Source organism: Micromonospora sp. L32 (assembly GCF_052068055.1).
Taxonomy (GTDB): Bacteria; Actinomycetota; Actinomycetes; order Mycobacteriales; family Micromonosporaceae; genus Micromonospora; species Micromonospora purpureochromogenes.
This window is the reverse complement of sequence record NZ_JBQHDD010000001.1, coordinates 784,041-896,147: the sequence shown is the minus strand read 5'-3', so window position 1 is coordinate 896,147 and position 112,107 is coordinate 784,041. Positions and strand designations below refer to the sequence as shown.

Here is a 112,107-nt window from a genome sequence, read left to right as displayed (position 1 = left end):
GATCGACCTGTCCGAGCTGCGCAAGGCCGGCGGCGGACCGAAGTGCTGCACGTTGCGACTCCGTCAGGGAAAGGCGACCAAGTGATCGAGGACATGCTGCGGACTCCGGCTGCGGTACGGGACGCGGAGAAGCACACCGCGCACAACTACCACCCGCTGCCGGTGGTGATCTCCTCCGCCGAGGGCGCCTGGCTCACCGACGTGGACGGCCGTCGCTACCTGGACTGCCTCGCCGGCTACTCGGCGCTGAACTTCGGCCACCGGCACCCGACGCTGATCCGCGCCGCCCACGAGCAGCTCGACAAGCTGACGCTCACCAGCCGCGCGTTCATCCACGACCAGTTCGCCGACTTCTGCAGGGAGCTGGCCGAGCTGTGCGGCAAGGACCTGGTCCTGCCGATGAACACCGGCGCCGAGGCGGTCGAGACCGGCGTCAAGGTCGCCCGCAAGTGGGGCTACCAGGTCAAGGGCGTCACCCCCGGCCAGGCCAACATCGTCGTCGCCGAGGGCAACTTCCACGGCCGGACGACCACCATCGTCAGCTTCTCCACCGACGAGGACGCCCGCGCCGACTTCGGGCCGTACACCCCGGGCTTCACGGTCGTCCCCTACGGCGACCTGGACGCGCTGGCCGCCGCGATCGACGAGAACACCGTCGCCGTGCTGCTCGAGCCGATCCAGGGCGAGCAGGGCGTGGTGGTGCCGCCGGAGGGCTACCTGCCGGGTGTCCGCCGGGTCTGCACCGAGCGCAACGTGCTCTTCATCGCCGACGAGATCCAGTCCGGCCTCGGCCGGACCGGGCACACCTTCGCCTGCGACCACGAGGGCGTCGTGCCGGACATGTACCTGCTGGGCAAGGCGCTCGGCGGCGGCATCGTGCCGGTCTCCGCGGTCGCCGCGAACGCCGACGTGCTGGGGGTGCTGAAGCCGGGCCAGCACGGTTCGACCTTCGGCGGCAACCCGCTGGCCTGCGCGGTCGCCACCGAGGTGGTCCGGCTGCTGGCCACCGGCGAGTTCCAGCGCCGCTCCGCCGAGCTGGGCACGCGGCTGCGCGCCGGCCTGGAGGGGCTGCTCGGCAAGGGTCTGGTTGCCGTCCGGGTCCGGGGCCTCTGGGCCGGGGTGGACATCGACCCGGCGCTGATGAGCGGCCGCCAGGCATGCGAGCGGCTGATGGAGCGCGGCGTCCTGGCCAAGGACACCCACGGCTCCACCATCCGGCTGGCCCCGCCGCTGGTGATCACCGAGGAGGAGATCGACCACGCGGTGGCCCAGCTCGCCGCCGTGCTGGCCGGCTGACCTCGTACGCGCGAAGCGGGCGTCGGGACCACGGTCCCGACGCCCGCTCGTCGTTCGTCGGTCAGTTGCGGGGCAGGCGCATGGCCATGGTGGGCGCCTCGGCCATCACCGAGGTGGGGGTGAACGGGGCGCCGGTGGGCAGCTCGCCGGCGCGGCCGACCTGGACGCCCGGGTAGAGCTCGACCATGTCGGCGCCGCCGAGCACCCGGGACTGGTTCGGCGCGAGCGGGATCCGTTCCGCCTCGGTCATCGACCCGTGCGGGCGGATGCCGGAGCCGTTGGTGCTCACGTCGGTCACGATCACCTCGCCGACCCGCAGCTCCAGCTTCAGGTGGCTGCGGCTGATCCAGCGCCGGGCCTCGTCGTTGAGCCACTGGCCGAGCACGATCCCGCCGCTGGCCTCGGGCGCCCGCCCGACGAAGACCGGCTGCTCCTCGGTGAGCACGAACCGCCGCCGGACCAGGCCACCGATCCGGACCGCCAGCACCTCGGTGCGGGGCCGCGGCCCGGCGTCACCGAGCCGGGCGCCGTGCCGGGGGCAGGTCGGCACCCCGTTGCGCAGCGCGGGTGGCGGCTGGCCGGCCGGCGCGCGCTCGACCCGGGCCAGGTCGGCGAAGGCGCCACCGCCCCCGCCGCCGCCGAAGAGGGCGCAGCCCGGCTCCGGGCAGCGCCACTGCCGGGCCAGCAGCTTCGCCCCGACCGGCGAGCGGTCCCCCTCGACCGGGGTCGAGCCGCCGCCGACGTGCGCGACGAAGACCGGGCCGCCGGCGCCGGGCACCGGCGCGAGCACCCGGCCCGGCTGCTCCACCAGCCACGGGAACCGACCGCGCAGGCTGTCGAACCGGACCCGGGTGAGCACCGGCAGGCCGAGCAGATCGGCCACCTCCAGCATCCGGTCGCCCGGGTTGTCCAGCACCTCGACGAGGCCGTCGTCGGCCCAGCGCCGGACCACCATCCGCTCGTTCGAGGTGAGGTCGGCGTCGGAGAGCAACGCCCGGTGCACCACGGCGTAGACCGGGACGCTGTCCTCCTCCAGCTCGCGGGAGAGGGCGTCGATCACCATGCCGAGCCGCAACAGGCTGGCCGGCCGGCCACCGTCGAGGTCCTGGTAGCGGATCACCTCGGCCAGGTCGAGGACGGCCCGGGCCAGGGACGGGTCGGTGCAGACGCGCCCCTCGATGGCGTCCAGCACCTTGCTGATCTCGAATCTCATCGGACGCTCCGGACGATGTCGTCGATCTGGCGCGCCAGCTCCACGTCCCGGTGGGTGACCCCACCGGCGGAGTGGGTGACGCAGCGGAAGGTCACGGTCCGCCACCGGATGTCGATGTCGGGGTGGTGGTCGAGTCGCTCGGCCACCTCCGCCACCCGGTCGACCACGGCGATGGCGGCCGGGAAGCTGCCCAGCTCGACGGTGCGGCTGATCTGAGTCGGGTCGCCCGACCAGTCCGCCAGCCCGCCCAGCTTCTCTCGCACCGCCTCGGCGGTGAGCAGGTCTGTCATGGCCCGACCCTACCGGCACTGGCCTGGGCAAGTCGGACGCGCCGGAGGTGGGTCGACGCCCATTGACCGGGTGTGCCGGGTCGAGCACCGACGGCTACGAGGGACGGACATCGACACCCGACTGTCGCTTTCGCCCGCTACGCTGACCGACGGCCCGGCCGGTGGCGGGCAGCACACGCCGCACCGGCCCACCCTTCACGAGGAGTAATCCACAATGAACACTCGACGGCTGGCGACCACGGGGGTCGCGCTCGTCGCCGCGCTGGGTCTGCTGACCGGCTGTGGCAACCAGGACGGAGCGGACGCTCCAGCCGCCGGCGGAAGCGCCGCGAGCGTCGCCCCGAGCAGCAGCGCGTCGGTCGCTCCGCTCGACGAGCTGACCGCCGCCGCGCTCAAGCTCAGCGAGGACAGCGTCCGGGTCACCATCACCTCGTCGGTGGTCAACGGCGGTGGCCTGCTGGACCCGCGGACCAAGGCGATCGACATGACCCTCGACATGGGCAGCCAGGGCAAGGTCCGGATGATCACCCTCGGCGACGACGCCTGGATGAAGATCAGCGGCATGGCCGGCGCCCCGAAGAAGTGGCTGCACATGGACGCCACCAGGCTCGGCGCCAGCGGCCAGATGAACCTGATGCCGGACGGCGACCCGGGCGGCGCCAAGCAGATGATCAAGGGGGTCACCGAGGTCGAGAAGACCGGTGAGCACGCCTTCGCCGGCACCCTCGACTACACGAAGGCCAAGCCGGACGACAAGGGCATCAAGGCGCTCGGCGCCAAGGCCAAGGCGGTGCCCTTCACCGCGAAGACCGACGACCAGGGCCGACTGATCGAGCTGGTCGTCGACACCACCGTGCTGTCCCCGGCAGCCGGCAAGCTCAAGACCACCTACACCGACTTCGGCGCGGCCGTCGCCCCGCAGAAGCCGCCGGCCAGCCAGACCCAGGAGGCTCCGGAAGAGCTGATCAAGGCGTTCGGCGGCTGACCGCCCCGCACCCCGACGCGACGGGGCGGCACCGTGACCGGTGCCGCCCCGTCGTGCGTACGAGGGTCAGCCGCGCAGCGGCCGGCCCACCTCGTGCAGGTGCGCCAGCGCCTGCCGGTACGACTCGACCAGCCCGGTCTCGACGTACGGCACCTCGCGCTCGGCGCAGTACGCCTGCACGATCGGCTGCGCCCGGCGCAGGTTGCCCCGCGGCATGTTCGGGAACAGGTGGTGCTCGATCTGGTAGTTGAGCCCGCCCAGTGCGACGTCGACGAACCGGCCGCCCCGCACGTTGCGCGAGGTGAGCACCTGCTTGCGCAGGTAGTCCAGGTTGTCTTCCTCCGTCGGCATCGGCATGCCCTTGTGGTTCGGGGCGAACGCGCAGCCCATGTAGAGGCCCCAGAGCCCCTGGTGGATGGCGATGAAGGCGAGCGCCTTCGCCGGCGACATCACGGCGAAGATGAGCCCCAGGTAGCCGACGGTGTGCGCGACGAGCAGCAGCCCCTCCACGCCCCGGTGCCGCATCGGCGTGGACCAGCCGCCGTCCGACCGACCGACCAGCGCCTTGATGCTGGCCACGTGCAGGTGGAAGCCCTCCAGCAGCAGCATCGGGAAGAACAGCCAGGCCTGCCGCCGCGCCAGCCAGCGCAGGTAGGGCGGCGTCGCCGCCGCCTGCTCGTACGTCCAGACCAGCGCGCCGCCGCCGACGTCCGGATCCTCGTCGGTGTGGTTCGGGTTGGCGTGGTGCCGGTTGTGCTTGTCGACCCACCAGCCGTAGCTGAGCCCGACCGCCAGGTTGCCGGCGAGCAGACCGGCCAGCTCGCTCGGGCCCCGGCGGCGGAACATCTGCCGGTGCCCGGCGTCGTGGCCGAGGAAGGCGACCTGGGTGGTGGCCACCGCCATGCCCACCGCCATCAGCAGCTGCGCCCACGAGTCGCCGACCGCCACCACCGCGGCCCAGCCCGCCAGGAAGAAGGTCGCCGCCAGCGCGATGCGCACCGCGTACCGGCCGGGGCGGCGCTCGAGCAGGCCCGCCTCGCTGATCCGTCGGGACAACACGGCATAGTCACTGCCGCGTCGTACCGGTTGGTCCGCCACCGCTGAACGCGCCATCTCCGCTCCCTGTCCTCGATCGGGGCCGCACCCGTTGGCGGGCCCACCCTTGATTCTCGCGGCGACGGTTGCGCCTGGTAATCATGGCAACACCCCGATTCGTGGTGGTGTTGCCCCTACCTCAGCCCATTCGGCCGACGGCCGCGCGCAGCCGGGTCAGGTCACGGCGCCGCCGCTCGTAGGTGGCGGCGAGGGCGATCAACGCGAGCCCGCCGACGGCCAGGAAGATCCACCGGGGCAGCAGGTCCCAGCCGCGGACCAGCTCGTGCAGGGCCAGCAGGGTCAGCGTGGTCCCCCCGAGCACCACCGGCGCCTGCCAGCGCCGGGTGGCCCCGGCGAGCACCACGGCCAGCGCGGCGACCCCGAGCAGCAGCCGTCGCCAGGGTTGGGGCTCGGGGGCGACCAGCACCGACACCAGGCCGGGCAGCAGCCCGGCGGCCAGCCCGGGACCGAGCGCCAGCCAGCTGGTCAACCCCGGCCGGGTACGCAGCGCGACCACCCCGGCGACCAGCGCCAGCCCCGCCGCCGGCAGGGTGTACGCCTCCAGCAGCACCACCCCGCCGGCGGCGAGCAGCAGCCAGGCGCCGAGCAGTTCGCTGCCGCCGGCGATGCCCGCGAAGGCCCACCGCCGGTCGGCGGACTCGCCGCGACGCAGCACCCGCGGCGCCACCGCCGCGCCCCAGAGCACACAGACCGCCGCCGCGTGGCGCGGGGCGGACGCGGTGAGCAGGAGCGCCACCAGCGCCACGGCCTGGGCCGCGCCCTCGGACGCCCGTCCGGTCACCGGCGTGCGCCGGGCCAGCGGCGGCGCGGCGTACAGCACCGCCACCGCCACCGCGAGCACCGCGAAGCCGGCGGCCCGCAGCGGCAGCCCCGCGGCCAGCGAGGCAGTCACCGCGAAGCCGGTGGCCGCGGCGACCGCCACCAGGAAGCCGAGCAGCCGCACCTCGGCCCGCCGCCCGGCGACGCCGGCCACCGCCGCCGCCACGACCAGCAGCGCCAGGCCGGCGAGGGTGCCGGCCCGGGTGGCGAGCAGCCCGGTCAGCCCGGCCACGGTCCAGAGCGCCCCCACCGGCACCGCGACCGCGCCCAGCAGGGGGCCCGGGCGCCGCAGCGCGGCGGCCAGCAGGGCGGCCAGCCCGGTGAGCAGCGCCACCGCCGGCACCACCGGCCAGGGCACGCCGGCCGCCGCCAGCAGCACCGGCAGCGCGGCGGCGGCGAAGGGCAGTGCCAGCAGGGCCGGGACGGCCGCGCCGCCCCCGGTCCGCCGGCCGACCAGCGCGGCGGCGACCGCCAGCACCAGCAGGGCCGCGCCACCGGCCCACCCGCCGGGCAGCGGCCCGGTCGCGGGTACGCCCGACCAGGGCTCGACCGGCCCGTCGTACGGGGACAGCAACGCCGTCACGGCCACCGGGGCGGCGGCGAGCGCCGCGACCACGGCCAGCGCGGCGGCCACCACCCGACCGACGGCCGACGCCGGGGTGGCCCGGTCGACGACCACCAGCAGCAGCGCGGCGAGCGCGGCGTAGAGCGGGACCGGTTCGGCGGCCGGTACGACCACCGGCGCCAGCCCGAGCACGCCGAGCGCCACGGCGGCGGCGGTCGAGGCGTACCCGTCGAGGTCGGGCCAGTGGCGGCGGACCGCGCCGAGGGCGAGCAGCGGGACCACGGCGGCGGCGAAGCCGGCCCGCAGCTGCCACCAGGGGGCCGAGCCGGCGGCGAGGAGCGCGACGACCGTCCCCGCCGGCACGGCGAGCAGCGCCACGGCCAGCCCGCCTCCGGCGACGGCGCGCTGCGCCGGGGTCCCCCGGCGGGCGAGGGCCGCCACCGCCAGCCCGGCGGGCAGCAGCACCCCGAGCGTCACCAGCATGCCGCCCGGCGCGGCCAGGGCCACCAGCAGACCGTGCCCGAGCAGCGCCGCGCCGGCCAGCGACCCGACCACCACGGTCGGGGTGCGGCGAGCCGGCCGGACGACGGCCAGCAGGAGTGCCACCCCGACGACGAGATCGACGGCGAGCGCCGCCGGCCACGGCGTGGCGGCCACCGCCGGCAGGGCGGACGCGGTCAGCGCGACACCGACCAGCCCGGTCACCGGGCGGGCGCCCCGGGGCAGCAGCAGGCCGATCGCGGCGGCCGTCAGCGCGACGGCGACCGGAAGCTGCCAGCCCCAGCCGACCGCCGGGCCGGCCGCCGCGCCCCGCCACCCGGGCAGCGACCGGGCCACCGCGCCACCGGCGACCAGCAGGGTGGCCAGGACACCCACCTGGGCCAGCGCGCCGGCGACGAGCAGGGCGCCGACCCGGGGGCCGGAGCGCAGCCGCGCCGGGGCCACCCGGGCCGCCCCGGCCAGGGCGGCGGTCACCAGGGCGGCCGCCACCAGCAGCACCCCGGGGCGCAGCTCGGCCACCGGGCGGAGCAGCGCGGCGGCCAGCAGCGGCACCAGCAGCGCCGCCGCGACCTGACGGAACAACCGGCCGCCGGCGGTCCACGCCGCGCCGAGCAGGACCAGCCCCACCAGCAGCAGCGGCGCCCCGGCCAGCAGCGGCCGGCCGGCGGCCCGGCCCCAGGCCAGCGGCACCAGCGCGCAGCCGGCGGCGAGCGCCGTCGCGCCACCGAAGCCGAGCCAGGCGAGCACCTGTCCGGCCCGCACGACGGCCGGGACGCGCGGCCCGGCGACCGGTCCCCCACCGGCCGCCGGCCCCCCGATCCGCGCCCCCGGCCCAGCGGCCGGCGTCCCCCCGCCGACCACCGCCGGCCCCCCACCGGCCCCCGCCGACGCCGGCTGGCCGGTGGCCGTGTCCTGGTCCGCCCCACCAGCGGTGGCCGCACCGGGCGGAACCGGAGCGGCGGCCGGGGACGGCACCGGACCGGGCTCGGAACGCCCGGCCGGCGCCGCGGAGCGGCGACGCAGCGCGACCACCACCACGAGGTCGAGCAACGCCACCCCGAGCAGGACCAGGGCCCACCCGGCGGCATCGGGGCGGGCCGCCACCGCCGCCAGCGGCAGCACCGGCTGCGCGACGAGGAGCGCCGCGAACCAGGGCACGGTCAACCGGCTGAGCCGGGCGTACCCGGCGGCGATGGCCGCGCCGGCCCCCCCGACCAGCGCGGCGTACCGGGTGCCCGGCCAGTCGGCCACGCCGAACAGGTCCACCGCCCAGGCGGCGTACCCGTCGAGGACCACCAGCAGCAGCCCCACCGCGGCGAAGGTCTCCGCGGTGCCCCGCAGCCCGCGCCGCGCCGCGACCAGCGGCGCGGCCAGAGCCAGCACGGTGAACGCGGCCAGGATCGCGGCCCGCCCGGCGACCCCGACGGCGGCCCAGGCCACGGCGGTGAAGACCACCGCCGCGGTGCCGAGCAGCAGCCCGCCGAGGACGAACAGCAGCCCCTGCACCGTCCGGGTGGAGGTCTCCGGCCGTCCCGGCGGCGGCGGGACCGGGGCGGGTCGGACCCGGACCGGCGGTACCGGGGGCAACGGACCGGCCGGCACCGGCCGGGCGACCTCCGCGCGGACCCGGGCCGCCAGCTCCGCCCGCCGGCGCTGCGCCGCGAGCAGCCGACCGGCGAGCCCCTGGTACGCCTCGCGGGCCCGCTCCACCTCCTGACCGAGCGCCCGGATCTCCGCGTCCAGCCGGATCACCTCGGCGGCGGGCGGGTACGGCGGGCGGCCGCAGCCGGAGCAGCCGCGGACGAGATCGGCGGGCGCGCCGCAGCCGGGGCAGGGGTAGCCGGTGTTCTCCACCCGGCCATCCTCGCGGCCGGGCGGGGGCGCGCCCAGAGTGCGCGTACCTAGGTGTACCGGTGCGGTTTCCCTGCGACGGTCAGCCGAGCCAGCGGCCGTCGCGCATGAGGACCCGTCCCCGCATCTCGTTCACCTCGCGCCAGGCCTGGATGCGTCGCGGCCGGATCCGGAAGTACTGGTAGGGCTCGTCGAGTTCGCGCGGGTCGAAACCGGTCCTGGCCGCGAACGCGTCGCCCGCCTGCTGGCCGAGGTCGGCGATGGCCACCGGCTCGGCGGTGCCGTCGACGATCACGACGTCGCGCGTCGGCCCGAGGCTGAGCCGCACCCGGCCGTCCGCCAGCAGGTTGCGGCCGGTGACCGAGGCGCGCGACGTCGAGATGACGAACGCGGTCCCGTCCCAGAGGTACGAGAGCGGAATGAGGTGGACGCCGCCCGGGGAGCCCGACGTCGCGACCCAGAGATCGACCTCGCTATCCAGTTTCGCGCGGGTGTCCCGCAGCCTCTCCTCAAGCCCACGCGGCGGCGCGCCCGTCATGCTTCCCCCAGTCACTTCGTGGCGAGCCCTTCCTTCAGGGAATGGGCTCCGGCGGTCATCGGTCGGTTCACCCGGCGGCCGTCTCGTGATCGGCCGCCGGACAGGGCACGCAGCCGTCAGGGCGTGGGTGCCAGCGAGACGGCCTCCCAGGCGAACCCGTCCGGGTCGGTGAACGGCCCGGCAGGGCCGCCGATCATGAGCCGGTGCGATCCGGTGCCGTCGGGAGCGACGCCGACGTCCTTGGCAAGGGCACGGCGCCGGTACAGCGCCAGCTTGACGGGACTCGACCCGGCAGCGAACTCGACGTACATGCGGCTGAAGCTCTTCGCCACGGCAAGGCCGCGCTCGACGTAGAACCGCTTGCTCGCGGCCACGTCCGCGACCCCCAGCAGGAGCACGATCTCGTCGATCTGCCGGGTCGCCGGGCCGGTGTCCTTCTTCGCCGAGGTCGCGACCTTCCAGATCGTCCCGTCCGGGGCCTGTACGACACCGCCGTAGCCCCAGAGCGACTTCGCGGCCGGCTTCAGCGACGTGGCGCCGGCGTCCAGGGCAGCGCCGATGAAGCCGTCGACGGTGGCCCGCTGGGACACCGTGAGGGCCAGCATGAACCCACGGAAGCCGGTCGTCGGTGCCGCCGAGGCCCGCAGGCGGATCTGCGTGTCCAACCCGAAGGCGGCGGTGTAGAAGCGCTGGGCGGCCGTGGGGTCGGCCACTTCGAGGGTGACGGATTCGATGTTTGCCATGGTCGTCACGCTAGGTGCGGCTCGGCGACCGGCGCTTCTCGATTCCTGACCGGTCTGGTCAAGTGTTTCGCCACACACGGCGGCATCCCCGCCGCAGCGCCCGTCGCACGACGCCGGTAGGCGCTGGGCGGCATGCCGACCAGCTCGGTGAAGCGGGTGCTGAAGGTGCCCAGCGACGAGCAGCCGACCGCGAAGCAGACCTCGGTGACGCTCAGGTCGCCACGGCGCAGCAGCGCCATGGCGCGCTCGATGCGCCGCGTCATCAGATAGGAGTACGGCGACTCGCCGTAGGCCTGCCGGAACTGGCGGCTGAGGTGACCGGCCGACATGTTCGCGCCGCGGGCGAGCGCCTCGACGTCCAGCGGCCGCGCGTACTCCCGGTCGATCCGGTCGCGGACCCGGCGCAGCCGCGCGAGGTCATTCAGGCGCTGCGCCTCCGCGAGTGCGCGCCCCCATGAGGGGTGGCACATGGGAGTACTCCTTTCATCGATGCCCGCGAGCACCCCGGGTCGCCTGCCGAGCAGGCGGCCGGGTGCTCGACGACCGGAGGGCTCAGCGAAGCTCCTGGATGCGAACCAGGTTGCCCGCGGGATCGCGGAAGGCGCAGTCGCGGATGCCGTACGGCTGCTCGATCGGCTCCTGGACGACCTCGGCGTCGCCGGCCTGCAGCTTCTCGAACGTGCCGTCGAGGTCGTGGGTGGCCAGCAGGATCCAGCCGTAGGTGCCTTTGGCCATCATCTCGGCGATGGTGCGGCGCTCGTCCTCGGTGACCCCGGGGTCGGCGGCCGGCGGCGCCAGGAGGATGGACGTGTCGGGCTGGCCGACGGGGCCGACGGTGATCCACCGCATCTTGCCCTGTCCGACGTCGTTGCGGACCTCGAAGCCGAGGACGTCGCGGTAGAAGGCCAGGGAGGCGTCCGGGTCGACGTGCGGCAGGAAGCTGGTGTGAATGGTGATGTCCATGACGATCACGTTAGGCGCGGCACCAGGACCACACTTCTCGATTCCTGATCGATCCGGCCATTTGCTCGGCCAGGTACACCTAGGTACGCGTGTTCTCCTGCACCCAGGCGGCGTACGCCGGCTCCCCGCACTCCACCCGGGACACCAGGATCTCCGGCACCTCGTACGGGTGGGCGGCGCGGATCCGGTCGACCAGCGCGACCACCCGGTCGGGGGCGGTCTTGAACTGCACCGACCACTCGGTGCCGGTCTCGACGGCGGACCGCCACCAGTACGTGCTGTCGACCTGGCCGCCCACCTGCGCGCAGGCCGCCAGCCGCCCGGCGACCGCCTCGGCCGCGAGCGCGTCCGCGACCGGGCGCGCGTCCACCACCGTCGTGACCACGCAGATCTGTTCCATCAGCGCACCCTACGCGGCGTCGCCACAGGCGGCCCCGACCCGCGCGGTCAGCCGGTGGACACGCCGTCGCGGTTGGCGGCGATCCAGGTGTCGATCCGGGCCCACCAGTCGAAGAGCCAGTCGATGCGCTCCTGCCGGTCGGTCGGCACCTCCTCCGGCGGCACCGACCAGAAGCGCATCACGATCCGCTTGTCCATCGGCAGCTCCCGCCAGACGTCGGCCACGGTGAGCATCCGGTCCAGCCCGGTGTGCGCCACGAAGATCACCCCGGCGTCCGGGGCGGCGTCCAGCGCGGCGAGCAGTCCGCCGGGCTGAGGTGCCAGCACGTGCCGCATCCGCTCGGCGCGCGACGCCATCCGCTCCAGCCCGAGCGCGCGAAGCCGGGCGATGGCCCGCAGCCGGCGGCCGGGCGTGAAGTTGCCGCCCTCCGGAAAGATCACGAACGCGTCGTCGTCGTCGAGGTCGGTGGCGAGCTGGCCGATCTGCCGGACCGCCGAGTCACGGCCGTCCGGACCGGGCGCGATGAACCGGTTGGGCAGCCGGTTGAGCAGCACGTCGATCGCCGGGTCCCACTGGAGGCTCTCCTTGAGCACGATCCGCGGCTCGCGGTGGAACCAGTTGACCAGCGCGTGGATCAGGATGAACGAGTCGCCCGGTCCGGCGTGCCGGCAGAGCACCAGCTCCGGGCGGCCGGGCAGGGCCGTGTCCGGGTCGGTGCCGACCACGTCGATACTCAACCGCAGCGTCCAGCGGGCCTGCCAGAAGAGCACCCGCAGGAAGCGGCCGGCGAGCGCGTAGTGCGCGCGCTGGAAGGCCGGCGAACGCTTGCGCAGCCCGAACCCGGACGCCAGCCACAGCAGGAAGAGCGCGGCCAGCGCCGCCGCGTCCCAGACCAGGTAGACGGAGCCGATCCAGAGCAGGCGCAGCGGCCGCAGCCGGCCGGGCACGAAGGGCGACAGCGCCAGGCCGAGCAGCGCCCAGACCGGCACCGTGGTGACCACCGCCAGCGCGAGCAGCACCACGCCGGGGGCCAGCAGCATCCGGCGTACCCACCGGGGTGGCAGCGGCATCAGCGGTCCAGTTGGGTGGCCAGGTAGTGCCGGGAGGCGGTGTAGGCCCGGCTGATCCGCCGCCCCACCGCCGCCATGTCCCGGTAGGCCCACGGGCTGTCGTCCCGGGGATTCAGCCCACCGGTGGGCAGCACGTGCACCTCCACCCCGTCGGGCAGCGCCGCCATCTCCCGGGCGAACCGGTGCCGCCGGGCGATCTCGAACGCGACCTGGGCGATCTCCCAGGGCCGCCGGGGCGGCGTCAGCTCCCGTTCGATCCGACCCACCTGGAGTACGAAGATCTGCCGCGCGCCCAGCGCGACCGCCTCGCCGATCGGGATGGAGTTGACGATCCCCCCGTCGACGTAGTGCTGGTCGTCGATCCGGGCCGGTGGCAGCAGCCCCGGCACGGAGGCCGAGGCGAGCACGGCCGGCACCAGCGGACCGCTGTCGAACCAGTGCTCGGCGGCCCGCTCGATGTTCGCCGCGCAGCAGCGGAACGGCACCTTCAGGTCGGCGAAGGTGGTCTCGGCGCCCAGTTCGGACTCCAGCAGCTTGCGCAGCGGCCGGGGCGAGTGCAGGTGGGTACGCGCGGCGAACCGGCGCAGCTGGCGGGCGACCGAGTCGCCGTACACCTCGCTCGCCTCCGGCGAGGCCCAGAGCCGGACCAGCCGGTCGGTGACCGCCTCGGACGGGTCGGCGGCGACCAGCGCGCCGTTGACCGCCCCGATGGAGGTGCCGAGCACCACGTCCGGGCGGATCCGGGCGCGGAACAACGCGCGCAGCATGCCCACCTCGACCGCGCCGAGCACTCCCCCGCCGCCGAGCACGAACGCCACCGGACCCCCAGCCATGTCGTTCATCCTGGCACGTGCCCGCCGCCCGACCGGGTCCAGCCGCTGGTCACCCGGGTGCGGCCGGGCCCAGGTGGCGGCGTGCGAGCCGTCCACGACGGAGGGTGACCGCCAATCCGGACGACCGTTGACACGGCGGACACATTCCCGCAACCTGATACCGCCCCCACCCCCAGGCAGGTGCGATCACTGATGGCAGCGCTGCACGCCGGCAGGTTGCTGGCCCGCCGGTACCGGCTCGTCGACCAGATCGGGGCCGGTGGCATGTCGGTGATCTGGCGGGCCCGCGACGAGGTGCTCGACCGGATCGTCGCGGTCAAGGTGCTCGCCCCCTCCCTGGCCACGGACGCCCGCTTCCGGGACATGGTCCGCGAGGAGGCCCGCTCCGCCGCCCAGCTGGTCCACCCGCACGTGACCTCGGTGCACGACTACGGCGAGACGCTCGCCCCGGACGGCTCGATCACCTCGTTCGTGGTGATGGAACTGCTCACCGGGGAGGAGCTGGAGCACCGGCTCACCGAGGGGCCGCTGCCCTGGGCCGAGGCGGTCGAGGTGGGTGCCCAGGTCGCCGAGGCCCTCGCGGCCGCGCACCGGCTCGGCATCGTGCACCGGGACATCACCCCGTCCAACGTGATGATGACCCGGGTCGGCGCGAAGGTGCTGGACTTCGGCATCGCCACCCACGTCGGCGCCCCGGACGAGGACGAGGACGGCGGCACCTTCGGCACCCCCGCGTACGTCGCGCCGGAGCGGCTGGACGGAGCGCCGGCCCAGCCGGCCACCGACGTCTACTCCCTCGGCGTGCTGCTCTACGAGACGCTGACCGGCCAGGTGCCGTACCCGGCGGACACCTGGGAGCAGCTCGGCGAGGCGCTGGCCGCCGACGAACCGCCCACCCTGGACGGTGTGCCGGGGCTGCCGCCGGCGGTCGCCCGTACCTGTCTGCGCTGCCTGGCCCGCGACCCGCGCGACCGGCCCACCGCGCACCAGGTGGCCGCGGCGCTGCGCGACCAGCTGCTGCCCGGCGACCCGCAGGCGGCCACGATGCTCGCGCCGACCGTGACCCTGCCCGCGCTGCCCGGCCAGGCAACCGGGCAGGCAGCCGGGCAGGCGGAACCGGCCGGGCGATCCGCGCAGGCCGGAGGGCCGCTGCGGCGACGGCGGCCGCTGCTGGTGGTGGCCGCGCTGGTGGTGGTGACCACGGCCGCCGCGCTGCTCGCCCCGACCCTGGTGCCGGAGTCGACGCCGCCGCCGGACGCCCGGCGGACCGGCGCCCCGGCGGTGCAGCCGACGATCCCGCCCGCCGAACCGTCCACATTCCCACCCGAGTCGACCGCGGCGGCGACCAGCGCGCCGCCGTCCCGACCGCGACCCGCCCCGGACGGCGGGCAGGGCGCCGGTGGGCTCACCGAGGCCGCCGAGCGGCTGCGCCGACTCATCGACGACGGGGTGCGCAGCGGCGACGTCCGCGCCGACGTCGGCACCGACCTGCGCAACGTGCTGGCCAACCTGACCCGGTCGGCCGCCGACGGGCGGTCCGACCTGGCCGAGCCGGTGGCGCTGCTGCGCGAGAAGGTCACCCACCGCGTCGACGAGGGCGGCATCACCCCGGCGTACGCGCGCCGCCTCGACGCGGCCATCGTGGACCTCGGCACCAGCCGGGTCTGACCTCCGGTCGGGGCTGCGCCGGTCCCGCTGCCCGTGGTCAGCGGGTGGCGACCGGCGTCGGCTCCCGGGCCGGCGCGGCGGCGCCGAAGGCGAGCCGCCGGTACACCGCCTCGTAGCCCTCCGCCATCCCGTCGGTGGAGAAGCTCCGGGCCACGTGCGCGACGGAGGCCTGCGGGTCCAGCCGGTCCGCCGCGCGCAGCGCCGCCGGCAGCTCCTCGGCGTGGTCCCGGATCAGCCCGGTGACCCCGTCCACCACCAGCTCCGGTACGGCGCCGCGCCGCAGCGCCACGACCGGCGTACCGGTCGCCATCGCCTCCACCATCACGATGCCGAACGGCTCGTCCCACTGGATCGGCATGATCAGGCAGCGCGCGTCCACCATCAGCCGCATGGTCGCCTCCCGGTCGGCGTTGAACACCACGGTGACGTCCTCGTCCAGCAGCGGCTCGACGACCTCGGCGAAGTAGCGCCGCTCGGCGGGCTCGTTGCACTTGCCGGCCAGGGTCAGCGGCAGGCCGGCCGCCCGGCAGGCGCGGATCGCGAGGTCCGGGCCCTTGTCCGGACTGAACCGGGCCAGCCAGAGCACCGGGCCCCGGCCGGGGCCCTGCTTGTGCGGGAACTCCCGCACGTCCATCGCGTTGTGCACGGTCCCCACCCAGGGCAGGCCCGGGTTCAGCCGGCGCTGCGCGTGCGAGATGGCGACCAGCCCCACGTCCCGGTCGACGTCGCTGAGCACGGTGCCGTACTCGCCGACGGGGTTGCCGTGCACGGTGGCCACGGTCGGCACCGCCCGCCGGCCGGCGACCAGCGGGCCGATCGTGGTGTGGTCGTGAATCACGTCGAAGTCGGCCGCGGTGACCAGATGCCTCACCCGGGCCAGGTGGGCCAGCTCCGGCAGCGCCTCGCCCAGCCTTTCGTACTGGAGGTCCTCGACGGTGGAGACGAAGTCGGCGGCGGTGCCGTTGTGCCGGCCCGCGCCGAACAGGGTCACCGCGTGGCCGCGCTCGACCAGGCGGTCCACCAGCCCGTGCACCACCTGCTCCAGCCCGCCGTACCCGGGCGGCGGCACCGACAGCCACGGTGGGACCACCATCGCGATCCGCAGCGGCCCTCCCGGCGGGCTCTCCGACGGACGGTGGGTCACGGCCACAGGTCCTCCCCGTTGCTTCCCGGTGAGCGGGATCGGCGGCGATTTCCCCACCCCGGCTGCGCTAAACGGACATTCGTCGGACGCGACGGGCGGCTCACCCGGTGACGACGAGACGGTCGTCGACGGCCCGCACGCCCGGTGCCGACCAGGCGACCCGCTCCGCCTCGTCCCGCTCCCACCAGGAGCGGACGGTGCCGCCCAGGACGACGGTGTCGCCGGCCAGCTCCACGGTGATCGCCTCGGTGCCGGTCCGGCGGCGCAACGCCCGGCGCAGGTCCAGGGCGGTCTGCTCGGCGCTGGGCGGGGCCGGCGGCACCACCTCGACCAGGTTGGTCACCCCGCGTACGCCCCGCAGCCGGCGCAGCTCCTGCTCGGCGGTACGCCGCTGGTAGCCGAACTCCACCTCGCCGCGCAGCATCAGCCAGCCGTCGGAGACCGTCACGTCCAGCCGCTCGGCGGGCACGAAGCTGTCCCACTCCAGCGCCCGTACGGCGGCGAGGGCGAGTTCGCCGTCGTCCTGGCCGTCCAGGCCGGGCAGGCGTACCTCGATGTCGTCGGCGACCGCACGCACGCCTCGTACCCGGTGCGCGCAGCGCTGCGCCGCCCACTTGCGGGCGTAGCTGTCCACCCGGCCGGTCAGGGTGACCACGCCGTCGGCGACGCTCACCCCGATCTCGTGCGGCTGGGCCTGCGGGTCCCAGGCCAGTTCGTCGAGCACGTCGCGCTGGATGTGCGAATCGGTGCGGGTGGCCGCTGCCGTCGTCATGGCGTCCCCTCCCGTGCGGTCGGCTCCTGGCGAGGATGCCGACTCCTCGGGTGAGGCCGGCTCACCCTGGCGGGGTGAACCGGCACCGGACCGGCGTCGGGGGGCGGGGTGCGAAAAAAGGCGACGGGTGACGGAGCCAACCCCCTTGGCCCCGCCACCCGCCGCCCCGGAGGAGGCAGGTCTGGTGTTATGACGTCTCGGCGAGCGTCACGGTTGCCTTCGCCTCCGCACCATTTCGCTTGTAGGTCACCTCGACCCGGTCGCCGACCTTGCCGGCCTGCACGGCGCCGACCAGGTCGTTGGAGTCGTTGACCACCTTGTCGCCGAACCTGGTGATCACGTCGCCCCGCTGGATGCCGGCCTTCTCGGCGGCGCTGCCCGGCACGACGGCGGCGACCAGCGCCCCGCCGTCCTCGGCGGCGTTGACGCTCACCCCGAGGGACGGGTGGCTGACCTTCTCGCCGCGCTGGAGCTTCTCGGCGACGTCCTTGGCCTTGTTGCTGGGGATCGCGAAGCCGACCCCGATGTTGCCGCTGCTGCCCTGTCCGGCGGTGGCGATCGCGGTGTTGATGCCGATCACCTCGCCCCGGGTGTTGACCAGCGCGCCGCCGGAGTTGCCGGGGTTGATCGGTGCGTCGGTCTGGAGCAGCCCGGAGATCGAGCTGGCGCCCTGCTGCGGGTTCTGCTGCCCGTTCTCGCCGGCCTGGATGGTCCGGTCCCGGGCGCTGAGGATGCCGGCGGTGACCGAGCCCTGCAGGCCCAGCGGGCTGCCCAGGGCGAGCACCTGGTCGCCGACCTGCATCCCGTCGCTGTCGCCGAACTTCGCGGCCTTCAGGTCGCTGACGCCGCTGGCCTTGACCACGGCGAGGTCGGTCTTCGGGTCGGTACCGACGATCTTGGCCTGGGCGGTCTTGCCGTCGGCGAAGACCACCCGGACCGTGTCGCCGGAGGCGGAGGCGACCACGTGGTTGTTGGTCAACACGAAGCCGTCCGCGCTCAGGATCACGCCGGAGCCCTCGCCGTTGCCCGTGATGATGGAGACCACGCTGTCCTGCACGGCGGCGGCGATCTTCGGCAGGTCGGCGCTGTTGATCACCGGCGCTGCCGAGTAGGTGCGGGTGATGCCGCCGGAGTCGCCGTCGACCGCGAGAGCGAGCGCGCCGCCGGCCACGCCGGAGCCGAGCATCAGGGCGAAGACCGCCACGCCGGCGCCGACGAACTTGGCCACCTTCGAGGGGCGCGGGCCGGCGGCCCACGGCGGCACCGGCTGCCCGCCGTGCTGCGGCGGGACCGGCCCACCGGGCCCCTGCGCACCCGGGTAGCCCGCCGGCCAGCCGGACTGCTGCCCGGGCTGCCCGGGCTGGTAGCCGGCGGCCGGGTACTGACCGGCGGACGGATACGGCTGGTAGCCGGGTCGGTAGGCCTGGTCGCCACCGTGCGCCCCGCCCGGGTACGGCGCGGCGGAGACCTGACCCGCCTGCTGGTACCCGGCCGACGGGTACCCGGCACCGGGAGTCTGGCCGGCGTACGGCGCGGCGGAGGTCTGCCCGGCACCCGGGTACGGGCCGGCGGAGGTCTGGCCGGCGTACGGGGCGGCCGAGGTCTGGGCGTCCGGCGTGGTGGCGGCGCTCGGCTGGGTGCCGGCCGGCTCCCCCGCGGTGCCGGCGGCGTCGCCCGGGGCGGCCGGGCGAGGTTCGGTGGAGTCGGACTGCCCACGCTCGACGGGGGACAGCTCGGCGGTGGGGTGCGACGGCTCCGCGTCGGGGGCGGCCGGCCGCCGCTGCGGGTCGGTCTCGAACTCGGTCATGACTCCACTTTCTCCCGTCGCACTGGCACCAGCCTGGAACCCGCCTGAATGTTTTCTGAAAGTCACTCGATCTCGCCGTCGGCGTCCGGCAGCAGCGGCAGCCGGACCCGGAAGGTCGCCCCGCCGCCCGGGGTCTCGGCGACCTGCACGGTGCCGTGGTGGGCGGCGACCAGGGCGGCGACGATGGCCAGCCCCAGCCCGGTGCTGGTGATCCCGCTCGCCCGGCGGGTCCGGGCCGCGTCGGCACGGTAGAAGCGCTCGAACACCCGCTCGGCCTGCTCCGGGGTGAGGCCCGGACCGGTGTCGGCCACCTCGACCACGGCCAGGTTCCCCGGCTCGGCGCGCAGGCGCAGGGTCACCGACGCCTCGGGCGGGGTGTGGGTGAGCGCGTTGGTCATCAGGTTGCCGATCACCTGCCGCAACCGGGCGTCGTCGCCGTGCACCACCAGCGGGCCCGAGCCGGGCTCGATCTCCAGCTCGATCCGCCGGTCGGGGGCGACCACCCGCGCGGCCTGCACGGCGTCGGAGGCGAGCACCGGCAGCTCGATCGGGGCCAGCGAGAGCGGCCGTTCCCGGTCCAGCCGGGCCAGCAGCAGCAGGTCCTCCACCAGCAGCCCCATCCGGGCCGCCTCGTCCTCGATGCGGCGCAGCAGGTCGGCGGTCTGCTCGGGCGCGCGGGCCGCGCCCTGCCGGTACAACTCGGCGAAGCCCCGGATGGTGGTCAGCGGGGTACGCAGCTCGTGCGAGGCGTCCGCGACGAACTGCCGCATCCGCTCCTCCGAGCGGCGGGCCCGCGCCTCGGAGATCTGCGCGGCGTGTGCCGCGTCCCGGGCGCCGGCCTCGGCCGAGCGGGCGGCGGTCTCCGACGCGGCCCGGGCGGTGAAGGCGGCCTCGATCTGGGCCAGCATCGCGTTCAGGGCGCGGGAGAGCCGGCCCAGCTCGGAGGTCGCGCACTCCTGCCCCTCCTCCGGGTCGGGCACCCGTCTGGTGAGGTCGCCACCGGCGATCGCGGCGGCGGTGCGCTCGATCTCCACCAGCGGCTTGAGGCTGGTCCGCACGATCGCCGCGCCGATCGAGGCGAGCAGGATCAGCACCGCCCCGCCGACCAGGAGGTCTATCCAGACCAGCCGCTTGACGGCCAGGTCGACGTCGGTCAGGTGCTGGCCGAGCGCCAGGACGCGGCCGTTCCCCAGGTCGGTGTAGAGCATCCGCCACCGGGTCTTGCCGTCCTGGGACCGGACGGTGAAGGGTGCGCCCACCTGGTCGGCGAAGCCCTGCACGTCGGACGGCAGCGGCGGCAGCTCCTCCGCACCCAGGCCGGAGTAGCGGGAGGCGGGCCGAACCCCCAGCTCCGGAGAGGCCTGCGCGGCGACGTAGTCAGTGGGGAGACCGACCAGGATCTGGCCGCCCCGGGCCTGGTCGAGCGCGTCGGCCACCTCCATGCTGTCGCCCCGGAGCTGCTCGTCGACCTGGCTGATCAGGTAGTCGCGCAGGAAGTACGTGGTCAGTGAACTGATCACGACCAGCGCCATGGCGACCAGCGTGAGCACCGACGCGACCAGCTTGATCCGCAACGGGACGCTGCGGAGTCGACCCTTCGCGTCGTGCAGGACGCTCACGCTGTCGGCTTGCGCAGCACGTAGCCCACCCCGCGCAGGGTGTGGATCAGCCGGGGCTGGGTGTTGTCCACCTTGCGGCGCAGGTACGAGATGTAGGACTCGACGATGTTGTCGTCGCCCCGGAAGTCGTAGTTCCAGACGTGATCGAGGATCTGCGCCTTGCTGAGCACCCGGTTGGCGTTGAGCATCAGGTAGCGAAGCAGCTTGAACTCGGTCGGCGAGAGCTGCACCCGCTGGCCGGCCCGGTGCACCTCGTGGGTCTCCTCGTCCAGCTCCAGGTCGGCGAAGGTGAGCCGGGAGGGGGCGTGCTCGCCGGTGGCCGTACGCCGCAGCACCGCGCGGATCCGGGCGGTCAGCTCCTCCAGGCTGAACGGCTTGGTGACGTAGTCGTCGCCGCCCAGGGTGAGCCCACGGATCTTGTCGTCGGTGGCGTCCCGCGCCGTCAGGAACACCACCGGGGTGCGGGTGCCGCCCTCGCGGAGCATCCGGATGACCTCGAAGCCGTCCAGGTCGGGCAGCATCACGTCGAGGACCACGAGGTCGGGACGGTGGTCCTTCGCGGTGCTCAACGCCGCGCTGCCGCTGGTGGCGGTGGCCACGTCGAAGCCGGCGAAGCGCAGGCTGGCGGAGAGCAGTTCGAGGATGTTGGGATCGTCCTCGACGACGAGCAGTCGCGCCTCGGTCTGGGTAGCGGCCATGCCCGCCATCATCCGCGACGCGGCTGCGCCGGCGCTGGACGCTTCCTGAAAAGACCCTGTGAGCCGCGTCAGCGCAGCAGCCGGCGGAGCCCGTCGAGCGCCCCGTCGAGGACCCGGATCGCCGTACGCAACTGGTTGTCGGAGAGTCGGTGCGCCCGGACCAGCCCGCCGACCTCCATGGTGAAGGCGGCCAGCCGCTGGTCGAACTCCGTCAGCAGCGGTGAGGCGGCGGGGGCGGGAGCCGGCGGCGGCACCGGCCGGTCCCAGCGGGCCTGCCGGGTCTGCCGGGCCGCCTCGCGCAGCTCGCGCTTGAGGCCCCGGACCGAGCCGCGAACCTCGGTCTGGATCTCCCCGGCGAGGGTGGAGAGGTCCTGCACCGAGGCGGTGATGTCGGCCTCCAGGGTGGCCAGCTCGGCGGCGCGCTGCCGCAGCTCCGCCCGGCCGGCCTCGGTGATCTCGTAGACCTTTCGGCCGCCGGCCGCGGTGTGGGTGACCAGCCCCTCCACCTCCAGCCGCTGCAGGCGGGGATAGATCGTGCCGGCGCTCGGGGCGTACAGGCCGAGGAAGCGGTCCTCCAGCAGCCGGATCAGCTCGTAGCCGTGCTTCGGGCCGTCGTCGAGCAGCTTGAGCAGGTAGAGCCGGAGCCGCCCGTGACTGAACACGGCGGTCACGGCAGCTCCTCCCGGTCGTCGTCCACCGGACGGGCGAGCAGTGCGATGCTGCCCGACGTCGCGGAGGCCCAGAGTTTACCCTCGCCCGCCCCGAGGACTCCCTCGCTGTCGCGCACCGCGGCCAGCCCCCGGCTGGCCAGCACCTGCGGAAAGCCGCTGGTGATGCGACCGGAGGCGGTGTGCAGCCGGACGGCGAGGTCGCTGTCCTCCCGGACCCGGACGGTGATGCTGCCGGAGATGGTGCTGAGCCGGATCTCGCTGCGGCGGGGGTTGTCGAAGTCGCAGGTGATCGCGCCGGAGACGGTGTGCGCGCGGACCTGGCCCGGCGCGCTGTCGGCCAGGATGACCTCGCCGGAGACGGTCTCCAGGGTGACCTCGCCGGCCACCCCGAGCGCCTCCACCGGACCGGAGACGATCTTCGCGGCGGTGGCGCCGCGCAGCCCCATCAGGGTGATCTGGCCGGAGGTCACGTCGGCCCGGGTCCGCCCGCGCAGCCCGGAGGCGACCAGCGCGCCGTCGATCAGTTTGAGGGTGGCCGCCACGGGGGCGGGGACCGCGACGGAGACGTCGACCCGGGGCCAGCGGGCCAGTGGGCCGACCCACCGGAACACCTCCGACCAGCGGAACTTCCGCTCCTGGACGATGCTGAGCCGGCCGTCGCGGTGCTCGACGTGGATCGGCCGGCCCTCGCCGCCGGCCTGGGTGATGTCGACCCGGGCCGGGCCGTCGGTGGCGACCACGTTGAGCCGGCCGCTGATCAGCCGCACGTCGAGCTCGGTGACCGGGTCGTCCAGGGTGAAGCGTCGCGGCTGCTCGACCGTCCAGCGGGTCATGGCATCCTCCCCTCGATGCGCACGGCCGGCGGCCCACGCTCGGGAGGAGCGTAACGCGATACATCGCGATAGGACAAGACACGTCGCGAGTCGGGTACGCGTCAGGCCGCCAGGTCCAGCCTCCGTGCGGTCGCCGGCGCGGGGGTCGGGACGACCGCCCCGACGGGACCGCCGGCGGCCGGCGCGGTCACCGGCCGGAGCGTGACGGGCCGGGCCGGCACCAGGTGGACCGCCGACTCGGCGGCCCGGGCCAGCGCCCGCCGGTCCGCGTCCGGGGCCGGGTGCAGGGCCGCGGCGACCCGGACGGTGACCACCAGGTCGCGGGCGGCGAGCACCCGGCGTACCGACCGCCAGAGGGTGTCGTCGCCGAGGAAGGCGGCCGCCGTGGTGGCCTCGCCGGTCGCGGCGCAGCGGTAGCCGACGCGCAACGGCACCACCGGTGCCCCGGCGTCGATCGCCGCCTGGAACACGGCCGGCCGGAACCCCCGCCCCGGCCGGCAGTCGCCGGCGGTCAGGGTGCCGCACCAGGTCGTACCCTCCGGGAAGACCGCGACCGGGTCACCGGCCCGCAGCGCCCCGGCGATCCGGGCGACGGTCGCCGGCAGCTCGCGGGGCCGGGCCCGGTCGACGAAGAGCGCGCCGCCCGCGCGGGCCAGCACCCCGACCAGCGGCCAGGCCCGGACCTCCCGCTTGGCCAGCATCCGGGCCGGCGTGATGGCCAGCACCGCCAGCACGTCCAGCCAGGAGACGTGGTTGGCGACCAGCAGCGCGCGCCGGCGCGGCGGCCGGCCCCGCACCTCCAGCCGCACCCCGAGGGCGCGCGCCGTCGCCCGCGCCCAGTTGCGCAGCGCGGTCGCGCGCGACGCCGCCGGCAGCACCGGCAGCAGGCCGGCCAGGCCGGCCCCCACCAGCAGCATCCCGAGTACGCCCAGCAGCCGGGCCACCCGCCGGGCGGCCGGCACGGCGGGCACCTGGCCCGACACCGGCAGGCAGTCCGGACCGCAGCCGGAGGTGGGCCGCCACAGCTCGGCGCTCACTCCTGCGCCCCGCCGAGGAAGTGCCGCAGGTAGCGCGGGTTCATCCGGTCCAGGGAGAAGAGCACGTAGAAGTCGGCCACCCCGAAGTCCGGGTCGTACGCCGGCTCCCCGGCGACCCAGGCGCCCAGCCGGAGGTAGCCGCGCAGCAGCGGCGGGATCAGCGCCTGCCCGGCGGCGCCGCCCTCGGCGGTGTCCAGCGGGACCGCCCCCGGCTCGGCGAACCAGGGCCGCAGCGGACGGACCCGCAGCAGCGGCGGGGCCAGGTGCCGGGCGCGGGCCCGGGCCCACACCTCGGCGGCGGCCCGGCCCCCGTCGCCGACCGGCACCGAGGCGCAGCCGCCCAGCCAGCGGGAGCCGCGCAGGTGCAGGTAGCGGGTGATGCCCGCCCACATCAGGTTGATCACGGCGCCCGAGCGGTGGTCGGGGTGGACGCAGGAGCGGCCGGCCTCCACCAGGACGTCGCGCAGCGGGTCCAGGGAGGTCAGGTCGAACTCGCTCTCGGCGTACCGGCGGTCGGTGCGTCCCGGCGGCAGCAACCGGTACGTGCCGACCACCGCGCCGGTGCGCTCCTCGCGCACGATCAGGTGGTCGCAGTGGGTGTCGAGGTCGTCGACGTCCAGCCCGGCCCCGCCCGGGCGCAGGGTCGCGCCCAGCTCGGTGGCGAAGACCTCGTGGCGCAGGCGTTGCGCGGCCGCGACCTGGGTGGGGTCGTCGGCGATCAGCAGGGTGTATCCGCTGGTCGTCAGGGGTGCGCCAGCGGCGTGCAGAACGGCCATGGGACCTGTGTAGGTGTCCGGGGTTGCCGGCCGCCCCGGCGAAGGATGTCGATCCGGTGAACGGCGGTCGGCGGTCCGCCCCGAATCGCCGACCCGGGCTACCTGACCTTCCGCCGGGTCGGCGTGGCAGGCTGCCCGGGCGGACCCGGCGGCGGCGCCGGGCACGACGGAGGTGCGTCGATGATCATCGAGTCCCGGTTCAACGGGCCGCCCGGATCGGGCAACGGCGGGTGGAGCGCCGGGGTCTTCGCCGAGGCGTACGGGGGCGACCGGCCGGTCGAGGTGACGCTGCGCCGCCCGCCCCCGCTGGAGACCCCGCTGACCCTGGCTGACGGCGACGTCCTCGACCCGGACGGGCAGCTCGTCGCCCAGGTCCACCCGACCGACGACCCGCCCGCGGCGGTCGCCCCGGTCGACCCGGCGACGGCGGCGGCCGCCTCGGCCGCGTACCCCGGCCTGCGGGACCACCCCTTCCCCGGCTGCTACGTCTGCGGCCCGGACCGCCCGGACGGGCTGCGGATCTTCCCGGGACGGCTGCCGGACGGCCGCACCGCCGCGCCGTTCCGCACGCCCGACCGGGTGGTGCCCGCCACGGTCTGGGCGGCGCTGGACTGCCCGGGCGGCTGGGCGGTCATCGCCCCGGGCCGGCCGTACGTCCTCGGCCGGGTCGCCGCGGTCGTCGACGCGCTGCCCCGGCCCGGCGACGAGTGCGTGGTGACCGGCGAGCTGGTCAGCGGTGAGGGGCGCAAGGCGGTCGTCCGCACCAGCCTGTACGGCCCGACCGGCGCGCTGCTCGGCCGGGCCCGGGCCACCTGGATCGCGCTGCCCCCGGAACCCGCCTCTCGTCCCTGAGGACGACCGCCTCCTGCGTGAGGTGGAGCCCGGACTACGGACCGCGCCCGATTGACCGGGTTGCGCGCCCTTGCCAGGCTGTGCCCCGGCGCTCTCCGCAACGGCGCCGCACACCGCGGCGCGTGACGCGCCGCCGCACGGGAGGAGCACGATGTCCGACGGGCAGTGGAGCCCCAGCACCGGGACCGGCCAGATCGTGGTGTCCGGACTGACGAAGCACTACAAGAACGTCCGGGCGGTGGACAACCTGTCCTTCACCGTCGAACCGGGGCGGGTGACCGGCTTCCTCGGCCCGAACGGCGCCGGCAAGACCACCACGCTGCGCATGCTGCTGAACCTGGTCACCCCGACCAGCGGCGACGCCACCGTGGACGGGGTCCGCTACGCCGACCTGACCGACCCGCTGCGGCACGTGGGCGCGGTGCTGGAGGCGTCCAGCGCGCACAAGGGCCGTACGGGCCTGAACCACCTCCGGGTGATCTGCGCCGCGGCCGGGCTGCCCCGGCAGCGCGCCGACGAGGCGCTGGCCCTGGTCGGGTTGACCCCGGCCGCCCGGCGCAAGTTCAAGGGCTACTCGCTGGGCATGAAGCAGCGGCTCGGCATCGCCGCCGCGATGCTCGGTGACCCGCGGGTGCTGATCCTGGACGAGCCGGCCAACGGGCTGGACCCGGAGGGCATCCGGTGGATGCGCGGGTTCCTCAAGAGCCTGGCCCAGGAGGGCCGCACGGTGCTGGTCTCCAGCCACCTGCTCTCCGAGATGCAGCTGCTCGCCGACGACGTGGTGATCATCGCCGCCGGCCAGCTGATCCGGCAGGGGCCGGTCGAGCAGGTGATCGGCTCGATGGCCCAGGGCGTGCGGGTGCGGGTACGCACCCCGCAGGCCGAGGAGCTCGTCGCCGCGCTGAAGGCGCAGTCGGCCACCGTCACCCCGGACGAGCACGGCGTCCTGCTGGTGGACGGGGCGGACGCCCCGACCGTCGGCCGGGTCGCCCTGGCCGCCGGGGTGGAACTGCACGAACTCACCACGGAACGACCCGACCTGGAACGGGTCTTCCTGGAGCTGACGGCCGGGAAGGCGGGCATTCGATGAACCTGGTCCGAGCCGAACTGCTCAAGATCCGTACGACCAACACGTGGTGGCTGTTCGGCCTCGGCGCGCTGGTCACCCTGGCCCTGGCGTTCCTGGTCAACGCGGTCAACGCGAACCTCAGCCTCAGCGGCCCGCAGGACGTGGAGGGCCTGCCGCGGGAGCAGGCCGAGCAGGTCCTGGCCTCGGCCGACGAGGTCTACCAGGCGGCGAACCTGTTCACCTCGGGGCAGTACTTCGGGCTGCTCTTCGTGCTGCTGCTCGGCATCATCGTGGTGACGAACGAGTTCTACCACCAGACCGCGACGACCACCTTCCTCACCACCCCGCACCGGACGGTGGTGGTCACCGCCAAGCTGGTCGCGGCGGCGCTGATCGGCGCGCTCTTCTGGCTGGTCACCACCGTGCTGACCGTGCCGGCGACGCTGATCTTCTTCGCGGCCAAGGGGTGGGACGCGCACCTGGGCGACTGGGACATCACCCGCGCGATCCTGCTCAACCTGCTGGCGTACGTGCTCTGGGGCGTCTTCGGCGTCGGCTTCGGCGTGCTGATCCGCAGCCAGATCGGGGCGACCATCACCGCCGTGGTGCTCTACCTGGTCGGCACGACGGCGGCGAACCTGATCTTCTTCCTGCTCCAGCAGTGGCTGGAGCAGGACTGGATCGGCAAGCTGGCGGTGATCGTGCCGTCCACCGCGTCCTCGCTGATGATCAGCGGCACCGAACTGCCGGGCAGCCCGCCGCAGTGGGTGGGCGCGGTGGTCCTGATCGCGTACGCCGTGGTGACCTCGGCGGCCGGCAGCCTCATCATGCGGCGCCGCGACATCGCCTGAGTCGGACCCGGGCGACGGCCCCGGTCGGTGGCGGTGACGTCACCGACCGGGGCCGTCGCGTCTATCAGGAGTCGGCGCGACACGCAGGGTTTGGCGAACTTCTGGCATCTTCTGTGAAACGGGCCACCCGTCGGAGGCGGAAATGCCTGCGGCATTCGTACGGCGTAGCCTGGGAGCCGTCTCCCGTGCGCCGGTAACCGGGCACGGGTGCCGACCGCGTGACATACGAACCCGCGTGAAAGAGGCGATTACCGGCCGTGTCGACCCAGCAGACTTCGCAGGAGAACCCACTGGCGGGTTTCGGCCCGAACGAGTGGATCGTCGAGGAGATGTACCAGCGCTACCTCGCCGACCCGTCGAGCGTCGACTCGGCCTGGCACGACTTCTTCGCCGACTACCGGCCGGCCCCGGGCGCCGCCACGCCGCGCCCCGCCGAGGAGAAGGCCCCGGCCAAGGCCGCCCCCGCCGAGCCGGCCGGCCAGCCGGAGGCCGCCGTGACCGTGGCGCAGCCGGCCGCCCCCGCCAAGCCGGCCCCCGCCGCCAAGGCCCCCGCCAAGCCGGCGCCGGCCAAGGCCGCCCCGGCCAAGCCGGCCGCCAAGGCGCCGGCCGTGAGCGGTGCGGGCACCACCCCGCTGCGCGGCGTGGCCGCCAAGATCGTGCAGAACATGGACGCCTCGCTGGCGGTGCCGACCGCGACCAGCGTGCGCGCCGTCCCGGCCAAGCTGCTGGTCGACAACCGCATCGTGATCAACAACCACCTCGCCCGCGGGCGCGGTGGCAAGGTCAGCTTCACCCACCTGATCGGGTACGCGCTGGTCCGGGCGCTGGTCGAGCACCCCGAGATGAACAACTCCTTCGCCGAGGTCGACGGCAAGCCGGCGATGGTCCGCCCGGAGCACGTCAACCTGGGCATCGCCATCGACCTGGCCAAGCCGGACGGCTCCCGCAACCTGGTGGTGCCGTCCATCAAGGCCTGCGAGCAGATGGACTTCCGGCAGTTCTGGCAGGCGTACGAGGACGTGGTCCGGCGCGCCCGCCGCAACGAGCTGACCATGGAGGACTACGCCGGCACCACCATCTCGCTGACCAACCCGGGCGGCATCGGCACGGTGCACTCGATCCCCCGCCTGATGCAGGGGCAGAGCGCCATCATCGGCGTCGGCGCGATGGAGTACCCGGCGCCGTACCAGGGCATGAGCGAGACCACCCTGGCCGAGCTGGCGGTCAGCAAGATCATCACGCTGACCAGCACGTACGACCACCGGATCATCCAGGGCGCGCAGTCCGGCGAGTTCCTCAAGGTGATGCACGAGCTGCTGCTCGGCGAGCGCGGCTTCTACGACCAGATCTTCACCTCGCTGCGCATCCCGTACGAGCCGGTGCGCTGGATGCGGGACGTCGCGGTCGACTCCGAGGGCCAGATCAACAAGACCGCGCGGGTGCACGAGCTGATCCACGCGTACCGGGTGCGCGGCCACCTGATGGCCGACACCGACCCGCTGGAGTTCAAGATCCGGAAGCACCCGGACCTCGACGTCCTCCAGCACGGGCTGACCCTGTGGGACCTCGACCGGGTCTTCCCGGTCAACGGCTTCGCCGGCCGGCAGCGGATGAAGCTGCGGGAGATCCTCGGCGTGCTGCGTGACTCGTACTGCCGCCGGGTCGGCATCGAGTACATGCACATCCAGGACCCGGAGGAGCGCCGCTGGATCCAGGAGCGGATTGAGCGCCGGTACGAGAAGCCGTCGGCCGACGAGCAGAAGCACGTGCTCAACCGGCTCAACGCCGCCGAGGCCTTCGAGACCTTCCTGCAGACCAAGTACGTCGGGCAGAAGCGCTTCTCGCTGGAGGGCGGCGAGTCGCTGATCCCGCTGCTCGGCGAGATCCTGGAGTCGTCCGCCGAGGGCGGGCTGGACGAGGTCGTCATCGGCATGGCCCACCGCGGCCGGCTGAACGTGCTGGCCAACATCGTCGGCAAGCCGTACGAGAAGATCTTCTCCGAGTTCGAGGGCCACCTGGACCCGCGCTCGACCCAGGGCTCCGGCGACGTGAAGTACCACCTGGGCCAGAACGGCAAGTTCACCACCCCGGACGGCGACCACGCGGTCAAGGTCTCGGTGGTGGCGAACCCGTCGCACCTGGAGGCCGTGGACCCGGTGCTGGAGGGCATCGTCCGGGCCAAGCAGGACCGGATCGACCTCAAGCTGGAGGGCTACACCGTGCTGCCGCTGGCGGTGCACGGTGACGCCGCCTTCGCCGGCCAGGGCGTGGTCGCTGAGACGCTCAACCTCTCCCAGCTGCGCGGCTACCGCACCGGCGGCACCGTGCACGTGGTGGTCAACAACCAGGTCGGCTTCACCACCGCCCCGGAGTACAGCCGCTCCAGCCTCTACAGCACCGACGTGGCCCGGATGATCCAGGCGCCGATCTTCCACGTCAACGGCGACGACCCCGAGGCCGTGGTCCGGGTCGCCCGGCTGGCCTTCGAGTACCGGCAGGCGTTCAACAAGGACGTCGTGATCGACATGGTCTGCTACCGCCGGCGCGGGCACAACGAGGGCGACGACCCCTCGATGTCCAACCCGGAGATGTACAAGATCATCGACTCGAAGCGCTCGGTCCGCAAGCTCTACACCGAGGAGCTGATCGGGCGGGGTGACATCACCGTGGAGGACGCGGAGGAGCTGCTGCGCGACTACCAGGGGCAGCTGGAGCGGGTCTTCAAGGCCACCCGCGACGCCGCGACCACCCCGCGCAAGCTCAGCCGGCCGCGCCGCGAGGAGGAGCCGGAGCCGCAGGTGGAGACCGCCACCGACGCCGCCGTGGTCAAGGCGATCGGCGAAGCGCACGTCAACCTCCCCGAGGGCTTCACCCCGCACAAGCGGATCCAGCAACTGCTCGACCGGCGGGCCAAGATGTCCGTCGAGGGCAACATCGACTGGGGCTACGGCGAGATCATCGCCTTCGGCGCGCTGCTGCACGACGGGGTCACCGTCCGGCTCGCCGGGCAGGACTCCCGCCGCGGCACCTTCGTCCAGCGGCACGCCTCGGTGGTGGACGCCAAGACCGGCGACGACTACCTGCCGCTGAAGTCGCTCACCGGTGACGGCGAGCGGTCCCGGTTCTTCGTGCACGACTCGCTGCTGTCCGAGTACGCCGCGATGGGCTTCGAGTACGGCTACTCGGTGGAGAACGTCAACGCGCTGGTCTGCTGGGAGGCCCAGTTCGGTGACTTCGTCAACGGCGCCCAGTCGGTGATCGACGAGTTCATCTCCTCCGGCGAGGTGAAGTGGGGCCAGCGCTCCGCGGTCACCCTGCTGCTGCCGCACGGCCACGAGGGCCAGGGCCCGGACCACACGTCGGGTCGCCCGGAGCGGTTCCTCCAGCTCTGCGCGGAGGACAACATGCGGGTGTCCATCCCGACCACCCCGGCGAACTACTTCCACCTGCTGCGTCGCCAGGCCCTGTCGCCGAAGCGCAAGCCGCTGGTGGTGTTCACGCCGAAGTCGCTGCTGCGGCACAAGCTCTGCGTCTCCTCGGTGGAGGACTTCACCACCGGCACCTTCCAGCCGGTGCTGGCCGACACCGCCGCCCCGGCGCCGGAGCAGGTGAAGCGGGTGCTGCTCTGCTCGGGCAAGGTCTACTACGACCTGTTCCAGGCCCGGGCCGAGCGCGGCGTCACCGACACCGTGATCCTCCGGATGGAGCAGCTCTACCCGCTGCCGATCGAGGAGATCCGGGCCGCGCTGGCGCAGTACCCGAACGCCGAGGACTTCGCCTGGGTGCAGGAGGAGCCGGCCAACCAGGGTGCCTGGTCGTTCGTCGCGCTCAACCTGCTGGAGCACCTGGCCGACGTCCGGCTGCGGCGGATCTCCCGCCCGGCCGCGGCGGCCCCGGCGGTCGGCTCGGCCAAGATGCACGAGGTCGAGCAGACCGCGCTGATCGAGGCGGCCCTCCCCCGCCCGTGACCTGACCGCACCGCCGAGACCCGGGGCAGCGCCGTCCGCCGACGGCCCTGCCCCGGTTCCGTCGGCACCCTCCCGACAAGGACGTACGGATGTACTTCACCGACCGTGGCATCGAGGAACTCGTCGAGCGCCGGGCCGACGAGCAGGTCAGCATCGAGTGGCTCGCCGAGCGCCTGCGCGACTTCGTCGACCTGAACCCCGAGTTCGAGACCCCCATCGAACGCTTCGCCACCTACCTGGCCCGCCTCGACGACGAGGACGACGAGTAACCCCGGGACCATCCCGTCCGGCCCGGGTGGGTGGGACGGAGGTCCCGGGCGCGGGAGCGCGTGATCTCCTAGGGTGGGGGCGTGGCCCGCAGCGTCTACCTGACCAGCGTGGGGTCCGGCGGGGGGAAGTCGACCATCGCCCTCGGCCTCGCGGAACTCCTCTCCCGACAGGTCGAGCGGATCGGCGCGTTCCGGCCGCTGGTCGCCGACACCGGCGCCGACCCGATCCTCGCCCTGCTGATCGACCGCTACCGGGTGGACCTGCCGCAGCATGAGCTGACCGGCGCCACCTACGCCGAGGCGAGCGCGCTGGTCGCCGACGGCCGCCGGGAGGAACTGATCTCCCGGATCGTCGAGCGCTACCGCAGCGTCGAACAGCGCTGCCCGGCCGTGGTCGTGGTGGGCAGCGACTTCGCCGACGGCGGCGACGGCGCGGGCCCCCGCGAGCTGGCCTTCAACGCCCGGCTGGCCACCGAGTTCGGCAGCGTGGTGGTGCCGGTGATCGACGGCTTCGGGCAGGAGCCGGAGGCGATCGCGGCGGCGGCGCGTGGGGCGTACCACGATCTGGAGGACCTGGGCGCGACGGTGCTGGCGGTGATCGCCAACCGGGTGCCCGGGCCGATGACCCTGCCGGAGCTGCCCGTCCCCGCGTACGCCATCCCGGAGGTGCCGACCGTGTCGGCGCCGACGGTGGCCGAGGTGGCGGCGGCGCTCGGCGCCACCCTGCTCGCCGGGGACGACGCCGCGCTCGACCGCGACGTGCTCGACTACGTGGTCGGCGCCGCGCACGTGCCCACCCTGCTCGACCACCTCACCGAGGGGGCGCTGGTGATCACCCCGGGCGACCGGGCGGACCTGCTGGTCGCGGCCAGCGCCGCGCACGTCGCCGGGCAGGTCTCGGTGGCCGGGCTGGTGCTCACCTTGGGCGAGCAGCCCGATCCCCGGGCGATGCGGCTGGTCGAGGGGCTCAACACCGGGCTGGCGGTGCTCTCGGTACGCAGCGACAGCTACGACACGGTGGCCGCGTCCAGCCGGATCGAGGGGCGCCCGAGCCCGGCCAACCCGCGCAAGGTGGAGGCGGCGCTCGGCGCGTTCGAGGGCAACGTGGACACCGTCGACCTGGCCCGCCGGCTGCGGGTCAGCCGGTCCGAGCGGGTCACCCCGCTGATGTTCGAGTACGACCTGATCGACCGGGCCCGGGCCACCCGCCGTCGGCTGGTGCTGCCCGAGGGGGCCGAGGAGCGCATCCTGCGGGCGGCGGAGGTGCTGCTGCGGCGGGGCGTGGCCGACCTGACCCTGCTCGGCCGCCCGGACGACGTCACCCGCCGCACCCGGGAGCTGGGCATCGACGTCACCGGCGCCGACGTCGTCGACCCGGTCACCAGCGCGTGGCGCGACGAGTTCGCCGTCGAGTACGCGCGGCTGCGCGGCCACCGCGGCGTCACGGTCGAGCTGGCGCACGACGTCGTGGCCCGGCCCAACTACTTCGGCACGATGATGGTGGCCACCGGGCACGCCGACGGCATGGTCTCCGGGGCCACCCACACCACGGCGGCGACCATCCGCCCGGCGTTCGAGATCATCCGGACGGTGCCCGGGGTCTCGGTGGCCTCCAGCGTCTTCTTCATGCTGCTCGCCGACCGGGTGCTGGTCTACGGCGACTGCGCGGTCAACCCCGACCCGGACGCCGCCCAGCTCGCCGACATCGCCATGTCGTCGGCCGACACCGCCGCCCGGTTCGGCATCGAGCCCCGGGTGGCGATGTTGTCGTACTCCACCGGCGACTCGGGGGCCGGGGCGGACGTGGAGAAGGTCGCGGCGGCCACCAAGCTGGTCCGCGAGCGCCGCCCGGAGCTGCTGGTCGAGGGCCCGATCCAGTACGACGCGGCGATCGATCCGCAGGTCGCGGCGACGAAGCTGCCGCAGAGCACGGTGGCCGGCCGGGCGACGGTCTTCATCTTCCCGGACCTGAACACCGGCAACAACACGTACAAGGCGGTGCAGCGCTCGGCGGGCGCGGTCGCGGTCGGCCCGGTGATGCAGGGCCTGCGCCGGCCGGTCAACGACCTGTCCCGGGGCGCGACGGTCGCCGACATCGTCAACACGGTGGCGATCACCGCCATCCAGGCCGCCGCGGAGGCGTCATGACCGACCGGGTGCTGGTCCTCAACTGCGGTTCCTCGTCGGTGAAGTACCGGCTCTACGACGGTGAGACGGTCCGCGACTCCGGCACCGTGGAGCGGGTCGGCGAGCCGGGGGGCGGGCCGGCCGACCACGTCACCGCCGTCCGGCAGATCCTGGACCGACTCGACTTGGACGGGCTGGGTGCGGTCGGGCACCGGGTGGTGCACGGCGGCCGGCGGTTCAGCGAACCGGTGCTGATCGACGACGCGGTCCTCACCGCGATCCGGGAGCTGGTGCCGCTCGCGCCGCTGCACAACCCGGCCAACCTGGCCGGCATCGAGGTGGCCCGGGAGGCGCTGCCCGACGTGCCGCAGGTCGCCGTCTTCGACACCGCCTTCCACCATTCGCTGCCCGAGGCCGCCGCCACCTACGCCATCGACCGGGACGTCGCCGAGCGCTACGGCGTCCGCCGGTACGGCTTCCACGGCACCTCGCACGCGTACGTCTCGCGGCGCACGGCGGAGCTGCTCGGCCGACCGTACGAGGCGCTGCACACGATCACCCTGCACCTGGGCAACGGCGCCAGCGCCTGCGCGGTCTCCGGCGGCCGCAGCGTGGCCACCTCGATGGGCATGTCCCCGCTGGAGGGCCTGGTGATGGGCACCCGCAGCGGTGACCTGGACCCGACGGTCATCTTCCACCTGCGCCGGGAGGGCGGGCTGGGGGTGGACGAGATCGACGACCTGCTCAACCACCGCAGCGGGCTGCTCGGCCTGACCGGCGCGAACGACATGCGCGAGGTGCTCCAACGGCGGGCCGCCGGGGACCCGGCCGCCGCGCTGGCCTTCGACGTCTACTGCCGCCGGATCACCGGGTACGTCGGGGCGTACTACGCGCTGCTCGGCCGGGTCGACGCGGTCACCTTCACCGCCGGCGTGGGTGAGCACGCCGCGGAGGTCCGGGCCGCGGCGCTGGCCGGGCTGGACCGGCTGGGCATCGCCGTGGACCCGGCGCGCAACGCCGGCGCCGGCGACCGGGTGATCTCCCCCGACGGCGCCGAGGTCAGCGTGTGCGTGATCGGCACCGACGAGGAGCGGGAGATCGCCCGGGAGGCCCGCGTGGTGGCGGCGACCGCCGGCTGAGGGGAACCGGGTCGGCGGCGGCTCAGCCCAGGGCCAGCCAGCCGGCGACGGCGACCAGCAGCACCGCGACCGCGGCCGCGCCGGCGATCAGCGGCAGGCGGGACGCCACCTCGGCGGGCGCGGCGGGCTCCGAGTGGGCGAAGGCGCGGAACTGCTCGGTGTTGCCGCTGGGGTCCACGTACTCGTCAGACATGCCGGAGACCCTAGCGAAGCCGCGCACCCCGCACGGTCCCGCCGAACCCCGGGTGACGCTTGCGATCCGAGCGGTGGACGGGAACCGGCCGGGCGGCGGGCGGCACCCGGTCCGGACGGTGGGGCCGGGATGGGCCGCCGGCCCCCTACCGTGCAGGGATGGGGGTGCCGCGGCCGGTCGTCGCGTTGATCACGGCGCTGCTGGCGGGCTGCGCACCGGCCAATGCCGCGGTCGGTGGGCCGCCACCGGCCGGGCACGCCCCGGACCGGCTCCACCCGGTCGCGGTACGCACCCTCACCATCGACCCGACCGGGCCCCGGCCGCTGCCGGTGACGCTCTGGTACCCGACCGAGGGCGGGCGGGTCGCCCCGGGGCGGTTCCCGGTGGTGGTCTACAGCCACGGCCTGTGGAGCCTGCCCGAGCTGCACGCCGGGCTCACCACCCGCTGGGCGGCGGCGGGGTTCGTGGTGGCCGCGCCGACGTACCCGCACACCAACCTGCGGGCCCGGACGTTCAGCCGGGCCGACGTACGGCACCAGCCGGCGGACGGCTGGCGGCTGGTGCGGCACCTGGCCCGGCTCGACGCGGGGCGAGCGGACCCGCTCGCCGGGCACCTGGACGTCGGCCGGGTCGCCGCCGCCGGCCACTCGGCGGGCGGCTTCACCACCGCCGGCATGTTCACCTCGGGGCACTCGGCCCGGCTCCGCTCCGGCATCGTGATCGCCGGCGGCGGGCTGGCCGGCAGCTTCGCCGGGCCGGCCGCTCCCCTGCTCTTCGTGCACGGCACCGCCGACCCGGTGGTGCCGCTGGGCGTCGGTCGGGCCGCGTACGACCGGGCCGGCCCGCCGGCGGCCTTCCTGAGCGTGCTCGGGCAGGGGCACGGCGAGTACCTGACCCCGGGCGGCCCCGGCTTCGACCAGGTGCTCGCCACCACCACGGACTTCCTCCGCTGGACGCTCTACGACGATCGGGAGGCGGCCCGACGCCTGCCGGCCGACGCCCTCCGGCCCGGCGTCACCGCCCTCGACGACCGCCTGCGTCCCTGAGCGCGGGTGCCCGGCGGTCCGGCCACCGACCGTCCGCCGCAGGTCACACTGCGTCCAACAGTGGCCGGGCACCCCGGTGACCGGGGCACAATCGGATTCATGTCCCGTCGCCCCACCCCGGTCCTGCTCGCCACCGCCCTGCTCTCCGTCGGCCTCGCCGGCTGCTCGGCGGCTCCCGCCCCGACCGCCCGGCCGGCCGCCCCGCCGGAGCCGCCGAAGGCCACCACCCCGGCGCCGCGGGTACCCGCCGGCACCGCGCCGGGGAAGACCTTCGCCGTCGGCGTACGGCAGGTGAAGCTGAACCGGGACGGTGACCGCCCGCTGCCGGTGACCCTCTGGTACCCGGCCCGGGGCGCAACCGGTGGCGGGCCGGAGCGGGGGGCGGACGTGGCGGACGGGCGGTTCCCCGTGGTGATGTTCAGCCACGGCCTGAACGGCCGGCCCGACGACTACGCGGAGCTGCTCACCCGGTGGGCGGCGGCCGGGTTCGTGGTGGCCGCGCCGACCTTCCCGCACACCAGCCGGGGCGCCGACGGCAACGTGCTCGACGTGCTCAACCAGCCCGCCGACGTCTCGTACGCGCTGGACAAGGTGCTCGCGCTGGACGCGAAGGCCGGCGACCCGCTGCGCGGCCGGCTGGCCACGGACCGGGTTGCCGCGGCCGGGCACTCGGCCGGCGGGGTGACCACCATCGGCCTCTTCACCGCCGGCCGGGACGAGCGCCTCGACGCCGGGGTGGTCTTCGCCGGGACCGCGCTCGGGGTCGGCACCGCCTTCGCCGGGGCCGCCGCGCCGCAGCTCTTCGTGCACGGCGAGGCCGACGAGGTGGTCGACTACGCCGCCGGCAAGGCGGTGTACGACGCGGTCCCCTGGCCGAAGGCGATGCTGAGCCTGCCGAAGGGCGACCACGGCCGGGCCCTGCTCAGCGACGGCGCGGCGCTGAGGGTGGTCTCCGACACCACGTCGGAGTTCCTCCGCTGGACCCTCTACGGCGACGCGGCGGCCCGGACCCGCCTCCCCACCGACGCCGCCCGCGGCAACCTCGCCACCCTCGACGACCACCTCTGAGGCACTTTCCGAGAAAGAGTGGCCATCCGACGCGGAATGGCCACTCTTTCTCGGAAGGTGCGGGGAGCTTGGGGGGTCAGGCGGTGTGGTCGATGACGACCTTGCCGAAGACGTCGCCGGAGTGCAGGCGGGCGAAGGCGTCCTCGACCTTGCTGAACGGCACCACGCTGTCCACCACCGGGCGCACCTCGTGCTCGGCGCAGAAGGTCAGCAGGTCGGTCAGCTCGTCCGGGGTGCCCATGGAGGTGCCGAGGATCTCCAGCTGCATGGCGAAGACCCGCCGCAGGTTGATCTTCGGCTCGTGCCCGGCGGTCGCCCCGGAGACCACGATCCGGGCCAGCGGGGCGGCGGACTTCAGCGAGTGGTCGAAGGTGGCCGCGCCGACCGTCTCGATCACCACGTCGACCCGCTCGGGCAGGCGTGCGCCGGGTTCCAGCGCGGTCGCCCCGAGGGCGGCGATCCGCTCCCGCTTGCCGGCGTCCCGGCTGGTCGCGTACACCCGCTTGCCGTGCCCCACGGCGAGCGCGACGGCCGCGGTGGCCACGCCGCCGCCCGCGCCCTGGACCAGCACCGACTCGGCGTCGTCGATCCGGCCCTTGGTGGTCAGCATCCGCCACGCGGTCAGCCAGGCCGTCGGCAGGCAGGCCGCGTCGGTCGCCGACAGGCCCGTCGGCAGCGGGATCAGGTTCACCCGGGGTACGGCCACCCGCTCGGCGAGGGTGCCGGCGAAGTGCTCGGAGAGGATGGAGACGCCACGCGGGTCGCCGGGGGTGGGCACCACCGGGTAGATGACCACCTCGTTGCCGTCCGGGTCGGTGCCGACCGCGTCGCAGCCCAGGATCATCGGCAGCTGGTCGGGGGCCAGGCCCACCCCGCGCAGGGACCACAGGTCGTGGTGGTTGAGCGAGCTGGCCCGCACCTGCACGGTCACCCAGTCTTCCTCCGGGTGGGTCGGCTCGGGACGCTCGCCGACGGTCAACGCGGCGAGCGGATTGTCGGTGTCGAAGCTCGAGGCATAGGCGGCACGCATGGTCGGCACCGTAACAAGGAGAACCACCCCCGACCCAGGACCTACCCCACAACCCCGCCCTCCCCGGTCACAATCCCTCGCACATTCAGAGAAGGAGTGGCCTCCCGGCGTCGGGAGGCCACTCCTTCTCTGAAACTGGGTGTCCCAGTGGGCGGAGAGGTGCGGGCGGGAGACCGGTCAGGCGCGGGTGACGCCGTCGCGCCGGGCCGCCTCGGCGACCGCCGCCGCCACCGCGGGAGCCACCCGGGGGTCGAGCGGGGAGGGCACGATCGCGTCGGCGGTGAGCGACTCGGCCACCACCCCGGCGATCGCGTCCGCTGCGGCCACCTTCATCGCGTCGGTGATCCGGGTGGCCCGGGCGTCCAGCGCACCCCGGAACACGCCGGGGAACGCCAGCACGTTGTTGATCTGGTTGGGGTAGTCGCTGCGGCCGGTCGCCACCACCGCGACGTGCCGGGCGGCCACCTCGGGGTGCACCTCGGGGGTGGGATTGGCCAGCGCGAAGACGATGCCGCCGGGCGCCATGCCGGCGATCGCCGCCTCGGGGATCTGCCCGCCGGAGACGCCGACCAGGACGTCCGCGCCGCGCAGCGCCTCGGTGATGTCACCCTGGCGGCCCTCGGCGTTGGTGGACTCCGCCAGCTCGGCCTTGGTGCCGGTCAGCCCGGCGCGGTGCCGGCCGATGATGCCCTTGGAGTCGCAGACCACCACCTGGTCGGGGTTCACGCCGCCGGCGACCAGCATCTTCGTCACCGCCACCCCGGCCGCGCCGGCGCCGCTGACCGCCACCCGCAGGTCGCCGAGCTTGCGGTTGAGCAGCGCCGCCGCGTTGCGCAGCGCGGCCAGCACGACGATCGCGGTGCCGTGCTGGTCGTCGTGGAAGACCGGGATGGCCAGCGCCTCGTCCAGCCGGCGCTCCACCTCGAAGCAGCGGGGGGCGCTGATGTCCTCCAGGTTGATCCCGCCGAAGGAGGGGGCGAGCGCCTTCACCGTCGCCACGATCTCGTCCACGTCCTGGGTGTCCAGACAGATCGGTACCGCGTCCACGCCGGCGAACTGCTTGAACAGCACCGCCTTGCCCTCCATCACCGGCAGCGCGGCGCGCGGGCCGATGTTGCCGAGGCCGAGTACGGCCGAGCCGTCGGTGACGACCGCGACGGTGTGCGACACCCACGTGTAGTCGTCGGCCAGGGCCGGGTCGGCGGCGATCGCCTCGCAGACCCGGGCGACGCCCGGGGTGTAGGCGAGGGAGAGGTCCTCGCGGCTGGTCAGCGGGACCGTCGAGGTGACGGCCATCTTGCCGCCGACGTGCAACCGGAAGACGGGATCAGCGGGATCCACGGTGGACGCAGACATGGTGACTCCAGGATCTGTCGAGCAGACGGAGCGGCCGGCGCGGGCGCGAGGTGAGGCGCCTGGCGGCGGCACGCGGTGCGGGGGGTCACCCGGGCACTTTCCGAGCATAGTCACGCCAGGGGTGCGCCGATGTGAGCAGGGTCATAACGGGTCGCGTGGCAGCCGACCGGGGCGGGGCCAGTAGCGGCACACCACCCGTCCGAGCACGTCGGCCACCCCGTACGCCCGGGAGTCGTCGGTGACGAGTTCGTTGTCGCCGCGTACCCACCAGCCGCCGTCCTGCCGGCGGACCGCGCGCTTGACCACCAGCAGGTCGGGCCGGGTCCGGAAGACCGCGACCACGACGTCGCCCGGCCGGACCGACCGGCCGACCCGACGGACCAGTACGGCGTCCCCGTGCCGCAGCGTGGGCGCCATGGACGGACCGGTCACCCCGACGGCCGTGAGCCACCGGCGCAGCCGCGCCGCCGCCGGGCCCGCCCCCTCGACCGTCACCAGGTTTCCCCTCCACCCCTGCCGGGGACGCCCCCAGGAGTAATGTCGGCTTGGATCATCGCAAACATCCCGTGGAGGACCCAGATGCGACTTCCCCGCATCCTTACGCCCCGTCTGACCGCCAGCGCCCACTGCGACCTGCCGTGCGGCGTCTACGACCCGGCGCAGGCCCGGATCGAGGCCGAGTCGGTCAAAATGATCTGCGAGAAGTACCAGGCGAACACCGACCCGGAGTTCCGCACCCGGGCCATCATCATCAAGGAGCAGCGGGCCGAGCTGGTCAAGCACCACCTCTGGGTGCTGTGGACCGACTACTTCAAGCCGGCCCACTTCGAGAAGTACCCGCACCTGCACCAGCTCTTCAACGAGGCCACCAAGATGGCCGGCGCGGCCGGCGCCAAGGGCGCGACCGACCCGAGCAAGGCCGACGAGCTGCTGCAGAAGATCGACGAGATCTCGAAGATCTTCTGGGAGACCAAGAAGGCGTGACCCTGGCCTCCCCGGCACCGACGATCCGGCCGGCGCGTCCCGCGGACGTGCCGGCCGTCGTCGCGATGGTGCACGAACTCGCCGACTACGAGCGCGCCGCCGACCAGTGTCGGCTGACCGAGGAACAGCTCACCGCCGCCCTGTTTGCGACTGCTCCAGGTCGCGGCGCGGCGTCAGACGCGCCGAGCTGGAGCAGTCGTAGCCCGGCGCCGGCGTTGTTCGGGCACGTCGCGGTGGACGACCGGGACGAGCCGGTCGGGTTCGCGCTCTGGTTCCTCAACTTCTCCACCTGGGCCGGCGTGCACGGCGTCTACCTGGAGGACCTGTACGTCCGCCCCGAGCACCGGGGCACCGGCGCCGGCCGGCTGCTGCTCGCCGCGCTCGCCGCGATCTGCGTGGAGCGGGGCTACGAGCGGCTGGAGTGGTGGATGATCAACTGGAATCCGGCGGCCCGCTTCTACGCCTCCATCGGCGCGGTGCAGCTCGACGAGTGGGTGCCGTACCGGCTCAGCGGGCCGGCGCTGCACGGGCTCGCCGCCCAGTCGACCTCGGCCCCCGCCCGGCCGGACGCCTGAGGGGGTAGAGTCCCCGACCGGGGGGATGAGGCGTGACTCAACTGACCGGCCAGCCGACGACCGACGACGACGTCGTGCACCTCACGGTGCCCGCCGACGGCGGCTACCTCGGCGTGCTGCGCACCGCCACGGCGGGGCTCGCGGCCCGCCTCCAGTTCGCCCTCGACGAGATCGAGGACCTGCGCATCGCCGTCGACGAGGCCTGCGCGATGCTGCTCGCCATCGCCACCCGCGACGCCGAACTGGAGTGCCGCTTCTCGGTCACCGAGGACGCGCTCACCGTCGAGGTGACCGTGCCGACCGTGCGGGGCGCCACGCTGCCGTCGGAGTCCTCGTTCGCCTGGAAGGTGCTCACCGCGCTGACCACCGCCGCCTTCGCGGACGCGGCCGACGGCCGGGCCACCATCTCGCTGCTGACCCGGCGCTCCTCCGGCTACTGAGCCGCCGGGCGGCCCGCGGCGGTCACCGGAAGCCCAGGGCGCGCGTCGTGGGCGGGCTGACCAGCAGCGCGCAGACGCCGACCCCGAGGACCATCAGCGGTACGCCGAGCCAACCCAGGCCGCCGGAGATCATGAACCACCCGACCGGCAGCAGCATCAACTGGAGCACCATCGCCGGCGCGCGGGCACCGGCCCGGCGACGGGCCAGCGCCGCGCCGAGAGCCCAGAGGGCGGCGGCGCCGGCGAACGCGAACCCGGTCACGAAGAGTGCCGACACCAGATCGGTCTTGGTGGCGGTCAGGTCGGCCCAGATCAGCCAGGCGGCCAGCAGGGCCAGCGCGACCGCCTCGCCGCGCAGCAGCCGTACCGCCCAGCGCAGGGTGTCGGGCACCGGGTCGGAGTCGATGGTCACGCGCGCCACGATACCCGTGACGGATCGGGGTACAGTGCCGCCCATGCGGGCCGTCCTGGTGGTCAATCCGAAGGCCACCACCACCAGCGAGCGCAGCCGGGACGTCCTGGTCCGGGCCCTGCGCAGCGAAGTAGACCTGTCGGTGCGGTACACCCGGCGACGGGGTCACGCCATGGACATCGCCCGGGAGGCGGTCGCCGAAGGGGTCGACGTCGTCGTCACGCTGGGTGGCGACGGGACGGTCAACGAGGTGGTGAACGGCCTGATGAAGGCCGCGCCGCCGGCCACCCGCCCCGGCGGTACACCCGCCGAGCGACTGCCCGCGCTGGCCACCGTGCCGGGTGGTTCGACCAACGTCTTCGCCCGCGCCCTGGGGCTGCCCCGGGAGTGGCCGGAGGGCACCAGCATGATCCTCGAAGGGCTGCGGCTGGGCCGCTCCCGCACGATCGGGCTGGGTCGCGCCGACGACCGCTACTTCACCTTCTGCGCCGGCTTCGGAGTGGACGCGGCGGTGATCCACCGGGTGGAACAGGCCCGCAAACGCGGTCGCGTCTCCACCCCGGCGCTCTACTTCCGCTCCACGCTCAGCCAGTACTTCCTCGACTCCGACCGGCGGCACCCGGCGATCACCCTGGGGCGCCCCGGTGAGGCGGCCGAGGCCGAGCTGGCGACGGTGATAATCCAGAACTGCGCCCCGTGGACGTACCTGGGCGAGCGGGAGATCAATCCGAATCCGGAGGCCTCGTTCGATCTGGGGCTCGACGTGATGGCGCTGCGTCAGCTCCGGGTGGCCAGCACCACACGCACAGTGACGCAGTTCCTGTCCCGGCACCCCGATCCGCGCGGCAAGCAGGTACTCCGGCTGCACGACGTGCCCGAGTTCACGCTGATCAGCGCTCGCCCGCAAGCGTTCCAGCTCGACGGCGACTACCTTGGCGAACGGGAGAAAGTCAGATTCACATCCGTTCCCGACGCACTGAGAGTAATCTGCTAGGTCTCGGGTAACGCCCTAGGTTGACGGTCGTTACACCGCACGACGCGGTGGCCGCCACAACGAGGGGTTGGTGCCGGAAATGTCAGCAATGTCACGCGCACTGTACTATATTGATCCTCGACTGTGGTACGCCGGGTAACCAGGGACGCCTGGAATCCGGACAAAAGGGTCGTGAGCTTGCTCACCGTGCGGAGTTTTTCCGCGCGGCACCCTTGACATCGACAGCGTTCGTGAAAGTATTCACAAGCGAACTTGAGTTACCGGGACATTGCCTGGATATGCTCGGCAGGTTGAGCTGTTCCAGCAGGTCCAGGGACTGCACAGGCCTGCTCACGCACTGCCGAATAGTCAGACGCGAACCGTCACGACCGGCACTGCGGACGCATATAAGAAAAGCACCAGCGTTTCTGCCACCCATCCAGAATGAGGAGTGTTGCCGCCATGGACTGGCGCCACGATGCCGTCTGCCGCGACGAGGACCCGGAGCTGTTCTTCCCGATCGGGACGTCCGGTCCGGCCCTCCTGCAGGTGGAGCAGGCCAAGGCCGTCTGCCGGCGCTGCCCGGTGACCGACCACTGCCTGCAGTGGGCGCTGGAGTCCGGTCAGGACGCCGGCGTCTGGGGCGGGATGAGCGAAGAGGAGCGCCGCGCGGTGAAGCGCCGCGGCGGCATCCGGGTGCTGCGCGCTCACTCTGCCTGACCCACCACACAGTCGTACGCCCCGGCCGGGTCCACCGGCCGGGGCGTTCTGCTGTCCGGACGCCGCACGGCTGCTCCGATACCCGGCCGGGCACCGATCCGATCATCGACGGGACGGTGAGCCCGGTCACCACCGCTGCACCGCGTCGACCCGCCGCAGCACCAGCTCGGCCAGTTCGGGCGTATCGGTCAGCGGCTCGCTGACCGCCACCGCACCGGCCCGGCAGGCCGCCGCCACCACCCCGTCGTGGAAGAGCCCCGGGGCCAGGAAGTACGCCGCCACGGCCACCCGCCGGGCGCCGGCGGCGCGCAGCCGGGCCACCGCCACGTCGGTCGTCGGCGGCGCCGCCGAGGCGTACGAGACGGTGCAGGGGATCCGCAGTTCGGCGGCGAGCGCCGCGGCGACCCGACCCACCGAGCCGCGCGCCCGGGCGTCCCGGGTGCCCGCCGCCGCCAGCACCAGGGCGTCGAAGCCGTCCGGCTCCGCCTCCGCCAACCGCCGCCGCAGCCCGGCCAGCAGCCGGGCGTCGACCGTGCCGTCGGCGGGGCCGAGCACGTCGGTGACGCGTACCGCCAGCTCCGGCGCCGTGTCGCGAGCCGCCACCACCGCCGCCGGGATGTCCACCCGCCGGTGGTAGGCGGCGGTGAGCAGCAGCGGCACCAGCACCGCCCGGGTGTGCCCCGCCACGGCCAGCCCGCGCAGCACCGCCGTCGGGTCCGGTGCGGTGTGGTCCAGCCAGCTCGGCAGGACGGCCGTGCCGGGCCGGGCCGCCTCGACCGCCCGGGCCAGCGCCCGGGTCGCCTCGGCCGCCCGGGGATCCCGGCTGCCGTGCGCCACCAGCACCACCGGCGGACGGCCGCCGCCCGGCGCCGGGCAGGGCCGAATCCCCCGCGCCGGCCCCGAATGGTCGCCGACCGGCACGGCCGGTCCGCCGGCCCCCGGCGTGGTCTCCCCCGCGCCGGGAACCGGCCCGGTCAGACGTGCAGGCCGCACTCGGTCTTCTCGAACATGGCCCAGCGGCCGGCCCGCGGGTCCTCACCCGCCTTGGTGCGACGGGTGCACGGCCAGCAGCCGATCGAGCCGTAGCCGCGACTGAACAGCTCGTTGACCGGGATGTCGTACCGGGAGATGTAGGAGTCCACGTCGGCCTGGGTCCAAGCCGCGATCGGGTTGACCTTCACCTTGCCGCGCCGGGCATCGAAGGTCACCACCGGCGTGTTCGCCCGGGTGGGCGACTCGTCCCGACGCAGCCCGGCGGCCCAGGCGTCGTACCCGGCCAGGGCCCGCTCCAGCGGCTCCACCTTGCGCAGCTGGCAGCAGTCGTCGGGCGAGCGGTTGAACAGCCGGGGGCCGTACTCGCCGTCCTGCTGGCCCACGGTGAGCCGGGGGCGGATCGAGCGGACGTTGACCGGCAGCCGGCGGGCCACCTCGTCGCGCACCTTCAGCGTCTCGGGGAAGTGCAGCCCGGTGTCGAGGAAGACCACGTCGACGCCGGGAGCGACCCGGGAGACCAGGTGGGCCAGCACCCCGTCGGCCATCGAGCTGGTCACGCAGAACCGGTCGCCGAAGGTCTTGGCGGCCCAGCGGGCGATCTCCAACGCCGGGGCGCCCTCCAGCTCCCGGCCGGCCCGCTCGGCCAGCGCGCGCAGCTCCTCCGGGTCACGCCGGGCCGGTTCGGCCGGCTTCGGGCCGCCGATGCCGACCAGGCCCAGGTTCGTAGCGGAGGCCAGGTTCATCGGGCCACCACCTTGGCGAGCAGGCCGGTGAACCGCACCGTGAAGACGCGGGCGCAGGCGTGGCACTCCCAGGCGCCGTGCCCGGCCTCGTTCGGCCGCAGGTCCTCCTCGCCGCAGTACGGGCAGTACAGCGGCGCGGAACGGGTTTCGCTACTCATCGAAGCTCCTCCTCGTCGACCCTGATCACCCAGTTGGCGAACGTCTCGCCCTCGCTCCGGCCGGCCAGGTAGCGGCGGGCCAGTCGTTCCACGTACTCCGGGAGCTCCTCGGCGGTGGTCTTGAGGCCGCGCAGCTTGCGCCCGAAGCCGGCCGTCTGCCCCTGGGCCATGCCCAGCCCGCCGCCGAGGTGCACCTGGAAGCCCTCCACCTGGCGGCCGTCCGGGCCGACCACCAGCTGCCCCTTGAGGCCGATGTCGGCGACCTGGGTGCGGGCGCAGGCGTTCGGGCAGCCGTTGAGGTGGATGGAGATGTCGGCGTCGAAGTCGCGCAGCCGCTCCTCCAGCCGGGCCACCAGTTCCTCGCCGCGTCGCTTGGTCTCGACGATGGCCAGCTTGCAGAACTCGATGCCGGTGCAGGCCATGGTGCCGCGCCGCCAGGCCGACGGCCGCGCCTCCAGGCCGATCCCGCGCAGCGCGTCGACCAGGGACTCCGTCCGCTCCGGCGGCACGTCGAGCACCAGCAGCTTCTGGTACGGGGTGAGCCGTACCCGGTCGCTGCCGTGCGCCTCGACCGCGTCGGCCAGCTGGGCGAGCTGACTGCCGGAGACCCGCCCGACCACCGGGGCGGCCCCGACGTAGTTGCGCCCGTCGCGCTGGCGGTGCACGCCGATGTGGTCGACCGGCTTGTCGGGCAGCTCCGGGGCCGGGCCGTCGAGCAGGGTCCGCCCCAGGTACTCCTTCTCCAGCACCTCGCGGAACTTCTCCACGCCCCAGTCGGCGACCAGGAACTTCAGCCGGGCCCGGTTGCGCAGCCGGCGGTACCCGTAGTCGCGGAAGATGCCGACCACGCCGGCCCACACGTCCGGCACCTCGTTCAGCGGCACCCAGACGCCCAGCCGCTTGGCCAGCATCGGGTTGGTGGAGAGGCCGCCGCCGACCCAGACGTCGAAGCCGGGGCCGTGCTCCGGGTGGTCGACCCCGAGGAAAGCGACGTCGTTCGCCTCGTACGGGGTGTCGACCAGCCAGGAGATCGTCGTCTTGAACTTGCGCGGCAGGTTCGAGTACGCCTTGTCGCCGACGTACCGGCGGACGATCTCGTCGATCGCCGGGGTCGGGTCGAGCACCTCGTCGCGGGCCACCCCGGCGACCGGGCTGCCGAGCACGATGCGCGGGCAGTCACCGCACGCCTCGGTGGTCTGCAGGTCGACCGACTCCAGCCGGCGCCAGATCTCCGGCATGTCCTCGACCCGGATCCAGTGGTACTGGATGTTCTGCCGGTCGGTGATGTCGGCGGTGTCCCGGGCGAACTCGCGGGAGATGTCGGCGATCACCCGGAGTTGGGCCAGGTTGAGCTGGCCGCCGTCGACCCGCACCCGGAGCATGAAGAACTCGTCCTCCAGCTCGTGCGGCTCCAGCACGGCGGTGCGCCCGCCGTCGATGCCGGCCTTGCGCTGGGTGTAGAGGCCCCACCAGCGGAACCGGCCACGCAGGTCCTGCGGGTCGATGGCGGCGAAGCCACGGTGGGCGTAGATGTTCTCGATCCGGGCCCGGACGTTCAGCGGGTCGTCGTCCTTCTTGATCCGCTCGTTGGCGTTGAGCGGCTCGCGGTGGCCGAGCGCCCACTGCCCCTCGCCGCGCGGACGACGGGGTGCCCGGGCGGCGGGCGCCGTCGGGGTCTCCGGACGGGCCGGGGTGCTGCTGACCGCCATCGCGGCGTCCTCCGTTGTCTGCTGTGCCTCAGTGGATGCGCGGGCGCGGCGGCCGACCCGTGGGACGGGCCGAGGACAACGGTGTCGGAACGGCCGGCGCGCAGTACGCGCCCGAGACGGATGGGTCGGGCGTCGTCAGTGGGCCGGACAGATCGCGCTGCGCACGCGGCCGTAGTCGACGTGGCGACGGGCCACGAAGCGGCGGACGACAGCGGCGGTCATGGGGCCATGCTGCCACACCCCCGGGGGGCCGGCCAACGAGCGCGTGCGCCATCCCACATCACGGGCCGCGGCCGCCGCCGGCACCGCCCCCGCGCTGCGACCGCCTCCGCCAGCCCTTCGACCTCCGCGAATGGGTTGCCCGGGCAGGGTCCGCATCTGCCGGTGTTCCCTCACGCCCAGTGCTTCCTCACGCCCCGACGGTCTTTCAGGCCCGGTACTTCTTCCCGACGTCCTTCAGGCCCGCTGCTTCTTCACGCCCGGCCCTTCAGGCCCGGTGGTTCTTCAGGCCCGGTGGTTCTTCCGGCCCCGTGGTCTCCACGGCCCCTGCTGGTCGACACGGCCTCCCCCACTCCTCGGGCGGCCCCTGATCGGCTCGGGTCCCTGCCATCACCTGCCCTGCGCCGGCCCTTTCGAGCTGATGTCGTGAACGAATCAACGGCCGCCCGCCGGATCCCTGCGGTCACGTCATCGCACCGGCCGAGTGAGGCCGGTCGGGGGCGGAGAAAGAGCGGCGCAGGCTGTTCGCAGCACTGCTGAATCGTCTACGACATCAGCTCGAAAGGGCCCGCACGAGGCATCCAGCCCGCTTCCCAGGGCCACCACCCGGCTTCCGCCCAAACCCTCCAAGGCCAGCACCAGGCGTCCGATCAAGCTACGTGGGGCCAACGCTGACATCCAGCCACGCTTCCCCAGGGCCAGCACCGGGCGTCCGGCGACGCTTCCCCAGGGCCAGCGACGGGCGGCCGGTCGAGCTGCGCGGGACAGCGGTGAAGCTCTGGCCGTGTTCGTGGGGATGGGCGGCACGGCGGCCGGGGCCGCTGTGGCAGCGTGGCCCGGCGCGGTGTGGGACGCTCGGCGCGTGGGCAGTATGTCCGGAAAGCGGCATGCGTTGGAGGGGTGGGCGCGGCTCGTCTGGGTGCCGCCCCTGCTGGCCACGCTGATCGTCGGGCTCTACGGCATCGGCCACGCCCAGCCCTGGCGGGACGAGCTGGCCACCTGGAGTGCCGTCACCCGCCCGCTGGGCGACCTGCTCCGGCTCACCGGCACCGTGGATGCCGCTACCGGGCCGTACTACGTGCTCATGCACGGCTGGGTCCGGATCTTCGGGGACTCGGCGACGGCGCTGCGGCTGCCCTCGGCGCTGGCCATGGCCGGGGCGGCCGGGCTCACCGCCGTACTCGGCAGGTGGCTGCTGGGGACGCGGGCCGGCCTGCTCGCCGGCCTGCTCTTCGCGGTCCTTCCCGGCACCTCCCGGTACGCCCAGGAGGCCCGCCCCTACGCGTTGGCCAGCCTCTTCGCGGTGCTGGCCACCCTGCTGCTGGTCGCGGCGCTGCGCCGGCCCGCGTGGACCCGCTGGGCCGGGTACGCGACGGCGGTCGCCGCGCTCGGCCTGACCCACCTGCTGGCGCTCACCCTGCTGGCCGCGCACGCCGCGGTGGTGCTGGTCGCCTGGTGGCGCGGCCCCACGGCGGCCGGCCTCGCCCCACCGCCCGCACCGGCGGCCGGACTCAACCCGCCACCCGCCAACCCGGCGGACCGAGAGCCGACTGCCGACCTACCCGCCCCGGCACACGACCGGAACGGGACGGCGGACCGCCGGAACGGAACGGCCGATCCGGACGGGCGGTTGCCGGTGCGCTGGATGCTCGCCGTGCTGCCGGCGCTCGCGCTGCTCACCCCGCTGCTGCTCACCGCCCGTGGGCAGCGCTCCCGCCAGCTCGACTGGGTCGAACCGGCACGGCTGGCCGACCTGGCGGCGCTGCCGGGCGGGGTGGCGCAGAGCTCGGTGGTGGGCGGCCTGCTGGTCGGGCTGGCCGCCCTCGGCGCGGTCCTGGCTGGTCGCCGGGCGCTGCTGCCCGGGCTCTGCGTGCTCCTGCCGGTGCTGCTGGTCTTCGTCGGCGCGCTGGTGGTGGCCCTCTGGGTGCCCCGCTACCTGGTCTTCACCGTGCCCTTCGCGAGCGTGCTCGCCGGCGCGGCGCTGGCCAGCGCACCGACAGCCGACCCGCCGGCAGACCAGCGCGGGCCGGATGCGTCGGCCCGGGCCACGGCCGCCGGCCCAGCGGCGTCGGCGTCGGCTTCGGCGGCATGGGCGTCGGGGGCGCTCGCGGTCGTGGTGCTCGCCGGGCTGCTCGGCCTGCCCGACCAGGCGGCGCTGCGGCGGACGCACGGCTGGCCGCGCAGCGCGACCGTCGACTACCGGGGGGCGGCGTGGATCGTCGCGGCCGGCCAGCAGCCCGGCGACGCGGTCGTCGTCCACCCCCGGGACGGCTGGCTCTTCCTCGACCTCGGGCTGACGTACCACCTGGGCGGGGCGCGGCCGCGCGACGTGCTGGTGGTACGCGACCAACGGCAGCGCGCGGACCTCTGGGCCACCGAGTGCGCCCGGCCGGCCGAGTGCCTGGCCGGGGTGCGGCGGGTGTGGCTGGTGGTCGCCGGCCGGCGACCCGATCCGCTGGCGGCGGTGCCCGGCGCCAAGGGGGACGCGCTGCGGGCGGGCTTCACCGTCGGTCAGGTGTGGCAGCGGCCCGGTGTCACCGTCGCTCTGCTCACCGCGCGCGGCTAGCCGCGCTCTCCCCGCGCCAGCGGCACGACCAGCACGGCCTCGGTGCCGCCGGCCGCGCCGGGGCGCAGCTCGATGCTGCCGCGCAGCTCCCCGGTGACGAGCGCCCGGACGATCTGCAGGCCCAGCCGGCCACCGCGCTCGGGGTCGAACTCGGCCGGCAGGCCGCGCCCGTTGTCGGCGACCGAGACGTGCAACTGCTTGCGGAACCGGTGCGCGGTGACCACCACCTGCGGCGCGGCGCCGCCCTCCGGGCCGGCGACGCCGTCCTCACCGGCCGGCGGGAAGCCGTGCTCGACGGCGTTGAGCAGCAGCTCGTTGAGGACCATCACCAGCGAGGTGGCGATCTCGGCCGGCAGGACGCCGAAGCTGCCCTTGCGGCGCATGCCGACGCTCACCTCGGTCGCCGCGACCTCGGTGGCCGCGCTGGCCACCCGATCGACGATCCCGTCGAACTCGACCGCCTCGTCGCTGGACATGGAGAGCGTCTCGTGGACGAGGGCGATCGAGGCGACCCGGCGTACCGATTCCTCCAGCGCCACCCGGGCCTCGGGCATGGACACCCGGCGGGCCTGGAGGCGCAGCAGCGCGGCGACGGTCTGGAGGTTGTTCTTCACCCGGTGGTGGATCTCCCGGATGGTGGCGTCCTTGGTGATCAGCGCCCGGTCGCGGCGGCGTACCTCGGTGATGTCGCGGACCAGCACCAGCGCGCCGATCGGCACGCCGGCCGGCATCAGCGGCAGCGACCGGGTGAGCATGGTGGCGCCCCGGGCGTCGATCTCCCGCCGGGGCGGGGCCTCGCCGCGCAGCGCGGCGAGCACGCCGTTGGCCGCGTCGGTCCCCTCCAGCGGGTCGCTGGCCAGCCGCCGGTGCAGCTTGGCCAGGTCCTCCCCGACCAGGTGGGAGGCGTAGCCCAGCCGCCGGTACGCCGACTGCGCGTTCGGGCTGGCGTAGGTGACCTTGCCGTTGGCGTCCAGCCGGACCAGGCCGTCGCCGACCCGCGGTGCCGAGGTGGTCTCGCCCGGGTGCCGGGGCGGCGGGAAGGTGCCGTCGGCGGTCATCTGGGCCAGGTCGTCGGCGGTGGTGAGGTAGTTCAGCTCGAGCTGGCTGGGCGTACGGGCGGTGGAGAGGTTGGTGTCCCGGCCCACCACGGCGACCACCTCACCGGACTCGCCGTCGACGGTGCGCAGCCGGACCGGGATCGCCTCGTGCCGGGCGGGCACGTCGCCGTACCAGACCGGGTCGCCCTCCCGCCAGATCCGGCCCTGCCGGTAGGCGACCTCCAGGTGCGCCACCTCCGGCCCGCCCACGATCCGCCCCACCTGGTCGTCGAGGTACGCGGTGGGGGCGGTCGTCGGGCGGACCTGGGCGACGCAGAGGAACGTCCCGTCGCCGTCCACCGGCACCCACAGCAGCAGATCGGCGAAGGAGAGGTCGGACAGCAGCTGCCAGTCCCCCGCGATCCGGTGCAGGTGGTCGATGTCGGCCGGCCGGAGCTGGGTGTGCTCCTCGGCGAGGTCGCGCAGCGTGGACACGAGACACAGCGTGCCACGCCGGGCCTCACCTCGTCGCGGTGACCTTCTTCAGCCCGCGCGGGGCGTCCGGGTCCTCGCCCCGGGCCAGCGCCAGCGACAGCGCCAGCCGTTGCAGGGGCAGGATGTCCAGCAGCGGGGCGTACCGCTCGTCGACCTCGGGCACGGCCATCCGGGTGGCCCCCTCGACCTCGGCGGAGCCGACCACCACCACGTCGGCGCGGCGTTCGCCGAGCCGGGGCAGCACCTCCTCCATCGACCGGCCGCCGGGGCCGGAGCCGACCACGGCCAGCACCGGCACGTCCGGGTCGGTCATCGCCAGCGGGCCGTGCAGCAGGTCGGCGCCGGAGAAGGCGAGCGCGGGCAGGTAGGAGGTCTCCATCAGCTTCAGGGCGGCCTCCCGGGCGGTCGGGTACGCGTACCCCCGGCCGGTGGTGACGAGCTGGCCGGCGAAGCGGTAGCGGGGCGCGAGCTGGGCCGGGGTGGGGTCGGTCAGGGTGCGCTCGGCCAGCCCGGGCAGGGCGTCCAGCGCGGCCCGCTCGTCGGCGGGGAGCACCCCGTCGCCGGCCCGGACGCCCTCGACCAGCATCAGCAGGGCCAGCAGCTCGGCGGTGTACGTCTTGGTGGCGGCGACCGCCCGCTCGTGCCCGGCGGCGATGTCGACGGAGAGTTCGGCGGTCTCGGCCAGCGGCGAGCCGGGGGCGTTGGTGACCGCCAGGGTGAGCGCCCCGGCGTCGCGGGCGGCACGCAGCACCTCGGTGAGGTCGGGCGACCCGCCGCTCTGGCTGACCCCGACGACCAGGGCGTCGGAGAGGTCGGGGCGGGCCCCGTAGAGGGTGACCACGCTCGGCGAGGCGAGCCCGGCCGGCAGACCGAGCCGGATCTCGGTCAGGTACGCCCCGTAGAGCGCGGCGTGGTCGGAGGTGCCCCGGGCGGTGAAGACCACGTGCCGGGGCCGCCGCTGCGCGATCACCGCCGCGACGCGGGCGATCGCCCCGGCGTGCTCGGCGGTGAGCAACCGGGCGTAGCCGGCCGGCTGCTCGTCGATGTCGGCGGCCATCCCGGCCCCTGGACGCGTCACGGAAGCTCCTCCCACTGCGCGATTGCCGCGCGTTTCATGCTCAGTCTTGCACCATTGCTCGCGTCTGATCAATCGTACGAGCAGGAATGCGCAGTGGATCACCAGATCGGCGCGCCATCCCCTAGGCTTGCCCAGCCCTGGAACTGCGAGCGAGAGGCCGACGTGTCGGAGGGACCTGACGAACCCGTGCTGTCCGCCGCGGAGGAGCTCGCGCTGGCCCGGCTGGCGCTCGACGAGGGTGACCTGCCGCACGCCGCCGGTCACCTCGCCGCCGCCATCGTCCAGGCCCCGACCCTGCCCGAGGTGCACGAGACGCTGGCCCGCATCGCCGCGGCCTCCGGCAACGACCTGGAGCTCTTCCCGCTCGGCCAGCGGGTCTTCGTCGGCGCGGTGGTGGCCCGGGCCCATCTGCTCGCCGCCGCCGGGCGCCCGGCCGAGGGGCTCGACCTGCTGGTCGCCGCCACCGGGCACGCACCCGGGGTCGACTGGGCCGGCGTGCCCTGGGTGAGCGCCCCCGAGCTGGCGCGACGGCTCGACCCGGAACGCGCCGCCCGGATCCTGATGCAGGTCTGCGCCGCCGTGCCCGACCCGGTGCCCCGGGCCGGCCGGCCGCCGCTGCTGCCGTACCTCACCCTCGCTCGCAACGCGGTGGCCGCGCATCCGCGCCACGCGCTGCTGCTGGGCGCGGCGTCCGCGCTGGCCCGGCGCCTCGGCGAGGTCGCCCTCGCGGTCACCTGGGCCAGCCGCGGGGTACGCGTGGAGCCGTCCAAGCTCGGCGAGGTCTGGCTCGGGTACGCGTACCGCAGCGCGGGCCGGACCCGGGACGCCCTGGCCGCCCTGGAACGGGCCGTCGACCACGATCCCGACGACCTCGCCGTGTACGCGGACATCGCCGGCACCCTGGCCGACACCGGCCGGCTGGACGCGGCGCTGGAGTGGATCGACCGGGCGCTGGCCCGCGACCCCACGTTCGACTGTGCCGTGCACACCGCGCACCGGCTGCGCTACCTGCGCGACGGGGACGTGGCGCACCTGGTCGCCCTCGCCGACTTCGTCCGGGACCATCCCGACGACAGCCACGAGCACGGCGACCTGGCCGAGTGCTGCCGGGGCCGGCCCTGGCTCGGGCAGGTCACCCCGGCGGCCGGCGCGATGGTCGACGCGCTCCGCCGCGCCCTGGCCGCCGACGGCACGCCCGGCGCCTCGGTACGGCTGGCCGCCGTCGAGCCGCCGAGCGCGATGCGTACCGTGGCGGCGGCCGTGCCGGGCCTGGACGTCGAGGTCACCGGCGTGGCCGACCCGGACCCGCGGGAGCCCCGCCGGGCCACCACCTGCCAGCTCTGGCGCTACGACGGCAGCACCGCCGCGCCCACCCTGCCGGTCCCCTCCGCCGACGCGGCGGACCGGGTCCGCCACCTGGCGCATCCCGCCTGGCCCCACCCGCCGGCCGCGTACGACGCCGCAGTGGGGCTGGCCACCCTGGAGCTGGGCGACCTGCTGGGGCTGCTGGTGCATCCGCCCGAGGCGCCCGCGACCGCGCTGGGGCGGGTGCTGACCGGGCAGGACCCGTCGCTCTGGGTGCGGTGCGTGCAGGTCTGGGCCTGCCTCGGCCTGCTGCACCACCGCACCGACGAGCCGTGGGCGGAGTCGACCCGGCGCCGGGTGCTGGTCGAGCTGGTCTGGGGTGTGGAGGACTGGATCACCGAGGCGGCGCTGTTCGCCCTGGTCACCGCCGCCTGGGTCGACCCCGCGGTACGCCCCGACGTGGCCCGGGTCGTCGCCGAGCGGCTCGCGGACGCGGCGGAGGTGGCCCGGGACCGGCCGGTGCCGATCGCCACCTCGCTGGCCCACCTGGCGCTGGCCACCCCGGCCCTGGACGAGGCGACCACCGCGCTGGCCGACCGGATCGTCGCCGCCGCGACGGCGCCACCGCCCCGCCGTCCGGGCCTGCTGGCCCGCCTCCGCGCCCTCCTGTCCCGCGCCCTCCGCCGCCCCTGACCCCGCCCGACCGAGCGCCACCCCCGCTCGCGGTTTGCGGCGTGTCGCGGTGTCCGGTCGCCGGGACACCGCGACACGCCGCAAACGGGGTCGATCATGCCCCCGGGGAGGGGACGACGCGGCCGCGACGGAGCCGGGTCAGGCCACCGGGGCCTTGCCGAGGGCGGTCTCGGCCTGCTCCTCGGGCGTCGCCCCGGCCGGGGCGTCGTTGGACGACCGCAGCGGGACCTCCTTGATGAACCAGGCGAGCACCGGCACGACGACGGTGAAGAGGACCGCCCAGAGGAACACGTGGGAGATCGCGCCGGAGAGGCCGCCGAGCACCAACTCGCGCGCCTGGGCCGGCAGCTCCTTGAGCTTCGCCAGGTCCATCCCCTGTCCCTCGCCGGCACCGCCGCTGAACGCGCTGCCGGCCGCGGAGTCGGCCAGCCGGTTGGCGAAGATGGCGCCGAAGAGCGAGATGCCGAACGAGCCGCCGATGGAGCGGAAGAAGGTGGCCGCGCCGCTGGCCGCGCCGAGGTCCTTCTGCTCGACGCTGTTCTGCGCGATCAGCATCGAGGTCTGCATCAGGAAGCCCATGCCGACGCCGAGCACGACCATGTAGAGCGAGGACTCGACCTTGCCGGTGCCCACGTCGAGGCGGCTGAGCAGGAGCATGCCGGCGGTCATCACCACGCCGCCGACGATCGGGAACATCCGGTACCGGCCGGTCTTGGTGATCGCCCGGCCGACCACCAGCGAGACCACCAGCATGCCGAACATCAGCGGGAGCAGCAGCAGGCCGCTGTTGGTGGCCGAGGCGCCCTGCACGGTCTGCTGGTAGAGCGGCAGGAAGTTCATCGCGCCGAACATCGCGAAGCCGAGCAGGAAGCCGATCACCGAGATCAGCGCGAAGTTGCGGTTGGCGAAGAGCCCCAGCGGCAGGATCGGCTCGGGAACCCGGCGCTCGACGAGGCCGAAGGCGACCAGCGCCACCACGGCGAGCACCGCCAGGCCGAGGATCTGCGGGGAGACCCAGTCGTACTCGTTGCCACCCCAGGTGGTGAGCAGGACGATCGCGGTGATGCCGACCGAGAGCAGGGCGGCGCCCAGCCAGTCGATCTTGTGCTCGGTCCGGTACTTCGGCAGGTGCATGGTGGTGGCCAGCACCAGCAGCGCGACCCCACCCAGCGGCAGGTTGACGTAGAACGCCCAGCGCCAGGAGAGGTTGTCGGTGATGAAGCCGCCGACCAGCGGGCCGGCCACCATGGCGATGGCCATGATGCCGGCGATCATGCCCTGGTAGCGGCCGCGCTCGCGGGGCGGCACCAGGTCACCGATGATCGCCATCACGCCGACCATCAGGCCACCCGCGCCCAGGCCCTGCACCGCGCGGAACGCGATCAGCTCGACCATGCCGTCGCCGGGGCCGCCGAGCATGTCCGAGCCGGCCATCCCGCAGAGCGCCGAGCCGACCAGGAAGACGACCACCGAGGTCAGGAAGACCGCCTTGCGCCCGTACAGGTCGCCGAGCTTGCCCCAGATCGGGGTGGAGACGGTCGTGCCCAGGACGTACGCGGTGACGACCCAGGTGAAGTGGTCGACGCCGCCGAACTCGCCGACGATCCGCGGCAGCGCGGTGCTGACGATCATGTTGTCGAGCATCGCGAGCATCATCGCGATCATCAGGCCGAACAGCACGACCCTGACGTTGGGTCTCGCCGCCGTCTGGCTTTCCTGACTCATGGGTAAGCTCCCCCGGAGAAGTGTCGCACTTACTTGCCGCCCGGCTAGTTACCTTACTAGCCGCACGGTAAGTTGGACAGCGAGAGACCGTCAAGCGAGTTGGGTGGTGCAGGTGAGGGAGAGCACAGGCGGCACGCGTGAGCGTATCCAGGCCGTCGCGCTGGAGCTCTTCACCGAGCAGGGGTACGAGCGGACCTCGCTGCGCGAGATCGCCGAGCGGCTCAACGTCACCAAGGCGGCGCTGTACTACCACTTCAAGAGCAAGGACGAGATCGTCAACAGCCTGGTCGAGGACCGCGTGCGGCGGATCGACGAGCTGATCGCCTGGGCCCGGTCGCAGCCGCCCACCCGGGATACCCGGCGGGCGCTGCTGAACAGGTACGCCGACATGATGTTCGCCAGCGAGCAGCCCTCGGTGATGCGGTTCTTCGAGCAGAACCAGACCGTGTTGAAGAGCCTCTCGGCCGGCATGCAGATGCGTGAGCGGATGCTGGGCCTCGCCGACCAGCTGTGCCAGGGCGACAAGTCACCCGCCGCCCAGCTGCGCGCGACCCTGACCCTCTTCGCGGTGCACAGCAGCTGGTTCGCCGTGCGCGCCCCGCACATCACCGACCAGGAGCGCAAGGAGATCGCGCTGGAGGTCGCCGACGAGCTGCTCGCCGGGATCGGTGAGCCGGAGCCGGACGCGACTCAGGACTGAGCGGTCAGCTCCAGCCGCAGGCCCAGCAGGTCCACCCCGGGCACCGGCGACCAGTCCTTCTCGCGCAGCCGGACGAAGCCCATCCGCTCGTAGAGCCGGTGCGCGGGCGCGGCGAACCCACCGCGTACGCAGATCACCACCGCCGTGCAGCCCAGCGCAGCGGCCCGGTCGACGCAGGCCCGGGCCAGCACCGCCCCGGTGCCCCGACCCTGGGCCGCCGGGTCCACGGCGAGCATGCGGAACTCCGCCTCGCCGGGACCGGAGAGCTCCGCGTACGGGCTGCCGGGCAGCACGAAGGTCACCGAGCCGAGCACCTCGCCGGTCGCCTCGTCCACGGCCACCAGCACCTCGCCGTGGGTCGCCCGGTGCGTCACGTCGGCGAGCACCTCGGCGTACCCGTGCTCGCCCTTGAGCTGCCCGTCCGCCTCGTACGCGGCCACCGTCAGCCGGGCGACCGCGGCGAAGTCGGCCGAGGTCGCCGGGCGGACCAGCAGGCCGGTCAATCGATCACCGCGATCAGGTCACCGTCCTGCACGACGTCGCCCTCGTTGACGGCGAGCTGCTTGACCACGCCGTCGGACTCGGCGACGACGGGGATCTCCATCTTCATCGACTCCAGGATCACGAGCGTGTCCCCCTCGGACACGGTGTCCCCGGCCGACGCGACGACCTTCCAGACGTTGGCCACCATCTCGGCACGGATCTCCTCGGCCATCTCCCGGCCCTCCCTCTCGCGATTGCCTGCCGACGTATCCAATCATGCGGCGGCACGCGATGGGCGGGGAGCGGGCGGCGCCACGTCCACGACCGGAAACGCCGCGCGCCCTCCCCGCCCCGGCGGACGATGGCGGATACCGGCCGCACTAGCATCAGCGGGTCGGACCCTGGCGCCGGGAGGACCGGTGCGTGCACCGGCGCCGAGGGTCGCCGCAGCAGGGATCCGCCCATCACGAGGAGGTCAGCATGGCGAAGAAGTCCCGTAGGAAGAAGGCCCGTAGGAAGAACGCCGCGAACCACGGCAAGCGCCCCAACTCCTGATCTCGCACGGCGGGACCCCGCCGTCGCGGTCAGCACCGCCGGCCCGAGGGCCGGACAGACCGGTGGCCCGGGTCGAATCGACCCGGGCCACCGTCGTGTTCCGCGTACGTTCAGTCGGCCAGTTCGCGCGACTCGGTCGTCTCGAAGACCACCAGCTCGGTCAGGCGGATCCGCAGCCGCTCGCGCAGCTGGTCGGGGGCGGCCTCGTTGCCGCAGCAGCGGGCGACGAGCGCCTTCACCTCCTGCTCGATGCCGTACTCGCGCAGGCAGTGCCCGCACTCGTCGAGGTGGTGGCGAATCAGGGTGCGCCGTTCCTCCGCGCACTCCAGGTCCAGGTAGAGGTAGACCTCCGCGAGTACCTCACGGCAGTCCGTCTCGTGCGGCTCTCCACAGCTCACGTCACACCTCCCGGCCGGCAGCGGCGGTCGAGCCCTTCGAGGACTGCGCGGCGCTGAAACCGCGCTCCGCGGCGTAGCGCTCGAGCAACTTCCGCAGATTACGTCGGCCCCGGTGCAGCCGGGACATCACGGTGCCGATCGGCGTGCCCATGATGTCGGCGACCTCCTTGTAGGAGAACCCCTCGACGTCGGTCAGGTAGACCGCCAGGCGGAACTCCTCCGGCAGCTGCTGGAGGGCCTCCTTGACGTCGCTGTCCGGCAGCCGGTCCAGCGCCTCGGTCTCGGCCGACCGCAGACCGCTGGAGGTGTGCGACTCGGCCTCGGCGAGCTGCCAGTCGGTGATCTCCTCGGTGGGCGCCTGGATGGGCTGGCGCTGCCGCTTGCGGTAGGTGTTGATGTAGGTGTTGGTCAGGATCCGGTAGAGCCAGGCCTTCAGGTTCGTGCCCTGCTCGAACTGGTGGAAGGCGGCGTACGCCTTCAGGTACGTCTCCTGGACCAGGTCCTCGGCATCCGCGGGGTTGCGTGTCATCCGCAACCCGGCAGCGTAGAGCTGGTCGACGAAGGGCATCGCGTCCCGCTCGAAGCGGGCCCTGCGCTCGTCCGTCTTCTCGGTGGTCAACCGCACATCCCCTCGCGTCGGATGCTTCCCCGCCGAGGATACGCGTACGGGCCTGCCGGCAGATTCGGTTCCGCCGGGTGTGCCCGCTCTCACCACCGCCGTGCCGCCCACCGTCGCGGGCCAGTCCGGTCCGCCCAGCAGCTGCCGGAGCTGCCGCGCTTCCCGTTCGTCCCGTTCCCGGCTCCGTGTCTCGGTCGGCACCGGTCACCCCCCTCGCCAGATGTGTCGCTCCGGTGGTGGTAACGCCCGGTCGGGGTCCGGACATTCCGCCAGCCGCCCCCGTTCCTGGTCCCGGCCTCGGAGGAGACCGACGCTGGGACCAGGAAGGGCCTGGGAGGACGGTGCCGTTCGCCCGGATCGGGCGGCCGGCACCATCCGATGCAACGACCCTGCGCCGCCCCGGTCACGCTCGTCGGGCGGGGCGGCCGCACGCCGTGGCTCAGGGCAGCGCCCAGCCCCGCTCGCGCAGCCAGGCGAGCACGGCGGTGGCCACGGCGGCCGGATCCTTGCGCAGGTCGTGACGCTCACCGGGGCGGACGACCACGCGGACCGAGGCGTCGGCCTCGGGCACGCCGAAGGGATCGCGGTCGCCGTTGACCACCAGGGTGGGCAGCCCGGTCAGCAGCTCGGCGGCGCGGGACCGCTCCGGCCGGCCCGGCGGGTGCAGCGGGAAGGCCAGCGCGACCACCCCGGCCGCACCCACGGCCGCCGCCGTACGACAGGCCACCCGGGCACCACTGGAACGCCCGCCGACCAGCAGCGGCACGTCCGGGTGCCGGGTACGCAGTCCGACGGCCACCGCCGTCCACGCCTCGTCGACGTGCCCGGCCGGTGCCGGCGCCCGCCGCCCGGCCACCCGGTACGGCTGGGTCACCCGCGCCACCGCCACCCCCGCGCCGACGGCCGCGTCCCGGACCGCGAGCAGGTCGGGGGCGTCCACGTCGCCACCCGCTCCGTGCCCGAGCACGAGCAGGGCGACCGGCGGGCCGGCCGGCAGGTCGGTCTCGACCCGGGCCGGGCCCCGTGGAGTGTCGATCTCGTCGCGGTGCGGCACCGGCCCATTCTGCGCCGTATGGCCGCCGGACACGGCGACCAGGCCGGCCGGGACGCCCGACGGTGGGGCGACCCCGGCCGGTTCAGTCGACGAGCGGTGCCGTGGCGTTCGGGTGCGGCCTCAGCTCAGCGGCACCAGCGTGAGCAGGCGGTCGCGCACCGGCGGGCCGGCGTCGTCCGCGGCGTCCGGATCCGGCTGCACCTCGCTGCGCCAGGCGACCAGCATGGCCCGCCGCTCGCGCGGCGTGGTGCCACCCCAGACACCGTGGCAGTCGCCGACCTCCAGCGCCCAGGCCAGGCACGAGCCCTGCACGTCGCAACTGCGGCAGAGCGCGACGGCGGCGTCGGCCGGCTCGTTGGGCGCCGGAAAGAATGTTTCCGGATCGACGCTCTGGCAGGTCCCTCTGGTCCGCCAGGCCTCGTCCTGGCGGCGTTCGCGCAACGCCCGCAACAGTCGCGGATCTCGTCGTGCGGCGGCCACCTCGTGCGGTCGGGGCATACGCGCCCGGGTCATCACACCCACCTCCCCCGTGGGACCGGCAAGATCGACGGGCATCGTTCGCACCGCGCGAAGACGCTCCCAGTGCCGGCGCTGTGTTCTATCGCACCCGTGCACACGGAGACAAGAGGATGTGCACAAAGATGACTGAAGATCCGAGCGAAATTTCGCCCGGAACTCTGGCAATTCGTACGCGACAATGTCGCGAATCGCGTTCAGAAAAGCGTCATTTCCCCCTCGACGCGCTCCTCGGGCAGCGGCACCCGCTCGATCAACCCCGGGCCGTCGTTGCGCACGTCGCCCACCGCCGGACCCACCGGCCGGATCTCCAGACCGGCGAGCCAGTCGACCGGCGGCGGGGCGAGCAGCGTCGCCGGGTCGTCGGCCGGCCCGAGCCAGGCCGCCCAGCGGTCGGCGGGCAGCAGCAGCGGCATCCGGTCGTGCACCTCGGCCAGCTTCCCCACCGCGGCGGTGGTGAGCACGCTGAAGGTGAGCAGCGACTCCCAGCGCGACCAGATGCCGGCGAACGCCAGCACGGAGCCGTCGCGGGGGGTCATGTAGTAGGGCTGCTTGCCGCCGGCGGGGCGGCGCACCCACTCGTACCAGCCGTCGGCGGGGACCAGGCAGCGCCGGCGGGCGAACGGGTCGGCGTACGCGCGACTGGTGGCGACCGTCTCGACCCGGGCGTTGATCATGCGGGCGGCGCCGGCCGCCGAACGGGACCAGTGCGGCACCAGGCCCCAGCGCCCCGCCGACAGCACCCGACCGGCCTCGGCGTCCATCCGCACGACCGGCACCGGGTCGGTCGGCGCGACGTTGTGGTCGGGCGCGAGCCGGCCCTCGGTGTCGTCGTACGACTCGAACAGCGCGCTCAGGTCACCGGCGCTCCGGGTCGTGGCGTACCTCCCGCACATGGCGCACACGCTAACGCCCCGCCGGCTTCCCGGCTGTCCCGCCAACCGGGAGTAGGACCAACGGCCGGCTCCACGGGCCGGCGAGCTTGGCAGAATGTAACCGTGGGGAATCCGACCGCGACCCGGCCGCAGCCGTGGACCGCACCGACCGCCAGCGATCCGGTTGCCGCGACGCTGCGCCTGCCCGGCTCCAAGTCGATGACCGCCCGGGCGCTGGTGCTCAGTGCCCTGGCCAGCGGTCCGTCGACCCTGCACGGGCCGCTGCGCGCGCGGGACACCGAGCTGATGGCCGCCGGGCTGCGGGCGATGGGCGCGCACATGTCGATCTCCGACGACGAGCGCTGGCTGGTCCGGCCGCACCGGCTGGTCGGTCCGGCCCACGTCGACGTCGGGCTGGCCGGCACGGTGATGCGCTTCGCGCCGCCGGTCGCCGGCCTGGCCGAGGGACGGGTCACCTTCGACGGCGACCCGCAGGCCCGGGTCCGCCCGCTCGGTCCGCTGATCGGCGCACTGCGCTCGCTCGGCGTACGCGTCGAGGCCCCGGCCGCCGGCAGCCTGCCGCTGACGGTGCAGGGCACCGGCCGGGTCGCCGGCGGCGAGGTGGTGATCGACGCCTCCGCCTCCAGCCAGCTCGTCTCCGGCCTGCTGCTCGCCGGCGCGCGTTTCGACCGGGGCGTGGTGGTGCGCCACCAGGGCCCGCCCGTCCCCTCCGCGCCCCACCTGCGGATGACCGTGCAGATGCTGCGGGCGGCCGGCGCCGCGGTCGACGACAGCGTCCCGGACGTCTGGGTGGTCGAGCCCGGCCCGCTGGCCGGGCGCGGCTGGGAGATCGAGCCGGACCTCTCCGGCGCGGTCCCGTTCTTCGCCGCCGCGCTGGTCACCGGCGGTGAGGTAACGTTGCAGGGCTGGCCGCGCAGCAGCGCGCAGCCGGTCGAGCAGCTCCGCTCGCTGCTGCACCGGATGGGCGGCGAGGTGACGCTCGGCACCGCCGGCCTGACCGTGCGCGGCACCGGCACGGTGCACGGGCTGGAGGCCGACCTCTCCGACGTCAGCGAGCTGACCCCGGCGCTGACCGCGCTGGCCATGCTGGCCGACTCCCCGTCCCGGTTCACCGGCATCGCGCACATCCGCGGCCACGAGACCGACCGGATCGCCGCCCTGGCCCGCGAGTTCACCTCGCTCGGCGCCGACCTGACCGAGTCCTCCGACGGGCTGGAGATCCGGCCCCGCCCGCTGCGCGGCGGCACCTTCCGCACCTACGCCGACCACCGGATGGCGCACGCCGCCGCGGTGGCCGGGCTGGCCGTCCCCGGTATCGAGGTGGACGACGTGGCGTGTACCTCCAAGACCATGCCCGAGTTCCCGGCACTATGGTCGGCAATGGTGACCGGCAAGAGCTGAGGCGTAGAGGGGGCGGTCCTGGCGACCAGACGGCGGGAGTACGACGAGGACGACGTACGGGTCCGGCCCGGAAAGTCCTCGCGTCCACGCACCCGTACCCGCCCCCGGCACGCCGACGCGGTCGACGGCTTCGTGATCGCCGTCGACCGGGGCCGCTACACCTGCGTGCTGGCCGGCGCCGACGCCGACGACACGGTGACCGCGATGCGGGCCCGGGAGCTGGGGCGCAAGTCGGTGGTGGTCGGCGACCGGGTGGGCCTGGTCGGGGACACCTCCGGGGCGGCCGGCGCGCTGGCCCGGATCGTCCGGATCGCCGAGCGGCGCTCGGTGCTGCGGCGGACCGCCGAGGACGACGCGACCACCGCCGAGGGTCGGCTGGAACGGGTCGTGGTCGCCAACGCCGACCAGTTGGTGATCGTCAGCGCGCTGGCCGACCCGCCGCCGCGCACCGGCTTCATCGACCGCTGCCTGGTGGCCGCGTACGACGCCGGCATCGAGCCGCTGCTCTGCCTAACCAAGGCCGACCTGGCCGGGCCCGAGCAGGTGCTCGGCTACTACACCGAGCTGGAACTGCCGTACGTGCTCGTCCGCCCGGACTCCGACCTCGACGCGCTGCGGTCGCTGCTCGCCGGCCGGGTCTCGGTCATGGTCGGGCACTCCGGGGTGGGCAAGTCGACGCTGGTCAACCGCCTGGTGCCGGACGCCGCCCGGGCTGTCGGCGTGGTCAGCGCGATCGGCCGGGGCCGGCACACCTCCACCAGCGCCGTGGCGCTGCGGCTGCCGCCCGCGCCGGGCGTCGACGGCGACCCCGGCTGGATCATCGACACCCCCGGGGTACGCAGCTTCGGGCTCGCCCACGTCTCGGCGGAGAGCCTGCTGCACGGCTTCGCCGACCTGGTCGAGGCGACGGTGGACTGCCCGCCGAACTGCCCGCACACCGCCGACGCGGCCGACTGCGCGCTGGACGCCTGGGTGGCCGCCGGCAAGGCCGATCCACGCCGGCTGGCGTCGTACCGTCGGCTGTTGTCCTCGCGGTCCGGGGAGGGTGACCCGCGCGGCGAGGCCGACCAGCGGAATCCGGGCGACCCGCTCGCCGGGTCCTGAACCGGGCGTGGCTACGGTTTCTCCCATGACCGGGTACGCCGACGACATCGCCCTCGCCCACCAGCTCGCGGACGCCGCCGACGCCATCTCCACGGCCCGCTTCCGGGCGCTCGACCTGCGGGTCGAGGCAAAGCCGGACCTCACCCCGGTCTCCGACGCGGACACCGCCGTGGAGCGGGAGATCCGCGCGCTGCTGGCCGACCGCCGTCCCGGCGACGGCCTGCTCGGCGAGGAGTACGGCGAGCAGCCCGCCGCCGGGCCCGGGGGTCGGCGCTGGGTGGTCGACCCGATCGACGGCACCAAGAACTTCGTCCGGGGCGTGCCGGTCTGGGCCACCCTGATCGCATTGCTGGAGGGGGACCGTCCCGTGGTCGGGCTGGTCTCCGCCCCGGCGCTGGGCCGCCGCTGGTGGGGCGCGCTCGGCGAGGGCGCGTACGCCGGGCCGGACGCCGCCTCCGGCACGCCGATCCGGGTCTCCGCCGTCGGCGACCTGGCCGACGCGAGCTTCTGCTACTCCTCGCTGGGCGGCTGGGAGGAGGCGGGTCGGCTGGACGCGATGCTCCAGCTCATGCGGGACACCTGGCGCAGCCGCGCGTACGGCGACTTCTACGGTTACATGCTGCTGGCCGAGGGCGCACTGGACGTCATGGTGGAGCCCGAGTTGTCACTCTGGGACGTCGCCGCGCTGGTGCCGGTGGTGACCGAGGCCGGGGGCGTGTTCACCGATCTGTCCGGCCGTGGAGTCCCTGCTGGGGATGGTTCCGGGGAGCACAGCGCCGTGGCCAGCAACGGCCTGCTGCACGCCGACATCCTCGCCCGGCTGGGTCGGCCAACCGCGCGCTGAACCCCGGGCACCCTCTATCCTCGCCAGGTGGTGTCCTCCGGTTGGTGCTTCCTCGCGGCCATGATCGTCGCGTACGGCTTCGCCAACATGCTGCAGTCGGTCGCCGCCGCCCGGACGACCGTGCACCACACCTTCGATCCGGGGCTGCTGCTGAAGCTGGCCGTGCACCGCACCTACCTGGTCGGTCTGCTCTGCCAGGTGGCCGGGTTCGTGCTGGCCTTCCTGGCCCGCCGGGACCTGCCGCTGTTCCTGGTGCAGGCCAGCGTGGCCGCCGGGCTGGGGGTCACCGCCGTGCTGGGCGTGGTGGTGCTCAAGTGGCGGCTGCCGAAGGCGGAGGTGGCCCTGCTGGTGCTGCTCTTCGGCGGGATCACCGCGCTGGTGCTCTCCGCCCAGCCGGCACCGTCGAAGTCGCTCGGCACCGCCGGCCTGGTCGCTCTCGCCGTGGCGCTGGGCGGCATCGGGGTGCTCGGCTTCTTCGCCGTCCGCCTGCACGGGCCGCCCGGGTCGGTGGCGCTCGGCTCGCTGGCCGGGATGGCGTTCTCCGCCGCCGCGGTGGCCGCCCGCCCGCTGGCGTCCGCGCCGACGGCCGAGGCGTTCGTCCAGGACCCGCTGCTCTACCTGCTGATCGCCCACTCCCTGGTCGGGCAGCTGCTGCTCGGGCTGGCGATGCAGCGCGGCTCCACCACGGCCGCCGTCGCCGCGATGGACGCCGCCGGGGCGGTGCCCGCCGCGATAGTCGGCCTGCTCCTGCTCAACGACCGGATCTGGCCGGGCCGGGAGTGGCTGGCCGCGGTCGGCTTCCTGGTCACCCTCGCCGCGGTCATCGGGCTCACCCGGTACGCCGAACCACAGCACCACCATGCCGTCGTCCGGCGACGGGAACGGATCGCGGTCGGCGCCGGCTCCGGCCGACCACCGCTGTGACCGACGGTCAGGCCTCGACCGGCTTACGCCGGAGCACCACCCGCTCGTAGAGCCGCTCCAGGGCGCTGGCGGTGCGCTCCCAGGTGTAGCTGCACCGCACCCGGTCCACCGCCGCGTGCCCGTACGCGAACCGCCCGGCGTTGTCGGCCAGCAGCCGGCGCAGCGTCACGCCCAGCGTGCGGACGTCGCCCGGGGGCACCAGCCGCCCGGTGACCTCGTCGACCACGGCGTCGGCGATGCCGCCCATCGCGTACCCGACCACCGGTACGCCGCAGGCCATCGCCTCCAGCGACACCCGGCCGGCGGAGGAGTAGTGCGGGGTGCAGGCGACCACGTCGGCCGAGCGGTACCAGGTGGCCATCTGGTCGTGCGGTACCGCCCCGACCAGCTTCACCTGGTCGGCGACCCCGGTCCGCTCGGCCAGCTCGCGCAGCCGGCGGGCCTCGGCGTGGGTGGCCAGCTCCTCGGGCGGCGGGCCGCCGGCGATGACCAACTCGGCGTCGCCCACCAGGCGCATCGCCCGGATCAGGTCCTCCTGGCCGTGACCGGGCGACAGCCCGCCGACGGAGAGGATGCGGGCCCGCTGGTCGCGGGGGGCCGCCTCGCCGTCGGGGTGGAACCGCTCGATGTCCACCCCGGCGGGGACCATCGCCACCGACGTGCGTTGCAGGCCCATCCGGGTCAGTTCGTCCACCTCGTCGTTGCACTGCGCGACCGCGATGTCGACCGCACGGGTCAGCGCCCGCTCCAGCGGGATCCGCTCCCCCGGGCCGTCGTACTGCTGGCCGAGGTGGCGCAGCTGCTCGACGCCGAGGGAGTGGAAGGTCTGCACGACCGGGATGTCCGTCTCGCGGACCGCGTGGGCGGCGGCCAGGCCGCCGATCCAGTAGTGCCCGTGCACCACCTCGGGGGTCCACTCCGCGGCCCAGCGGTCGGCCAGCCACCGGCCGAACTCCGACACGTACGGCACCAGCTCGGCGGTGGGCGTGATCCGGGCCGGCCCGACGGGCACCCGTTCGAGGCGGTAGCCGTCCACCTCCACGGCCTCCGGCAGGGCGGGGTCGTCGCGGCGCTCGTAGACCCGTACGTCGTGGCCGCGCCCGGCCAGCTCGGCGGCGACCCGGGCGATGTGCTCGTGGGTGCCGACGGCGGGGGCGTCCGCATGCCGGGCCGAGCCGGCGTGCGCGCAGACGAGGCCGACGCGCATGGTCACCTCCATGCGATTCGTGAGGGATGGTCCTCCGGTCAGAGGGTCCCATTAACCCGGCCCCGGCGAGCCGAAACCTGGCAGATCGGGAGCAGTCGGAACGCCGCCGGCCGACCGTTGCAGGCACCCGACCAGCGAGCCGCCGGCAGGCCCCCGCCAACGGACTTTCCGCAGGTCCCACGCGATTTCGCGGGGGGTCCGGCCGGGTGAGCGGAGGCCGGTACCCGGCCGTTCGGGGTGATCGGTTTACGCCATCGTCCAGCGGGGTGTCCGGAAGGCCCGGAAGGCCGGGATCGCCGCCCCGGCACGCGCCGGCGCAGGACCCCCCGACCGCGGGCTCCCGGCGACCGCCGGGCGGCCGCCCCAGCCCTCGACCCCGGGCTCACGCGGGCCGCCCGACCCGGTGCCGATCCGTGCCCACCCGGCCGCATGACCCACTCTGGTCGGGGTACCGACGAAGAATGCCGCTAACCCGCAGTCTCTCGGACGCCGTCGTGGTGGTCACCGGCGCCTCGAGCGGCATCGGTACCGCCACGGCCTACGCGCTGGCCCGCCGGGGCGCGGACATCGTCCTCGCCGCCCGCAGCGAGCCCGCCCTGGAGGACGTCGCCCGGCGCTGCCGGGAGCTGGGCGGGCGGGCGCTGGCGGTGCCCACCGACGTGACCGACCCGGTGGCGGTCGAGGAACTGGCCGCCCGCACCGCGGCCGAGTACGGCCGGATCGACGGCTGGGTGAACAACGCGGCGGTCAGCGCGGTCGGGCTCTTCGACGAGATCCCGGTGTCGGAGTTCCGCCGGGTGCTGGAGGTCAACCTGCTGGGCGCCGCGTACGGCATCCGCGCCGCGCTGCCCTGGTTGAGCCTCTCCGGCGGCGGGGTCGTGGTCAACAACGCCTCGGTGCTGGCCGAGGTGGCGATGCCCTACCAGTCGGCGTACAACGCCACCAAGCACGGCATCCGCGGGCTGGCCGACACGGTCCGGCAGGAGCTGCGGGTCACCGGCCGGGGCAACATCTCGATCTGCACCGTGCTGCCGGCCACCATCGACACCCCGTTCTTCCGGCACGCCGGCAACCACACCGGGCGCGAGCTGGTCCCGCCGCCGCCGGTGTACCCGCCCGAGATGGTGGCCGAGACCATCGTCCGGCTGCTGCGCCGCCCGCGCCGGGAGGCGTACGCCGGCGGCGCGGCCCGGCTGATCGGCCTGCAGTGGCGGCTCGCGCCGGCGCTGGCCGAGCGGGCCCTCGGCTGGTACGCCCACCGGACGCAGTTCGGGCCGTCGGGCGCGGCGGACAGCACCGGCAACGTCTTCCGCGCTGACGCCGAGGCGCAGCGCGCGGGCGGCTGGCACGGCCGACGCCGGCAGGTGGTCCGGGTGACCGCCGCGTTCGGGCTGGCTGCCGCCGGGACCGCGGTCGGCACGATGGCCGCGATGACCCGCCGCTCCCGGGCGGAACGGCGATGACCGGCACGGAGCGGCCGGGTGCGCGTCCGGCCGCCGGCATGCACAATGGGACGATCATGCCGACGGACGCGCGATGCCTGGTGGAGGCGGACGAGTCGTCCGCGACCGTGCGGCTGAGCGGCGTGCTGGAGCCCACCACCGCCGACCGGGTCCGCGACGCCCTGCTGGCGCGACTGAGCGACCGGCCCGGCCCGATCGTGGTCGACGTGGCCCGGCTCCGCTCCACCGACGGCAGCGCCGCGCGTCTGCTGGCCGAGGTCCGCCGCGCAATTGCCGACTGGCCCGCCGCCGACCTGCTGGTGCTCGACCCGGCCGGCACGGTCACCGGCGCCGACGCGACCGGGCTGCCGGTGTACGCGACCGCCGACGAGGCGACCGCCGCGCTGGCCCGTACCCCGATGGCCGCGCTGCTCGCCGCGGACCTCGCGCCCACGGTGGGGGCCGCCCGGCAGGCCCGGGCGATGATCGCCGACGGGTGCGCCCGCTGGGGTGTGCCGCAGCTGACCGAGCCGGCGTCGATCGCGGTGACCGAGATGGTCAACAACGTGGTGGCCCACGCGCGGACGCCGATGACGGTCCGCCTCGCGCCGCGCGACAGCTCGTTGCACGTCGCGGTCCGCGACCACTCCCCCCGACAGCCCGCGTACGCCGGCCTGGCTCCGCTCACCTCGACCGGCGGCCGTGGCCTGCTGCTGATCGACACGGTGGCCCGACGCTGGGGCAGCACCCCGGTGCCGAACGGCAAGGTGGTCTGGTGCGTGCTCCACGCCGAGGACGAAGCCGCGCGCCAGGGCTGACTCCTCCCTTTTCGTCCCGATTGCGGGGTCCGGCTCCGGTTACCCCGGGCATGGCAGTGGGTAGTGATCAGTCATGCGCGACGACGAGTACCCGACCCCCCTCTCCGACCCTGAGGCGGAGGGTCTGCCGCAGACCGCCGACGACGACTCCACCGCCAACGACGACGTCCTCACCGGCCGCGAGGCCGACGGCCCGGAGCCGGCCCAGCTGCCCGGCGACCGCACACCGGTCGCGGTCGACAGCTTCGGCACCACCGCCGAGGAGCAGCTCGAAGGGGAGTCGCTGGACTACAAGCTGCAGCGGGAGCAGTACGAGCGCGCCGCCGACGACCCGCTGGCCGGCCCGGTCGACCCGGACATCGCCGCCGAGGCGGACAGCGACGAGGCCGCCGCCGAGGCGCAGCTGGACGCCGATGTGATGAACCCCGGTCCCACCTCGGACCCGCACTCCCCGGTCTCCATCTACGACCACGGCAAGCTGGGCACCATCGCCGACTCCCAGGTGGGCCGGCTGGTCGAACCGGACGAGGGGGCGCACACCGACCAGGAGACCGACTCGGTCGCCTACGACGCGGGTTCGGCCGGCGGCGGGGCCACCGCCGAGGAGCTGGCGATCCACGAGACCCGGCCGCCGGAGTCGCACTGAGCCCGACGGACCTCTCAGTCGTCGAGCCCGCGCTCGATCGCGTAGCGGGTCAGTTCGACCCGGTTGTGCAACTGGAGCTTGCCCAGCGTGTTCTGGACGTGGTTCTGCACGGTGCGGTGCGAGAGCCCCAGCCGCTCGGCGATCTGCCGGTACGACAGCCCCTTGGCGACCAGACGCAGCACCTCGGTCTCCCGCTCGGTGAGCCGGGGGGCCGCGTCGTCCCGGCCCGACCGGGCCCCGCCGTCCGTGGCGCCGGCCAGCCGGCGGTACTCGCCGAGGACCAGTCCCGCCAGGCCGGGCGTGAAGACCGGTTCCCCGGCGGCGGTGCGGCGCACCGCGTCCAGGAACTCGGCCGGCGCGGCGGACTTCACCAGGTAGCCGGTGGCACCGGCCTTCACCGCGTCCAGGACGCTCTGCTGCTCGCCGCTGGCCGACAGCATCAGCACCCGCACCTGGGGCAGCACGGCCCGCAGGCCCCGGATCACCTCGACTCCGGAGATGTCGGGCAGCTGGAGGTCGAGCACCACCACGTCGGGCCGGGCCGCGGCGGCCACCCGGACGGCCTGCCGCCCCTCACCACTGGTCGCCACCACCCGGTGGCCGGCCTCGGTGAGGTCGCGGGCCACCCCCTCCCGCCACATCGGGTGGTCGTCGACCACCATCACGCGTACCCCGGTCACCCGTCCTCCCTCGGTACCACCAGCTCGACCTCGGTGCCCTCCCCCGGCGCGGAGACGACCCGCACCTCGCCGCCGAGGTCGGCGATCCGGCCCCGGATCGACTGGCTCATGCCCAACCGCCCCTGCCGGGCCGCCTCGACCAGCCGGCCCGCTCCGATGCCCGGGCCGGCGTCACGCACCGACACCGTCACCGTCTCCCCCTCGTCCTCGACCAGCACCCAGGCGCGCCCGTCGGCGTGCCGCCGCACATTGTCCAGCGCCGCCGCGGTGGCGGCGGCCAGTTCCCGGGCCACCGGGGCGGGCAGCGGGACCGGGGTGGCCGGGGCGGAGACGGAGACCGTCGCCGAGGCGTACCGGCCGAGCAGGGCGCGCAGGTCCAGGGTGCCGGTCGGCTCGTCGGCGGCGGGCGCCGGGTCGACCCCGGCGATCAGGGCGCGCAGCGCCGCCTCCTGCTCGCCGGCGAGCCGGGCCAGCTCACCGGCCTCGCCGTCGAGGTGGGCGCCGCGCCGCTGCACCAGGGCCAGCACCTGGAGCACCGAGTCGTGGATGCCCCGGGCCAGCCGCTCCCGCTCCCGGGTGGCCGCCTCCAGCTGCACCGCCCGGTGCAGCCGCTCCTCGGCGGTCACCGCCAGCCGCGCGACGTGCCCCACGATCACCCCGGCGAGCAGCAGCAGGATCACCCCGGTGAGCGAGGACGGGCCGATCCGTCCCCGGCTGGCCAGGTCCGCCGCGCCGAGCGCCAGCGCCGCGACCGCGCCGCGCCGCCGCCCGCCGGAGACCGCCCAGGCCAGCACCGGGCCGGCCAGCCAGACCACGGCCAGGGTCGGCACACCGGCGGCCAGCGCCGGGCGGCCGACCACCCACGGGGAGACGGCGAGGACGACGAGCACGACGCCCAGGTCGGCCAGGAGCAGCGGCCAGTGCCGGTTCGCCGGCCGGGCGTAGCCGGCGGCGGTCACCCCGGACCAGGCCAGCATCGACAGCAGGACGGCGCCGGCGGCGAGCGGGTGGGCGTACCGGTCGGCGTCGCGGAGCACCAGCAGGCAGACGTACCCCAGGGCGGCGAAGCGGAAGACGGCGATGGAACGCCACAGCGGCACCTCGAGACCACCCGGCGGCGACGGCATGGCCGTCACGATGCCACAGCCGCCGGCCGGCTCGGCGCCGCCGCCGGTCGCGGTACGGAGAACCCTGACGTACGGTGGAAATGCCGCGAAACTCCGAGACCGGCTGTCGGGACAGGGCCATGACGAACGCAGATCCGCCCCCGCCGCGTACGGTTGTGCCCATCGAATCTTCCGTTCTGATCACCGAGGCCTTCGGGCAGGCCCAGGTGACCGAGCTGCGACACTCGGTCACCTCCTGCGCGCACGCCGCGGGGCTGAACGGCCAGCGGCTGGACGACTTCGTCCTCGCCGTCAACGAGCTGATCACCAACGCGGTCCGGCACGGCGGGGGCCGGGGCTGGCTGCGGCTGTGGCGGCGGGCCGACGAGCTGGTCTGCGAGGTCTCCGACCACGGCGCGGGAATCAGCGCGCAGCGGCTCGGCGACCACAGCCGCCCCGCGCCGGACACCGCCGGCGGGTGGGGGCTCTGGCTGGCCCGGGAGTTGAGCGACGCCATGGAGGTCGAGACCAGCCCGGCCGGCACCACGGTACGGATCAGCGCCCTGACCCGGGCGCTGCGCCGCGCGGGCGGCCCGACCGGCGACTGACCCGGCCCGAGTCAGCCGAAGAGCGCGCTGACCGACTCGCCGTTGTGGATCCGCCGCATCGCCTCGGCCAACGCGGGCGCCACCGAGAGGATCTCCAGCTTCGGCACCCGCTTCTCCGCCGGGATCGGGACCGTGTTGGTGCAGACGATCTCCAGCACCCCGTCCTCGCCGCTGAGCCGCTCCAGCGCGCCGCTGGAGAAGAGCCCGTGGGTGCAGGCGAGCCGGATCGAGCGCACCTTCCGCTCGCGCAGGTGCGCCATCAGCTCGATCACCGTGCTGCCCTTGGCGATCTCGTCGTCGAGGACGATGACGTCCCGGTCGGCCACGTCGCCGATCACCGTACTGATCTTGACCCGGTCGTCGCTGAACCGCTGTTTCGCCCCGGCCGCCACCGGCGTGCCGAGCATCCGGGCGAAGGCGGCGGCCTCCTTGGCGTTGCCCAGGTCCGGCGAGACCACCACGGTGTCGGTCAGGTCGTAGCGCCGGAAGTGGGCGGCCAGCTCGCGCAGCGCGTGCAGGTGGTCGACGGGAACGCTGAAGAAGCCGTGCACCTGCGGCGAGTGCAGGGTCATCGCCAGCACCCGGTGCGCCCCGGCCGAGGTGAGCAGGTCGGCGACGAGCCGCCCGCCGATCGAGATGCGCGGGGCGTCCTTCTTGTCCGACCGGGCGTACGCGTAGTGCGGCAGCACCACGGTGATCCGGCCGGCGGACGCGCCCCGGGCCGCGTCGATCATGAGCAGCAGCTCCACCAGGTGCTCCTGGACCGGCGGCACCAACGGCTGGATCAGGAAGACGTCGCGCTCCCGGCAGTTCGCCTGCAACTGCACCTCCAGGCAGTCGTTGGCGAACCGGGAGACCCGCACCGGGTGCAACGGGACGTCGAGGTGGGCACAGATCTCGGCGGCGAGTTCGGGATGGGCACTTCCGCTGAACACGGCGATGTCACGCACGGTCCAGATCGTACGGACGCCGCCGGCCGGACGACGCGTGGGCGACGGCGCGACCAGGTCGAGTGACTACGCCCAGCGGTTGCCGGTGAGCCTCTCGTAGACGTCGACGTAGCGGGCCCGGGTCGCCTCGACCACCTCGGCCGGCACCTCGGGAGCCGGGCCCTGCTTGTCCCAGCCGCTGTCGGTCGCCCAGTCCCGGACGTACTGCTTGTCGTAGGAGAACTGCACGCGGCCCGGCTGGTACGACTCGGCCGGCCAGAACCGGGACGAGTCGGAGGTCAGCAACTCGTCGCCGAGCATCAGGGTGCCCTCCGGCGTCCAGCCCAGTTCGAGCTTGGTGTCGGCGACCAGGATGCCCCGGTCGGCGGCCAGCTCGGCGCCGCGGCGGTAGACGTCGAGGGTGATCTGGCGCAGCCGCTCGGCGGTCTCCGCGCCGACCTTGTCCACCACCTCGGCGAAGGTGATTGGCTCGTCGTGCTCCCCCACCGGCGCCTTGGTCGACGGGGTGAAGATCGGCTCGGGCAGGATCGACGCCTCGACCAGGCCGCGCGGCAGCGCCACGCCGGAGACGGCGCCGGTGCGCTGGTACTCCTTCAGGCCGCCGCCGGTCAGGTAGCCGCGGGCGACGCACTCCACCGGGACCATCTCCAGCCGCCGACAGCGGATCGCCCGGCCGGCGAACTCGGCGGGCACGTCGGTGGTCGAGATGATGTGGTTCGGCACCAGGTCGGCGAGCTGCTCGAACCACCAGACGGAGAGGGCGGTGAGCAGTCGACCCTTGTCCGGGATCGGCGTCGGCAGCACCACGTCGTAGATCGAGATGCGGTCGGAGGCGACCAGGATCAGGTCGTCGCCGTCGGCGTAGACGTCCCTGACCTTGCCCGAGTGCAGAAGTTCCACGCGCCCTAGTACATCAGACGACGTCGGGACGCCTGGTGCGGCCACCGGCCGTCCCGAGGCCGGCGGGCCCGGGTCGGCTCGGCGCGCATCGATGCCGGTCAGCGCCCGAGCGACCGTCCCCGCCGCCGCCGGCCGCCCGGCGTTGACACCCGGGCTCACCGCCTGCGTGAATGGTCCGGCCCGCACCGCCGCGCACCAGGAGCCCCCCGTGCCCGCTGCCCGCCCTCCGCGCCCCCGGCCCGGCGCCGACCCGGACCGGCGGCGGCTGCTCGGCGCGCTGCTGGCGGTGCCGGCGCTCGCCACCGGCGGCCTCGCCGGGTGCAGCGACGGCCCGGCCGCCCCGGTCGACGAGAACGGGCCGATCGAGTTGTCGGTCTTCTGGTGGGGCAACACCCGGCGCGCGGAGGCCACCGAGCGGGCACTGCGGCTCTACTCCTCGCGCAACCCCCGGGTCACCTTCCGGGTCACCTGGCAGGCCGCCAGCGGCTACTACGACCGGCTCGCGACCCAGGCCGGCGGCGGCAACGTGCCGGACCTGTTCCAGGTCGACGACACCGTGCTGACCGAGTACGCCCAGCGCGGCATCGCCCTGGACCTCAGCCCGTACGCCGCGGACGGCCGGCTCGACCTCGGCGGCCTGCCGCCCGGGCTGGCCGACTACGGCCGGGTGGACGGTCGGCTGTACGGCGTCCCCGCCGCGCAGACGCACGTCGCCGTGGTCTACAACAAGGACCTGCTGCGCCGGCTCGGGGTGCCCGCCCCGACGATCATGCCGTGGGCGGACTACCTGGCCTGGGCCGCGCGGGTCACCCAGGCCAGCGGCGGGCGGGTGGCCGGCACCATGGACCCGTCCGGCGACCACCGGGCGCTCTGGCTCTGGCTGCGCGGCCAGGGCGGCAAGTTCTACCAGGGGCGGCAACTCGGCTTCAGCTCGGCGGCCCTGGTCGACTGGTTCGAGCTCTGGCAGCGGGCCCGCAACGACCGGGCGACCCCGGCCGCCGCGTTGGTGGACCGGGCCGACGGCGGCGAACCGGCCCGACAGCTCGTGGTGACCGGCCACACCGCCGCCTCGTTCGCCTGGTCGCACCAGCTGCCCGAACTCCAGCGCTACACCGACGACGAGTTGGGGCTGGCCGCCTTCCCCGGGCCGCCGGCCGCCCAGTGGGATCTGGCCTCGATGTACTGGGCCGGCTTCCACGGCACCCGGCACCCCGGCGTGGTGGCCGACGTCGTCACGTTCCTCACCACCAACGTCGAGGTGGGCCGGATCCTCGGCACCGACCGCGGGCTGCCCGCCGACCTGGCCGTGCGGCAGGCCGTCACCCAGGCGTCCGACGATCCGGTGGTCAAGCGCGTCGCCACCTTCGGCACGTCCCTCAACGACCTGGTCGGGCCCGCCCCGGCCCCACCGCCCCGGGGGCACGCCCGGGTACGCGCGCTGCTCACGGCGGCGGCCCAGGACGTCCGGTCGGGCCGGGTGGGAGCGCGGGCCACGACGTCGAAGTTCATGGCGCAGGCGCAGGGGGCGCTGGCCGAGTGACCCCGGCCGGCGTCTGCCGGCCGGGGGCAACCGGATCAGCTCGGCGGACGGTTGCGGCGGTTGCGCATCAGCCGCAGCACCAGGAACACGATCAACCCCACCACGACGAGGCAGCAGAGCAGGCCCAGGATGCCGCCACCGCCCCGGCCCCTGCGCCGTGCCGCCTCCACCACCAGCTCGCCCTGGCCCGTGGACGCCCAGGCCGCGACCGGTACGAAGACCGAGAGCACGACCGCACCGAGGACCGCGCTCAGCCGGCCCCACCACCTGTTCCAAGATGACATGCCCCCATCCTGACCGAGCCGGGCAAGCGAGGCACGCCGGACGGATGGGAAACCTCCGGCGGGCGGAAACGGCGAAGGCCCCGGAGCTGGGCTCCGGGGCCTTCGAACGAGTAGCGGGGACAGGATTTGAACCTGCGACCTCTGGGTTATGAGCCCAGCGAGCTACCGAGCTGCTCCACCCCGCGTCGGCTCCATAAGCCTAGCGCATCCCCCGGACCGAGATCAGGCGGGTCCCGGATCGGCCATCGGGGGCCGCGCCGGGCGGGGAAAAAGCGAACGGCCCGAGGATCAGATCCTCGGGCCGTTCGTCGTGGTAGCGGGGACAGGATTTGAACCTGCGACCTCTGGGTTATGAGCCCAGCGAGCTACCGAGCTGCTCCACCCCGCGTCGACTCGCTAACCGTAGCCTACGAGGCCCCGGACCCGCAAAACGGGCCCGGGACCCACTCAGCGCAACCAGTTGCGGATCGCCAGCACCGCCCGCCGGCTGTCCGCGTCGACCTGCGACTTCGGGCTGGAACTGCCCTCCCAGCCCTGCTCCCAGAGCACCGTCACCACGTTCCCGATCCGGATGGCCCGGATCAGCCGGACCTCCTCGTCGCCGGTCGGCTGGTCGTTGACGTCGAGGAAGGGCTTGCGCATCTCGAACAGCACCGACTCGTCGCCGTAGCCGCTGCTGGGCAGCAGCTTCTGCCGGGACTTCACCTTGCCGACCGGCTGCTCGGCGCAGTCACGCACCGCGTCGCGCACTTCGTCGAGCGCAGCGGCGGCCTTACCGTCGCGGTAGATGGTGATGCTGTGCCGGTAGAGACCATCCGGGATGTTCCCCTCCGGCGTGCCGGCCAGCTTGAACGGCACCGTCCGGACCCGCTGCCGGACCGTCCCCGACGCGCCCGGCTCCGCCCCGCAGAGCGCGGGCAGCACCTGACCCTCGCCGAACCCGGCCCCCGCCCCGGTGTCGTTCGCCGCCGCCAGCGCGAAGAAGGCGGAGTCGGGAATCGAGGTCGGCGTCCGGACGGGCGGCGGGACGCCGACGCTCGTCGGTGACGTCGACGGCGATTGCTGCGACACCGACCCGCTCGGGCCGGGCGAGGTAGCCGACGGGGTGGGCGTCGGGTTCGACGGCACCGGCGAGGGCGGGGCCGGGGTGTCGGCGGGCGGCCCGACCCGGGTGGCCGGGCCGGCGGTGAGGACGAACTGGGCGCCGACGGCCGTCCCGCCGACCAGCGCCGCCGCGGTCAGCACCCCCAGCGCCGCCCGGGTCCGCGCCCGCCGGTCGGCGTACCGACGCACCAGGTCGGGCGCCGCCAGGCCGCGTGGGTCGGTGTCCTCGGCGAGCGAACGGTAGAAACCGGTCAGTTCACGCGACATCGTTGACCTCCAGCTTCTCGGACGCGACCCCGGGCAGCAGCTCGGCCAGCCTCGTCCTGCCCCGGGACAGCCAGGACTTCACGGTGCCGGTGGGCGCCCCCGTCTCGCGGGCGATCTCCTCCACCGGCATGTCGAACAGGTAGTGCAGGGCCAGCGCCTGCCGTTGGTTCGCCGGCAACTGCCGCAGGGCAGCGACCAGCAGGACGGTGTCCTCGCCCGGTGGCCGTACGTCCTCGGGTAAGCCGGTGCGGCTCACCGCCGTGCGCCAGCCGCGCAGCCGGCGGAACCGGTCGGTGGCCAGGCGGCTGACCACCAGCCGCAGCCACGCCTCCGGCGCCGGATGGGTGGCCAGGCTGCCCCACTGCCGCCAGGCCCGGGCGTACGCCTCCTGCACGAGGTCCTGCGCCTCGCCGTGGTCACCCGCCACCGCGTGGCCGTACCGCAGCGTCCGCCCGGAGGTGCTCCGGTAGAACTCGTCGAAGCTCTGCGCGTCCCTCATGCTCACACCACGTCTCCCCGTTTCCCCCACCTGCTGACAAGACGGTGGACGGGGCCGTTCGGTTGCAGGGATCGGGTCGGAAAAGCGACAAGCCCGCGACCGGAGAACCTGCAGGTCCTCGGGTCGCGGGCTTGTCGGGTCGCGCTGCGGCTCAGCCGCTCGGCGTCGGTGCCGGCGCGGACGGGCTGCCGCTCGGCGTCGGGGCCGGCCCGGCGGTCTGCTGCGCCTGCTGGAACGCGGTCATCGCCTCGTCCAGCGCCTTGAGCGCCCGGCCGTACCGCTCGAAGTCACCGGACGTCTGCGCGGCCTTGACCTCGACGATCGCCGTCTGCACCCGCTCCGCCGCGGCGGCCAGCTCACCGGTCAGCGGCGGCGGGTTGGTGCCGCCCGGGGGCGGTGGCGGGGTGCCGCCGGGCGGCGGCGTCGTGCCCTGCCCGGCCCGTTTGCCCTGGTCGACGAGCTGCTTGATGCCGTCGGTGAGGTTGTCGGCCAGCGCCACGTAGGAACCGCCGTCGCCGTACGAGAGCAGCACCTTCTGCAGCAGCGGGTACGCGTCCTGCTGGTTGCTCTTCACGTAGACCGGCTCGACGTAGAGCATCCCGTCGCCGAACGGCAGCGACAGCAGGTTGCCGTACTGCACCTGGGCCTGGTTGGAGGAGAGCAGGTTGAGCTGCTGCCGGATGTTGGCGTTGTTGGTCATCTGCTGGTGCACCTGGACCGGCCCGGAGACCCGGGTCTGGTCCGGCAGCTCCCACACCTCCAGCTTGGGCTGACCGTCGACGTACGACCCGGAGATCAGCGCGGCGAGGTTCTGCCGCCCGTTCGGGGTGACCGCCGCGGTGATCTGGAAGCGCGGCCCCTGCTGCCCGGGGAACTGGGTGAACAGGTAGTACGGCGGCTGCTTCTGCCCGCTGTCCGGCGCGTCCGGCACGTTCGGCACCTGCCAGAAGTCCTGGCCGGAGTAGAAGTCGCCGGGGTCGGTCACGTGGAACTTGGTGAGCAGGTTCCGCTGCACCTTGAACATGTCGGCCGGGTAGCGGAAGTGCTCGGCCAGCTCCGCCGGGATGGCGGTCTTCGGCAGCACCAGGTCGCCGCCGAACGCCTTGTTCCAGGCCTTGAGCACGGGGTCGGTCTCGTCGAACTCGTAGAGCCGCACCGTGCCGTCGTACGCGTCGACGGTGGCCTTCACCGAGTTGCGCATGTAGTTGACGTTCTCCCGGGCCAGCTGGAACGTGCCCCGGTTGGTCAGCTCGTCGGCGGTCTCGGTCTGCAGGTTGACCCGCTCGGCGTACGGGTAGGTCGCCGCCGTGGTGTAGCCGTCGACGATCCACTGGATCCGGCCGCCCACCACCGCCGGGTACGGGTCGCCGTCGAGGGTGAGGAAGGGGGCGACCTTCTCCACCCGGTCCCGCGGGTTGCGCACGTACAGCAGCCGCGAGTTGTCGTTGACCGCCTCGGAGAGCAGGAAGTTCGACTCCTGCTCCTTGATGGCGTAGAGCAGCCGGCGGGTGAACGAGCCGATCTCGACGCCGCCCTCACCGGTGTAGGTGTAGTACTGCTCGCCGCCGGTGGTCGGGGTGGGCCGGTCGAACTCGGCGTTGCGGGACTTGTCGGACTGCCCGACGATCGCGTAGTCGTCCTCCTTCATCCGCTCGCCGTAGTAGATCCGCGGCTGGGTGGCCGGGATCTGCTCGGCCTGCGAGGAGCACGCCTCCTGCGCCTTCTCGCCGAGGAAGCCGGAGACGAAGTACGGCTGGCCGCCGCAGACCACCTGGTTGGCCGGGGCCGCGACGAGGCCGTACCCGTGGGTGAAGACGGTGTGCCGGTTGATCCAGTTGTTCTGGGTCAGCTCGCCGTAGTTGATCTCACGGACGCCGACCACGTAGTCGGAGGTCTTGTTCGCCACCGAGTACCGGTCGATGTCGAGCTTCGGCCCGAAGTCGTAGAAGCCGCGGACCTGCTGGAGCTGCGTGTACGTCTCGGAGACCAGCTGCGGGTCGAGGAGCCGGACGTTCGGCACCACCGAGGTGTCGGTGGCCAGGTTCGCCGGCGGGGTGAGGTTGCTCGCCGCGTACCCGGTGGTCTTCGTGTCGCCCAACCCGAACGCGGCGCGGGTGGCCCCGATGCTGCGTTCGATGTACGGCGCCTCCTTGTCCCGGGCGCTCGGCTTGACCTCGAAGGTCTGCACCGCCCACGGGTAGATGCCGCCGATCGCGACGGCGGAGACACCGAGCAGGGCCAGCGCGATGCCCGGCCAGACCAGGTTCCGCATCACCGCGTTGGAGAAGACGATGATGGCGATCGCCACCACCACCGAGATGTACGCCAGGATCTCCTTGGCCGGCAGCAGCGCGTTGACGTCGGCGTAGCCGGCGCCGTAGAGCTTGGCGCCCTCGTTGTACTCCAGCAGCATCGCCCGCCGGTCCAGCACGTACGCGACGGCCTTGAGCAGCACGAAGACGGCGACCAGCGTGGAGAGGTGGGCCCGCGCGGCGTTGGTCATCCGGTCGCCGACGCCCTGCAACCGCACCCCGCCGAAGATGTAGTGCACGGCCAGCGCGCCGAGCAGCGCCAGCACCACCGCGGTGAAGCCGACGCCGAGCAGGTACCGCCAGAAGGGCAGCTGGAAGACGTAGAAGCCGACGTCGACGCCGAACTCCGGGTCCTTGACGCCGAAGTCGCCGCCGTTGCGGAAGAGCAGCCACTGGTTCCACCGGCTCTGCGCGGAGAGGCCGGCGAAGAGCCCGAGCACGACCGCGGTCAGGCTGATCCAGGTGCCGATCCGGGGCGTGAGCAGCATCCGGTAGCGCTCCAGGGTGGCCTGCTCCAGCGAGTGCGGCCGCAGCGCGGGTCGCAGCCGGTACGCCAGCCAGAGGTTGCCGCCCACGAAGAGCCCCAACCCCACGCCGATGGTGAGGAAGAGCAGCAGCCGGGTGACCAGCACCCCGGTGAAGACCTGGGTGTAGCGGACCTCTTCGAACCAGAGCCAGTCCGTCCAGGCCTGGACACCCCAGCCGAGCAGGGTGAAGAGCACGAACACCCCGACCAGGACTCCGATGGTGACGCGTCCGCGCCGGCTCATCCTCGGCAGGGGGCTGCTACGCATGACCACTGTTGGCTCCGCACGCTCGATGTGATCGGCTCCGGACAGGCACCCAGAGTACGGGGTGTTCCTGAACGTGTCGGTCCAAGGTCACGGCGGGCTGCCGCGGTGCCCGGGCTCAGCAACGGATCGGCTGCCCACCCGACCGCAACGTCTCCAGCGCCGTCAATGCCTCGTCCAGCGAGCCGACCCTGATCAGGGGCAGGTCGGGCTGCGGATTGCGGACCGCCTCGGCGCAGTTGTCCGCCGGCACCAGGAAGACCTTCGCGCCGGCCTTCTTCGCCCCGACCAGCTTCTGGGCGATCCCGCCGATCGGACCGACCCGGCCCTCGTCGTCGATGGTGCCGGTGCCGGCGATGATCTTCCCGCCGGTCAGGTCGGCCGGTTCGAGCTTGTCCACGATGCCGAGGGCGAACATCAGCCCGGCGCTCGGCCCGCCGATGTTGGCCAGGTCGATCTTCAGCGTGAACGGGTGCGGCTGCCGCTGCTCCGGCACCAGCCCGACGCGCGGCCGGCCGTCCTGCTCCCGGCTGGTCACCGTGGCCGTGCCGGCCACGCCGTCGCGGGTGTAGCCGATCCGCAGCGCGGTGCCGGCCGGCTTCGCCCGGACCAGCTCGACCAGCTTGGTCGCCGTGGTCACCTTCACGCCGTCGACCGTGGTGATCACGTCGCCGGCCTTGAGCACGCCCGCCGACGGGCCGTCGGAGGCGACCTCCTTGGCCACCACCTGCACCGGGTAGCCGAGTTCCACCAGCGCGGCGGTCTCGGCGCTGGTCTGCGAGTTCTGGAAGTCCTCGGCGTTGCGCTTCTCCACCTCCTCCTGGCTCTCGTTCGGCGGGTAGACCAGCTCGCGCGGCACCACCGCCTCGTCGGCGGAGAGCCAGCCGGCGATCGCCGCGCGCAGCTTGACCGTGGGCTGCACCCCCACCGTGGTCATCCGCAGCTGACCGACGGAGTTGGACGTCGACCGGCCGGTGACCTGGATGACCTCCTTGCCGTCCGAGGTGCCGAGGGTGTTCACCGTCGGCCCCGGGCCGAGCACCACGTACGGGATGGGCGCGCCGAGCACGCCGATGCTGAGCAGAGTGGTGAGCAGAGCACCGAGGAGGACGGTCACGCCGCGACGTCTCATGCGGCAGAGCGTACCGATTCAGGCGGTGCCGCCCGGGCGGCCGAGGCCGACTTCGCCCTCAGCGCAACGACAGCGAGGGCGACCTGGGGCGCGGCGCGCGTACCGTAGACGTCGTGCCTGATATTCCGTTCGGTTTCGCGCTCCCGGGTGGGCAACCACCAGACCCCAACGATCCCGCGCAGATGCAGCAGTTCATGTCGCAGTTGCAGCACCTGCTCTCCGCGTCGGGCAGCGGGCCGGTCAACTGGGACCTGGCCCGGCAGGTGGCCGCCAGCCAGCTCGCCGCCGCGGGCGACCCGGCGGTGTCGCCGTACGAGCGGCACGCGGTGGAGGAGGCGCTGCGCATCGCCGACCTCTGGCTGGAGCCGGCCTCCGCGCTGCCGTCCGGCATCCGCACCTCGGTGGCGTGGAACCGCAACGAGTGGATCTACAAGACCCTCGACGTCTGGCGCAAGCTCTGCGACCCGGTGGCCAGCCGGATGGTCGGCGCGATGGGCGACCTGGTGCCGCCGGAGGCGCGGGCCCAGCTCGGCCCGATGCAGTCGATGGTGGCGACCCTGGGCGGGGCGCTCTTCGGCGGGCAGCTCGGCCAGGCGCTCGGCTCGCTCGCCGCCGAGGTGCTCTCGGCCGGCGACATCGGCCTGCCGCTGGGCCCGGCCGGCACCGCCGCGCTCGTCCCGGCCAACATCCGGGCGTACGGCGAGGGCCTGGAGCTGCCCGAGGACGAGGTACGCCTCTACGTCGCCCTGCGCGAGGCCGCCCACCAGCGGCTCTTCGAGCACGTCCCGTGGCTGCGCGGGCACGTGCTGACCGCGGTGGAGAACTACGCCTCCGGCATCCGGGTCAACCGAGAGGCGATCGAGGAGGCGATGGGCCGGGTCGACCCGACCGACCCGGAGTCGATGCAGGCCATCGCCCTGGAGGGCATCTTCACGCCGGAGGACACCCCGGCGCAGAAGGCGTCCCTGGCCCGACTGGAGACGGTGCTCGCGCTGGTCGAGGGCTGGGTCTGCCACGTGGTCGACAACGCCGCCGGCGAGCGCCTGCCCAGCGTGGTCCGCCTCGGCGAGGCGTTCCGCCGCCGCCGGGCCGCCGGCGGTCCGGCCGAGCAGACCTTCGCCGCGCTGGTCGGGCTGGAGCTGCGACCGCGCCGGCTGCGCGAGGCGTCGGCGCTCTGGGCCGCGCTCACCACGCACCGGGGCATCTCCGGCCGGGACGCGGTCTGGGGCCACCCCGACCTGCTCCCCTCCGACGACGACTTCGCCGACCCGGTGGCCTTCGCGACCGCTCAGCTCGACCTCGACGACGAGCTGGCGAACTTCGACTTCACCGCGCCGGGCGGCCCGGAGGAGCAGGCGCCGGGTGACGGCACCCCGCCCCGCTCCGACGACTCCGGGGACGACACCGACAAGTCCTGATCCGCACCGCACCGGCCGGGCCGCACCCCACGCGCGCGCCCGGCCGGCGGCGTCTGCACGCCCGTCCGGTGGGTCGCCCACCGGCTTCAGAGCGGTCAGCTTCGGCGGGCGGGGCCGGAGAGGAGGGCCCGGGTGGCCTCCCAGCCCTCGACCGCCGGGTTCAGGGCGGCCAGGTCGGCCGGGCCGCGCAGCCGCCGCCAGGCGGGAGTGACGGCCACGTCGCCCGGGGCCGGCGCCGCGCGGCGCACGTCCGCCGGCACCGCCGCGTCGAGGTCCACCGCCGGCAACCATCCGGGTACGGGCAGCCGGGTCGCCACCCCGAGCAGGCCGGGCCCCTCCCCCTCGACCGGGGCGACCGCCACGGGCCGGCTGGTGAGCGGCCGGAGCAGCTTGCCCAGGGTCAGGCCGGGCAGGTCCGGGGCGTCGGCGGCAACCACGGCCGCCTGGTCGTACCCGGTCAGCGCGGCCAGTACGGCGTTCACCGTGGGCTCGGCCACCTCGTGCACGGCGGTACCCGGCCAGATGACGGCGTCGGCGAGCCAGCGGTCCGCCGGGATGACCGCCACCGCGGTCTCCACCTCGCTGAGCGTGGCGAGCATGTCGACGGTGTCCTCAGCCAGCGCGGTACGCCAGTCCACGGCATCGATTCCCGGCGGCGACCAGGTCACCGGGCCGAGCAACGCCACCACCACACGTCGGGTCACCCTCCGACCCTAACGTCCGGGGTGATCGACTCCGGGTCGCGGCAATGGCGGTATCGGAGGCGGACGGATGCCGCCACGTCGCCGACCTGGAGTCGATCATCATGCGGTGGCGGGAGGGGGGCCGGGCAGAGCGGTGCGGGTCAGCCGGGGACGGGTACGGCGGAGGCGGCGGCGACGCCTTCCAGGTAGCCGCGGGCCCGCTCGGTCTTCGGGTACCGGCCGACGAGCTCCCAGAACCGGGCGTTGTGGCTGGGCACGATCAGGTGCGCCAGCTCGTGCAGCAGCACGTAGTCGAGCACCCAGTCCGGCATGTCCTGGAGGCGGTGCGAGATCCGGATGGTCCGGTCCGCCGGGGTGCAGGACCCCCACCGGCCGTTCTGGTTGGTGACCCAGCGGACGCTGGCGGGCAGGGCGTCGCTGCCCTGGTCGGGGAGGTAGAGGTTGATCAGGCGCAGCGCCCGGTCGAGCAGTTCGGTGTCGGAGCGGGCGAGCCGGCCCTCACGGGCGGCGAGCCGGGCGAGCATCCGGTCGACCCACTCGCTCTCCTCGGCCCGGGAGAACTGGTCGGGGATCAGCACCACGACCCGCTCCCCGTCGCGGTAGGCGGACACCGTGCGTCGCCGGCGCTGACTGCGCCGTACCTCGACGACCGGCTTCCGCGCCCCAGCCATCAGTGGGCCGCGCAGCCGTGCATTCCTGCCACGAGGGAAAGCTAATGCGTACTGACCAGGGGTCCGCAAGGGTCAACACCGCGACACGCGCCCGGAAAATGGTGGTTGGTCGCGAGGAGTCCCGAAAAAAACTGTGGATGACCATGTCGGGCCGCCCCGGTCACCCTTCGTGGCGGCCGGAGAGGCACTTCGACGCTCGCGTCTCACCCACCGTAGGTGATCACCCTCCGCAGCGCCGCTCGGGCCCCGTCCGGGCGTGTTTGCGGGTCTCCGACCGGCGTGTCCCCGGCAAACTCACTAATCCGGCCCATTCCGGCATGCACACTCTCGACGTCGACTTCCTCACAGTGTCGATGCACAGCTGACATGGATTCGCCCAGATCTGGGTAGGGTCCGCCAACCAGCGGTCACGAAGGTGTCCGCGGAGAAAGACCCAGCGTCTGGGCCCCGCGTGGCCCGCCGCCGGGAGACCCGCCGGGCCGGCTCGCCCGGCGGACGAGACGAGGAGGCTACCGTGGCCGACCAGGCCCAGACCTACAACGGTTACTGCGTCAAGTGCAAGGAGAAGCGGGACTTCGAGGGGCGCATCGAGGTTTCGAAGACCGGGATGAACATGGCCAAGGGCAAGTGTCCGGTGTGCGGCACAACAGTGAACCGCATCCTGGGCAAGGCCAAGGTCTGACCCGTACGCGTTCCGGGGGGAGGGGTGGCCGGCGGCCACCCCTCCCCCGCGCCGTTCCCGGGGGCACGACGGTGTCGGGAGGGCGACAGAGTTACCCGCCGGTTGTGGATATCCCGCCGCTTCCTGTGGACAGCGCTGGACAGAGCGCCGCGCACCTGTGGACAACGATCGACGGACAGCGTGGATTCGGTCACGATCCGTCGTCATGAGCCCGTCGACCCGCCCGGCCCACCCGACCCTCTCCCGCCCGCCCCTGCCCCGCCCGACGCTGCTGCCCGGCCTGACCCGGCTCTGGCGCGACCGGCACACCCTGCAACTCGGGCTCGACCCGGGGCGCGCCGTCCTGCTCGAGGTCGCCGACCCGCGCGCCGCGCGCCTGCTCGACCTGCTCGACGGCAGCCGCAGCGAGCGCGGGATCCTGGCCGATGCCGCAGCCGCCCGGATCGGCCCGGACGAGGCCCGCGAACTGCTGGACGCGCTGCGCGCCGCCGGTCTGGTCGTACCCGCGCACACGCTGCTCCCCCGGGACCTGGCCGGCCCGGCGCGCAGCCGCCTCGCCGCGGAGGCCGGGGCGCTCGCGCTGGCCGCGCCCACCCTGCCCGGCACCCCGGCGCAGGTGCTGCGCCGGCGGCGGACCGCCCGGGTGGTGGTCGCCGGCGCCGGCCGGCTCGGCGGCCCGGTCGCCGTCGCGTTGGCGCAGGCCGGAGTGGGTCACGTGGCACCCGAGCTCGCCGGCGCGGTCGGCCCCGCCGACCTGGTCGGCACCGGGCTGGCCGCGTCCGACGTGGGACGCCCGCTGGCCGCCGCGCTCCGCTCGGCGATCGGCCGGACCGCCCCCGGCACGCAGACCCGCCCGTTGCGCCGCGCTCGGGTGGAGCTGGTGGTCCACCTCGGCGCCGACCGGCCAGCCGCTCTGCTCGCCGCCGGGTACGCCCAGCGTCGCCAGCCGCACCTGCTGCTCGGCCTGCGCGAGGGCGTACCCGTGGTCGGGCCGCTGGTGCGACCGCCGGTCGGCCCCTGCCTGCACTGCCTGGACCTGCACCGGGCCGACCGGGACCCGGGCTGGCCCGGGCTGGCCGCCCAGCTCGCGGCGGACCCGGCCGACCAGGCGTGCGCCGCCGCGACCCTGCTGGCCGCCGTCGGCTACGCGGTCGCCGAGGCGCTGGCCCACCTCGACGGCGGCGCTCCGGAGACGCTCGGCTGCGCCGTGGAGATCGGCGCGGCGGGCCGGTTCCGGCGCCGGATGTGGCCGCCGCACCCCTCCTGCGAGTGCGCCGGCCGCCGGCGCTGACCGGCCGCCCGCAGCAGCGGGAGGACGGCCGGAGGCGAGGTCGGGCGGCGCGTCGGCCCGCTCGGGCGGCGGGGCGGGTGGGGCCGGAGGGGGCGCGGAGGAGGGAAGCCGCGGCCGAGCCCGGCTTCGGAGCAGCAGCGGGCCCACCGAGTCGGTAACAATGACCAAGTGACCGACATCCCGCGCCGGGCCGTGTCCCGGACCGCCAAGCTCGCCGCTCTGCCGCTCGGCTTCGCCGGGCGGACCGTCCTCGGCATGGGTAAGCGCGTCACCGGGCTCGCCTCCGACGTCATCTCCGCCGAGATCCAGCAGCGCACCGCCGAGCAGCTCTTCAGCGTCCTCGGGCAGCTCAAGGGCGGGGCGATGAAGTTCGGTCAGGCGCTGTCGGTCTTCGAGGCGGCGCTGCCGGAGGAGATCGCCGCCCCCTACCGGCAGGCGTTGACCAAGCTCCAGGAGGCGGCCCCGCCGCTGCCCGCGGCGACCGTGCACAAGGTGCTCGCCGAGCAGCTCGGGCCGGACTGGCGGGACCGGTTCGTCGAGTTCAACGACACTCCGGCCGCCGCGGCGAGCATCGGGCAGGTGCACAAGGCGATCTGGCGGGACCCGGAGACCGGCGAGGCGCGGACCGCGGCCGTCAAGATCCAGTACCCGGGCGCCGGTGACGCCCTGCTCGCCGACCTCAAGCAGCTCTCCCGGCTGGGCGGGATGTTCCGGGCCATCCAGCCGGGTCTCGACGTCAAGCCGCTGCTGGTCGAGCTGCGGGAGCGGGTCACCGAGGAGCTGGACTACGAGCTGGAGGCCGAGTCACAGCGGGCCTTCGCCGCCGCGTACGCCGACGACCCGGAGATCTTCATCCCGGCCGTGCTCTCCAGCTCGCCCCGGGTGCTGGTCACCGAGTGGATCGAGGGGACGCCGCTGGCGGACATCATCCGCGAGGGCACCGAGGAGCAGCGGGACGAGGCGGGCCGGCTGATGGCGACGCTGCACCTGTCCGCGCCGCCCCGGGCCGGCCTGCTGCACGCCGACCCGCACCCCGGCAACTTCCGGCTGCTGCCCGACGGTCGGCTCGGCGTGATCGACTTCGGCGCGGTGGCGCGGATGCCGGAGGGCACCCCGGAGCCGATCGGCCGGATCGCCGGGCTGGCGTTGCGCGGCGACGCGGACGGGGTGGTGGACGGCCTGCGGAAGGAGGGCTTCGTCAGCTCCACGGAGCCGATCGACGCCCACGCGGTGCTCGACTTCCTGCGGCCGATGCTGGAACCGATCGCCGCCGAGGAATTCCGGTTCAGCCGGGCCTGGCTGCGGTCCGAGGCGGCCCGGCTGGCCAGCCCGAAGTCGCCGACCTACCAGCTCAGCCGGCAGCTCAACCTGCCCCCGTCGTACCTGATGATCCACCGCGTGACGCTGGGTTCGATCGGGGTGCTGTGCCAGTTGGAGGCCAAGGCGCCGTATCGGGGGATCCTGGAACGCTGGCTGCCCGGCTTCGCGCCGGTGGCCTGACCGGGACGTAACGACGCGGGGGCGGTGACCGGATTCCGGTCACCGCCCCCGCGTACTCGGTAGGGATCTAGAGAGCGCCCAGGTCGCGAGCCGACTGGCTCCGGCTCTTCATCGCGACGGTACGGGCGGAACGGGTTGCCTCAGTGCTCGTGGTGGTACGACCGGCCTGAGGCCGGCGCATTCGAGCACGGGACAACGCTTCGTGGAGTAGTTGCATCTCGGTTCCGTTCGGGTAGTTCAGCAGCATTGGTTTCGGCTTTCTCGCGGCCGGTGTTGGACACCGGCGGGGTTGGAACGGGAAGTTGTCAGGCCGCCAGCCGGACCGCGTTGCGCGACGTGGCCACACCACTGGCCACCAGTCGCGCCTCGGCCTCGACCCGGAGCGCCGCGTCACGGGCGAGGTCCTCCTTGCGCGGACGGCCACGGGGCCGCTTGCGCGGGACGACCGCGCCACGCTCGAAGATCTCGCCGCCCCAGACGCCCCACGGCTCCGCCCGCTCCACCGCACCGGCCAGGCACTCGACGCGCAGCGGGCAGTCCCCGCAGAGCGACTTGGCCAACTCCAGCTCGGCGGGCTGGTCGGAGAACCACAGGTCAGGGTCGAACTTCCGGCAGGGCAGGTTCGCCTCCATCTCGACGCTCACGTCGAGCGGGGCCAACGCCAGACTCATCGCCCGGTCACCTCTCTCTCACTTCGATCTCGTGGATCGCATTTCCGACGTACGGCGGGGCAAAAAACTGAGGCCGCGGATCCCGGTGAGCGGGTTCCGCGGCCTCGAGGTGAGCCGGTGGTCTGGGATTCAGACCGGTCTACCTCGAGGTGGAACGCCGCGGACATCCGTGCGCTTCTTGGCGACACCGATGCCCATGCCCGTGAAGCCACTGGTCCCCTCGACTCCGATCGGTGCGACGGTCAGGGTCAGCTCGGCCTGAGCCTGGACCTGGTGCACCTGCGGAACCGACGGTCGCGTGGCGGCAAGGGCCACCCGGACAGTCGACAGCGGAGCGCAGGCAGCTGGCATCGCCGCCGGACGCTCATAGGTGAAGATCTCCACGGGTGCCACCTCCCTCACGTTCCTCGTGCCGACTTGGTCTCCCACCCCGTGAGCAGCCGGAATGGCGCCGCTCCCGAGGTGTGCCATGAGGCTATTCCTCGCCCGGGGGCGAGGGCAAACGAATTTACGACGAGATTTCGAAAGTTTTTTGCGGCGCGATGTCGTCCACCGCCGCACCGTCCACTAGCGCCAGCACCGCCTCGCCGTAGAGGCCGAGCTTGCGCGGTCCGATCCCGGCGATGGCGATCAGCTCCTCGGTCCGCCCGGGGCGCCGCTCGGCCAGCGCGGTCAGGGTGGCGTCGGTGAAGACGACGTACGCCGGGACCTTCTGCGCGCCGGCCACCCGGGCCCGCCAGTCCCGCAGCCGCTCGTACAGGTCCTCGTCGATGTCGGACGGGCAGGTCGGGCAGCGGCCCAGCTTGCGGTCCGGGCCGGCGAGCAGGGTCGCGCCGCAGATCCGGCAGGAGACGATCTGGGTGGCGGGGCGGCGCGCGGCGGTGCGCTTCGCCACGCCGCCGCCGGCCCGCTCGCCGCCGCCGGAGCGGTCCAGCTGCGGCAGGAACCGGGACGGCCGCCGGGCCCGTCCGCCCGGCGAGCGGGCCGAGGCGTACGACAGCCAGAGCCACTGCCGGGCGCGGGTGATCCCGACGTAGAGCAGCCGGCGCTCCTCCTCGACCTGCTCCGGGGTACGGGCGTACGTGGTGGGCAGGGTGCCCTCGGAGAGCCCGACCAGGAAGACCGCGTCCCACTCCAGCCCCTTGGCCGAGTGCAGCGACGCCAGCGTCACCCCGTCGACGGTCGGCACGTGCTGCTGGGCGGCACGGCGGGCCAGTTCCTCGTTGAAGTCGCTCAGGGTCACCGGCCGCTCGATGGCGGCGGCCTCGCCGATCGGCAGCACCTCGGGCGTTGCCGCGTACTCCTCGGCGAGCTGGACCAGCGCGGCCAGCGCCTCCCACCGTTCCCGCGCGGCACCGCCCGCCGGGGGCGCGTCGGGGGCCCAGCCCACCGCGGCGAGCGCCTCGACCACGGCGGTCGGCAGCGGGGTCTCCCCCGGGATCGAGCGGGTGGCGGCCCGCAGCGCGACCATCGCCTGGCGCACCTCGACCCGCTCGAAGAACCGCTCCGCCCCCTGCACCACGTACGGCACGCCGGCCTCGGTCAGCGCCTTCTCGTACGCCTCGGACTGCGCGTTGGTCCGGAACAGCACGGCGATCTCCTTCGCCGGAGTGCCCCCGTCGACCAGGGTCCGGCAGCGGGCGGCGACGGCGTTCGCCTCGGCCGGCTCGTCGGTGAAGATCCGCAGCTCCGGCTCGGGGCCCGGCGGGCGCTGCCCGTGCAGCTCCAGCCGCAGCCGCGCCTCGGCGCCCCGGGCCTGCGAGATCACCGCGTTGGCCAGCCCGACCACCTGCGGGGTGGAGCGGTAGTCGCGGACCAGCCGGACCACCGTCGCGCCGCGGTGCCGGCGCGGGAAGTCGACCAGGTACGACGAGGTGGCCCCGGTGAACGAGTAGATCGTCTGGCTGGCGTCGCCCACCACGGTCAGGTCGTCCCGGCCGCCGAGCCAGGCGTCCAGCAGCCGCTGCTGCAACGGGTTGACGTCCTGGTACTCGTCGACGACGAAGTGCCGGTACTGGCCGCGTACCTGCTCGGCGACGTCCCGGTGCTCCTCGATCCCCCAGACCGCGGCGCGCAGCATGTCCTCGAAGTCGATCACGCCGTTGGAGCGCTTGAGCCGTTCGTACGCGGCGAAGACCTCGGCCACCTTCGCCGGCTCGTACGGCGTCTCGCGCAGCGCCTTGGCCGCGGCGACCACGTACTCCCCCGGCTCGACCAGCGACGACTTGGCCCACTCGATCTCGCCGGCGAGGTCGCGCGCGGCGGCCCGGTCGGCGCGCAGGCCGACCTTGGCGGCGGCCAGGGTGACCACCCGCACCTTGCTGTCCAGCAGCTCGGGCATGGCGCGCCCCTCGAGCAGCCGGGGCGCGAAGTAGCGCACCTGGCGCAGCGCGGCGGCGTGGAAGGTCCGCGCCTGGACACCGGACACCCCGAGCACGGTGAGACGGGCCCGCATCTCGGCGGCGGCCCGGGCGGTGAAGGTGACCGCCAGCACGTGCCGGGGGGAGATCTCGCCGGTCAGCGCGCGGTGGGCGATCCGGGAGGTCACCGCGCGGGTCTTGCCGGTGCCCGCGCCGGCCAGGATGCAGACCGGGCCGGCGGGGGCGGTCACCGCCGCGCGCTGCTCCGGGTCGAGCCCGGCGAGCACGACTTCCGCCGCTGAGTGAACCCCCACAGCGAGGAATCATCTCAGCTCCCGCTGATGTTGCAGCGGTTAGCCTGACCTGAACGACAGGCCGGGCGACGCGAGCACTTGGAGGACCTGACCATGTTGACGATGTATTCCACCCCGTGGTGCGGCTACTGCCACCGGCTCAAGTCGCAGCTGGACCGGGAGGGCATCGGGTACGAGGTGGTCGACATCGAGCAGGACCCGAAGGCGGCCCAGTTCGTGATGAGCGTCAACGGCGGCAACCAGACCGTCCCCACGTTGCGCTTCGCCGACGGCAGTGCCCTGACCAACCCCTCCATCACCCAGGTCAAGCAGCACCTGGCCAGCCTCGCCGGCTGACCCCTCAGGAGTCAGGAGAAGTGGTCGTTCCCCCCGGAACGGCCACTTTTCCGTGTCCGGGTGCGGGCGCTCAGAGGCGGGTGGCGTCGGGGGTGAGGTGTTCGGCCGGGTGGGGACGGCGGGGCGACGGGACTCCAGCGGGCGTCCCGGGCGGCGGGGAGAGCCGGCGGCCGCGCCAGAGCCAGGCGCCGGCGGCGGTGGTGATCACCCCGACCAGGACGAACAGCAGCCGGTAGTCGAACACCCCGACGAGCAGCGCGCCCGCCCCGATGGAGCACGCCTGCGGGCCACTGACCAGCGCCTCGGACGCCGCGGCGACCCGGCCCAGCAGCCGGGGCGGGGTGCGCCGCTGGATCAGCGTGGCGAGCCCCACCATGGTCAGCGGCAGCGAGACCCCGGCCAGCAGCAGGGCCAGCACCCCGAGCCGGAGGTCCGGCCAGGCCAGCGCCAGCGCGGCCGGGCCGAAGAAGGTCACCCCGGCGGCGAGCGCCCCGACCTCGCCGATGCGGCGTACCACCGCGGGTGAGAGCAGGCCGCCCACCAGCCCACCCACCCCCTGCACGGTGACCAGTACCCCGACGAACGCGGCGTCGCGGCCCAGCCCCTGGTCGACGTACGCGAAGATCAGCGACTCGCTGAAGCCCATCACCAGCGAGCCCAGCCCGTAGCCGAGCAGGGCCCGGCGCAGCGCCGGCTCGCCGGCCAGGTGCCGCAGCCCGGCGCCCAGCTCGGCCGGCCAGCGCAGGGTGGCCGCCGCCGGTTCGGTCTCGGCCACCCGGAGCAGCCCGACCACGGCGGCGGCGGTGACGAACCCGACCATCGCCAGGGTGGTGAGCAGCCAGCCACCGACGGCCGCGTAGAGGGCCGCCCCGGCCAGCGGGCCGCCGAGCCGCAGCCCCTGCCGCACGGTCTGCAGCGCCCCGTTCGCGTCGGCGAGCAGTTCGCTGGGCACCAGCTGCCGGATCAGGCCGCTCAGCGTCGCGCTGAGCGTGAGATACGACAAGCCGTACAGCGCGGCCACCACGTAGATGATCCAGACATCGGCGCGGTCCCGGACCGCGAAGAGCGGGGTGAGCAGCATGGCGGTGCCCAGGTTCGCGGCGACGAAGAACGGCCGCCGCCGGTAGCGGTCGACCACCCAGCCGACCAGCGGCGCCAGCGTCATCGGGGCGACGATCGCGAAGATGGTGGCGCCGGCCAGCCCGTCGGAGGAGGTCAGATCCTTGACCCAGATGGCGAGCGCGAGCAGCAGGATCGACTCGGCGGCCATGCTGGCCAGCAGCGCGCCGAAGAGCAGTCGGAAGTCGGGGCGGCGCAGGACGGTGCGCATGAGGGTTCCCTCCGCGGGGATGGCGCCGGTCGGCGCGTCAGGGGAGGTGCGGCCGGCCCGGTCATCGTCGCCCGGACGGCCGACACCTTCCACAGTCCTCTTTTTGTCTCGTGACACGCCCTCGCCGGAACCTCCGGCACCGGTCGCGCCGTCCATACTGACCGTGGGGGGCGAATTTCATACAGTTACCGTCGCGTCCGCGGCGGTCGACGCGAAACGAGGACACCCGTGCCTCCTGCCGTGCCCAGTCCGATCCTGCGACGACGCAGGCTCGGCACCGAACTGCGCCGCCTGCGCGAGGCGGCGGGACTCACCGGCGACCAGGTCATCGAGCGGATCGGCTGGGCGTCGGCGTCCAAGCTGTCCCGGCTGGAGAACGGGCGCAGCCGCCCGGACCCGGACGACGTACGCCTCCTGCTGGACCTCTACGGCGCCGAGCCGGAACTGCGCGACGACCTGATCGGGATCACCCACGAGGCCGGCGACATGCGCGGTTGGCGCAAGTCGTACCCGGTGATGACGCAGCAGCAGCTCGGCTGGGCGGAGATCGAGGCCGGCTGCGCGGAGATCCGCGAGTACAACCCGGTGCTGGTGCCGGGGCTGCTGCAGACCCCCGGCTACGCCCGGCTGCGGATCGTCTCGGCCGACCGGGCGGCCAGCGCGACCGGCGACCCCGAGGCCGGCGAGGACCCGGAGACCGAGGTACGCGCCCGGCTCGCCCGCCAGTCGCTGCTGGACCGGGTCGACGGCCCCCGCTACACGGCGGTGCTGGAGGAGGCCGCGCTGGGCCGCCGGGCCGGGCCGCCGGAGGTGCTGCACGAGCAGTTGGTGAAGCTCTGTGAGCTGGCCATCCTTCCCAACGTCACGCTGCACCTGCTGCAACGCGACACGGTGATCGGCGATTTCTACCTGCCACCCACCGCCTTCTCGCTCTACCGGTTCGCCGATCCGCAGGATCCGGAGACCCTGGCGATCGAAGGTGGCTTCATCGACGTCATGTCACACGAGGCAAACCCGGTAAATCGCTATAAAGTGGCCTTCGAGTGGCTGTGCTCGGCGGCGCTCTCCGCATCGGACACCCTCTCCTGGCTCTTCGAGGCGACGGGGCGGCTGACCGACTCGGCAGCCCCGTCCACGTCGGCCCACGGGTCGGCACCGCCGGTCCAGCGCCGGCGACACTCCGGGCGCCTGACGGAACGGTGATCCACACCGGACCCCGTCGGGGCCGGGCGGGCCACTCGTCCCCATCGGAGTTCCAGGAGCAGGAGCAGAACCATGAACGACATCCGCAACACCGTCTCCGCCCGGCAGCTCGCCGACGCCCCGTGGCGCAAGAGCACCCGCAGCCAGACCTCGAACTGCGTGGAGGTGGCGCCGCTGGGAGCCGGTCCGGCCGTGGTCGCGCTGCGGGACAGCAAGGACCCGAGCGGGCCCGTGCTGCTGTTCAACCGGGCCGGCTGGCTCGGCTTCGTCGGCGGCGCGAAGAACGGGCAGTTCGATCTGAACTGATCCGGTGACGCAGCGAGGGGCCGTCGGCGCACCGCTGGCGGCCTCTCGTCGTCTCCGCCGGCGCGAACGTCCGGACCGGGCATCGGATGATCGGACGAGAGCGGACGGATGGCCGCGTTTCACTTGCTGGGACGACGTGCGGGCGTAACATGACGAAAGAGTGACGTGGAACTTCCACAGCGTGCTCGCCCCGTCGCGGTCCATCCGGAGACAGCCATGCGTTTCCTGATCGTTCGTACCGACATCCGCACCGCCGCCGACAACGACATCGCCGCCGCCTGGGCCGGTGGTGGCCTGCTGCGGGACGAGACGACCGCGCCCGAACCGCGCCGTCAGATCGTGCACGCCGAGGACCGCGACGCCGCGCTGCTGCTCGCCCGCGCGCTGTCCACCGTCGGCGCCGTCCGGTCCGGCCGGCAACGGGTCAAGGTGCTCCCACTCGACGATCCCGGCGTCGTCTACCAGGAGTGGTGGGAGGCCAGCGGCACCTGAGAACCACCGACGTCCGCCGTGGTCGGACCGGCTCCCCCGCCGTGTTCCTCGCCTCATCCGCCACGACGGTCCGTGTTCCCGGCCCGGGATCGTCGCGGCAACGACGGTCCCGGGCCGGGACCGCGTCCAGGCCCGGTGCCCGGACCGTCAACCGGTCAGCAGTGCCCGTCCAGCCAGCGGTGGATGAGGAAGAGGGCGATCGAGGAGGGCGGCGGCAGGATCACCCGGTCCCCGTCGCCGGCGTCCACCGCCCGCCCGGCCAGCACCGCGCCGACCTCCCGCCGGGTGAACCAGCGGGCGTACGCGATCTCGGTCGGGTCGAGGAGGACCGGCGCCTTCGGGTCCGCCTCGGCCAGGAAGCCGAGCATCAGCGAGCCGGGGAACGGCCAGGCCTGGCTGCCCGCGTACCCGATCCGCTCGACCGCGACCCCGACCTCCTCGTGCACCTCGCGCAGCACGGCCGCCTCGGCCGACTCCCCCGGCTCGACGTAGCCGGCCAGGCAGGAGAAGCGGCGCTCCCCCGCCGTGCGTGGCCAGGTCGCGTTGTTGCCGAGCAGGCAGCGCCCGTCCGGACCGTCCACCCCGTCGTGCACCAGCACGATCATCGCCGGGTCGGTGCGCGGCCAGGCCCGGTGGCCCTGCGCGTCCACCCGGGACCAGCCGCCCTCGTCGATCTCCGTCCGGTGCCCCGTCCGCGGCGACCAGCCGTGCCCGAGATGCCAGTTGACCAGCGCCAGCGCGGTGGTGAAGATGCCCGCGTCCCGGTCGCTGAGCAGGTGCCCGACGTCCCGCAGGTGCACCGCCCGGGTGTCCGGCAGATCGGGCAGCGGCGCGTCCACCGCGAAGACCGGCGCCCCGTCCGGCTCCAGGCCGAGGAAGAGCGGCGCGGCGTCGGCGATCCCGTTCAGTTCGCCCGGCTCGCGCAGCACCAGCGCCGGCGGGTTGGCATCGGTACGGACCAGCGTCATCCCCTCCCGCGACGAGTCGAGCACCAGCACCCGGGACCGCCGCCAGGCCTGCGCCAGCCAGTCCGGGTCGGTACGCCGGTGCGCGGCCCGGTCCAGGGTGGTGCGGGCCAGCGGCGGGGCGGGCTCGCCGCTCACGCCGACTCCCGGCGTACCGGGGTCAGCGCGGCCAACTGTCCCTCGATCCGGTCGGCGTCGCCCAGCACCACGGTGACCGCCTTCGTCGGGGCGAGGTAGCGGGCCGCGACCTCCGCGACATCCTCGGGGGTCGCCTTGGCCAGCCGGGCGGCGTGCTCGGCCAGAAAGTCCAGTCGCAGCCCGTTGCCGGCGTACGCGCTGGTCAGCGAGGCGAGACCGGCCTGCGTGGACATGCCGAGCTGAAGGGTGCCCAGGGCGTACTGGCGGGCCTGCTCCAGCTCGTCCGGCTTCGGCGGCAGCGAGGCGAGCCGGCCCAGCTCGTACGTCGTCTCCAGCAACGCCGGGCCGGTCACCTCGGTGGCCACCTCGGCGGCGGCGACCAGCACCGAGCCGGCGACCGAGTGCTCGACCGACGAGTGCGGCCCGTACGTGTAGCCCTTGTCCTCACGGATGTTCTCCACCCAGCGGGAGGAGAAGTAGCCGCCGAAGACCAGGTTGGCCAGTTGCAGCGCGGCGTGGTCCGGGTGGGTGCGCGGCACTGCGGGCAGCGCGATGCGCAGCGAGGACTGCACCGAGCCGGGCCGGTCGACCAGCAGCAGCGGACCGGGCTCCAACGGCGGGGTCGGCGGCAGGTCGACCCCCCGGGTCTCGCCGCGCCAGCCGCTCAGCGCCTGCTCGGCGGCGTCCAGCGCCCGCTCCGGCCGCACGTCGCCGACCAGCACCAGCACCGCCTCGGCCGGGTGCACCCGCTCGGCGTGCAGTTTGCGCAGCGTCGGAGGCTTCACCGCGCGGACCTGCTCGGGCTCCGGGGTCTGCACCCCGTACGGGTGGCTGCCGTAGATCCGCTTGAGCAGGGCCGTCCGGGCCAGGTGCGCCGGCTGGCTCTGCGCCACCTGGATCCGGTCGATCAGCCGGTCCCGCTCGGTGCCGACCCAGTCGGCCGGGTACGTCGCGTCGGTCAGCACGTCGGCCGCCAGCTCCAGCATCCGGCCCAGGCCGGTGACCAGGGCGGCCCCGGAGAGCATGAGCCGGTCCGGGTCGATGCCGGCCGAGAGCCCGCCGCCGACCTTCTGCAACTCGGCGGCGATCTGGGTGGCGGTGTGGGTCTGCGTGCCGGAGAGGATGGTCTGCGAGAGCACCGCGCCGCGCGCCAGGTGGGTACGGCCGAACGGCAGCCACAGCCGCAGCTCGACCAGGGGCACGGCGGGGCGGCGTACCGCGATCACGGTGAGCCCGTTGGCGAGCCGCCGCTCGGCCTGCTTCGGCACCTTGAGCTTGCGGGTGGGGCCGAGCGGCGGCAGCGCGCGCGGCGTGGCAGGGGCGGTCGTCGTCACCGGGCCACCTTCGTTCGCGACTGCGGGGCTCGCAACCCCGGCTCACTCCTCGCGCTCACCGGGGTCACCTTCGTTCGCGACTGCGGGGCTCGCAACCCCGGCTCACTCCTCGCGCTCACCGGGGTCTCCTTCGTTCGCGACTGCGGGGCTCGCAACCCCGGCTCACTCCTCGCGCTCACCGGGGCGTCTTCCGTTCGCGACTGCGGGGCTCGCAACCCCGGCTCACTCCTCGCGCTCACCGGGCACCTCCGGGAATGACCTCGACGGCGGCGCGGCGCTCCGGCCGCAGGGTGGCGGCGGCGGCGCGGACCTGCTCCTCGGTGACCTCGCCGACCAGCCGGGGCAGCTCGTTGAGCAGGCCCGGCTCGCCGCGCTGCTGTTCCAGCACCGCCATCCGCAGCGCCCGACCGAGCACCGCGTCGGTGTCCCGCAGCAGGTGGGTGGCCATCCTGGCCTGGGTACGCGCCAGCTCGCCCTCGATCAGCCCGTCGGTGGCCAGCCGGTCCATCTCCTCGTCGATGGTGCGCAGCACCTTGTCCACGTCGCCGCCGGGTGGCAGGTGCGCCTGGAGCAGCAGCGCGGTCGGGTCGCGCACGTCGAACGGGTCGCCCATGAAGCCGAGGTAGCCGCCGAGGCCGGTGACCGTCCGGTCCCGCTGGACCAGCCGCTCGACCAGCCGGGAGGCGTCGCCGTCGGTGAGCACCTCGGCCAGCACCACGTAGGGCAGGTAACCGCCGAAGTCGTCGATCGGGTCGGGCACCCGCCACGCCCCGGCGACCGCCGGCAGCGGCGCCAGCGTGTCGGTGTACGTGCTGCGCCGCTCGGCGGTCAGGTCCGGCTCGGTGAAGTCGGGCCGCCGCGGCGCGGGTCGGGCCGGCACGTCGGAGAAGTGCCGCTCGATCAGGGTCATCGCCTCGGCGACGTCGATGTCCCCGCTGACCGCCAGCACCGCGTTGCCGCTGGCGTAGTAGCGGCGGAAGAAGTCGGCGGCGTCGGCGACGGTGGCCGACTCCAGGTCGACGAAGGAGCCGTAGCCGTCGTGCGCGTTGGGGAAGGTGTCGAACATGACCGGCGGCAGGGTCAGCCACGGGAAACCGCCGTACGGCCGGTTCAGCACGTTGACCCGGATCTCCTCCTTGACCACGTCGACCTGGTTGCGCAGGTTCTCCTCGGTCAGCCGCGGGCCGCGCATCCGGTCGGCCTCCAGGAACAGCGCCCGTTCCAGGGCGTTGCTCGGCAGCGTCTCGAAGTAGTCGGTGTAGTCCAGGTGGGTGGAGCCGTTGAAGGTGCCGCCGGCGCCCTGGACGTGCCGGAAGTGGGCCAGCTTCTCCAGGTTCTCCGAGCCCTGGAACATCAGGTGCTCGAAGAGGTGGGCGAAGCCGGTACGCCCCTCGGGCTCGGACCGGATGCCGACGTCGTAGACGACCGCGACCCCGATGACCGGGGCGCTGCGATCGGGGGTGAGGACCACCCGCAGGCCGTTGTCGAGGGTGTACCGCTCGACCGGATATTTCGTCGCGGGGATTCTGACTCTGCGCGTCGGCACGAGATCGACCCTAGCGCGTTGGCACCCCCAACACCGGCGACCTCCGCGCAGAAGCGGTCGGCACCGGCGGGTGCTCCGCCGCGGGGGGTGGTGCGCCGCCGGACGGCGGTTCGGCGGGCGACCGACCGACGCCGCCAACCCCACCGAACAGGTGGGAATTGCCGAGATTCCCCCGGCAGGCCGTCCCGGATCGTGGATGGGTCTTGACGCCGGCCGGCCACTGCCCCACTCTTCCTACCAATCAAGTAGGAATACTGCGGATTGGATGGACGATGAGACGGCTCCCCTTCCGTCGGTTGGTCTCCCTCGCCACCCTCGCCGTCATGGGCGTGGCGACGGCGGGGACCACGGCGGCGTGCGGCGACGACAGCGAGGCCGGCGGCTCCGGCCCGGTCACCCTGCGGCTGGGCTACTTCCCCAACATCACCCACGCCCCGGCCGTGGTCGGCGTGGAGAAGGGCATCTTCACCGAGAGGCTCGGCACCGACGTCAAGCTGGAGACCAAGACCTTCAACGCCGGCCCCGCCGCCATCGAGGCGGTCTTCTCCGGCGCGCTCGACGCGACGTACATCGGTCCGAACCCGACCGTGAACGCCTTCTCCAAGTCCAAGGGCGAGGCGGTCCGGGTGATCTCCGGCGCCGCCTCCGGCGGCGTGGCCCTGGTGGTCAAGCCGGAGATCACCTCGGTCGAGCAGCTGCGCGGCAAGAAGATCGCCACCCCGCAGCTGGGCAACACCCAGGACGTGGCGCTGCGCTACTGGCTCAAGGAGAAGGGCCTGAAGACCACCAAGGAGGGCGGCGGCGACGTCACGATCGTGCCCCAGGAGAACGCCCAGACGGTGGAGACCTTCGGCAGCGGCGCGATCGACGGCGCGTGGGTGCCCGAGCCGTTCGTCTCCCGGCTGGTCAACGCCGGCGGCAAGGTGCTCGTCGATGAGCGTGACCTCTGGCCGGACCGGAAGTTCGTCATCACCAACCTGATCGTCAGCACCAAGTTCCTCAAGGCCCACCCGGACGTGGTGAAGAAGCTGGTCGAGGGGCAGGTCGCCGCGAACGAGTTCGTCAACAGCAAGCCGGACGAGTCCCAGCAGGCGATCTCCGCGGCCGTCGGCAAGATCACCGGTAAGCCGCTCGACCTCAAGCTGATCAAGCAGGCCTGGCCGACGTTGGAGTTCACCAACGACCCGATCGCGGCCTCGCTCAAGACCGGGCTCGACCACGCGGTCGCGGTGGAACTCACCCAGCCGGTCAGCCTCGACGGGCTGTACGACCTGACGTACCTCAACGAGGTGCTCAAGACGCAGGGCAAGACCGAGGTCGCCCAGCCATGACGTCGACCACGACGGCGCCGGGAAGCGCGACCACCGCGGTCGCGCTCTCCGGCGTGACGAAGGTGTACGGGCGCGGGGCGAACGCCGTCCTCGCCCTCGACGGGGTGAGCCTCGACGTCGCGCCCGGGGAGTTCGTCTGCCTGGTCGGGGCCTCCGGCTGCGGCAAGAGCACCCTGCTGAACCTGGTGGCCGGCCTGGACCGGACCAGCGGTGGGCGGATCGCGCTGGCCGGCGACGCGAGCCCGGGGCTGATGTTCCAGGAGCCGGCGCTCTTTCCGTGGCTGACCGTCGAGGCCAACGTGGAGGTGCCGCTGAAGCTGCGCGGGCTGCCCCGGGCCGAGCGGCGCGAGCGGGTGGCGGAGCTGCTGCGCACCGTCCACCTGGCCGAGTTCGGCCGCAAGCGCCCGCACGAGCTCTCCGGCGGGATGCGCCAGCGGGTCGCGCTGGCCCGCACCCTGGCCCTGGACACCCCGGTCCTGCTGATGGACGAGCCGTTCGGCGCGCTGGACGCGATGACCCGGGACATCCTGCACGACGAGTTGGAACGGATCTGGTCCGAGCGACAGCTGTCGGTGCTCTTCGTGACCCACAACGTCCGCGAGGCGGCCCGGCTCGCCGACCGGATCATCCTGCTCAGCAGCCGACCCGGCCGGATCATCTGGTCGACCGAGGTGGACGTGCCCCGACCCCGGCGCATCGACTCCCCCGAGGTCGCCGCGATCGCGGCCGAGGTCACCGACCGACTTCGTACGGAGGTGGGCCGTCATGGCCGGTGACACCCTCACCGGGGCGCCGCGTACCGACGCGGAGATCTCCGGGCTGGACGCGCTGGAGATCGCCGGTCGGGACAAGGAGGTCTCCCGGGGCGCCCGGCTCTGGGCGGCCACCTGGCCGAAACTCGCCGCGCTGGCCCTGGCCATCGCCATCTGGCAGGTGGTGGTCTGGAGCGGCTGGAAGCCACCGTGGTCGCTGCCGGGACCGGTGGTGGTGGGCGAGGAGCTGATCCGGCAGGCGAGCGGCGCCCAGCTGTGGGAGGGCATCGCGATCACGCTGCGCCGGGCCGCCGTCGGGTACGTCTTCTCGGTCGCGGTGGGCCTGCTGGTCGGCCTCGCGGTGGCCCGGTCCCGGGTGCTCCGGGCGGCCATCGGCTCGATGATCACCGCCCTGCAGACCATGCCGTCCATCGCCTGGTTCCCACTGGCGATCCTGCTCTTCGAGCTGAGCGAGAAGGCGATCTTCTTCGTGGTGGTGCTCGGGGCCGCCCCGTCCATCGCCAACGGGGTGATCAGCGGCGTCGACTACGTGCCGCCACTGCTGCTGCGCGCCGGCCGCAACCTCGGCGCCCGGGGACTCAACCTCTACCGGTACGTCATCGCACCGGCCGCGCTGCCGGCGATCGTGGCCGGCCTGAAGCAGGGTTGGGCCTTCTCCTGGCGCAGCCTGATGGCCGGTGAGCTGCTGGTGGTCGGCATCTCGCAGACCTCGCTCGGCGCGCAGCTCACCTACGCCCGGGAGCTGGCGGACTCGCCCTGGCTGCTCGCCACGATGATCGTGATCCTGGTCGTCGGCCTGCTCGTCGACGCGGCCTTCGGCGCGGCGGACAAGGCGATCCGGCGCCGCTGGGGCGTGCTGGACCAGGCCGGTCAGTGACGTGTACGTCTCCGCGCGCAGCGACTACGCGCTCCGGGCGATGCTCGCCGTCGCCGCCGCCTCGACCGGCGGCGACGGCGGTCCGGTGGGCTCGGAGTCGCCGACGGCCCCCGTTCCGGCGGGCGGGTCGGGTACGCCTACCGGCTCCCGGGCCGGGCCGGCCGGCGGGTCGGTGCCGGCCGGCGGGCCGACAGCGCCCGGCGGGGCCGGTGGCGAGCTGGTGAAGGCGGCGGCCCTGGCGGAGAGTCAGGGCATCCCGCTCAGCTTCCTCCAGGGCATCCTGCTGGACCTGCGCCGGGCCGGGCTGCTGCACAGCCACCGGGGCACCGAGGGCGGGTACGCGCTGACCCGGCCCGCCGGGGAGATCAGCGTCGGGGACGTGCTGCGCGCCGTCGGCGGCTCGCTGACCACGGTGCGCGGCCTGCCGGCGGAGGACGCCGGCTACCACGGGGTGGCGACGGGGCTGCGCGACGTCTGGCTCGCGGTGCACGGCGCGATCGCCGTGGTGGTCGACCGGACCACGCTGGCCGACCTGCTGGTCCGTCGCGAGCGTTCCACCATCGGGTGACGGCCGGTCGGTCCTCCCCCCGGAGCCCGACCGGCCACCCCCGCGTACCGGCCCCTCGCCGGCCGCTGTCCCGCGACCGCCCCCGGCCAGCCGGAGGTCGGTCCCCCGCGCACCGGCCCCTCGCCGGCCGCGGCCCCGGGACCATCCCCCGGCTAGCCGGAGGTCAACTCCACCGCCGGGCCGGCCGAGCCGGCCGGGCTGCGCAGTTCCACCAGCCCGGCCGGGGCGGCGCGCCCCGGCCTCGGGTGCCAGGGCGCGAACGCCGCGACCATGGCGAGCACCAGCCCCGCGCCCGCCACCGCGAACACCACCAGCAGCTCGCGCACCGCCCCCGAATCGGCGTCGCCCGCCATGGTCACCCCTCCCGTGCCCGGCCGCCCCCCGGCCGGATCTTCCCCCCGGGTACAAGCTTCGATCAGGCAGGGGCCTCGGGACAGTCGCCGATCGGACCCAACCTCGCCTGTTTGCCGACTCAGCCGGCCGAACGTTCACCCAGCGTGGCCGTCCGGCCCCGCCACGTCGACGATTTCCAGCGATGCCGCGACTCCGGGCCGGACGGGACGTGCCGGAAACCGAAACAGCGGCCGCGCGACCGCCGTCGGGCGGTGCGCGGCCGCTGCGGGCCGGACAAGGTCAGGCGGTACGCGGGCGGCGCGGGCGCCGGGAGCGGCCCGAGGTGCGGTGCGCGGAGCGCGCGCCGTCCCCGCCACCGTTGGCCGTACGCGCTGCCGGTGCCGGCTGCGGGACGGCGATGGTCACCGGCAGGCCGGACGGCTCCCGGGCACCGGTCACCCGGGCCAGCGACCCGTCGTTGAGGCGTACCTGGGTCGACTGCGGCTTGATCCCGGCCACGCTCATCAGCCGGGAGACGTCCCGGCGCTGCTCGGGCAGGACCAGTGTGACCACGGTGCCGGACTCCCCCGCCCGGGCGGTACGACCGCCCCGGTGCAGGTAGTCCTTCGCCTCGGTCGGCGGGTCCACGTTGACCACCATGTCCAGCCCGTCCACGTGGATGCCGCGGGCCGCCACGTCGGTGGCGACCAGGGCGGTCACCTGGCCGGTGCGGAACTGCTCCAGGATCCGGGTGCGCTGCGGCTGGGACTTGCCGCCGTGCAGGGCGGCGGCGCGTACCCCCTTGGCCAGCAGCTGGCGGGCCATCCGGTCGGCGCGGTGCTTGGTGGCCATGAACATGATGGTGCGGCCCTCACGGGCGGCGATCTGGGTGAGCGCGGCCGGCTTGTCGGCCGCGTCGACGTGCAGCACGTGGTGCGTCATCGCGGTCACCGTGGCGGTGCCCGGGTCGACCGAGTGCGAGACCGGGTTGGTCAGGAACCGGCGGACCAGCTTGTCCACGCCGCCGTCCAGGGTGGCGGAGAAGAGCATCCGCTGGCCGTCCGGGGCGACCTGCTCCAGCAGCTTGGTGACCTGCGGCAGGAAGCCCATGTCGGCCATCTGGTCGGCCTCGTCCAGCACCGTGATGGCGACCTGGTCGAGGCGGGCGTCGCCCCGGTTGATCAGGTCGTGCAGCCGGCCGGGGGTGGCCACCACCACCTCGGCGCCGGAGCGCAGGGCGTCCGCCTGCCGCTGCAACGACAGGCCGCCGACCACGGTGGCGCAGCGCAGCCCGACGGCGCGGGCGTACGGGGCGAGCGCGGTGGTGACCTGCTGGGCCAGCTCACGGGTCGGCACCAGCACCAGCGCCAGCGGGCGACCGGGGCGGGCCCGACGGCCGGCGGTACGCGACAGCAGCGGGAGCCCGAAGGCGAGCGTCTTGCCCGAGCCGGTACGGCCGCGCCCGAGCACGTCGCGGCCGGCGAGCGAGTCCGGCAGGGTGGCCGTCTGGATCGGGAACGGCTCGGTGATGCCCTGCGCCGTCAGCTCGGTGAGCAGCGCCGGCGCCAGGCCGGTCGCGGCGAAGGTGGGAATGGTCATGGTCATGCGGAAATGCCTTCCTCGACGCGGCACGTGTCGAGGGAGGGCGCCGGTGAATCGGCGCTGTCGCCGGCGGAGCGGATCCGCCGCGACTCACAAGCACGAACCGAAGGGGTACAGGCCGGTCCGCCGCAGCACGCCACTCCCGCCGGAGCGGGGGGCGGCGCGGCGGACCGGTCCCGTCACCGCGCCCGGAGGGCGCGGAGGTGTTACGGGTCGATCCGAAGATCAGGGTGTTACGGGTTGATCCGAGGATCAGAGCGGGCGGATGTTCTCCGCCTGCGGGCCCTTCTGGCCCTGGGTCACCTCGAACTCGACCCGCTGGTTCTCGTCCAGGCTCCGGTAGCCGGAGGACTGGATCGCCGAGAAGTGGGCGAAGACGTCAGCGCCGCCGCCGTCCGGGGTGATGAAGCCGAAGCCCTTGTCAGCGTTGAACCACTTGACGGTGCCAATAGCCATGTGTTCTGTCTCCTTGACGGAACGTCGAACCCGCACCTGTTGCGGACTCGAAGAGGAGCGCTCCGCGCGGGAATGCGCGAATCGCTTGTCGCTTCTGGTCGCCCCGCCCGGAGAACTCCGGACACAACAAAGAGCGCCTGGGGCCACAATCCGCCAGGCGCACACAGAGTCTCTGGAAACCAAAACTGCAACGGGACGAACCTATCACGGATTGCCCGGCGCGCCACCCCCGGGCCGAAATTCCGGTACGCCGGAGATCAACGCGGTGAGCCCGTCGCCGTCGAGCAGGTCCGTCGGCCGCACCGTCACGCCCTCCCGGACGTAGTGGAAGGCCGCGCCGACCCGGTCGACCGGCACCCCGGCCAGCTCGGCCCAGGCCAGCCGGTAGACGGCCAGCTGCACCGCCGCCACCTCGGCTTCCCGGCCGGTGGGCCGGCGGCCGGTCTTCCAGTCGACCACGTCGTAGCGGCCACCGGGGCGGGTGAAGACGGCGTCCATCCGGCCCCGGACCACCACCCCGGCGAGCACTGTGGCGAACGGCACCTCCACCTCCACCGGCACCCGCTCGGCCCACTCGCTGGCCAGGAAGCGCTCCTGCAACTCGGCCAGCGCCTCGTCCGGCGCGGCGTCCGCGTCGGCCGCGCCGGGCAGCTCGTCCACGTCGAGCAGCCGGTCGGCGCCGAAGCGCTGCTCCAGCCAGGTGTGGAAGGCGGTGCCCCGCCGCGCGTACGGGTTGGGCTCGGTCGGCATCGGCCGGCGCAGCGTCCGGGCCAGCGCCTCCGGGTCGCGGCGCAGCGCCACCAGCTGGGTCACCGACAGGTGCCCGGGCAGCGCCACCTCCACGGCTTCGGCCTGCCGGAGCAGCTCGGCCCGCTCGGCGAGGAGCAGGTCGGCCTCCCGCCGCCAGCGCACCACCTCCGGATCGTCCACCTCGGTCGGCCGCACCTCGCCCGGGGCCGGCTCGGCCTGATCCTCGCCCGAGGCCGACTCGGACCGGCCCTCGGCCGGGGCCGAATCGCGGCGGGCCGCGGCGGGGTCGGCGAGGAACCGGCGGACCAGCGCGGCGGCCTCGGCCAGCGCCGGCCGGCGGGCGCCCAGCGGGTCCGCCGGCCACTCCGCCCGCAGCACCATCTCGGTGGTCGGGTTGACCGCGTCCCCGGCCGGCTCGGGCGCCCAGGCGTCGACCAGGTGCCCGGTCGCGCCGTCGAGGCAGGCGTCGTGCACCTCGCGGAGGAAGACCGATGGACCCCGGAAGCGTTTGGTCCCCTCCCCCCACCAGTAGCCGGAGCAGAGCAGCAGCCGACGCGGCCGGGTCACCGCCACGTACGCCAGCCGGCGCTCCTCCCGCTCGTCGTGCGCCCGCCAGGCGTCGGTGAAGTCCTCCACGGCCCGGGCCACCCCGCGCTGGTCCTCCGCCCCGGCCAGGCCCAGCTCGGGCAGCCCGTCGGCGTCGCCGCGCAGCGGGAACGGCAGCACGCCGAGCCCGCCCAGCCAGTGGTCCGAGTTGCGCACCGGCCCCGGCCAGCCTCCCCGGGTCAGCCCGGCGACCGCCACCACGTCCCATTCCAGCCCCTTGGCGGCGTGCGCGGTGAGCACCTGCACGGCGCCCTCGACCACCTCCACCTCGCCGGGGGCCAGGCCGCGCTCCTCGTCCTCGGCGGCGGCCAGGTAGGCCAAAAACCCGGCGAGGGTGGCCCCCGGGGTCTCGCCGCTGAACCGGGCTGCCACGTCGCCCAGGGCGTCCAGGTGGCCCCGGGCCAGCCCGGCGTCGCCGGCGCCGTCCCGGCCGGCCCGGACCGCCACCTCCACGTCCAGGCCGATGGTCCGCTCGATGTCGGCGATCAGCTCCGGCAGGGTCTGGTCCAGCCGGTAGCGCAGCAGCGCCAGTTCCATCCCGTACGCGCGCAACCGCGCGTAGCCCTCGGCCGAGTACGCCTGCGCCGGCCCGAGGTCGGCCAGCGCCTCGACCAGCGTCGCCTCGTCCAGCACGTCCACCGCGATCTCCGGCCCGTCGTCGCCGGTGAGCCGGTGCCGCGCCCGCGCGATCGCCCGGGCGCGCCGGTGCAGCGCCACCAGGTCACGCGGCCCGATCCGCCAGCGCGCGCCGGTGAGCAGCCGCAGCAGCGCCGCCCCGTCGGTCGGGTCGGCGAGCACCCGCAGGGTGCAGACCACGTCGCGGACCTCGGGAGTGTCCAGCAGGCCACCCAGGCCGACCACCTCGACCGGCAGGCCGCGAGCCCGCAGCGCCGCCTCGATCGCCGGGATCTGGCTGCGCAGCCGGACCAGCACGGCGGTGGTGGGGCGCTGCGGCACCGGGATGTGCTCGGGCAGCGCCCCGGGCAACCGGGCGGCGCCCCGCCAGGCGGCGAGCACGCTGTCGGCGATCCAGTCGGCCTCGTCGGCGTACGTCTCCAGCAACGCGCAGTGCACGGTGCCGGCGGCGTGGCCGCCCGGGCTGCGGTGCGGGATCGGGTCCCGGACGCTCAGCGCCGCGCGCAGCTCGGGCACCCGGGCGCCGGCGGCGCGCAGCGGCAGGGAGAGCGCGTTGGCCACGCCGAGGATCTCCGGTCGGTTGCGCCAGCTCGTGGTGAGGCTCAGCACCTCGGCCGGGGTGCCGTCGGCGCGGGTGAACTCCGTCGGGAACCGCTCCAGGGTGCCGGCGCTGGCCCCGCGCCAGCCGTAGATGGACTGGCACGGGTCGCCGACCGCGGTGACCGGGTGGCCGCCGCCGAACAGCGCGTTGAGCAGCACCACCTGGGCGTGGCTGGTGTCCTGGTACTCGTCGAGCAGCACCACCCGGAAGCGGTCCCGCTCGACCGCGCCCACCGCCGGGTGGTCGCGGGCCACCCGCGCGGCCCGGGCGAGCTGGTCGGCGAAGTCCATCGCCTCGAAGTCGTCCTTGCGCCGCGCGTACGCCCGCACCAGCGGCAGCAGCTTGAGCCGGGTCTGCTGGAGCTGCAACGCCCTGCGCACGTCGGCGTAGACCCGGCCGGGGCGGGACTGCACGTCGGCGAAGAAGCGGCCGGTCCAGGCGGCCAGCTCGTCCGGGTCGACCAGGTGCTCGTCCAGCTCCCCGGCCAGCGCCAGCACCGCGTCGGTGATGGTGCTGGGCATCCGGTCGACCTCGGACATGTCGCCGTCGTAGTTGCGCACCAGCAGGTCGACCAGCTGCCAGCGGGACGCCTCGGTGAGCAGCCGGGTGGTCGGCTCGTACCCGGCGCGCAGCCCGTGCTCGGTGACGATCCGGCCGGCGTACGAGTGGTAGGTGGAGACGGTCGGTTCGCCGGCGAGCGGGTCGTCCAGCGGGTCGCGCCCGCGCCGGCCCAGTCGCCGGACCAGCTGGTCGAGCCGGGTACGCACGCGGTGCGCCAGCTCACCGGCCGCCTTGCGGGTGAAGGTGAGGCCGAGGATCTGCTCCGGCCGGACGTACGAGTTGGCGACCAGCCACACCACCCGGGCGGCCATCGTCTCGGTCTTGCCCGATCCGGCGCCCGCCACCACCAGCAGCGGTTCCACCGGCGCGGCGATGATCGCCGCCTGCTCCCGGGTCGGAGCCGGCAGCCGGAGCAGCTTCGCCAGCTCGACCGGGGTGTAGCGGGGCCCGGCGTCGGCGGCCCGGGGCGCCGGGGCGGCGGTGCTGAACAGGGTCGGCTGGGTCACGGCTCCTCCGGGGTGCGGGTCGCCGGGGGCTCGACGACCTGGCGCCCCTGCCCCGAGACCGGGCAGCTGGTGCGCACCGGGCAGACCCGGCACTTCGAGTTGGCGACCGCGGCGAAGGTGGCGGCGGCCATCGTATCGGCGGTGCGCCGGACCAGGGCGGTGGCCCAGCCGGCCTCCGGACCCTCCCCGGCGGCGGCCTGGGCCTGCTCCTTTGCGTCCTTCGCCCCCGTGCCGAGCTGCACCAGCGCGGCACCGCCGGACTCCTCTCCGAACTCGGCGAACGCCCCCGCCTCCACCGCCGCCTGGTACGCCCCGAGCTGCGGGTGCTCGGCCACCTCCCGCTCGGTGACCGCCGTCGACTTGCCGGTCTTCAGGTCGATCACCACGAGCCGGCCGTCGGCGTCGACCTCCAGCCGGTCGACCCGGCCGGTCAGCTCGACCGGGCGGGTCGGGTCGTCGAGGCGGACGGCGAACTCGTGCTCGATGGCGAGCAGCCGGCGCGGGTTGCCGGCGAGCCAGCGCAGCAGCTTGTCCACCATGGCCTCGGCGCGGGAGCGTTCCGGGCCGACCATCCACCGGGCGGCCAGCTCGATGGCGTCGAACCGGGCGGCGACGTACTCCAGCAGGGCGGTGCGGTCGGCGCTGGCGTCCTCGGCGAGCATCGCGGCGGCGTGCACCAGGTTGCCGACCCCCTGCGCGGCGCTGGCCGGGCCGCTGCCGCCGTGCCGTTCCAGCAGCCAGCGCAGGCTGCACCGCAGCGCGCTCTCCATCGCCGACGGGGTGACCCGGACCGGCTCGCCCTCGTCGACCAGCGGCCGGTCGTCGGAGAGGCCGCGCAGGCCCCACCAGTCGTCCGGGTGGGCGCCGGGGATGCCGGCGGCGGCCAGGCGGGCCAGCTCGGCCGCCGCCGCGCGCCGCCGGGCGGGTGGCGCCGCCGGCTCGGTGACCGCGGTACGCAGCTCCGCGACCAGCGCGGACAGGGTGAGCGCCCGGGGCGGACGCCCGAGCGGCAGCTCGCCGGGTTGATGGGGCTCGTCGTCGTCCACCGCCGACGACACGGTAGCGCCGGGCTGGGCCGCTGCCGCCGAGGCGGTCAGGGCGGCGCCGTCGCCCGGCCGGTCGGGGGCGACCCGGCCAGTGACCGCGGCACGGTCGCTGGGCCCGTCCGGGGCGGTCGCTGCGGCACCGTCGCCCGGCCGGTCGGCGACTGGACTCGTCACCGCGGCACGGTCGCCCGGCCGGTCCGCCACCGGGGCGGTCGCTGTCGCGCCGTCTCCCGGTCGATCCGGCGTCCGGCCGGTCGCCTTCGATCCGGTCGACGTCAAGTCGGTCGGCTTCGAACCGGGCACCGGGCCGGTCGGCTTCGGGCCGGGCACCGGGTCGGTCGGCGCGGGGCCGCCCGACCCGGTCGCGGGTGGCTCGGTGGTGCCCAGCTCGTGCAGAAAACGGCTCGGCTGCTCCTCGTGGTCGTCGCCGCCGACCGCCGCCGAGGCGACCGCGGTGACCAGCAGCCGGCGCCGGGCCCGGGTCACCGCGACGTGGAAGAGCCGACGTTCCTCGTCGAGCAGGGCCGAGGTCTGGCCGACCATGCTGGCCCGGGTGCCGGCGCCGTCGGCCCGGCCGGCGAGCACGTCGACCAGCCGCTCGGAGCCGAGCAGGCTGCCGCGCAGCCGCAGGTCGGGCCAGATCCCCTCCTGGACCCCGGCGACGGCGACCAGGTCCCACTCCAGTCCCTTGGCCGCGTGGGCGGTGAGCAGCCGGACGGCCTCGCCCCGGTCCGCGCTGGCGGCCAGGGTGTCGGCCGGCAGGTCCTGGCCGAGGACGTGGTCGAGGAAGACCTCGGTACGCGCGCCGGGCAGCCGGTCGGTGAAGCGGGCGGCGGCGTCGAAGAGCACCATCACCGCGTCGAGGTCGCGGTCGGCGGCCTCGGCCCGCCAGCGCTGGGCGGTCTCGTGCTCGCCGGTGGCGGCCCGACCCCGGTTGATCGCCCCGGCCCAGCGCTCGGCGAGGCCGCTGGCCCGCCACACCGCCCAGAGCACGTCCTCGGCGGTGGCACCGGGGGTGGCCGCCGCCGTCCGCGCGGTGGCCAGCAGCTCGGCCACCGTCCGGGCCGGCTCGACCCAGCGCCGGTCGATCGCGGCCAGCTCCGCCGGGTCGCGCAGCGCCTCGACGATCAGCTCGCCGGAGGGGCGGCGGTCCCCGGCGGCCAGCGCGAGCGCCCGCAGCCCCTGGCGCAGCCGTCGCTCGGCGAGCGGGTCGGCGCCGCCCAGCGGCGAGTGGAGCAGGGCGACGGCGGTCTCCTCGTCCAGCCGGTCCGGTTCCAGCGCGCAGCGCAGCAGGAGCAGCAGCGGCGCCACCGCGGGTTGCAGGTGCAGCGGCAGGTCCTCGCCGTGCACCACGGTCGGCACCCCGGCGGTGTGCAGGGCGCGGCGCAGCGAGGGCAGGTGCAGGTTGGTCGAGCGGACCAGCACCGCCATCCGCGACCAGGGCACCCCGTCGAGCAGGTGCGCCGACCGCAGCGCGTGCGCGAGCCAGGCCGACTCGCTGGTGCCGGAGCGGAACGTGCGCACCTGCACCGTGCCGGGCGGCGCGTCGGGCAGCGGGTGCAGGGCCCGGTGCGCGGCCGGGCCGCGCAGCCGCCGGGCCAGCCGCCCGGTGGCGGCCAGCAGCCCCGCCCCGGCCCGGTACGACGTGGTCAGCACCACCTGCGCGGCCGGCGCGCCGGAGGCCGTCCGGAACCGGTGCGGGAAGGTGTGCACCACGGCCGGGTCGGCACCCCGGAAGGCGTACGTGGAGGAGTCCGGGTCGGCGAAGGCGACCAGGGGCTTGCCGCCGCCGGCGATGACGGCGAGCAACTCCTGCTGGGCGGGGTCGGTGTCGGCCAGCTCGTCGACGTAGACGTGGGCCAGCCGGCGCCGCTCGGCCGCCAGCAGCTCGGGGTCGTCCAGCAGCATCCCGGTGGCGGCGCGGACCAGCTCCGCCGGGTCGTACGCGATCGAGCCACGGTTGGCGACGTCGCGCAGGGCGAGCACGGCGACGTACTCGCGGAGGAAGCGGGCGGCGGCCGGCCAGTCGGCGCGGCCGAGCTTCTCGCCGAGCCGGGCCAGCTCGACCGGCCCGACGCCGCGCTCGGCGGCCCGCATCAGCAGATCGCGCAGCTGGCCGGCGAAGGCCCGGGTACGCAGCGCGGGGCGCAGGTCCTCCGGCCAGCCGACCGGGTCGTCGCCGGGCTCCTCGCCCACCACGTCGAGCAGCTCGCGGATGATCAGATCCTGCTCGGGACCGGTGAGCAGCCGGGGCGACGGCTCGCCCCGCTCGGCGGCGGCGCGGCGGAGCAGCCCGAAGGCGTACGCGGGGAAGGTGCGCACCAGCGGCTCGCGGACCACCCGGGCGGGCCGGGCCGCGGTGCTGCTGGCCGCCCGCCCGTCCTCCGGGAGCTGGCCGGCGCCGGCGATCCGCGCCTCG

The 112,107-nt window shown here is 74.2% G+C and carries 105 protein-coding genes, 2 tRNA genes and 1 pseudogene (2 of these 108 running past the window's edge); 43 read left to right on the top strand and 65 right to left on the bottom strand.

Annotation, left to right across the window (positions count from 1 at the left end):
* Together ddaH and rocD are read left to right on the top strand one after the other, a co-directional pair.
* Window positions 1–85, top strand: the final stretch of a protein-coding gene (gene ddaH, locus ACTMTB_RS04400) for a dimethylargininase (RefSeq protein ID WP_441142654.1). The gene continues 731 nt to the left of window position 1, outside the view; only the last 85 of its 816 coding nucleotides appear in the window; its start codon lies off the left edge, out of view; its stop codon occupies window positions 83–85.
* Complete coding sequence (gene rocD, locus ACTMTB_RS04395; RefSeq protein WP_441142541.1) at window positions 82–1,296, top strand: ornithine--oxo-acid transaminase; 1,215 nt, start codon at window positions 82–84, stop codon at window positions 1,294–1,296. The genes ddaH and rocD overlap by 4 nt, the downstream gene beginning before the upstream one ends.
* 61 nt (window positions 1,297–1,357) lie before the next feature.
* Here rocD and ACTMTB_RS04390 read toward each other — a convergent pair whose 3' ends face one another.
* Window positions 1,358–2,509, bottom strand: coding sequence for an FHA domain-containing protein (locus tag ACTMTB_RS04390; protein ID WP_334569071.1), 1,152 nt, complete (start codon window positions 2,507–2,509; stop codon window positions 1,358–1,360).
* Window positions 2,506–2,799, bottom strand: coding sequence for a 4a-hydroxytetrahydrobiopterin dehydratase (locus ACTMTB_RS04385; RefSeq protein ID WP_441142538.1), 294 nt, complete (start codon window positions 2,797–2,799; stop codon window positions 2,506–2,508). The genes ACTMTB_RS04390 and ACTMTB_RS04385 overlap by 4 nt, the downstream gene beginning before the upstream one ends.
* Window positions 2,800–3,013: 214 nt before the next feature.
* Here ACTMTB_RS04385 and ACTMTB_RS04380 point away from each other — a divergent pair, with 214 nt between their 5' ends.
* Window positions 3,014–3,784: a hypothetical protein gene (locus tag ACTMTB_RS04380; protein WP_441142536.1), complete on the top strand. Its 771-nt coding sequence runs from the start codon at window positions 3,014–3,016 to the stop codon at window positions 3,782–3,784.
* 66 nt (window positions 3,785–3,850) lie between these two features.
* On the opposite strand, the gene ACTMTB_RS04375 is transcribed toward ACTMTB_RS04380, so the two are convergent.
* From ACTMTB_RS04375 to ACTMTB_RS04335, 9 genes are all read right to left on the bottom strand, one after another.
* The gene (locus tag ACTMTB_RS04375; RefSeq protein WP_441142534.1) at window positions 3,851–4,897 is read right to left on the bottom strand and encodes a fatty acid desaturase family protein; all 1,047 of its coding nucleotides are present in this window, start codon (window positions 4,895–4,897) and stop codon (window positions 3,851–3,853) included.
* Window positions 4,898–5,018: 121 nt separating this feature from the next.
* Entirely contained in the window at window positions 5,019–8,639 is a 3,621-nt protein-coding gene (locus ACTMTB_RS04370; RefSeq protein ID WP_441142532.1) for an SCO7613 C-terminal domain-containing membrane protein, read from the bottom strand.
* 79 nt (window positions 8,640–8,718) lie between these two features.
* Window positions 8,719–9,174, bottom strand: coding sequence for a pyridoxamine 5'-phosphate oxidase family protein (locus ACTMTB_RS04365; protein WP_441142530.1), 456 nt, complete (start codon window positions 9,172–9,174; stop codon window positions 8,719–8,721).
* Between the two features lie 116 nt (window positions 9,175–9,290).
* Window positions 9,291–9,917, bottom strand: coding sequence for a glyoxalase (locus ACTMTB_RS04360; protein ID WP_441142528.1), 627 nt, complete (start codon window positions 9,915–9,917; stop codon window positions 9,291–9,293).
* Between the two features lie 5 nt (window positions 9,918–9,922).
* Window positions 9,923–10,387: a helix-turn-helix transcriptional regulator gene (locus ACTMTB_RS04355; protein WP_441142652.1), complete on the bottom strand. Its 465-nt coding sequence runs from the start codon at window positions 10,385–10,387 to the stop codon at window positions 9,923–9,925.
* Between the two features lie 82 nt (window positions 10,388–10,469).
* Window positions 10,470–10,880 carry a VOC family protein gene (locus ACTMTB_RS04350; RefSeq protein WP_441142526.1) on the bottom strand — a complete coding sequence of 137 codons (411 nt, stop codon included), beginning with the start codon at window positions 10,878–10,880 and terminating at the stop codon, window positions 10,470–10,472.
* Between the two features lie 79 nt (window positions 10,881–10,959).
* The gene (gene cutA, locus ACTMTB_RS04345) at window positions 10,960–11,280 is read right to left on the bottom strand and encodes a divalent-cation tolerance protein CutA (RefSeq protein ID WP_357999527.1); all 321 of its coding nucleotides are present in this window, start codon (window positions 11,278–11,280) and stop codon (window positions 10,960–10,962) included.
* 47 nt (window positions 11,281–11,327) lie between these two features.
* Window positions 11,328–12,350 carry a 1-acyl-sn-glycerol-3-phosphate acyltransferase gene (locus ACTMTB_RS04340; RefSeq protein WP_441142524.1) on the bottom strand — a complete coding sequence of 341 codons (1,023 nt, stop codon included), beginning with the start codon at window positions 12,348–12,350 and terminating at the stop codon, window positions 11,328–11,330.
* On the bottom strand, window positions 12,350–13,183 hold the full coding sequence (locus ACTMTB_RS04335; RefSeq protein ID WP_441142522.1) for a patatin-like phospholipase family protein: 834 nt from the start codon (window positions 13,181–13,183) through the stop codon (window positions 12,350–12,352). Before ACTMTB_RS04335 ends, ACTMTB_RS04340 begins: the two co-directional genes overlap by 1 nt.
* Window positions 13,184–13,375: 192 nt before the next feature.
* Between ACTMTB_RS04335 and ACTMTB_RS04330 the strand changes: the two genes are divergently transcribed.
* Entirely contained in the window at window positions 13,376–14,851 is a 1,476-nt protein-coding gene (locus tag ACTMTB_RS04330) for a protein kinase domain-containing protein (protein ID WP_441142520.1), read from the top strand.
* A gap of 37 nt (window positions 14,852–14,888) precedes the next feature.
* Here ACTMTB_RS04330 and ACTMTB_RS04325 read toward each other — a convergent pair whose 3' ends face one another.
* The 9 genes from ACTMTB_RS04325 to ACTMTB_RS04285 form a co-directional block, all read right to left on the bottom strand.
* Window positions 14,889–15,944: a glycosyltransferase family 4 protein gene (locus ACTMTB_RS04325; protein WP_441142650.1), complete on the bottom strand. Its 1,056-nt coding sequence runs from the start codon at window positions 15,942–15,944 to the stop codon at window positions 14,889–14,891.
* A 151-nt stretch (window positions 15,945–16,095) separates the two neighbouring features.
* Complete coding sequence (locus tag ACTMTB_RS04320; protein ID WP_441142518.1) at window positions 16,096–16,767, bottom strand: BON domain-containing protein; 672 nt, start codon at window positions 16,765–16,767, stop codon at window positions 16,096–16,098.
* A gap of 187 nt (window positions 16,768–16,954) precedes the next feature.
* Window positions 16,955–18,574, bottom strand: coding sequence for a trypsin-like peptidase domain-containing protein (locus ACTMTB_RS04315; RefSeq protein WP_441142517.1), 1,620 nt, complete (start codon window positions 18,572–18,574; stop codon window positions 16,955–16,957).
* Window positions 18,575–18,636: 62 nt separating this feature from the next.
* On the bottom strand, window positions 18,637–20,193 hold the full coding sequence (locus tag ACTMTB_RS04310; protein ID WP_441142516.1) for a sensor histidine kinase: 1,557 nt from the start codon (window positions 20,191–20,193) through the stop codon (window positions 18,637–18,639).
* Window positions 20,190–20,891, bottom strand: coding sequence for a response regulator transcription factor (locus ACTMTB_RS04305; protein WP_154942204.1), 702 nt, complete (start codon window positions 20,889–20,891; stop codon window positions 20,190–20,192). The genes ACTMTB_RS04310 and ACTMTB_RS04305 overlap by 4 nt, the downstream gene beginning before the upstream one ends.
* A gap of 68 nt (window positions 20,892–20,959) precedes the next feature.
* Window positions 20,960–21,562, bottom strand: a complete 603-nt coding sequence (locus ACTMTB_RS04300; RefSeq protein WP_441142515.1) for a PadR family transcriptional regulator — start codon at window positions 21,560–21,562, stop codon at window positions 20,960–20,962.
* Window positions 21,559–22,395, bottom strand: a complete 837-nt coding sequence (locus ACTMTB_RS04295) for a DUF4097 family beta strand repeat-containing protein (protein ID WP_441142514.1) — start codon at window positions 22,393–22,395, stop codon at window positions 21,559–21,561. Before ACTMTB_RS04295 ends, ACTMTB_RS04300 begins: the two co-directional genes overlap by 4 nt.
* Window positions 22,396–22,496: 101 nt before the next feature.
* Window positions 22,497–23,432 carry a lysophospholipid acyltransferase family protein gene (locus ACTMTB_RS04290; RefSeq protein ID WP_441142513.1) on the bottom strand — a complete coding sequence of 312 codons (936 nt, stop codon included), beginning with the start codon at window positions 23,430–23,432 and terminating at the stop codon, window positions 22,497–22,499.
* Window positions 23,429–24,208: a GNAT family N-acetyltransferase gene (locus ACTMTB_RS04285; RefSeq protein ID WP_441142512.1), complete on the bottom strand. Its 780-nt coding sequence runs from the start codon at window positions 24,206–24,208 to the stop codon at window positions 23,429–23,431. Before ACTMTB_RS04285 ends, ACTMTB_RS04290 begins: the two co-directional genes overlap by 4 nt.
* A gap of 180 nt (window positions 24,209–24,388) precedes the next feature.
* Here ACTMTB_RS04285 and ACTMTB_RS04280 point away from each other — a divergent pair, with 180 nt between their 5' ends.
* The 7 genes from ACTMTB_RS04280 (at window position 24,389) to ACTMTB_RS04250 (ending at window position 34,483) form a co-directional block, all read left to right on the top strand.
* Window positions 24,389–25,060, top strand: a complete 672-nt coding sequence (locus ACTMTB_RS04280) for a hypothetical protein (protein WP_441142511.1) — start codon at window positions 24,389–24,391, stop codon at window positions 25,058–25,060.
* A 151-nt stretch (window positions 25,061–25,211) separates the two neighbouring features.
* On the top strand, window positions 25,212–26,150 hold the full coding sequence (locus ACTMTB_RS04275) for an ATP-binding cassette domain-containing protein (RefSeq protein WP_441142510.1): 939 nt from the start codon (window positions 25,212–25,214) through the stop codon (window positions 26,148–26,150).
* A complete protein-coding gene (locus tag ACTMTB_RS04270) occupies window positions 26,147–26,980 on the top strand; it encodes an ABC transporter permease subunit (protein ID WP_280835925.1) in 834 nt (277 codons plus the stop codon). The genes ACTMTB_RS04275 and ACTMTB_RS04270 overlap by 4 nt, the downstream gene beginning before the upstream one ends.
* 257 nt (window positions 26,981–27,237) lie before the next feature.
* Window positions 27,238–30,948: a multifunctional oxoglutarate decarboxylase/oxoglutarate dehydrogenase thiamine pyrophosphate-binding subunit/dihydrolipoyllysine-residue succinyltransferase subunit gene (locus ACTMTB_RS04265; RefSeq protein ID WP_441142509.1), complete on the top strand. Its 3,711-nt coding sequence runs from the start codon at window positions 27,238–27,240 to the stop codon at window positions 30,946–30,948.
* Window positions 30,949–31,037: 89 nt separating this feature from the next.
* On the top strand, window positions 31,038–31,217 hold the full coding sequence (locus ACTMTB_RS04260; protein ID WP_088960493.1) for a DUF6104 family protein: 180 nt from the start codon (window positions 31,038–31,040) through the stop codon (window positions 31,215–31,217).
* Between the two features lie 81 nt (window positions 31,218–31,298).
* A complete protein-coding gene (pta, locus tag ACTMTB_RS04255) occupies window positions 31,299–33,365 on the top strand; it encodes a phosphate acetyltransferase (RefSeq protein WP_441142508.1) in 2,067 nt (688 codons plus the stop codon).
* Window positions 33,362–34,483 (top strand): acetate/propionate family kinase, encoded by a 1,122-nt coding sequence (locus ACTMTB_RS04250; protein WP_441142507.1) that lies wholly within the window; start codon window positions 33,362–33,364, stop codon window positions 34,481–34,483. The genes pta and ACTMTB_RS04250 overlap by 4 nt, the downstream gene beginning before the upstream one ends.
* 22 nt (window positions 34,484–34,505) lie before the next feature.
* On the opposite strand, the gene ACTMTB_RS04245 is transcribed toward ACTMTB_RS04250, so the two are convergent.
* Window positions 34,506–34,676, bottom strand: a complete 171-nt coding sequence (locus ACTMTB_RS04245) for a hypothetical protein (protein ID WP_280835921.1) — start codon at window positions 34,674–34,676, stop codon at window positions 34,506–34,508.
* Between the two features lie 158 nt (window positions 34,677–34,834).
* Here ACTMTB_RS04245 and ACTMTB_RS04240 point away from each other — a divergent pair, with 158 nt between their 5' ends.
* Both ACTMTB_RS04240 and ACTMTB_RS04235 read left to right on the top strand, forming a co-directional pair.
* Window positions 34,835–35,722, top strand: a complete 888-nt coding sequence (locus tag ACTMTB_RS04240) for an alpha/beta hydrolase family protein (protein WP_441142506.1) — start codon at window positions 34,835–34,837, stop codon at window positions 35,720–35,722.
* A gap of 99 nt (window positions 35,723–35,821) precedes the next feature.
* Window positions 35,822–36,790 (top strand): alpha/beta hydrolase family protein, encoded by a 969-nt coding sequence (locus ACTMTB_RS04235; RefSeq protein ID WP_441142505.1) that lies wholly within the window; start codon window positions 35,822–35,824, stop codon window positions 36,788–36,790.
* Window positions 36,791–36,866: 76 nt separating this feature from the next.
* Here ACTMTB_RS04235 and ACTMTB_RS04230 read toward each other — a convergent pair whose 3' ends face one another.
* From ACTMTB_RS04230 to ACTMTB_RS04220, 3 genes are all read right to left on the bottom strand, one after another.
* Entirely contained in the window at window positions 36,867–37,829 is a 963-nt protein-coding gene (locus ACTMTB_RS04230) for a zinc-binding dehydrogenase (RefSeq protein ID WP_441142504.1), read from the bottom strand.
* A 168-nt stretch (window positions 37,830–37,997) separates the two neighbouring features.
* Entirely contained in the window at window positions 37,998–39,176 is a 1,179-nt protein-coding gene (locus tag ACTMTB_RS04225) for an NAD(P)-dependent malic enzyme (protein ID WP_441142503.1), read from the bottom strand.
* Window positions 39,177–39,317: 141 nt separating this feature from the next.
* Entirely contained in the window at window positions 39,318–39,671 is a 354-nt protein-coding gene (locus ACTMTB_RS04220) for a S26 family signal peptidase (RefSeq protein ID WP_441142502.1), read from the bottom strand.
* Between the two features lie 84 nt (window positions 39,672–39,755).
* On the opposite strand from ACTMTB_RS04220, the gene sodN reads away from it, so the two are divergent.
* The 3 genes from sodN (at window position 39,756) to ACTMTB_RS04205 (ending at window position 41,175) form a co-directional block, all read left to right on the top strand.
* A complete protein-coding gene (gene sodN / locus ACTMTB_RS04215) occupies window positions 39,756–40,160 on the top strand; it encodes a superoxide dismutase, Ni (RefSeq protein ID WP_088960486.1) in 405 nt (134 codons plus the stop codon).
* 65 nt (window positions 40,161–40,225) lie between these two features.
* Window positions 40,226–40,735 (top strand): GNAT family N-acetyltransferase, encoded by a 510-nt coding sequence (locus tag ACTMTB_RS04210; RefSeq protein WP_350797447.1) that lies wholly within the window; start codon window positions 40,226–40,228, stop codon window positions 40,733–40,735.
* A gap of 32 nt (window positions 40,736–40,767) precedes the next feature.
* On the top strand, window positions 40,768–41,175 hold the full coding sequence (locus ACTMTB_RS04205) for an ATP-binding protein (RefSeq protein ID WP_154942188.1): 408 nt from the start codon (window positions 40,768–40,770) through the stop codon (window positions 41,173–41,175).
* Between the two features lie 22 nt (window positions 41,176–41,197).
* Here the strand turns inward: ACTMTB_RS04205 and ACTMTB_RS04200 are convergent, their stop codons facing one another.
* Entirely contained in the window at window positions 41,198–41,587 is a 390-nt protein-coding gene (locus ACTMTB_RS04200) for a hypothetical protein (RefSeq protein ID WP_441142501.1), read from the bottom strand.
* Window positions 41,588–41,630: 43 nt separating this feature from the next.
* Here ACTMTB_RS04200 and ACTMTB_RS04195 point away from each other — a divergent pair, with 43 nt between their 5' ends.
* Complete coding sequence (locus ACTMTB_RS04195; RefSeq protein ID WP_441142500.1) at window positions 41,631–42,581, top strand: diacylglycerol/lipid kinase family protein; 951 nt, start codon at window positions 41,631–41,633, stop codon at window positions 42,579–42,581.
* A 441-nt stretch (window positions 42,582–43,022) separates the two neighbouring features.
* On the top strand, window positions 43,023–43,280 hold the full coding sequence (locus ACTMTB_RS04190) for a WhiB family transcriptional regulator (protein ID WP_088960482.1): 258 nt from the start codon (window positions 43,023–43,025) through the stop codon (window positions 43,278–43,280).
* A gap of 126 nt (window positions 43,281–43,406) precedes the next feature.
* Here the strand turns inward: ACTMTB_RS04190 and ACTMTB_RS04185 are convergent, their stop codons facing one another.
* The 4 genes from ACTMTB_RS04185 to ACTMTB_RS04170 form a co-directional block, all read right to left on the bottom strand.
* Window positions 43,407–44,165 carry a sirohydrochlorin chelatase gene (locus ACTMTB_RS04185; RefSeq protein ID WP_441142648.1) on the bottom strand — a complete coding sequence of 253 codons (759 nt, stop codon included), beginning with the start codon at window positions 44,163–44,165 and terminating at the stop codon, window positions 43,407–43,409.
* An 89-nt stretch (window positions 44,166–44,254) separates the two neighbouring features.
* Window positions 44,255–45,016, bottom strand: coding sequence for a phosphoadenylyl-sulfate reductase (locus tag ACTMTB_RS04180; protein ID WP_441142499.1), 762 nt, complete (start codon window positions 45,014–45,016; stop codon window positions 44,255–44,257).
* Window positions 45,013–45,174 carry a hypothetical protein gene (locus ACTMTB_RS04175; RefSeq protein WP_170285433.1) on the bottom strand — a complete coding sequence of 54 codons (162 nt, stop codon included), beginning with the start codon at window positions 45,172–45,174 and terminating at the stop codon, window positions 45,013–45,015. Before ACTMTB_RS04175 ends, ACTMTB_RS04180 begins: the two co-directional genes overlap by 4 nt.
* Window positions 45,171–46,883 carry a nitrite/sulfite reductase gene (locus ACTMTB_RS04170; RefSeq protein ID WP_441142498.1) on the bottom strand — a complete coding sequence of 571 codons (1,713 nt, stop codon included), beginning with the start codon at window positions 46,881–46,883 and terminating at the stop codon, window positions 45,171–45,173. Before ACTMTB_RS04170 ends, ACTMTB_RS04175 begins: the two co-directional genes overlap by 4 nt.
* A 1,090-nt stretch (window positions 46,884–47,973) precedes the next feature.
* On the opposite strand from ACTMTB_RS04170, the gene ACTMTB_RS04165 reads away from it, so the two are divergent.
* Window positions 47,974–49,668 carry a glycosyltransferase family 39 protein gene (locus ACTMTB_RS04165; protein ID WP_441142646.1) on the top strand — a complete coding sequence of 565 codons (1,695 nt, stop codon included), beginning with the start codon at window positions 47,974–47,976 and terminating at the stop codon, window positions 49,666–49,668.
* On the opposite strand, the gene ACTMTB_RS04160 is transcribed toward ACTMTB_RS04165, so the two are convergent.
* Both ACTMTB_RS04160 and ACTMTB_RS04155 read right to left on the bottom strand, forming a co-directional pair.
* Window positions 49,665–51,200, bottom strand: a complete 1,536-nt coding sequence (locus ACTMTB_RS04160; RefSeq protein WP_441142497.1) for a sensor histidine kinase — start codon at window positions 51,198–51,200, stop codon at window positions 49,665–49,667. The genes ACTMTB_RS04165 and ACTMTB_RS04160 overlap by 4 nt on opposite strands.
* Before the next feature lie 25 nt (window positions 51,201–51,225).
* Entirely contained in the window at window positions 51,226–52,257 is a 1,032-nt protein-coding gene (locus tag ACTMTB_RS04155; RefSeq protein ID WP_334569410.1) for an SIS domain-containing protein, read from the bottom strand.
* Between the two features lie 183 nt (window positions 52,258–52,440).
* Between ACTMTB_RS04155 and ACTMTB_RS04150 the strand changes: the two genes are divergently transcribed.
* Complete coding sequence (locus ACTMTB_RS04150) at window positions 52,441–54,276, top strand: tetratricopeptide repeat protein (protein ID WP_441142496.1); 1,836 nt, start codon at window positions 52,441–52,443, stop codon at window positions 54,274–54,276.
* Between the two features lie 138 nt (window positions 54,277–54,414).
* On the opposite strand, the gene ACTMTB_RS04145 is transcribed toward ACTMTB_RS04150, so the two are convergent.
* Window positions 54,415–56,001, bottom strand: a complete 1,587-nt coding sequence (locus tag ACTMTB_RS04145; RefSeq protein WP_441142495.1) for an MDR family MFS transporter — start codon at window positions 55,999–56,001, stop codon at window positions 54,415–54,417.
* Window positions 56,002–56,107: 106 nt separating this feature from the next.
* On the opposite strand from ACTMTB_RS04145, the gene ACTMTB_RS04140 reads away from it, so the two are divergent.
* The gene (locus tag ACTMTB_RS04140) at window positions 56,108–56,701 is read left to right on the top strand and encodes a TetR/AcrR family transcriptional regulator (RefSeq protein ID WP_441142494.1); all 594 of its coding nucleotides are present in this window, start codon (window positions 56,108–56,110) and stop codon (window positions 56,699–56,701) included.
* Here the strand turns inward: ACTMTB_RS04140 and ACTMTB_RS04135 are convergent.
* Both ACTMTB_RS04135 and ACTMTB_RS04130 read right to left on the bottom strand, forming a co-directional pair.
* Entirely contained in the window at window positions 56,692–57,204 is a 513-nt protein-coding gene (locus ACTMTB_RS04135) for a GNAT family N-acetyltransferase (RefSeq protein WP_441142493.1), read from the bottom strand. The genes ACTMTB_RS04140 and ACTMTB_RS04135 overlap by 10 nt on opposite strands.
* Window positions 57,201–57,416 (bottom strand): biotin/lipoyl-binding carrier protein, encoded by a 216-nt coding sequence (locus ACTMTB_RS04130; RefSeq protein ID WP_088973021.1) that lies wholly within the window; start codon window positions 57,414–57,416, stop codon window positions 57,201–57,203. Before ACTMTB_RS04130 ends, ACTMTB_RS04135 begins: the two co-directional genes overlap by 4 nt.
* Window positions 57,417–57,664: 248 nt before the next feature.
* Here ACTMTB_RS04130 and ACTMTB_RS04125 point away from each other — a divergent pair, with 248 nt between their 5' ends.
* The gene (locus ACTMTB_RS04125; RefSeq protein WP_407940601.1) at window positions 57,665–57,739 is read left to right on the top strand and encodes a 50S ribosomal protein bL37; all 75 of its coding nucleotides are present in this window, start codon (window positions 57,665–57,667) and stop codon (window positions 57,737–57,739) included.
* 110 nt (window positions 57,740–57,849) lie between these two features.
* Here the strand turns inward: ACTMTB_RS04125 and rsrA are convergent, their stop codons facing one another.
* The 5 genes from rsrA to ACTMTB_RS04100 all read right to left on the bottom strand — a co-directional run bounded on the left by rsrA (window position 57,850) and on the right by ACTMTB_RS04100 (window position 61,222).
* Entirely contained in the window at window positions 57,850–58,137 is a 288-nt protein-coding gene (rsrA, locus tag ACTMTB_RS04120) for a mycothiol system anti-sigma-R factor (RefSeq protein WP_441142492.1), read from the bottom strand.
* A 1-nt stretch (window position 58,138) separates the two neighbouring features.
* Window positions 58,139–58,957 (bottom strand): sigma-70 family RNA polymerase sigma factor, encoded by an 819-nt coding sequence (locus ACTMTB_RS04115; RefSeq protein WP_357617859.1) that lies wholly within the window; start codon window positions 58,955–58,957, stop codon window positions 58,139–58,141.
* 238 nt (window positions 58,958–59,195) lie between these two features.
* Window positions 59,196–59,810 (bottom strand): alpha/beta hydrolase family protein, encoded by a 615-nt coding sequence (locus ACTMTB_RS04110; protein WP_441142491.1) that lies wholly within the window; start codon window positions 59,808–59,810, stop codon window positions 59,196–59,198.
* Between the two features lie 120 nt (window positions 59,811–59,930).
* Entirely contained in the window at window positions 59,931–60,323 is a 393-nt protein-coding gene (locus ACTMTB_RS04105; protein WP_088979381.1) for a WhiB family transcriptional regulator, read from the bottom strand.
* A 200-nt stretch (window positions 60,324–60,523) separates the two neighbouring features.
* Window positions 60,524–61,222 (bottom strand): SOS response-associated peptidase, encoded by a 699-nt coding sequence (locus ACTMTB_RS04100; RefSeq protein WP_441142490.1) that lies wholly within the window; start codon window positions 61,220–61,222, stop codon window positions 60,524–60,526.
* Window positions 61,223–61,324: 102 nt separating this feature from the next.
* On the opposite strand from ACTMTB_RS04100, the gene aroA reads away from it, so the two are divergent.
* The 4 genes and pseudogenes from aroA to ACTMTB_RS04080 all read left to right on the top strand — a co-directional run bounded on the left by aroA (window position 61,325) and on the right by ACTMTB_RS04080 (window position 65,545).
* Window positions 61,325–62,623: a 3-phosphoshikimate 1-carboxyvinyltransferase gene (aroA, locus tag ACTMTB_RS04095; protein ID WP_441142489.1), complete on the top strand. Its 1,299-nt coding sequence runs from the start codon at window positions 61,325–61,327 to the stop codon at window positions 62,621–62,623.
* An 18-nt stretch (window positions 62,624–62,641) separates the two neighbouring features.
* Entirely contained in the window at window positions 62,642–63,727 is a 1,086-nt protein-coding gene (gene rsgA / locus ACTMTB_RS04090) for a ribosome small subunit-dependent GTPase A (protein ID WP_441142643.1), read from the top strand.
* Between the two features lie 25 nt (window positions 63,728–63,752).
* On the top strand, window positions 63,753–64,571 hold the full coding sequence (gene hisN, locus ACTMTB_RS04085) for a histidinol-phosphatase (RefSeq protein ID WP_441142488.1): 819 nt from the start codon (window positions 63,753–63,755) through the stop codon (window positions 64,569–64,571).
* A gap of 60 nt (window positions 64,572–64,631) precedes the next feature.
* Window positions 64,632–65,545, top strand: a pseudogene (locus ACTMTB_RS04080) (hypothetical protein).
* On the opposite strand, the gene ACTMTB_RS04075 reads toward ACTMTB_RS04080, so the two are convergent.
* A complete protein-coding gene (locus ACTMTB_RS04075; RefSeq protein WP_441142487.1) occupies window positions 65,503–66,702 on the bottom strand; it encodes a glycosyltransferase in 1,200 nt (399 codons plus the stop codon). The pseudogene ACTMTB_RS04080 and the gene ACTMTB_RS04075 overlap by 43 nt on opposite strands.
* A 461-nt stretch (window positions 66,703–67,163) precedes the next feature.
* Between ACTMTB_RS04075 and ACTMTB_RS04070 the strand changes: the two genes are divergently transcribed.
* The 3 genes from ACTMTB_RS04070 to ACTMTB_RS04060 all read left to right on the top strand — a co-directional run bounded on the left by ACTMTB_RS04070 (window position 67,164) and on the right by ACTMTB_RS04060 (window position 69,608).
* Window positions 67,164–68,165, top strand: a complete 1,002-nt coding sequence (locus tag ACTMTB_RS04070) for an SDR family oxidoreductase (protein ID WP_441142486.1) — start codon at window positions 67,164–67,166, stop codon at window positions 68,163–68,165.
* Between the two features lie 56 nt (window positions 68,166–68,221).
* Complete coding sequence (locus ACTMTB_RS04065; protein ID WP_441142485.1) at window positions 68,222–68,962, top strand: ATP-binding protein; 741 nt, start codon at window positions 68,222–68,224, stop codon at window positions 68,960–68,962.
* 73 nt (window positions 68,963–69,035) lie between these two features.
* Window positions 69,036–69,608: a DUF5709 domain-containing protein gene (locus ACTMTB_RS04060; protein WP_280841218.1), complete on the top strand. Its 573-nt coding sequence runs from the start codon at window positions 69,036–69,038 to the stop codon at window positions 69,606–69,608.
* Window positions 69,609–69,622: 14 nt separating this feature from the next.
* Here ACTMTB_RS04060 and ACTMTB_RS04055 read toward each other — a convergent pair whose 3' ends face one another.
* Both ACTMTB_RS04055 and macS read right to left on the bottom strand, forming a co-directional pair.
* Window positions 69,623–70,270 carry a response regulator gene (locus ACTMTB_RS04055; protein WP_441142641.1) on the bottom strand — a complete coding sequence of 216 codons (648 nt, stop codon included), beginning with the start codon at window positions 70,268–70,270 and terminating at the stop codon, window positions 69,623–69,625.
* A gap of 14 nt (window positions 70,271–70,284) precedes the next feature.
* Entirely contained in the window at window positions 70,285–71,415 is a 1,131-nt protein-coding gene (gene macS, locus ACTMTB_RS04050) for a MacS family sensor histidine kinase (protein ID WP_441142484.1), read from the bottom strand.
* A gap of 119 nt (window positions 71,416–71,534) precedes the next feature.
* Here macS and ACTMTB_RS04045 point away from each other — a divergent pair, with 119 nt between their 5' ends.
* Complete coding sequence (locus ACTMTB_RS04045) at window positions 71,535–72,002, top strand: ATP-binding protein (RefSeq protein ID WP_441142483.1); 468 nt, start codon at window positions 71,535–71,537, stop codon at window positions 72,000–72,002.
* Window positions 72,003–72,013: 11 nt separating this feature from the next.
* Here the strand turns inward: ACTMTB_RS04045 and ACTMTB_RS04040 are convergent, their stop codons facing one another.
* The gene (locus ACTMTB_RS04040) at window positions 72,014–72,952 is read right to left on the bottom strand and encodes a ribose-phosphate diphosphokinase (protein ID WP_441142482.1); all 939 of its coding nucleotides are present in this window, start codon (window positions 72,950–72,952) and stop codon (window positions 72,014–72,016) included.
* A 66-nt stretch (window positions 72,953–73,018) separates the two neighbouring features.
* The gene (locus ACTMTB_RS04035; RefSeq protein WP_441142481.1) at window positions 73,019–73,852 is read right to left on the bottom strand and encodes a phosphoribosylaminoimidazolesuccinocarboxamide synthase; all 834 of its coding nucleotides are present in this window, start codon (window positions 73,850–73,852) and stop codon (window positions 73,019–73,021) included.
* Between the two features lie 208 nt (window positions 73,853–74,060).
* On the opposite strand from ACTMTB_RS04035, the gene ACTMTB_RS04030 reads away from it, so the two are divergent.
* Complete coding sequence (locus ACTMTB_RS04030) at window positions 74,061–75,392, top strand: ABC transporter substrate-binding protein (RefSeq protein ID WP_441142480.1); 1,332 nt, start codon at window positions 74,061–74,063, stop codon at window positions 75,390–75,392.
* 35 nt (window positions 75,393–75,427) lie between these two features.
* Here the strand turns inward: ACTMTB_RS04030 and ACTMTB_RS04025 are convergent, their stop codons facing one another.
* The 7 genes from ACTMTB_RS04025 to ACTMTB_RS03995 form a co-directional block, all read right to left on the bottom strand.
* Window positions 75,428–75,676, bottom strand: a complete 249-nt coding sequence (locus ACTMTB_RS04025; RefSeq protein ID WP_179801708.1) for a hypothetical protein — start codon at window positions 75,674–75,676, stop codon at window positions 75,428–75,430.
* A gap of 111 nt (window positions 75,677–75,787) precedes the next feature.
* Window positions 75,788–75,861, bottom strand: a tRNA-Met gene (locus ACTMTB_RS04020).
* Between the two features lie 126 nt (window positions 75,862–75,987).
* Window positions 75,988–76,064: transfer RNA gene (locus ACTMTB_RS04015), tRNA-Met, on the bottom strand.
* Window positions 76,065–76,123: 59 nt separating this feature from the next.
* Window positions 76,124–77,047, bottom strand: coding sequence for a hypothetical protein (locus ACTMTB_RS04010; protein WP_441142479.1), 924 nt, complete (start codon window positions 77,045–77,047; stop codon window positions 76,124–76,126).
* Window positions 77,037–77,546 carry a SigE family RNA polymerase sigma factor gene (locus tag ACTMTB_RS04005; protein ID WP_210774458.1) on the bottom strand — a complete coding sequence of 170 codons (510 nt, stop codon included), beginning with the start codon at window positions 77,544–77,546 and terminating at the stop codon, window positions 77,037–77,039. The genes ACTMTB_RS04010 and ACTMTB_RS04005 overlap by 11 nt, the downstream gene beginning before the upstream one ends.
* A 151-nt stretch (window positions 77,547–77,697) precedes the next feature.
* A complete protein-coding gene (locus tag ACTMTB_RS04000) occupies window positions 77,698–80,652 on the bottom strand; it encodes a UPF0182 family membrane protein (protein WP_441142478.1) in 2,955 nt (984 codons plus the stop codon).
* Window positions 80,653–80,767: 115 nt separating this feature from the next.
* A complete protein-coding gene (locus ACTMTB_RS03995; RefSeq protein ID WP_441142477.1) occupies window positions 80,768–81,781 on the bottom strand; it encodes a YlbL family protein in 1,014 nt (337 codons plus the stop codon).
* Window positions 81,782–81,963: 182 nt separating this feature from the next.
* On the opposite strand from ACTMTB_RS03995, the gene ACTMTB_RS03990 reads away from it, so the two are divergent.
* A complete protein-coding gene (locus tag ACTMTB_RS03990; protein ID WP_441142476.1) occupies window positions 81,964–83,199 on the top strand; it encodes a zinc-dependent metalloprotease in 1,236 nt (411 codons plus the stop codon).
* Between the two features lie 95 nt (window positions 83,200–83,294).
* Here ACTMTB_RS03990 and ACTMTB_RS03985 read toward each other — a convergent pair whose 3' ends face one another.
* Both ACTMTB_RS03985 and ACTMTB_RS03980 read right to left on the bottom strand, forming a co-directional pair.
* Entirely contained in the window at window positions 83,295–83,903 is a 609-nt protein-coding gene (locus ACTMTB_RS03985; protein WP_441142475.1) for a hypothetical protein, read from the bottom strand.
* A 140-nt stretch (window positions 83,904–84,043) separates the two neighbouring features.
* Window positions 84,044–84,574 carry a M48 metallopeptidase family protein gene (locus ACTMTB_RS03980; RefSeq protein ID WP_154942154.1) on the bottom strand — a complete coding sequence of 177 codons (531 nt, stop codon included), beginning with the start codon at window positions 84,572–84,574 and terminating at the stop codon, window positions 84,044–84,046.
* A 514-nt stretch (window positions 84,575–85,088) separates the two neighbouring features.
* Here ACTMTB_RS03980 and ACTMTB_RS03975 point away from each other — a divergent pair.
* The 3 genes from ACTMTB_RS03975 to ACTMTB_RS03965 all read left to right on the top strand — a co-directional run bounded on the left by ACTMTB_RS03975 (window position 85,089) and on the right by ACTMTB_RS03965 (window position 88,047).
* On the top strand, window positions 85,089–85,256 hold the full coding sequence (locus ACTMTB_RS03975) for a DUF5679 domain-containing protein (protein WP_165945332.1): 168 nt from the start codon (window positions 85,089–85,091) through the stop codon (window positions 85,254–85,256).
* A gap of 205 nt (window positions 85,257–85,461) precedes the next feature.
* Complete coding sequence (locus ACTMTB_RS03970) at window positions 85,462–86,547, top strand: hypothetical protein (RefSeq protein ID WP_441142474.1); 1,086 nt, start codon at window positions 85,462–85,464, stop codon at window positions 86,545–86,547.
* 168 nt (window positions 86,548–86,715) lie between these two features.
* Complete coding sequence (locus tag ACTMTB_RS03965; protein ID WP_441142473.1) at window positions 86,716–88,047, top strand: ABC1 kinase family protein; 1,332 nt, start codon at window positions 86,716–86,718, stop codon at window positions 88,045–88,047.
* 305 nt (window positions 88,048–88,352) lie between these two features.
* Here ACTMTB_RS03965 and ACTMTB_RS03960 read toward each other — a convergent pair whose 3' ends face one another.
* The 3 genes from ACTMTB_RS03960 to ACTMTB_RS03950 form a co-directional block, all read right to left on the bottom strand.
* The gene (locus ACTMTB_RS03960; RefSeq protein ID WP_088960445.1) at window positions 88,353–88,718 is read right to left on the bottom strand and encodes a WhiB family transcriptional regulator; all 366 of its coding nucleotides are present in this window, start codon (window positions 88,716–88,718) and stop codon (window positions 88,353–88,355) included.
* Window positions 88,719–88,847: 129 nt separating this feature from the next.
* The gene (locus ACTMTB_RS03955) at window positions 88,848–89,102 is read right to left on the bottom strand and encodes a hypothetical protein (protein WP_088964418.1); all 255 of its coding nucleotides are present in this window, start codon (window positions 89,100–89,102) and stop codon (window positions 88,848–88,850) included.
* A gap of 124 nt (window positions 89,103–89,226) precedes the next feature.
* Window positions 89,227–91,392 carry an ATP-dependent DNA helicase UvrD2 gene (locus ACTMTB_RS03950; RefSeq protein ID WP_441142472.1) on the bottom strand — a complete coding sequence of 722 codons (2,166 nt, stop codon included), beginning with the start codon at window positions 91,390–91,392 and terminating at the stop codon, window positions 89,227–89,229.
* Window positions 91,393–91,485: 93 nt separating this feature from the next.
* On the opposite strand from ACTMTB_RS03950, the gene ACTMTB_RS03945 reads away from it, so the two are divergent.
* A complete protein-coding gene (locus tag ACTMTB_RS03945) occupies window positions 91,486–91,728 on the top strand; it encodes a mycoredoxin (protein WP_154942149.1) in 243 nt (80 codons plus the stop codon).
* Window positions 91,729–91,798: 70 nt separating this feature from the next.
* Here ACTMTB_RS03945 and ACTMTB_RS03940 read toward each other — a convergent pair whose 3' ends face one another.
* Window positions 91,799–93,058, bottom strand: coding sequence for an MFS transporter (locus ACTMTB_RS03940; protein ID WP_441142471.1), 1,260 nt, complete (start codon window positions 93,056–93,058; stop codon window positions 91,799–91,801).
* Window positions 93,059–93,286: 228 nt separating this feature from the next.
* Between ACTMTB_RS03940 and ACTMTB_RS03935 the strand changes: the two genes are divergently transcribed.
* The 3 genes from ACTMTB_RS03935 to ACTMTB_RS03925 all read left to right on the top strand — a co-directional run bounded on the left by ACTMTB_RS03935 (window position 93,287) and on the right by ACTMTB_RS03925 (window position 95,059).
* Window positions 93,287–94,261: a helix-turn-helix domain-containing protein gene (locus tag ACTMTB_RS03935; RefSeq protein ID WP_441142470.1), complete on the top strand. Its 975-nt coding sequence runs from the start codon at window positions 93,287–93,289 to the stop codon at window positions 94,259–94,261.
* Window positions 94,262–94,333: 72 nt separating this feature from the next.
* Window positions 94,334–94,567 carry a DUF397 domain-containing protein gene (locus ACTMTB_RS03930; protein WP_154942146.1) on the top strand — a complete coding sequence of 78 codons (234 nt, stop codon included), beginning with the start codon at window positions 94,334–94,336 and terminating at the stop codon, window positions 94,565–94,567.
* A 216-nt stretch (window positions 94,568–94,783) separates the two neighbouring features.
* Window positions 94,784–95,059, top strand: coding sequence for a hypothetical protein (locus ACTMTB_RS03925; RefSeq protein WP_441142469.1), 276 nt, complete (start codon window positions 94,784–94,786; stop codon window positions 95,057–95,059).
* A gap of 155 nt (window positions 95,060–95,214) precedes the next feature.
* Here the strand turns inward: ACTMTB_RS03925 and nudC are convergent, their stop codons facing one another.
* From nudC to ACTMTB_RS03910, 3 genes are all read right to left on the bottom strand, one after another.
* On the bottom strand, window positions 95,215–96,162 hold the full coding sequence (nudC, locus tag ACTMTB_RS03920; protein ID WP_441142468.1) for an NAD(+) diphosphatase: 948 nt from the start codon (window positions 96,160–96,162) through the stop codon (window positions 95,215–95,217).
* Window positions 96,159–97,496: a M16 family metallopeptidase gene (locus ACTMTB_RS03915; protein WP_441142467.1), complete on the bottom strand. Its 1,338-nt coding sequence runs from the start codon at window positions 97,494–97,496 to the stop codon at window positions 96,159–96,161. Before ACTMTB_RS03915 ends, nudC begins: the two co-directional genes overlap by 4 nt.
* Before the next feature lie 235 nt (window positions 97,497–97,731).
* Window positions 97,732–99,042: a M16 family metallopeptidase gene (locus ACTMTB_RS03910; protein ID WP_441142466.1), complete on the bottom strand. Its 1,311-nt coding sequence runs from the start codon at window positions 99,040–99,042 to the stop codon at window positions 97,732–97,734.
* 272 nt (window positions 99,043–99,314) lie between these two features.
* Between ACTMTB_RS03910 and ACTMTB_RS03905 the strand changes: the two genes are divergently transcribed.
* Genes ACTMTB_RS03905 through ACTMTB_RS03890 form a run of 4 tightly spaced genes read left to right on the top strand, consistent with a single transcriptional unit; the run spans window position 99,315 to window position 102,591 of the window.
* The gene (locus ACTMTB_RS03905; RefSeq protein WP_441142465.1) at window positions 99,315–100,373 is read left to right on the top strand and encodes an ABC transporter substrate-binding protein; all 1,059 of its coding nucleotides are present in this window, start codon (window positions 99,315–99,317) and stop codon (window positions 100,371–100,373) included.
* Window positions 100,370–101,149: an ABC transporter ATP-binding protein gene (locus tag ACTMTB_RS03900; protein WP_441142464.1), complete on the top strand. Its 780-nt coding sequence runs from the start codon at window positions 100,370–100,372 to the stop codon at window positions 101,147–101,149. Before ACTMTB_RS03905 ends, ACTMTB_RS03900 begins: the two co-directional genes overlap by 4 nt.
* Window positions 101,139–102,023, top strand: coding sequence for an ABC transporter permease (locus tag ACTMTB_RS03895; RefSeq protein ID WP_441142463.1), 885 nt, complete (start codon window positions 101,139–101,141; stop codon window positions 102,021–102,023). Before ACTMTB_RS03900 ends, ACTMTB_RS03895 begins: the two co-directional genes overlap by 11 nt.
* A gap of 1 nt (window position 102,024) precedes the next feature.
* The gene (locus tag ACTMTB_RS03890) at window positions 102,025–102,591 is read left to right on the top strand and encodes an RrF2 family transcriptional regulator (RefSeq protein WP_441142462.1); all 567 of its coding nucleotides are present in this window, start codon (window positions 102,025–102,027) and stop codon (window positions 102,589–102,591) included.
* 152 nt (window positions 102,592–102,743) lie between these two features.
* Here the strand turns inward: ACTMTB_RS03890 and ACTMTB_RS03885 are convergent, their stop codons facing one another.
* From ACTMTB_RS03885 to ACTMTB_RS03865, 5 genes are all read right to left on the bottom strand, one after another.
* Window positions 102,744–102,944 carry a hypothetical protein gene (locus ACTMTB_RS03885; RefSeq protein ID WP_154942138.1) on the bottom strand — a complete coding sequence of 67 codons (201 nt, stop codon included), beginning with the start codon at window positions 102,942–102,944 and terminating at the stop codon, window positions 102,744–102,746.
* A 280-nt stretch (window positions 102,945–103,224) separates the two neighbouring features.
* Window positions 103,225–104,529, bottom strand: coding sequence for a DEAD/DEAH box helicase (locus ACTMTB_RS03880; protein WP_441142461.1), 1,305 nt, complete (start codon window positions 104,527–104,529; stop codon window positions 103,225–103,227).
* A gap of 249 nt (window positions 104,530–104,778) precedes the next feature.
* Window positions 104,779–104,982 (bottom strand): transcription antiterminator/RNA stability regulator CspE, encoded by a 204-nt coding sequence (gene cspE, locus ACTMTB_RS03875; RefSeq protein WP_007464836.1) that lies wholly within the window; start codon window positions 104,980–104,982, stop codon window positions 104,779–104,781.
* Window positions 104,983–105,186: 204 nt separating this feature from the next.
* Window positions 105,187–108,642, bottom strand: coding sequence for an ATP-dependent helicase (locus ACTMTB_RS03870; RefSeq protein ID WP_441142460.1), 3,456 nt, complete (start codon window positions 108,640–108,642; stop codon window positions 105,187–105,189).
* Window positions 108,639–112,107, bottom strand: partial view of an ATP-dependent helicase gene (locus ACTMTB_RS03865; protein ID WP_441142459.1) — the 3' portion only. Its footprint extends 383 nt past the window's final position; only the last 3,469 of its 3,852 coding nucleotides appear in the window; its start codon lies off the right edge, out of view; it ends in the stop codon at window positions 108,639–108,641. The genes ACTMTB_RS03870 and ACTMTB_RS03865 overlap by 4 nt, the downstream gene beginning before the upstream one ends.

Bases quoted from the DNA above. Each gene is read 5' to 3' on its own strand.
- ACTMTB_RS04390 (WP_334569071.1), bottom strand. From the start codon at position 2,509: ATGAGATTCGAGATCAGCAAGGTGCTGGACGCCATCGAGGGGCGCGTC.
- ACTMTB_RS04385 (WP_441142538.1), bottom strand. From the start codon at position 2,799: ATGACAGACCTGCTCACCGCCGAGGCGGTGCGAGAGAAGCTGGGCGGG.
- ACTMTB_RS04380 (WP_441142536.1), top strand. From the start codon at position 3,014: ATGAACACTCGACGGCTGGCGACCACGGGGGTCGCGCTCGTCGCCGCG.
- ACTMTB_RS04375 (WP_441142534.1), bottom strand. From the start codon at position 4,897: ATGGCGCGTTCAGCGGTGGCGGACCAACCGGTACGACGCGGCAGTGAC.
- ACTMTB_RS04365 (WP_441142530.1), bottom strand. From the start codon at position 9,174: ATGACGGGCGCGCCGCCGCGTGGGCTTGAGGAGAGGCTGCGGGACACC.
- ACTMTB_RS04360 (WP_441142528.1), bottom strand. From the start codon at position 9,917: ATGGCAAACATCGAATCCGTCACCCTCGAAGTGGCCGACCCCACGGCC.
- ACTMTB_RS04355 (WP_441142652.1), bottom strand. From the start codon at position 10,387: ATGTGCCACCCCTCATGGGGGCGCGCACTCGCGGAGGCGCAGCGCCTG.
- ACTMTB_RS04350 (WP_441142526.1), bottom strand. From the start codon at position 10,880: ATGGACATCACCATTCACACCAGCTTCCTGCCGCACGTCGACCCGGAC.
- cutA (WP_357999527.1), bottom strand. From the start codon at position 11,280: ATGGAACAGATCTGCGTGGTCACGACGGTGGTGGACGCGCGCCCGGTC.
- ACTMTB_RS04340 (WP_441142524.1), bottom strand. From the start codon at position 12,350: ATGCCGCTGCCACCCCGGTGGGTACGCCGGATGCTGCTGGCCCCCGGC.
- ACTMTB_RS04335 (WP_441142522.1), bottom strand. From the start codon at position 13,183: ATGGCTGGGGGTCCGGTGGCGTTCGTGCTCGGCGGCGGGGGAGTGCTC.
- ACTMTB_RS04330 (WP_441142520.1), top strand. From the start codon at position 13,376: ATGGCAGCGCTGCACGCCGGCAGGTTGCTGGCCCGCCGGTACCGGCTC.
- ACTMTB_RS04325 (WP_441142650.1), bottom strand. From the start codon at position 15,944: ATGGTGGTCCCACCGTGGCTGTCGGTGCCGCCGCCCGGGTACGGCGGG.
- ACTMTB_RS04320 (WP_441142518.1), bottom strand. From the start codon at position 16,767: ATGACGACGGCAGCGGCCACCCGCACCGATTCGCACATCCAGCGCGAC.
- ACTMTB_RS04315 (WP_441142517.1), bottom strand. From the start codon at position 18,574: ATGACCGAGTTCGAGACCGACCCGCAGCGGCGGCCGGCCGCCCCCGAC.
- ACTMTB_RS04305 (WP_154942204.1), bottom strand. From the start codon at position 20,891: ATGGCCGCTACCCAGACCGAGGCGCGACTGCTCGTCGTCGAGGACGAT.
- ACTMTB_RS04295 (WP_441142514.1), bottom strand. From the start codon at position 22,395: ATGACCCGCTGGACGGTCGAGCAGCCGCGACGCTTCACCCTGGACGAC.
- ACTMTB_RS04285 (WP_441142512.1), bottom strand. From the start codon at position 24,208: ATGGCCGTTCTGCACGCCGCTGGCGCACCCCTGACGACCAGCGGATAC.
- ACTMTB_RS04280 (WP_441142511.1), top strand. From the start codon at position 24,389: ATGATCATCGAGTCCCGGTTCAACGGGCCGCCCGGATCGGGCAACGGC.
- ACTMTB_RS04275 (WP_441142510.1), top strand. From the start codon at position 25,212: ATGTCCGACGGGCAGTGGAGCCCCAGCACCGGGACCGGCCAGATCGTG.
- ACTMTB_RS04270 (WP_280835925.1), top strand. From the start codon at position 26,147: ATGAACCTGGTCCGAGCCGAACTGCTCAAGATCCGTACGACCAACACG.
- ACTMTB_RS04260 (WP_088960493.1), top strand. From the start codon at position 31,038: ATGTACTTCACCGACCGTGGCATCGAGGAACTCGTCGAGCGCCGGGCC.
- ACTMTB_RS04250 (WP_441142507.1), top strand. From the start codon at position 33,362: ATGACCGACCGGGTGCTGGTCCTCAACTGCGGTTCCTCGTCGGTGAAG.
- ACTMTB_RS04245 (WP_280835921.1), bottom strand. From the start codon at position 34,676: ATGTCTGACGAGTACGTGGACCCCAGCGGCAACACCGAGCAGTTCCGC.
- ACTMTB_RS04240 (WP_441142506.1), top strand. From the start codon at position 34,835: ATGGGGGTGCCGCGGCCGGTCGTCGCGTTGATCACGGCGCTGCTGGCG.
- ACTMTB_RS04235 (WP_441142505.1), top strand. From the start codon at position 35,822: ATGTCCCGTCGCCCCACCCCGGTCCTGCTCGCCACCGCCCTGCTCTCC.
- ACTMTB_RS04225 (WP_441142503.1), bottom strand. From the start codon at position 39,176: ATGTCTGCGTCCACCGTGGATCCCGCTGATCCCGTCTTCCGGTTGCAC.
- sodN (WP_088960486.1), top strand. From the start codon at position 39,756: ATGCGACTTCCCCGCATCCTTACGCCCCGTCTGACCGCCAGCGCCCAC.
- ACTMTB_RS04210 (WP_350797447.1), top strand. From the start codon at position 40,226: ATGGTGCACGAACTCGCCGACTACGAGCGCGCCGCCGACCAGTGTCGG.
- ACTMTB_RS04195 (WP_441142500.1), top strand. From the start codon at position 41,631: ATGCGGGCCGTCCTGGTGGTCAATCCGAAGGCCACCACCACCAGCGAG.
- ACTMTB_RS04190 (WP_088960482.1), top strand. From the start codon at position 43,023: ATGGACTGGCGCCACGATGCCGTCTGCCGCGACGAGGACCCGGAGCTG.
- ACTMTB_RS04180 (WP_441142499.1), bottom strand. From the start codon at position 45,016: ATGAACCTGGCCTCCGCTACGAACCTGGGCCTGGTCGGCATCGGCGGC.
- ACTMTB_RS04175 (WP_170285433.1), bottom strand. From the start codon at position 45,174: ATGAGTAGCGAAACCCGTTCCGCGCCGCTGTACTGCCCGTACTGCGGC.
- ACTMTB_RS04170 (WP_441142498.1), bottom strand. From the start codon at position 46,883: ATGGCGGTCAGCAGCACCCCGGCCCGTCCGGAGACCCCGACGGCGCCC.
- ACTMTB_RS04165 (WP_441142646.1), top strand. From the start codon at position 47,974: ATGTCCGGAAAGCGGCATGCGTTGGAGGGGTGGGCGCGGCTCGTCTGG.
- ACTMTB_RS04155 (WP_334569410.1), bottom strand. From the start codon at position 52,257: ATGGCCGCCGACATCGACGAGCAGCCGGCCGGCTACGCCCGGTTGCTC.
- ACTMTB_RS04145 (WP_441142495.1), bottom strand. From the start codon at position 56,001: ATGAGTCAGGAAAGCCAGACGGCGGCGAGACCCAACGTCAGGGTCGTG.
- ACTMTB_RS04130 (WP_088973021.1), bottom strand. From the start codon at position 57,416: ATGGCCGAGGAGATCCGTGCCGAGATGGTGGCCAACGTCTGGAAGGTC.
- ACTMTB_RS04105 (WP_088979381.1), bottom strand. From the start codon at position 60,323: ATGACCCGGGCGCGTATGCCCCGACCGCACGAGGTGGCCGCCGCACGA.
- ACTMTB_RS04100 (WP_441142490.1), bottom strand. From the start codon at position 61,222: ATGTGCGGGAGGTACGCCACGACCCGGAGCGCCGGTGACCTGAGCGCG.
- hisN (WP_441142488.1), top strand. From the start codon at position 63,753: ATGACCGGGTACGCCGACGACATCGCCCTCGCCCACCAGCTCGCGGAC.
- ACTMTB_RS04075 (WP_441142487.1), bottom strand. From the start codon at position 66,702: ATGCGCGTCGGCCTCGTCTGCGCGCACGCCGGCTCGGCCCGGCATGCG.
- ACTMTB_RS04070 (WP_441142486.1), top strand. From the start codon at position 67,164: ATGCCGCTAACCCGCAGTCTCTCGGACGCCGTCGTGGTGGTCACCGGC.
- ACTMTB_RS04065 (WP_441142485.1), top strand. From the start codon at position 68,222: ATGCCGACGGACGCGCGATGCCTGGTGGAGGCGGACGAGTCGTCCGCG.
- ACTMTB_RS04060 (WP_280841218.1), top strand. From the start codon at position 69,036: ATGCGCGACGACGAGTACCCGACCCCCCTCTCCGACCCTGAGGCGGAG.
- ACTMTB_RS04055 (WP_441142641.1), bottom strand. From the start codon at position 70,270: ATGGTGGTCGACGACCACCCGATGTGGCGGGAGGGGGTGGCCCGCGAC.
- macS (WP_441142484.1), bottom strand. From the start codon at position 71,415: ATGCCGTCGCCGCCGGGTGGTCTCGAGGTGCCGCTGTGGCGTTCCATC.
- ACTMTB_RS04045 (WP_441142483.1), top strand. From the start codon at position 71,535: ATGACGAACGCAGATCCGCCCCCGCCGCGTACGGTTGTGCCCATCGAA.
- ACTMTB_RS04025 (WP_179801708.1), bottom strand. From the start codon at position 75,676: ATGTCATCTTGGAACAGGTGGTGGGGCCGGCTGAGCGCGGTCCTCGGT.
- ACTMTB_RS04010 (WP_441142479.1), bottom strand. From the start codon at position 77,047: ATGTCGCGTGAACTGACCGGTTTCTACCGTTCGCTCGCCGAGGACACC.
- ACTMTB_RS04005 (WP_210774458.1), bottom strand. From the start codon at position 77,546: ATGAGGGACGCGCAGAGCTTCGACGAGTTCTACCGGAGCACCTCCGGG.
- ACTMTB_RS04000 (WP_441142478.1), bottom strand. From the start codon at position 80,652: ATGCGTAGCAGCCCCCTGCCGAGGATGAGCCGGCGCGGACGCGTCACC.
- ACTMTB_RS03995 (WP_441142477.1), bottom strand. From the start codon at position 81,781: ATGAGACGTCGCGGCGTGACCGTCCTCCTCGGTGCTCTGCTCACCACT.
- ACTMTB_RS03990 (WP_441142476.1), top strand. From the start codon at position 81,964: ATGCAGCAGTTCATGTCGCAGTTGCAGCACCTGCTCTCCGCGTCGGGC.
- ACTMTB_RS03980 (WP_154942154.1), bottom strand. From the start codon at position 84,574: ATGGCTGGGGCGCGGAAGCCGGTCGTCGAGGTACGGCGCAGTCAGCGC.
- ACTMTB_RS03970 (WP_441142474.1), top strand. From the start codon at position 85,462: ATGAGCCCGTCGACCCGCCCGGCCCACCCGACCCTCTCCCGCCCGCCC.
- ACTMTB_RS03960 (WP_088960445.1), bottom strand. From the start codon at position 88,718: ATGAGTCTGGCGTTGGCCCCGCTCGACGTGAGCGTCGAGATGGAGGCG.
- ACTMTB_RS03945 (WP_154942149.1), top strand. From the start codon at position 91,486: ATGTTGACGATGTATTCCACCCCGTGGTGCGGCTACTGCCACCGGCTC.
- ACTMTB_RS03940 (WP_441142471.1), bottom strand. From the start codon at position 93,058: ATGCGCACCGTCCTGCGCCGCCCCGACTTCCGACTGCTCTTCGGCGCG.
- ACTMTB_RS03930 (WP_154942146.1), top strand. From the start codon at position 94,334: ATGAACGACATCCGCAACACCGTCTCCGCCCGGCAGCTCGCCGACGCC.
- ACTMTB_RS03925 (WP_441142469.1), top strand. From the start codon at position 94,784: ATGCGTTTCCTGATCGTTCGTACCGACATCCGCACCGCCGCCGACAAC.
- ACTMTB_RS03905 (WP_441142465.1), top strand. From the start codon at position 99,315: ATGAGACGGCTCCCCTTCCGTCGGTTGGTCTCCCTCGCCACCCTCGCC.
- ACTMTB_RS03900 (WP_441142464.1), top strand. From the start codon at position 100,370: ATGACGTCGACCACGACGGCGCCGGGAAGCGCGACCACCGCGGTCGCG.
- ACTMTB_RS03895 (WP_441142463.1), top strand. From the start codon at position 101,139: ATGGCCGGTGACACCCTCACCGGGGCGCCGCGTACCGACGCGGAGATC.
- ACTMTB_RS03885 (WP_154942138.1), bottom strand. From the start codon at position 102,944: ATGGCGGGCGACGCCGATTCGGGGGCGGTGCGCGAGCTGCTGGTGGTG.
- ACTMTB_RS03880 (WP_441142461.1), bottom strand. From the start codon at position 104,529: ATGACCATGACCATTCCCACCTTCGCCGCGACCGGCCTGGCGCCGGCG.
- cspE (WP_007464836.1), bottom strand. From the start codon at position 104,982: ATGGCTATTGGCACCGTCAAGTGGTTCAACGCTGACAAGGGCTTCGGC.